Annotated in this window: 102 protein-coding genes, 1 tRNA gene and 2 pseudogenes (2 of these 105 cut by a window edge); 78 read left to right on the plus strand and 27 right to left on the minus strand. The window is 66.0% G+C overall.

Going from position 1 to position 114,097, the window contains the following annotated elements:
* The 4 genes in view from F9K07_RS12925 to F9K07_RS12940 are tightly spaced (at most 35 nt apart) and all read left to right on the plus strand, a layout consistent with a single transcriptional unit that may run on beyond the window.
* On the plus strand, positions 1-461 hold the 3' portion of the coding sequence (locus tag F9K07_RS12925) for a tripartite tricarboxylate transporter substrate binding protein (RefSeq protein WP_159593679.1). Its footprint begins 523 nt before the window's first position; the window shows 461 of its 984 coding nt (coding positions 524-984); its start codon lies off the left edge, out of view; it ends in the stop codon at positions 459-461.
* 18 nt (positions 462-479) lie between these two features.
* A complete protein-coding gene (locus F9K07_RS12930) occupies positions 480-1,958 on the plus strand; it encodes a M81 family metallopeptidase (RefSeq protein WP_159593681.1) in 1,479 nt (492 codons plus the stop codon).
* Between the two features lie 35 nt (positions 1,959-1,993).
* Positions 1,994-2,485: a helix-turn-helix domain-containing protein gene (locus tag F9K07_RS12935; RefSeq protein ID WP_159593683.1), complete on the plus strand. Its 492-nt coding sequence runs from the start codon at positions 1,994-1,996 to the stop codon at positions 2,483-2,485.
* Entirely contained in the window at positions 2,482-3,138 is a 657-nt protein-coding gene (locus tag F9K07_RS12940) for a nucleotidyl transferase AbiEii/AbiGii toxin family protein (protein WP_159593685.1), read from the plus strand. Before F9K07_RS12935 ends, F9K07_RS12940 begins: the two co-directional genes overlap by 4 nt.
* Before the next feature lie 25 nt (positions 3,139-3,163).
* Here the strand turns inward: F9K07_RS12940 and F9K07_RS12945 are convergent, their stop codons facing one another.
* From F9K07_RS12945 to F9K07_RS12965, 5 genes are read right to left on the minus strand one after another with little or no spacing between them, the layout of a single operon-like run.
* The gene (locus tag F9K07_RS12945) at positions 3,164-3,832 is read right to left on the minus strand and encodes a CoxG family protein (RefSeq protein ID WP_159593687.1); all 669 of its coding nucleotides are present in this window, start codon (positions 3,830-3,832) and stop codon (positions 3,164-3,166) included.
* A 14-nt stretch (positions 3,833-3,846) separates the two neighbouring features.
* On the minus strand, positions 3,847-4,344 hold the full coding sequence (locus tag F9K07_RS12950; RefSeq protein WP_159593689.1) for a (2Fe-2S)-binding protein: 498 nt from the start codon (positions 4,342-4,344) through the stop codon (positions 3,847-3,849).
* Positions 4,341-6,632, minus strand: a complete 2,292-nt coding sequence (locus F9K07_RS12955; RefSeq protein ID WP_159593691.1) for a xanthine dehydrogenase family protein molybdopterin-binding subunit — start codon at positions 6,630-6,632, stop codon at positions 4,341-4,343. Before F9K07_RS12955 ends, F9K07_RS12950 begins: the two co-directional genes overlap by 4 nt.
* Entirely contained in the window at positions 6,629-7,498 is an 870-nt protein-coding gene (locus F9K07_RS12960; RefSeq protein ID WP_159593693.1) for an FAD binding domain-containing protein, read from the minus strand. The genes F9K07_RS12955 and F9K07_RS12960 overlap by 4 nt, the downstream gene beginning before the upstream one ends.
* Entirely contained in the window at positions 7,495-8,319 is an 825-nt protein-coding gene (locus F9K07_RS12965) for an alpha/beta fold hydrolase (RefSeq protein ID WP_159593695.1), read from the minus strand. The genes F9K07_RS12960 and F9K07_RS12965 overlap by 4 nt, the downstream gene beginning before the upstream one ends.
* Positions 8,320-8,527: 208 nt before the next feature.
* On the opposite strand from F9K07_RS12965, the gene F9K07_RS12970 reads away from it, so the two are divergent.
* A complete protein-coding gene (locus tag F9K07_RS12970) occupies positions 8,528-9,517 on the plus strand; it encodes a Bug family tripartite tricarboxylate transporter substrate binding protein (RefSeq protein WP_159593697.1) in 990 nt (329 codons plus the stop codon).
* 2 nt (positions 9,518-9,519) lie between these two features.
* Here the strand turns inward: F9K07_RS12970 and F9K07_RS12975 are convergent, their stop codons facing one another.
* On the minus strand, positions 9,520-10,416 hold the full coding sequence (locus tag F9K07_RS12975) for a LysR substrate-binding domain-containing protein (RefSeq protein ID WP_159593699.1): 897 nt from the start codon (positions 10,414-10,416) through the stop codon (positions 9,520-9,522).
* Positions 10,417-10,458: 42 nt separating this feature from the next.
* Between F9K07_RS12975 and F9K07_RS12980 the strand changes: the two genes are divergently transcribed.
* Positions 10,459-11,190 carry a transporter substrate-binding domain-containing protein gene (locus tag F9K07_RS12980; protein WP_159593701.1) on the plus strand — a complete coding sequence of 244 codons (732 nt, stop codon included), beginning with the start codon at positions 10,459-10,461 and terminating at the stop codon, positions 11,188-11,190.
* A 17-nt stretch (positions 11,191-11,207) separates the two neighbouring features.
* Positions 11,208-11,594, plus strand: a complete 387-nt coding sequence (locus F9K07_RS12985; RefSeq protein WP_159593703.1) for a RidA family protein — start codon at positions 11,208-11,210, stop codon at positions 11,592-11,594.
* Between the two features lie 515 nt (positions 11,595-12,109).
* Here F9K07_RS12985 and F9K07_RS12990 read toward each other — a convergent pair.
* The 7 genes from F9K07_RS12990 to F9K07_RS13020 all read right to left on the minus strand — a co-directional run bounded on the left by F9K07_RS12990 (position 12,110) and on the right by F9K07_RS13020 (position 19,434).
* A complete protein-coding gene (locus tag F9K07_RS12990) occupies positions 12,110-13,564 on the minus strand; it encodes a UbiD family decarboxylase (RefSeq protein ID WP_159593705.1) in 1,455 nt (484 codons plus the stop codon).
* A 19-nt stretch (positions 13,565-13,583) separates the two neighbouring features.
* On the minus strand, positions 13,584-14,576 hold the full coding sequence (locus F9K07_RS12995) for a Bug family tripartite tricarboxylate transporter substrate binding protein (protein WP_159593707.1): 993 nt from the start codon (positions 14,574-14,576) through the stop codon (positions 13,584-13,586).
* Positions 14,577-14,626: 50 nt separating this feature from the next.
* Positions 14,627-15,214 carry a UbiX family flavin prenyltransferase gene (locus F9K07_RS13000; protein ID WP_159593709.1) on the minus strand — a complete coding sequence of 196 codons (588 nt, stop codon included), beginning with the start codon at positions 15,212-15,214 and terminating at the stop codon, positions 14,627-14,629.
* A 203-nt stretch (positions 15,215-15,417) separates the two neighbouring features.
* Positions 15,418-16,395, minus strand: a complete 978-nt coding sequence (locus F9K07_RS13005; protein WP_159593711.1) for a Bug family tripartite tricarboxylate transporter substrate binding protein — start codon at positions 16,393-16,395, stop codon at positions 15,418-15,420.
* 28 nt (positions 16,396-16,423) lie between these two features.
* Positions 16,424-17,410 carry a zinc-binding dehydrogenase gene (locus F9K07_RS13010; RefSeq protein ID WP_159593713.1) on the minus strand — a complete coding sequence of 329 codons (987 nt, stop codon included), beginning with the start codon at positions 17,408-17,410 and terminating at the stop codon, positions 16,424-16,426.
* A gap of 24 nt (positions 17,411-17,434) precedes the next feature.
* Positions 17,435-18,244: an enoyl-CoA hydratase gene (locus tag F9K07_RS13015; RefSeq protein WP_159593715.1), complete on the minus strand. Its 810-nt coding sequence runs from the start codon at positions 18,242-18,244 to the stop codon at positions 17,435-17,437.
* Complete coding sequence (locus F9K07_RS13020; RefSeq protein WP_159593717.1) at positions 18,244-19,434, minus strand: CaiB/BaiF CoA transferase family protein; 1,191 nt, start codon at positions 19,432-19,434, stop codon at positions 18,244-18,246. The genes F9K07_RS13015 and F9K07_RS13020 overlap by 1 nt, the downstream gene beginning before the upstream one ends.
* A gap of 155 nt (positions 19,435-19,589) precedes the next feature.
* On the opposite strand from F9K07_RS13020, the gene F9K07_RS13025 reads away from it, so the two are divergent.
* The 9 genes and pseudogenes from F9K07_RS13025 to F9K07_RS13065 all read left to right on the plus strand — a co-directional run.
* Positions 19,590-20,537 (plus strand): LysR family transcriptional regulator, encoded by a 948-nt coding sequence (locus tag F9K07_RS13025; RefSeq protein WP_159593718.1) that lies wholly within the window; start codon positions 19,590-19,592, stop codon positions 20,535-20,537.
* A 148-nt stretch (positions 20,538-20,685) separates the two neighbouring features.
* A complete protein-coding gene (gene phaR / locus F9K07_RS13030; RefSeq protein ID WP_236581943.1) occupies positions 20,686-21,228 on the plus strand; it encodes a polyhydroxyalkanoate synthesis repressor PhaR in 543 nt (180 codons plus the stop codon).
* Between the two features lie 156 nt (positions 21,229-21,384).
* Positions 21,385-22,785, plus strand: coding sequence for a 30S ribosomal protein S12 methylthiotransferase RimO (gene rimO, locus F9K07_RS13035; RefSeq protein ID WP_159593722.1), 1,401 nt, complete (start codon positions 21,385-21,387; stop codon positions 22,783-22,785).
* Positions 22,786-22,940: 155 nt separating this feature from the next.
* A complete protein-coding gene (locus F9K07_RS13040; protein WP_159593724.1) occupies positions 22,941-23,168 on the plus strand; it encodes a biotin/lipoyl-binding carrier protein in 228 nt (75 codons plus the stop codon).
* Positions 23,165-23,944 (plus strand): GntR family transcriptional regulator, encoded by a 780-nt coding sequence (locus F9K07_RS13045; protein ID WP_159593726.1) that lies wholly within the window; start codon positions 23,165-23,167, stop codon positions 23,942-23,944. The genes F9K07_RS13040 and F9K07_RS13045 overlap by 4 nt, the downstream gene beginning before the upstream one ends.
* Entirely contained in the window at positions 23,941-25,161 is a 1,221-nt protein-coding gene (locus F9K07_RS13050) for a CaiB/BaiF CoA transferase family protein (protein WP_159593728.1), read from the plus strand. The genes F9K07_RS13045 and F9K07_RS13050 overlap by 4 nt, the downstream gene beginning before the upstream one ends.
* Positions 25,158-26,747, plus strand: a complete 1,590-nt coding sequence (locus tag F9K07_RS13055) for an acyl-CoA carboxylase subunit beta (RefSeq protein WP_236581944.1) — start codon at positions 25,158-25,160, stop codon at positions 26,745-26,747. Before F9K07_RS13050 ends, F9K07_RS13055 begins: the two co-directional genes overlap by 4 nt.
* Before the next feature lie 74 nt (positions 26,748-26,821).
* Positions 26,822-27,832, plus strand: a complete 1,011-nt coding sequence (locus F9K07_RS13060; RefSeq protein WP_159593730.1) for a tripartite tricarboxylate transporter substrate binding protein — start codon at positions 26,822-26,824, stop codon at positions 27,830-27,832.
* 40 nt (positions 27,833-27,872) lie between these two features.
* Positions 27,873-29,273 (plus strand): annotated as a pseudogene (locus F9K07_RS13065) (acetyl-CoA carboxylase biotin carboxylase subunit); the annotation flags it as partial.
* A gap of 144 nt (positions 29,274-29,417) precedes the next feature.
* On the opposite strand, the gene F9K07_RS13070 reads toward F9K07_RS13065, so the two are convergent.
* Positions 29,418-29,502, minus strand: a tRNA-Leu gene (locus F9K07_RS13070).
* Between the two features lie 51 nt (positions 29,503-29,553).
* Here F9K07_RS13070 and rnr point away from each other — a divergent pair.
* The 3 genes from rnr to F9K07_RS13085 are packed head-to-tail and all read left to right on the plus strand — an operon-like array spanning position 29,554 to position 33,409.
* Positions 29,554-31,836, plus strand: a complete 2,283-nt coding sequence (gene rnr / locus F9K07_RS13075) for a ribonuclease R (protein ID WP_236582008.1) — start codon at positions 29,554-29,556, stop codon at positions 31,834-31,836.
* Positions 31,837-31,859: 23 nt separating this feature from the next.
* A complete protein-coding gene (locus tag F9K07_RS13080) occupies positions 31,860-32,804 on the plus strand; it encodes a gamma-glutamyl-gamma-aminobutyrate hydrolase family protein (RefSeq protein ID WP_236581945.1) in 945 nt (314 codons plus the stop codon).
* A gap of 53 nt (positions 32,805-32,857) precedes the next feature.
* Positions 32,858-33,409 carry a YggT family protein gene (locus F9K07_RS13085; protein WP_159593734.1) on the plus strand — a complete coding sequence of 184 codons (552 nt, stop codon included), beginning with the start codon at positions 32,858-32,860 and terminating at the stop codon, positions 33,407-33,409.
* A 75-nt stretch (positions 33,410-33,484) separates the two neighbouring features.
* Here F9K07_RS13085 and F9K07_RS13090 read toward each other — a convergent pair whose 3' ends face one another.
* The 3 genes from F9K07_RS13090 to F9K07_RS13100 form a co-directional block, all read right to left on the minus strand.
* Positions 33,485-34,438: an IS110 family transposase gene (locus F9K07_RS13090; protein ID WP_159593437.1), complete on the minus strand. Its 954-nt coding sequence runs from the start codon at positions 34,436-34,438 to the stop codon at positions 33,485-33,487.
* Between the two features lie 261 nt (positions 34,439-34,699).
* A complete protein-coding gene (locus F9K07_RS13095; RefSeq protein ID WP_159596919.1) occupies positions 34,700-36,280 on the minus strand; it encodes an NAD(P)H-hydrate dehydratase in 1,581 nt (526 codons plus the stop codon).
* A 28-nt stretch (positions 36,281-36,308) separates the two neighbouring features.
* Positions 36,309-37,598, minus strand: a complete 1,290-nt coding sequence (locus F9K07_RS13100; protein WP_159593736.1) for an FAD-dependent oxidoreductase — start codon at positions 37,596-37,598, stop codon at positions 36,309-36,311.
* Positions 37,599-37,912: 314 nt separating this feature from the next.
* On the opposite strand from F9K07_RS13100, the gene rpsB reads away from it, so the two are divergent.
* From rpsB to F9K07_RS13205, 21 genes are all read left to right on the plus strand, one after another.
* Positions 37,913-38,668, plus strand: a complete 756-nt coding sequence (rpsB, locus tag F9K07_RS13105; protein WP_159593738.1) for a 30S ribosomal protein S2 — start codon at positions 37,913-37,915, stop codon at positions 38,666-38,668.
* A gap of 117 nt (positions 38,669-38,785) precedes the next feature.
* The gene (gene tsf / locus F9K07_RS13110) at positions 38,786-39,673 is read left to right on the plus strand and encodes a translation elongation factor Ts (protein ID WP_159593740.1); all 888 of its coding nucleotides are present in this window, start codon (positions 38,786-38,788) and stop codon (positions 39,671-39,673) included.
* A 150-nt stretch (positions 39,674-39,823) separates the two neighbouring features.
* Entirely contained in the window at positions 39,824-40,534 is a 711-nt protein-coding gene (gene pyrH, locus F9K07_RS13115) for a UMP kinase (protein WP_159593742.1), read from the plus strand.
* A gap of 43 nt (positions 40,535-40,577) precedes the next feature.
* Positions 40,578-41,138, plus strand: coding sequence for a ribosome recycling factor (frr, locus tag F9K07_RS13120; protein ID WP_159593744.1), 561 nt, complete (start codon positions 40,578-40,580; stop codon positions 41,136-41,138).
* Between the two features lie 29 nt (positions 41,139-41,167).
* Positions 41,168-41,926, plus strand: a complete 759-nt coding sequence (uppS, locus tag F9K07_RS13125) for a polyprenyl diphosphate synthase (RefSeq protein WP_159593746.1) — start codon at positions 41,168-41,170, stop codon at positions 41,924-41,926.
* Positions 41,919-42,740, plus strand: coding sequence for a phosphatidate cytidylyltransferase (locus F9K07_RS13130; RefSeq protein ID WP_159593748.1), 822 nt, complete (start codon positions 41,919-41,921; stop codon positions 42,738-42,740). Before uppS ends, F9K07_RS13130 begins: the two co-directional genes overlap by 8 nt.
* 4 nt (positions 42,741-42,744) lie before the next feature.
* Positions 42,745-43,932, plus strand: coding sequence for a 1-deoxy-D-xylulose-5-phosphate reductoisomerase (gene ispC / locus F9K07_RS13135; RefSeq protein ID WP_159593750.1), 1,188 nt, complete (start codon positions 42,745-42,747; stop codon positions 43,930-43,932).
* 53 nt (positions 43,933-43,985) lie between these two features.
* Positions 43,986-45,350 carry an RIP metalloprotease RseP gene (gene rseP / locus F9K07_RS13140; protein ID WP_159593752.1) on the plus strand — a complete coding sequence of 455 codons (1,365 nt, stop codon included), beginning with the start codon at positions 43,986-43,988 and terminating at the stop codon, positions 45,348-45,350.
* Positions 45,351-45,363: 13 nt separating this feature from the next.
* Positions 45,364-47,688: an outer membrane protein assembly factor BamA gene (gene bamA, locus F9K07_RS13145; RefSeq protein WP_159593754.1), complete on the plus strand. Its 2,325-nt coding sequence runs from the start codon at positions 45,364-45,366 to the stop codon at positions 47,686-47,688.
* Positions 47,688-48,206 (plus strand): OmpH family outer membrane protein, encoded by a 519-nt coding sequence (locus tag F9K07_RS13150; RefSeq protein WP_159593756.1) that lies wholly within the window; start codon positions 47,688-47,690, stop codon positions 48,204-48,206. Before bamA ends, F9K07_RS13150 begins: the two co-directional genes overlap by 1 nt.
* A gap of 19 nt (positions 48,207-48,225) precedes the next feature.
* Positions 48,226-49,278 (plus strand): UDP-3-O-(3-hydroxymyristoyl)glucosamine N-acyltransferase, encoded by a 1,053-nt coding sequence (lpxD, locus tag F9K07_RS13155; protein WP_159593758.1) that lies wholly within the window; start codon positions 48,226-48,228, stop codon positions 49,276-49,278.
* Positions 49,275-49,715 (plus strand): 3-hydroxyacyl-ACP dehydratase FabZ, encoded by a 441-nt coding sequence (gene fabZ / locus F9K07_RS13160; protein WP_159593760.1) that lies wholly within the window; start codon positions 49,275-49,277, stop codon positions 49,713-49,715. The genes lpxD and fabZ overlap by 4 nt, the downstream gene beginning before the upstream one ends.
* A gap of 19 nt (positions 49,716-49,734) precedes the next feature.
* Complete coding sequence (gene lpxA, locus F9K07_RS13165) at positions 49,735-50,529, plus strand: acyl-ACP--UDP-N-acetylglucosamine O-acyltransferase (RefSeq protein WP_159593762.1); 795 nt, start codon at positions 49,735-49,737, stop codon at positions 50,527-50,529.
* 9 nt (positions 50,530-50,538) lie between these two features.
* Positions 50,539-51,684: a lipid-A-disaccharide synthase gene (gene lpxB / locus F9K07_RS13170; RefSeq protein ID WP_201451551.1), complete on the plus strand. Its 1,146-nt coding sequence runs from the start codon at positions 50,539-50,541 to the stop codon at positions 51,682-51,684.
* Positions 51,656-52,321, plus strand: coding sequence for a ribonuclease HII (rnhB, locus tag F9K07_RS13175; RefSeq protein WP_159593764.1), 666 nt, complete (start codon positions 51,656-51,658; stop codon positions 52,319-52,321). The genes lpxB and rnhB overlap by 29 nt, the downstream gene beginning before the upstream one ends.
* Positions 52,318-53,124 carry a TrmH family RNA methyltransferase gene (locus F9K07_RS13180; protein WP_159593766.1) on the plus strand — a complete coding sequence of 269 codons (807 nt, stop codon included), beginning with the start codon at positions 52,318-52,320 and terminating at the stop codon, positions 53,122-53,124. Before rnhB ends, F9K07_RS13180 begins: the two co-directional genes overlap by 4 nt.
* Positions 53,125-53,293: 169 nt before the next feature.
* Positions 53,294-54,463 carry a glutamine-hydrolyzing carbamoyl-phosphate synthase small subunit gene (gene carA, locus F9K07_RS13185; RefSeq protein ID WP_236581946.1) on the plus strand — a complete coding sequence of 390 codons (1,170 nt, stop codon included), beginning with the start codon at positions 53,294-53,296 and terminating at the stop codon, positions 54,461-54,463.
* Positions 54,464-54,487: 24 nt separating this feature from the next.
* Complete coding sequence (gene carB / locus F9K07_RS13190; protein ID WP_159593770.1) at positions 54,488-57,742, plus strand: carbamoyl-phosphate synthase large subunit; 3,255 nt, start codon at positions 54,488-54,490, stop codon at positions 57,740-57,742.
* A gap of 123 nt (positions 57,743-57,865) precedes the next feature.
* Positions 57,866-58,696 (plus strand): type III secretion system chaperone, encoded by an 831-nt coding sequence (locus F9K07_RS13195; RefSeq protein WP_159593772.1) that lies wholly within the window; start codon positions 57,866-57,868, stop codon positions 58,694-58,696.
* Positions 58,697-58,900: 204 nt separating this feature from the next.
* Positions 58,901-59,377: a transcription elongation factor GreA gene (gene greA / locus F9K07_RS13200; RefSeq protein ID WP_159593774.1), complete on the plus strand. Its 477-nt coding sequence runs from the start codon at positions 58,901-58,903 to the stop codon at positions 59,375-59,377.
* Positions 59,378-59,394: 17 nt separating this feature from the next.
* Entirely contained in the window at positions 59,395-59,835 is a 441-nt protein-coding gene (locus F9K07_RS13205) for a DUF4149 domain-containing protein (protein ID WP_159593776.1), read from the plus strand.
* On the opposite strand, the gene folD is transcribed toward F9K07_RS13205, so the two are convergent.
* The 3 genes from folD to F9K07_RS13220 all read right to left on the minus strand — a co-directional run bounded on the left by folD (position 59,832) and on the right by F9K07_RS13220 (position 63,951).
* Positions 59,832-60,683, minus strand: a complete 852-nt coding sequence (gene folD / locus F9K07_RS13210; RefSeq protein WP_159593778.1) for a bifunctional methylenetetrahydrofolate dehydrogenase/methenyltetrahydrofolate cyclohydrolase FolD — start codon at positions 60,681-60,683, stop codon at positions 59,832-59,834. The two genes, F9K07_RS13205 and folD, sit on opposite strands and share 4 nt — an antisense overlap.
* Positions 60,684-60,772: 89 nt before the next feature.
* Positions 60,773-61,399: a response regulator transcription factor gene (locus F9K07_RS13215; protein ID WP_159593780.1), complete on the minus strand. Its 627-nt coding sequence runs from the start codon at positions 61,397-61,399 to the stop codon at positions 60,773-60,775.
* Positions 61,396-63,951 (minus strand): PAS domain-containing sensor histidine kinase, encoded by a 2,556-nt coding sequence (locus tag F9K07_RS13220; protein ID WP_159593782.1) that lies wholly within the window; start codon positions 63,949-63,951, stop codon positions 61,396-61,398. Before F9K07_RS13220 ends, F9K07_RS13215 begins: the two co-directional genes overlap by 4 nt.
* Positions 63,952-64,142: 191 nt before the next feature.
* On the opposite strand from F9K07_RS13220, the gene aceE reads away from it, so the two are divergent.
* Genes aceE through lpdA (F9K07_RS13235) form a run of 3 tightly spaced genes read left to right on the plus strand, consistent with a single transcriptional unit; the run spans position 64,143 to position 70,403 of the window.
* Positions 64,143-66,854: a pyruvate dehydrogenase (acetyl-transferring), homodimeric type gene (gene aceE / locus F9K07_RS13225; RefSeq protein WP_159593784.1), complete on the plus strand. Its 2,712-nt coding sequence runs from the start codon at positions 64,143-64,145 to the stop codon at positions 66,852-66,854.
* A 15-nt stretch (positions 66,855-66,869) separates the two neighbouring features.
* Complete coding sequence (aceF, locus tag F9K07_RS13230; protein ID WP_159593786.1) at positions 66,870-68,540, plus strand: dihydrolipoyllysine-residue acetyltransferase; 1,671 nt, start codon at positions 66,870-66,872, stop codon at positions 68,538-68,540.
* 9 nt (positions 68,541-68,549) lie between these two features.
* Complete coding sequence (gene lpdA / locus F9K07_RS13235; protein WP_159593788.1) at positions 68,550-70,403, plus strand: dihydrolipoyl dehydrogenase; 1,854 nt, start codon at positions 68,550-68,552, stop codon at positions 70,401-70,403.
* A gap of 55 nt (positions 70,404-70,458) precedes the next feature.
* Here lpdA (F9K07_RS13235) and F9K07_RS13240 read toward each other — a convergent pair whose 3' ends face one another.
* The gene (locus tag F9K07_RS13240; RefSeq protein WP_236581947.1) at positions 70,459-71,820 is read right to left on the minus strand and encodes an alpha/beta hydrolase family protein; all 1,362 of its coding nucleotides are present in this window, start codon (positions 71,818-71,820) and stop codon (positions 70,459-70,461) included.
* Between the two features lie 98 nt (positions 71,821-71,918).
* On the opposite strand from F9K07_RS13240, the gene F9K07_RS13245 reads away from it, so the two are divergent.
* On the plus strand, positions 71,919-72,845 hold the full coding sequence (locus tag F9K07_RS13245; protein ID WP_159593790.1) for a LysR family transcriptional regulator: 927 nt from the start codon (positions 71,919-71,921) through the stop codon (positions 72,843-72,845).
* Positions 72,842-73,822, plus strand: coding sequence for a Bug family tripartite tricarboxylate transporter substrate binding protein (locus F9K07_RS13250; protein WP_159593792.1), 981 nt, complete (start codon positions 72,842-72,844; stop codon positions 73,820-73,822). The genes F9K07_RS13245 and F9K07_RS13250 overlap by 4 nt, the downstream gene beginning before the upstream one ends.
* Before the next feature lie 30 nt (positions 73,823-73,852).
* Here the strand turns inward: F9K07_RS13250 and F9K07_RS13255 are convergent, their stop codons facing one another.
* Positions 73,853-74,647 (minus strand): TIGR04325 family methyltransferase, encoded by a 795-nt coding sequence (locus F9K07_RS13255; RefSeq protein WP_159596922.1) that lies wholly within the window; start codon positions 74,645-74,647, stop codon positions 73,853-73,855.
* A gap of 124 nt (positions 74,648-74,771) precedes the next feature.
* Positions 74,772-75,329 (minus strand): C40 family peptidase, encoded by a 558-nt coding sequence (locus F9K07_RS13260; RefSeq protein ID WP_159593794.1) that lies wholly within the window; start codon positions 75,327-75,329, stop codon positions 74,772-74,774.
* A 180-nt stretch (positions 75,330-75,509) separates the two neighbouring features.
* Between F9K07_RS13260 and F9K07_RS13265 the strand changes: the two genes are divergently transcribed.
* From F9K07_RS13265 to zapE, 7 genes are all read left to right on the plus strand, one after another.
* On the plus strand, positions 75,510-76,112 hold the full coding sequence (locus tag F9K07_RS13265; protein WP_159593796.1) for an isochorismatase family protein: 603 nt from the start codon (positions 75,510-75,512) through the stop codon (positions 76,110-76,112).
* Positions 76,113-76,221: 109 nt separating this feature from the next.
* A complete protein-coding gene (locus tag F9K07_RS13270; RefSeq protein WP_159593798.1) occupies positions 76,222-78,123 on the plus strand; it encodes a propionate--CoA ligase in 1,902 nt (633 codons plus the stop codon).
* Between the two features lie 107 nt (positions 78,124-78,230).
* The gene (locus F9K07_RS13275; RefSeq protein WP_159593800.1) at positions 78,231-78,605 is read left to right on the plus strand and encodes an ArsR/SmtB family transcription factor; all 375 of its coding nucleotides are present in this window, start codon (positions 78,231-78,233) and stop codon (positions 78,603-78,605) included.
* 169 nt (positions 78,606-78,774) lie between these two features.
* Positions 78,775-81,666 (plus strand): 2-oxoglutarate dehydrogenase E1 component, encoded by a 2,892-nt coding sequence (locus tag F9K07_RS13280; RefSeq protein WP_159593802.1) that lies wholly within the window; start codon positions 78,775-78,777, stop codon positions 81,664-81,666.
* A gap of 86 nt (positions 81,667-81,752) precedes the next feature.
* The gene (gene odhB, locus F9K07_RS13285) at positions 81,753-83,012 is read left to right on the plus strand and encodes a 2-oxoglutarate dehydrogenase complex dihydrolipoyllysine-residue succinyltransferase (RefSeq protein WP_159593804.1); all 1,260 of its coding nucleotides are present in this window, start codon (positions 81,753-81,755) and stop codon (positions 83,010-83,012) included.
* 63 nt (positions 83,013-83,075) lie between these two features.
* Positions 83,076-84,503, plus strand: coding sequence for a dihydrolipoyl dehydrogenase (lpdA, locus tag F9K07_RS13290; protein ID WP_159593806.1), 1,428 nt, complete (start codon positions 83,076-83,078; stop codon positions 84,501-84,503).
* A 13-nt stretch (positions 84,504-84,516) separates the two neighbouring features.
* The gene (gene zapE / locus F9K07_RS13295) at positions 84,517-85,614 is read left to right on the plus strand and encodes a cell division protein ZapE (protein ID WP_159593808.1); all 1,098 of its coding nucleotides are present in this window, start codon (positions 84,517-84,519) and stop codon (positions 85,612-85,614) included.
* Positions 85,615-85,784: 170 nt separating this feature from the next.
* On the opposite strand, the gene F9K07_RS13300 is transcribed toward zapE, so the two are convergent.
* Positions 85,785-86,540, minus strand: a complete 756-nt coding sequence (locus F9K07_RS13300) for a PP2C family protein-serine/threonine phosphatase (protein WP_159593810.1) — start codon at positions 86,538-86,540, stop codon at positions 85,785-85,787.
* Between the two features lie 167 nt (positions 86,541-86,707).
* Here F9K07_RS13300 and F9K07_RS13305 point away from each other — a divergent pair, with 167 nt between their 5' ends.
* Positions 86,708-88,756 (plus strand): ATP-dependent DNA helicase, encoded by a 2,049-nt coding sequence (locus F9K07_RS13305; RefSeq protein WP_159593812.1) that lies wholly within the window; start codon positions 86,708-86,710, stop codon positions 88,754-88,756.
* On the opposite strand, the gene F9K07_RS13310 is transcribed toward F9K07_RS13305, so the two are convergent.
* Positions 88,719-89,483 (minus strand): outer membrane protein assembly factor BamD, encoded by a 765-nt coding sequence (locus tag F9K07_RS13310; protein ID WP_442907425.1) that lies wholly within the window; start codon positions 89,481-89,483, stop codon positions 88,719-88,721. The two genes, F9K07_RS13305 and F9K07_RS13310, sit on opposite strands and share 38 nt — an antisense overlap.
* 158 nt (positions 89,484-89,641) lie before the next feature.
* Between F9K07_RS13310 and F9K07_RS13315 the strand changes: the two genes are divergently transcribed.
* From F9K07_RS13315 to F9K07_RS13400, 18 genes and pseudogenes are all read left to right on the plus strand, one after another.
* Positions 89,642-90,613: an RluA family pseudouridine synthase gene (locus F9K07_RS13315; protein ID WP_236581949.1), complete on the plus strand. Its 972-nt coding sequence runs from the start codon at positions 89,642-89,644 to the stop codon at positions 90,611-90,613.
* Positions 90,614-90,814: 201 nt separating this feature from the next.
* A pseudogene (gene scpB / locus F9K07_RS32270) lies at positions 90,815-91,279 on the plus strand (SMC-Scp complex subunit ScpB); the annotation flags it as partial.
* A 205-nt stretch (positions 91,280-91,484) separates the two neighbouring features.
* A complete protein-coding gene (locus tag F9K07_RS13325; protein ID WP_442907426.1) occupies positions 91,485-92,909 on the plus strand; it encodes a pseudouridine synthase in 1,425 nt (474 codons plus the stop codon).
* Between the two features lie 114 nt (positions 92,910-93,023).
* Entirely contained in the window at positions 93,024-93,449 is a 426-nt protein-coding gene (gene ndk, locus F9K07_RS13330; RefSeq protein ID WP_159593822.1) for a nucleoside-diphosphate kinase, read from the plus strand.
* Positions 93,450-93,456: 7 nt separating this feature from the next.
* Positions 93,457-94,602: a 23S rRNA (adenine(2503)-C(2))-methyltransferase RlmN gene (gene rlmN, locus F9K07_RS13335; protein WP_159593824.1), complete on the plus strand. Its 1,146-nt coding sequence runs from the start codon at positions 93,457-93,459 to the stop codon at positions 94,600-94,602.
* On the plus strand, positions 94,599-95,432 hold the full coding sequence (pilW, locus tag F9K07_RS13340) for a type IV pilus biogenesis/stability protein PilW (RefSeq protein WP_159593826.1): 834 nt from the start codon (positions 94,599-94,601) through the stop codon (positions 95,430-95,432). Before rlmN ends, pilW begins: the two co-directional genes overlap by 4 nt.
* Positions 95,425-96,351: a RodZ domain-containing protein gene (locus F9K07_RS13345; RefSeq protein WP_159593828.1), complete on the plus strand. Its 927-nt coding sequence runs from the start codon at positions 95,425-95,427 to the stop codon at positions 96,349-96,351. Before pilW ends, F9K07_RS13345 begins: the two co-directional genes overlap by 8 nt.
* Positions 96,352-96,353: 2 nt before the next feature.
* A complete protein-coding gene (gene ispG, locus F9K07_RS13350) occupies positions 96,354-97,634 on the plus strand; it encodes a flavodoxin-dependent (E)-4-hydroxy-3-methylbut-2-enyl-diphosphate synthase (RefSeq protein ID WP_236581950.1) in 1,281 nt (426 codons plus the stop codon).
* A 28-nt stretch (positions 97,635-97,662) separates the two neighbouring features.
* A complete protein-coding gene (gene hisS, locus F9K07_RS13355) occupies positions 97,663-98,967 on the plus strand; it encodes a histidine--tRNA ligase (RefSeq protein WP_159593830.1) in 1,305 nt (434 codons plus the stop codon).
* Between the two features lie 104 nt (positions 98,968-99,071).
* The gene (locus F9K07_RS13360) at positions 99,072-99,743 is read left to right on the plus strand and encodes a YfgM family protein (protein WP_159593832.1); all 672 of its coding nucleotides are present in this window, start codon (positions 99,072-99,074) and stop codon (positions 99,741-99,743) included.
* A gap of 31 nt (positions 99,744-99,774) precedes the next feature.
* Positions 99,775-100,887, plus strand: a complete 1,113-nt coding sequence (bamB, locus tag F9K07_RS13365; protein WP_236581951.1) for an outer membrane protein assembly factor BamB — start codon at positions 99,775-99,777, stop codon at positions 100,885-100,887.
* A 14-nt stretch (positions 100,888-100,901) separates the two neighbouring features.
* Positions 100,902-102,236: a ribosome biogenesis GTPase Der gene (gene der / locus F9K07_RS13370; RefSeq protein ID WP_159593836.1), complete on the plus strand. Its 1,335-nt coding sequence runs from the start codon at positions 100,902-100,904 to the stop codon at positions 102,234-102,236.
* A gap of 65 nt (positions 102,237-102,301) precedes the next feature.
* A complete protein-coding gene (gene hfq / locus F9K07_RS13375; protein WP_159593838.1) occupies positions 102,302-102,571 on the plus strand; it encodes an RNA chaperone Hfq in 270 nt (89 codons plus the stop codon).
* 79 nt (positions 102,572-102,650) lie between these two features.
* Positions 102,651-103,835 carry a GTPase HflX gene (hflX, locus tag F9K07_RS13380; protein ID WP_236581952.1) on the plus strand — a complete coding sequence of 395 codons (1,185 nt, stop codon included), beginning with the start codon at positions 102,651-102,653 and terminating at the stop codon, positions 103,833-103,835.
* A gap of 133 nt (positions 103,836-103,968) precedes the next feature.
* Complete coding sequence (gene hflK, locus F9K07_RS13385) at positions 103,969-105,273, plus strand: FtsH protease activity modulator HflK (protein ID WP_236581953.1); 1,305 nt, start codon at positions 103,969-103,971, stop codon at positions 105,271-105,273.
* Between the two features lie 26 nt (positions 105,274-105,299).
* Positions 105,300-106,193 carry a protease modulator HflC gene (gene hflC / locus F9K07_RS13390; protein ID WP_159593842.1) on the plus strand — a complete coding sequence of 298 codons (894 nt, stop codon included), beginning with the start codon at positions 105,300-105,302 and terminating at the stop codon, positions 106,191-106,193.
* Positions 106,194-106,222: 29 nt separating this feature from the next.
* Complete coding sequence (locus F9K07_RS13395) at positions 106,223-106,411, plus strand: DUF2065 domain-containing protein (RefSeq protein ID WP_159593844.1); 189 nt, start codon at positions 106,223-106,225, stop codon at positions 106,409-106,411.
* 226 nt (positions 106,412-106,637) lie between these two features.
* Positions 106,638-107,705, plus strand: coding sequence for a maleylacetate reductase (locus F9K07_RS13400; protein ID WP_159593846.1), 1,068 nt, complete (start codon positions 106,638-106,640; stop codon positions 107,703-107,705).
* Here the strand turns inward: F9K07_RS13400 and F9K07_RS13405 are convergent.
* A complete protein-coding gene (locus tag F9K07_RS13405) occupies positions 107,692-108,189 on the minus strand; it encodes a GNAT family N-acetyltransferase (RefSeq protein WP_236581954.1) in 498 nt (165 codons plus the stop codon). The genes F9K07_RS13400 and F9K07_RS13405 overlap by 14 nt on opposite strands.
* Entirely contained in the window at positions 108,186-109,115 is a 930-nt protein-coding gene (locus tag F9K07_RS13410) for a LysR family transcriptional regulator (RefSeq protein WP_159593848.1), read from the minus strand. Before F9K07_RS13410 ends, F9K07_RS13405 begins: the two co-directional genes overlap by 4 nt.
* Positions 109,116-109,221: 106 nt before the next feature.
* Here F9K07_RS13410 and F9K07_RS13415 point away from each other — a divergent pair, with 106 nt between their 5' ends.
* The 7 genes from F9K07_RS13415 to F9K07_RS13445 all read left to right on the plus strand — a co-directional run.
* Entirely contained in the window at positions 109,222-110,073 is an 852-nt protein-coding gene (locus tag F9K07_RS13415) for an intradiol ring-cleavage dioxygenase (protein ID WP_159593850.1), read from the plus strand.
* Positions 110,070-110,378 carry a Dabb family protein gene (locus tag F9K07_RS13420; RefSeq protein WP_159593852.1) on the plus strand — a complete coding sequence of 103 codons (309 nt, stop codon included), beginning with the start codon at positions 110,070-110,072 and terminating at the stop codon, positions 110,376-110,378. The genes F9K07_RS13415 and F9K07_RS13420 overlap by 4 nt, the downstream gene beginning before the upstream one ends.
* Positions 110,379-110,404: 26 nt before the next feature.
* The gene (locus tag F9K07_RS13425; RefSeq protein ID WP_159593854.1) at positions 110,405-111,025 is read left to right on the plus strand and encodes a nuclear transport factor 2 family protein; all 621 of its coding nucleotides are present in this window, start codon (positions 110,405-110,407) and stop codon (positions 111,023-111,025) included.
* A 60-nt stretch (positions 111,026-111,085) separates the two neighbouring features.
* Positions 111,086-112,102, plus strand: coding sequence for a Bug family tripartite tricarboxylate transporter substrate binding protein (locus F9K07_RS13430; protein ID WP_159593856.1), 1,017 nt, complete (start codon positions 111,086-111,088; stop codon positions 112,100-112,102).
* Positions 112,103-112,127: 25 nt separating this feature from the next.
* Complete coding sequence (locus F9K07_RS13435) at positions 112,128-112,709, plus strand: malonic semialdehyde reductase (protein WP_159593858.1); 582 nt, start codon at positions 112,128-112,130, stop codon at positions 112,707-112,709.
* A gap of 93 nt (positions 112,710-112,802) precedes the next feature.
* Positions 112,803-113,996, plus strand: a complete 1,194-nt coding sequence (locus tag F9K07_RS13440; protein WP_159593860.1) for an ATP phosphoribosyltransferase regulatory subunit — start codon at positions 112,803-112,805, stop codon at positions 113,994-113,996.
* On the plus strand, positions 113,993-114,097 hold the start of the coding sequence (locus F9K07_RS13445; RefSeq protein ID WP_159593862.1) for an adenylosuccinate synthase. 1,284 nt of this gene lie beyond the right edge of the window; the window shows 105 of its 1,389 coding nt (coding positions 1-105); its start codon is at positions 113,993-113,995; the stop codon falls past the right edge of the window. Before F9K07_RS13440 ends, F9K07_RS13445 begins: the two co-directional genes overlap by 4 nt.

Genomic DNA, 114,097 nt, shown 5'->3' on the forward strand with positions numbered 1-114,097 from the left:
TGTCGACCAACTTCAACCACATCCCGTACAAGGGCGGCGCGCCGCTGATGCAGGACCTGCTGGGCGATCGGATCGACTTCACCGTCATGGCCTTCTCCACCACCATGCTGCCCGCCGTGCAGGCCGGTCACTACCGCATCATCGCGAACCTGTCCAAGGACAAGCCGCGCGAGCTGGCCCACCTGCCCAGTGTGTCCGAGCTGCCGGTGTTCAAGGACGTGGACTACGCCGGCAACGCCGCGTACTACGTGAGGAAGGGCACGCCGCCCGCGATCCGGCAATTGCTCAACACCGCGATCGGCAATGCCGTGGCCTCGCCCGAGGTGATCAAGGCCCTGGAAGCCGATGGACGCCGCGTGCCACCGCGCATGTCGATCGCCGAGGCCGAACGCTTCTACCAGTCGGAACTGGCGCGCTACAAATCGGTGGTGAGCATCACCGGCTTCCAACCCATCGATTGATCCCGGAGTCGCTCTTCAATGCCACGCATCGCCGTCGCCGGCTTTCAACACGAGACCAATTCGTTCACCGACCACCGCGCCGACTACGCCTATTTCTGTCTGCACCGAGACCGGCCACCGCTGGTGCGCGGCGATGGGGTGATCGAAGCCCTGCGCCATGGCACCTATGGGCTGTCGGGCTTTCTCGACGCCGCCCAAGCCGACTGGACCCTGGTGCCTCTGGTGTGGGCCAGCGGCGGCGCGGGCGGGCCGGTGACCGATGACGCGTTCGAGCGCATCGTGGGCGAGATGGTGCAGCGGCTGGTCGGTGCGGGCCCGCTGGATGGCGTGTACCTCGACCTGCACGGGGCGATGGTGACCGAGAGCCTGGACGATGCCGAAGGCGAGCTGCTGCGCCGCGTGCGCGACGTGGTCGGGCCGCGCGTACCGGTCGTGGTCAGCCTGGACTACCACGCCAACGTGTCCGACGAGATGGTGCAGGGCTGCGACGGTATGGTGGTGTTCCGGACCTATCCGCACATCGACCGGCCCGAGACCGGCGCGCGCGCGGCGCACATCCTCGCGCGCTTGCTGCGCGAAGGCCGGCCCGCGGGGCGTGCTCTGCGCAAGACGCCATTCCTGCTGCCGATCGACTTCCAGTGCACGCTGGTCGAGCCCAGCCGTTCCATCGTGGCGTGGCAGCCGCCGGCCGATGTGATCAACGCCAGCTATGCTGCGGGTTTCCCGCCTTCGGATACGTTCGCCTGCGGCCCGGCGGTCATGGTGCACGCGCGCACCCAGGCCGACGCCGACCGGGTGGCCGATGCGTACCTCGACTTCGTGCTGCAACGCGAGCAGGCCTTCGCCGCCACGTTCTGGCCGTTGAACCAGGGGGTGGAGGAGGCGATCGAGCGCGCGCGCACCGCGAAACGCCCCGTCGTCATCGCCGATACGCAGGACAACCCGGGCGCGGGCGGCAGTGGGAACACCACCGGGCTTTTGCACGCCCTGCACGCGAGACAGGCGCAGGGTGTGCTCATGGGCTACTTCTTCGACGCCGAGGCCGCCCGCCGCGCATGCGAAGCCGGCGAGGGTGCGCGCTTGCCGCTCTCGCTGGGTATGGGCCTGCCTTTCCAGGCCGAATTCGACGTGCTGCGCTGTGCGGATGGCCCGTTCCGCTACACCGGCGCGGTCGCGGGCAACGTGGTGGCGGACCTCGGCCCGATGGCCCTGTTGCGCACGGGCGGCATCGAGATCGCGGTGAGCTCGCGCAACGTGCAGGCCTACGACGCGGCGCCCTTCGAGCGGCTCGGCGCCGATCCGGCGGCCGCGCGCATCCTCGTGCTCAAGAGCTCGTGCCACTTTCGTGCGGTGTTCGAACCGATGGCCGAGTGCGTGATGACGGTGCTCTCGCCGGGCGGTTACCAACCCGACCCGACCGCTAGCGATTACCGGCGCTTGCGCGAAGGGGTGCGGCGTCTGCCTACCAACCTTGCAGCTCAGAAGGTGTTGACGTAGTATGTCCAATATTTTCGACATACTTTGGTGCTGCAATGAATCTCATCGACATTGGCCATGCCGTACGGGAGCGGCGTTCTACGCTGGGCCTGTCCCAGGCGCAGTTGGCGCACCTGAGTGGCTTGTCGCGCCAAACCTTGGTGGGTCTGGAAAACGGCACGCTGAGTGACCTGGGGGTCAACCGCGCTGGTCAGGTGATGGCTGTGCTGGGTTTGGACAGTCCCAAGCCGGATACGCTGACACGGCGCAAGAAGCGCGGCCTGTGGATGGCAGCCAAGACGGCCAGTGTCAGCTATGCGCGGGAGCTGGGCCCCGACGCGCTTGAGAAGGCCCTGGCGAGCGGAGAAGTGTCGCCGCCATTTGCCCCGCACTTGACCCACTTGCTTGACGAAGCGCCTGTATCGATTGTCGTGATGGCCGTGGAGGAGACGGCCTCGCGGGCGCATGTGCCACCTCGGCAAATCTGGCGCAACGTGGCGAAGCTGGCCGAATCCTTGTCCGTGCACCGACGGGCGTTGTGGGCATGAAGCCCCGGTCACTGCCCGGTGGGGCCTGGAAAAAGCTATTCCCTCGGGCCTTGGCGCTGATCGACGAGATCGGCCAATACGGTGGGCTTGCCGATCCGTTCTGGACCTTGGGTGGCGGGACCGTGCTGATGTTTCGCTATCGCCATCGGCTGAGCAAGGATATCGACATCTTCGTACCCGATCCGCAATACCTCGGATTTGTCACGCCGCGGCTGAGCGACACCGCGGCGGACCTGACGCAGGACTACACCGAGCAGCCCGGCTCCTTCGTCAAGCTGCAGTTTGAGGAAGGTGAGATCGACTTCGTGGCCTCCCCCAACTTGCTGGCCGATGCATGGGAAGCCTGGGACATCGGTGGCCGCTCCGTGAAGGTAGAGACAGCCGCTGAAATCATTGCCAAGAAGATGTACCACCGCGGTGACCGGGCCACCGCGCGCGATCTGTTCGACTTCGCGCTCGTGATCGAGCGCGAGCCCCAGCAGCTTTTGACGGCAAACCCGTTCATGTTGCGCCACCGAGAAGCCTTCCTGTCCCAGGTCCGGCAGCCCCATGCCAGCATGCGCGCCGCGTTCGACGCCATCGCTACGCTGGACTACGCGCCGAGCTTCGACCATTGCGCGTCGGTGGTCGAAGAGTTCCTGGTCGGTGTGTAGGCATCAACGGCCGTGGCCCTCAGGCTCAGGCCGCGAACTTCAGGACGAAGAGGGCCGCCAACACCGAGACCGCCGCCGCCGTGGCCGAGATCGCGGCGGCGAGCACCGCGATCTGATGGCCCTGAGACGCAGACTGCTGGATGACAACGGGCGACGCCGCACCGGCGGTGCTTGCGCCCGTTGCCTTCGGCGCCGTGCCGACGTCCCGTGCAGCCGTGGCCGAGGACTCCGCGGCTTTGCCATCGGCCTTGCCCGCGCCCGAGAGCTCGTTGGCAAAGCGCGTGAAGAAGTCGTCCGACATGCGCTTGGTCACGCCGTCGATCAGCCGTGCGCCCACTTGCGCCAGGCGCCCGCCCACCTGGGCTTGCGCGCTGTAGCGCAGGCGCGTGCCGCCCTCGACATCGTCGAGACTCACCTGGGCCGTGCCCTTGCCGAAGCCGGCCACCCCACCCGAACCTTCGAACGACATCGCATACGAGGTCGGTGGCACCATGTCGCTCAGTTGCAGCTTGCCGTTGAAGCGCGCACGCACGGGGCCCACGGTCATCTGCATCGCCACGCGGAATTTGTGCTCGCCGTCCGCTTCGAAGGTGTCGCAACCGGGGATGCAGCGCTGCAGCACGGCCGGGTCGTTGAGGGCGCGCCAGACGTCGCTGCGCGGCACGGGAAGAATTTTTTCGCCTTGGATTTCCATGGTGTTCTTTTCTTTCAGGAGGCGTTGGCGTTGGAAGCAGCCCGCATGCGCAGGCCGGCCAGCTGCACGGCCTTGATGATTTCGGGGTACGCGCCGCAACGGCAGAGGTTGCCCGCGAGGTAGTGGCGGATCTCATGCTCGGACGGGTCGGGGTTCTGCGCCAGCAACTGGCGCGACATCAGGATGAAGCCCGGCGTGCAGAAGCCGCACTGGAACGCGCCCGCGTCGATGAAGGCCTGCTGCACCGGGTCGAGCTCGCCGTCTTTTTCCAGGCTTTCCACGGTGGCGACGTTGCAACCGTCGGCGTGCATCGCGGGGTAGATGCAGCCGGTGACGGCCTTGCCGTCGACCACCACGGTGCAGCAGCCGCACAGGCCTTGCCCGCAGCTCTCGCGCGCGCCGTGCAGGCCGCAGTCGCGCACGACTTCCACCAGGGTGTTGTAGGCCTCGACGTGTCGGGCCACGGGCTCGCCGTTGAGGCGGAACTGGATCAGGGTGCTGGTGGTGCTCATGTCGGGCTCTCTTCGCTCTGGCGCCGGGCCAGCGCCTTGTGGATGTCTTCGGGGGTGATGGGCAGGGTGGTGATGCGCACGCCCACCGCGTCGTGGATGGCTTCGGCGACGGCGGAGGCCACGCCGAAGCAACCGCTTTCCCCCAGGCCCTTGGCACCGAACGGGCCGGTGCTCTGTTGCGCGTCGACCGCCTCGCAGCCGAAGTGCTCGGGAATGTCGAGGATGCCGGGGATCTTGTATTCGGAGAACGAGGCGTTGCGCAGCTGGCCGTCGGCGTCGAAGTCCATCTTCTCCAGGTGCACCATGCCGAGCTGCATGATGGCCGCGCCGGAGATCTGCGTTTCCACCACCTTGGGGTTGAGCGGCGTGCCGCAGTCCACCACGTTCTCCATGCGCAGGATCTTGAAGTGGCCGGTCTCGGTGTCCACCTCCACTTCCACGCCGGTGCCGCCGATCATCCAGTTGGGTGTGATGTCGGGCGACTGGCCGTTGGCGTCCGGCGAGGTGTAGGAGGGCACGAAGCTGCCCGTGCCCACCAGCGTGCCGGCCTGCATGCTGAACTTCTTTTTCAGCAGCGTCGGCACGTCCGGCATGCCGTTGAATGGCAGGCCCAGGCTGTCGGCGAGCGCGCGCGCCTGCACCAGCAGGTCGGCGGCGGCGGCCTTCACCGCGTTGCCCATGGAGAAGGTGGAGCGCGAGCCCAGTGTGGCCATGTCGTAGGGTGTGGCGTCGGTGTCCGGGTGCACCACGCGGATGTCCTGCGCGCGGATGCCCAGCACCTCGGCGGCCACGATGGCCATGGCCGTGTCCGAGCCCTGGCCCATGTCGACGGTGCTCATGAGCAGGGTGCAACTGCCGTCGCCCGCGGCGGTGACGGTGGCCACCGAGGTGGTGGGCGCGACCAGCGCCTTGAAGCCCAGGCCCAGGCCACGGCCCTTGCGCACCGTGCCTGTGCCGCGCTCGATCGGCGTGTCCCAATCCATGCGGCGGGCCACGGTGTCGAGCACCTGGCGCAGCGCGGCGTCTTTCATGATGGTGCCGGCGCCGTGCGGGCGGCCGTTCTCCAGCAGGTTCAGGCGGCGGAATTCGAGCGGGTCCATGCCGATCGCGCGTGCGATCAGGTCGGCCTGGCTCTCGTAGCCCCACACCACCTGGGTGATGCCGAAGCCGCGGAACGCGCCGGCTGGGGGAAGGTTGGTGTAGACCTGGTACGAATCGATGTGGAGGTGGTCGATGTCGTACGGACCACCGGCGGTGAAGCCCGATTTCTGCGTGACGCGTGGCCCGATGTCGGCATAGGCACCGCCGTTCCAGTAGACCTCGCAATGCCGGCCGGTGATGCGGCCCTGGGCGTTCACCGCGCTGCGGATGCGGAAGGTGGTGGCGTGCTTGGTGATGGTGTAGAACTGCTCTTCCATCGTGAGCGCCACGCGCACCGGACGCTTGGCGATCAGCGTGAGCGCGGCCGCCAGCGCTTCCAGCTTGATGTAGAGCTTGGCGCCGAAGCCGCCGCCGAGCAGGCGCGTCTTCACCTGCACGCGGTTCTCGGGCCAGCCCAGCAGGCGCGCGATCTCCAGCCGCACGAAAGACGGGCTTTGCGAGGCGGTGTGGATGGTGATGCCGCGCTCGTTGAACTCGGCGATGCTGATCATCGGCTCCATCGGCGTGTGCATCACCTGCTGGGTGCGGAAGGTGTGGTCGAACACCTGTGCCGCTTCGGCAAAGGCCTTCTCCACGTCGCCATGGCGCAGGCGGTAGTCCAGCGCGACGTTGGTGCCCTTGCGCCCGGCCAGGTGCTTCAAGTCGGGGAAGGTGCCGGCGGGGCGCAGTTCGTCGTGCACCAGGATGCCGGTGTCGTGGGCGGCCTGGACTTCGTCGAACACGGCGGGCAGCACCTCGTATTCGACCTCGACCAGGCCGGCCGCCGCTTCGGCCACGTGCACGTCCTCGGCCAGCACCACGGCCAGTGGCTCGCCGATGTGCCGCGCCTTCTCGATTGCCAGGATCGGCTGGTCGTGGAACGCGGGGCCGTAGTGCGGGTCGGGGATGACCTGCATCACATCGCGCGCCGTGACCACCTTGAACACGCCCGGCATGGCCGCCGCGCGCTGGGTGTCGATGCCGAGGATGCGCGCGTGTGCGTGCGCGCTGCGAACCACCTTGGCGTGCAGCATGCGCGGCAGCGAGAGGTTGTGCGTGTAGTCGGCCGCGCCGGTGACTTTGGCGCGCGACTCCAGGCGGTTGACCGAGTGGCCGACCTGTTCGTGTTGGGTGGAGGTGAAGGTCATGCGGGGCTCCGGCTGCGGCGCAGGGCGATGTGAATGGCCCTGGGCAAGGCGGTCTTGAGCAATTGGGTTTTGTATTCGGCCGACCCGTGCGCATCGGCCATGAGGGGGACTTCGGTCGCGGCGGCCTCGGCGGCGGCGCGCAGCGCGTCGGCTTCGAGTCCGCGCTGTTCGATCACGGCCTGCGCCCGCGCCAGCCGCGTGGGCCGGTCGGTGGCCGCACCGGTGAAGATGTGGACTTTCTGCACCCGGTCCTGTTGCATCTTCAGCACCACGGCCAGGCCGAGCGCAGGCCAGTCGTGTGCGGCGCGGGTGGTGAGCTTGAGGTAGTGGCCCGGGCCGGCTTGCGCCGGCACGATCACCCGCGTGATCAGTTCGTCGCGCGCCACCACGGTTTCGTAGTAGCCCGTGCACAGGTCTTCGGCGTTTACCGTGCGGCTGCCCTGGGGGCCGGTGATCACCACGCGCGCGCCCAGCGCGGCCAGCACCGGTGGCATGTCCAGGTGCGGATCGGCGTGGCGCAGGTTGCCGCCGATGGTGGCCACCGCGCGCACCCGGGCATTGGCCACGCCGCGCAGCGCCAGGCTCAGCATGGGCCAGCCTTCGAGCACGGCCGCGTGGCGTTCGATGTCGGCCAGGCGCGCCAGGCCGCCGAGCTCCAGTTCGCCGGCTGCGTTGACGGCGATCGAGGCATGCTCATCGCCGATCTTGTGCAGGCTGATGAGGCGCGTGGGATGCAGCACGCCGGCCTTCATCATCAACATGACGGCGGTGCCGCCGCCCACGGGGCGGATGTTCGGGTCCTCGGGGTCGAGCAGCGAAAGGGCTTCGTCCAGCGAGTAGGGCAGCAGGAATTCGAACGGTGTCATTGCGCTGCCTCCGCGCAGAGTTGCAGCAGCGCGTGCGCGACCACGTCGGGCACTTCCAGCGGCGCGAGGTGGCGCGCGTTGGGGATGACCGCCAGGTGCGAATGCGCGATGCCGGCGTGCATCGCCTGCGCCATGGGCACCGGCGCGGCGTAGTCCTCTTCGCCCACCAAGATGCGCGTGGGGACCTGGATGCGGGCCAGCAGCGCGCGGCCATCGAAGTGGCCCAGCATGTGGCAGGTGGCGACGTAGCTCTCGATGCGGTTGCGCAGAAAGGTGTCGATGCAGGCCTGCACGATCTGCGGGTTCTGCGCGCGGAACGCGTCGCTGAACCAGCGCGTCTTCTGGAAATCCACCAGAGAAGCCAGGCCCTGGGTGCGGCCTTTGGCGGCGCGGTCTTCCCAGTCCTTGGGCGCGGTCGGTCCGTACCAGGCGGTGGTGCCGATCAGCGCCAGCCCGGCCGTGCGCTGCGGGTGGCTGCCGGCGAACTGCAGCGCGATGCAGCCGCCCATGGAGGCACCACCCACGATCGCGCGGGGAACGTCCAGGTGGTCCAGCACCTCACGCAGGTCCTCGGCCATGCGAGCGGCCGTGTAGGGCGTGGGGCCGTGGCCCGACTGGCCATGGCCGCGCGCGTCGATGGCGACCACGGTCGCCTTGCCTTCGAGCCTGGTGGCCTGCAGGTCCCAGAAGCAGTGGTCCATGGCCAGGGAGTGCACGAGGGCCACCACCGGCAGACCGCCGAGCGGCCCATGAACGCGGTAGCAGATGGGAATGCCGTCGCTGCTGGTCAACGTGGCAGTGGGGTGGTGGGGTGTGGTCATATGGCGCGGGATTGTTCGCCCGCGCCCGCACCGCGTCCAACGAGAAATTTGAAGCTCGGCGATCAAAATCGCTCATGCCCGGCCCAGGTACCGGTCCCATGAGCGAAATTGGTGGCGGTCAGCAAAATCGTTCGTTTGACCCGTGTGGGTCGTGTGCCGCAGGATGCCCCGGCTGTTCCGTTCACAACCTTCGTACCGAGACAAACCCATGACTTTGAACAACGCATCCCGCCGGCATCTCCTGCTCGCCGCCGCCTTGGCGATTCCCACCCTGGGCACGGGCACCGCACAGGCCCAGGACTACCCAACGCGTCCCATCCGCGTGGTCGTGCCCTTTGCGCCGGGTGGTGTGGTCGACGTCACCGCGCGCCTGCTGACGCAGAAGATGACCGAGCGCCTGGGCTGGAACTTCGTGGTGGAAAACAAGCCCGGTGGCAACGGCTTCATCGCCGTGACCCAGGTGGCCAAGGCCGCGCCCGATGGCTACACCCTGCTCACGGCCCACACCGGTGAATTCGCCGTGAACCCTGCGCTCTTTCCCAACACGCCCTACGACCTGGACCGCGATTTCGCGCCGATCACCATGATCAGCGACACCCCCATGCTGCTGGTGGCCAACGCCAAGGAGCCCTACAACACCGTGCGCGAGCTGGTGGCCGAGGCGAAGAAGAACCCGGGCAAGCTGGCCTTTTCCTCGCCGGGCAACGGCAGCGTGAACCACCTGGCGGGCGAATGGTTCGCGGCGGAGGCCGGTGCCAAGCTGCTGCACGTGCCCTACAAGGGCGGCGCGCCGGCCGTGGCCGCGGTGGCCGCGGGCGAAGTGCCCCTGGGCGTGGTGGCCGTGCCGGCGGTGGTGCCCCATGTGCAATCGGGCCGCGTGAAGGTGCTGGGCCTCACGACCGCGCGCCGCACGCCTTTCAACAACGCCTGGGAACCCGCCAACGAAGCTGGCGTGAAGAACGTCGATGCCTCGAACTGGGTGGGCCTGTTCGCGCCCAAGGGCGTGCCGGCGGACATCCTGGCCAAGCTGCACGCCGAAGTGGCCAAGACCTTGCAGGACCCCGATATGAAGAAGCGCTTCGCGGACGCGGGCGCCGAGGTCGGTGGCATGCCATCGGCGGCCTTTGCCGAGCGCATCCGCACCGACGCCGCGCGTTACCGCGACGTGGTGAAGAAAGGCAACATCCGGATCGAATGAACCTAGGCCGCCGCGCCGAACGTGGACATCAGCCAGCGCTTGAACAGTTGCACCTTGCGCAGGCCCGAACGTTCGGGACGGCTGAGCACGTGGTAGCCCGCCGACGACGCGTAGCGGAACTCGAACGGGGCGATCAGGCGGCCGCTGGCCAGGTCCTGGCGCACCAGCACCGAGCGGCCGATGCCCACACCCAGGCCTTCGACGATGGCGTTCATGGCAAACGAAAGGGTCTCGCAGTTGATCTCGCGCTCGAAGGCCTCGATCGGCGAGCCCGCGTGCCGCAGCCACACGGTCCAGTCGTCGGTGATGATGGGCGAGACCGTGCGCACGATGGGAAAGTGGCGCAGATCGTCGATGGAGCGCAGCGGCGGGCCAGACTTCAGCAGTTCGGGTGTGCAGACGGGAAAGATGTCTTCGTCGGCGATGCGCTCGGCATCAAAGTCGCGCCAGTCGTCCGCGCCATGCCAGATCGCCACGTCGAACTCGCGTTGTTCCAAGCGGTCTGTGGGTGCCAGCGCGGTGAGGCGCAGTTCGATCTCGGGGTGCAGGCGCTGGAAGTCCCGCAGCGCTGGCGTGAGGCAGCGCGACGAGAAAGCCACCAGGCTGGCGATGGTGAGCCGATTGTCGCGCGCGGTCGACACGCTTTCCGTGGCACTCGCGATCTGGGCCAGCGCGGGGCGAATGCATTCCAGGTACGTGCGCCCCTCGTCCGTCAGGCGCGTGGTGTTCTGTTTGCGCGTGAAGAGCTGGATCTCCAGCAGGCTCTCCAGTTCCTTGATGCGGTGGCTCACTGCGGTCTGCGTCAGGCTCAGCTCGACGGCCGCGCGGGTGAAGCTCTGGTGCCGCGCGGTGGCTTCGAAGGCGAGCAGCGCGGCGAGTGGGGGCAGTGTCCTGGGCATGAGAGGTAATTTAACTTGAACAGCTTGCAAGGAAAGAGAGAAATGAGCATCGAGTCCACATTGATCCGGCAGATCGCCCCCCGAGGCGTGCTGCGCGCGTCCATCAACGTCGGCAACCCCGTGCTGGCCAGCCGCGCGAACGACGGCACGGTGCGTGGCGTGTCGGTCGACCTCGCGCGTGCGTTCGCGGGGCGCCTGGGGCTGGCGCTGGAGCCGGTGGTGTTCGAGAGCGCGGGCCAGTCGGTCGAGGCGGTGGCGCGCGGCCAGGCCGACATCGGCTTCTTTGCGCTCGATCCCGCGCGCGCCGACCAGCTGCGATTTGCCACGCCCTACGTGCTGATCCAGGGTGCGTACCTGGTGCGCGATGGCTCTCCCCTGCAGACGATGGACGAGGTCGATCGCGCCGGACACCGGGTGGTGGTGGGCAAGGGCAGCGCCTACGACCTGTACCTCACGCGCAGCCTTCGGCAGGCGACGATCGAGCGTGCCGCCACGTCGCCCACGGTGGTGGACGAGTTCATGCGCGGTGGGGCGCAAGTGGCGGCTGGCGTGCGCCAGCAGCTGGAATCCGATCTGTCGCGTTTTGAGGGGCTGCGCTTGTTGCCGGGCAATTTCATGACCATCCAGCAGGCCGTGGGCATTCCGGCGGACCGCAGCGATCTGGCCTTGGCCGAAGTGCGCCAGTTCGTGGAGGACATGAAGGCCGACGGCTTCGTGGCCCGTGCGCTCAAGCGGCACGAGATCGAGGGCGCGGCTGTCGCGCCGCTGGCATGAACATGGAAAAGACCGACATGGCTTCACCTCAGATGTTTGTCGCGCCAGCGGGCATGGCGGCGCCGCGTGGTCACTACAGCCATGCCACGCGTGGGGCGGGCATGGTGTTCGTGTCGGGGCAGTTGCCAGTGTCCTCCGATGGCCAAGTGCTGCATGACGCACCCTTCGAGTTCCAGGCCAGGCAGGTGCTGAGCAATGTGCGCGCCGCGCTTGAAGGCGCGGGCAGTGGCGTGGCCCAACTGCTGCAGGTGCGCGTGTACATCACCGACATCGGATTGTGGCCCGCCTTCGATGCGATCTACGCGCAGTGGGCCGGTGAGGCGAGGCCGGCGCGAGCGGTGGTGCCGGTGCCTGTGTTGCACTACGGTTGTGGTCTGGAGGTTGAAGCTGTGGCGTTGGGCTGAAGCGCTCGGAGGTTTCTTCAGGGCCGCTGGTGCGTGTGCCCGTTCTCCGGCGCACCTCTCGGTCGGATACCCGGGCACGCCACCACCCTCGCGTCAACACCGCATGCAGGACGCATCCGTGCAGGCAACCGCGAATGGCGCCTGCGCCCGGACACCCACACCATCGACCCCAGTAGCACCTGAGCACACCACTGGGGGGAAGGGGAGGAACCGGAGAAAGGACCTATGCATGCCACCTTGCCACTCTCGACGGATGGTGGGGTTCGCGGGCGCAGGCGCCATTCGCGGTTGCCTGCACGGATGCGTCCTGCATGCGGTGTTGAAGAAGGAGAGGAGGCGTGCACGGGCATCCGACCGAGAGGTGCGCCGGAGAACGCGGACCACGCCAGCCGTCAGTGCGAGGCGCGGGCATGAAACCCTAGCGCACCAACCCTTAGCGCGATGTGCAAGCTTGAAACAAAAACACATCAACCCTCAGCGCGATGTGCAGGCTCGATACAGAGGCAAGCCAAGCCTCAAAGGATGTGCTTCCACTTGGCCCGCACGGCCTCCTGCAGCTCCTTGCTCGCCTCCGCAACCGCCGGAAACTCCTTGATGAAGTCGTAGGGGCGGCAGGCGTCGATGACCGCCTTGGAGGTGAACGGTGCCTTGGAGGTGTAGGCAATGGACATGGGATCGTTCTTCGAACCCATGCCGCGCTGGATGATGTCGATGTCCAGGCTCGGGTCGGTGCGCGTGGCAATGGCCCACATCACCTCCTGCAGGTTCGAGGGATCGATATCTTCGTCCACCACCACCGAGTAGCGCGACATGTAGGCGCCCACGCCGCACTGGCTCAGGATGTGCCCGGCCTGGCGCGCATGGCCGGCATAACGCTGCTGGATCGAAACGACATTGAACATGCGCGCGCCACCGATCTCGTGCGCCCACACCGCCTGCACGTCGGGCACGCCGGCCGCGATCAGCGCGTCCATCAGCAAGGCCGAGCGCATCACCGCCTTGGAGTAGGAATAGTCGTTGGGCGGCTTGGCCGGCGGGCTGCCCATGATGATCGGGTTGTTTCGGTAGTAGACCCGCTCGATCGTCACCACCGGCGCGGTCGCCGGCTTGCCCGGGTAGTAGCCGTGGAACTCGCCGAACGGGCCTTCGATGCGCTCGTCGTTCGGGTGCGCCCAACCCTCCAGCACGATCTCCGCGCCGCTGGGCACGGGCAGACCCGTGAGCTGGCCCTTCACCACCGAAACCGGCTGCTTCAGGATGGCGCCGATGTAGTTGTACTCACACATGCCGAACGGTACTTCGATGCCCGAGATCAGGTAGCCCAGCGGGTCGCAGCCCACCACGATCGCGACGGGGAAAGGCTTGCCCGCCTTCATGTACTTGTCGTACTGGATCGCGCCGTGCTTGCCGGGCACCATGTCCAGGCCGACGTGGTTCCGGTCGTGCACCATCACGCGGTACGTGCCGACGTTGACCCATTCCGAGTCCAGGTCCTTGGTGACCACCATGCAGCCGGTGCCGATGTAGCGCCCGCCGTCGAGCTCGTGCCACAGGGGCGAGGGGAAGGCGAACACGTCCACATCGTCGCCGCTCTGCACGTTCTCGAAAATGGGGCCCTGGTCCACGACGACCGGTGGGTATTGATCGGCTTGGCCTTGCCACTGCTTGGGCTTGCCACGCAGCGATTGTGTGAGACCGCCGTTCGTGCTCTCGATGGGCAGGCGCAGGATGGAGGACAGGCGCGAGGGGCTGCTGGTGCTGCACGTCATGACCCGGTGACCCTGGGGGTAGCCGGGGATGTCGTCGAACAGCAGCGCGTTGGGCAAGTCCTTCTTGACGTTGAGTTCGCTGATCGCGCCCAGCTCCAGGTTCCAGTCGGCGCCCGACACCTCGGTCAGCTCGCCCATGTGTTTCACTTCATCGATCCACGCCCGCAAATCCAGCGGGTTTCCAACAGTCTTGTTGCTCATTCTCGGTACTCTCTGAAACTCAGGCTTCGATCTTGAAATCCATTTCCTTGATCAGGCGGCTCCAGCGCGCCATCTCGTCGCGCATGAACTTGTCCTGGTCGTTCAGGATCAGCAGTTCGGCACCGGCCTTCTCCACGTCGGCGACGAAGCTGGCGTCGGCCAGCACCTTCTTGCCCAGGTTGCGCAGCGCATCCAGCGCGGGCCGGGGCGTGCCGGCCGGTGCGAAGAGCGCGTTGAACACCAGCACCTGCATTTCGTCGAACCCGGCTTCCACGGCGGTCGCAATGTCGGGCGCGGCCTTCAGGCGCTTGGGGCTGTTGATCGCGAGAATGCGGATGCGCCCGGCGCGGTGGTGTGCCAGCACGGCCGAGGACATGATGGGCGTGCCCATTTGCAGGTGACCCGCGATCACGTCGGCCATGGCCGGACCGCCACCCCGGTAGGCGACGTGCGTGATGTTGAGCTTGCCGCCGACGTACTTGAACAGCTCGCCCGTGAGGTTGGTGATGGTGCCCGCGCCGGCCGAACCGTAGGACAGCTTGCCCGGCTGGGCGCGCGCCAGCGCCACCAGTTCCTTCAGCGAGTTCACCGGCAGCGAGGGATGGACCACGACGCAGGTCGGATTGGCGCTCACCATGCTCACCATCGTGAAGTCCTTCAGGCCGTCGTACTGCGGCTTGGCCGATGCCAAGGGGTTGACGATCTGCGTCGTGGAGGTGCCCAGCAGCAGCGTGTAGCCATCGGGTTTGGCGCGCGCCACTTCGATCGCGCCGATGGCGCCGCCGGCGCCGGCCTTGTTGTCGATCACCAGCGTGTAGCCCGACAGCGGCTGGGCGGCCTTGGCCCAGTAGCGCGCCATGATGTCGCCGTCACCGCCGGGCGCGAATGGCACCACGACACGGATCGGGCGGTCGGGGTAGCCGCTTTGCGCGTGGGCGGAAAACGGGAGGCCGGCGGCGCCCAGGCTGGCCGTGGCCAGCATGAAATCGCGGCGCGAAAAGTGATTCGTCATCGTTGTCTCCTTGAGGGGTTGATCGGTGAAAGAGGAAGGTGTTAGGTGGCTCAGGACCCCATGCCGCTCCAGCGGCGCACGAGTGGCGTGTCGATGTCGAAGAGGTCCAGGCAACGGCCCACCGTGTGGTTGACCATCTCGTCGATCGAGGTCGGGCGCGCGTACAGCGCGGGCACGGGCGGCATGATCACGGCGCCGTTCTCGCTCGCCTGCAGCATGGTCTTGAGGTGGCCGTTGTGCAGCGGCGTCTCGCGCAGCAGCAACACCAGCTTGCGGCGTTCCTTGAGCACCACGTCGGCCGCGCGGGTGAGCAGCGAAGTCGTGTTGCCGTACGCGATCTCGGAGAGGGAGCGGATGGAGCACGGCGCCACCACCATGCCCAGCGTCTTGAAGGAGCCGGAGGAGATGGACGCGCCGATGTTCTTCGCGTGGTGGACCTCGTCGGCCAGCGCCTCGACGTCCCTGGGCTTGAGGTCGGTCTCCGTGCTCAGCGTGAGCTTGGCGGAGTCGCTCATGACCAGGTGGGTCTCGATGTCGGTCTCGCGCAGCACCTGCAGCAGGCGGATGCCGTAAAGAGCGCCCGAGGCGCCGCTGATGCCGACGATCAGGCGGCGGCGTGGAGTGGAAGAGGTGTTCACCGTATTTTTGTCCTGTGTGCAGGCGGCCGTGCCTTGCAGCAAAAGTCGCCGGATTTTGGTGGCGGGGTGGGTGCGCGTCTAACGAACAATTTCGCTGGCGGTCACGAAAAATCCTCATGGGGGTGTGCCCCATGAAAAACGGCCGCGAAAGCGGCCGTTGCAGGGATTTTCGCGCAGCGCCGCGCGGTGTCGAAAGTTCCTCCTCAGTCGACCTTGACGTTGGCGGACTTCACCAGGTTCACCCAGAATTTGCTGTCGTCCACCAGCCAGCTGGCGAACTGCTCGGGCGAGTCGGACAGGGATACCTCGGTACCTTCGCGCGCCAGCGCGGATTTCACGCTGGGCTCCAGCATGGCTTTGCGCGTGGCCTCGTAGAGCACCTTCACCACCGGCGCGGGGGTGCCGACGGGCACGAACATGCCGTACCAGAATTCGAGGTTGTACTCGGGCAGGCCGGCTTCGCGCATGCCCGGCAGATCGGGCACCAGGGGCGAGCGCTCGCGTGTGCTGACCGCGATCGCGCGCAGCTTGCCCGCCGACGATTGCGGCAGCACCGAGGGCGAGGTGCCGAAAGTGAGCTGCGTCTCGTTGGCCATCACCGAGGTGATGGCGAACGAGCCGCCCCGGTAGGGCACGTGCGTCATCTCGGTCTTGGTCAGCAGGTTGAAAAGGGCCGCGCCCAGGTGCGGCGCGGACCCGTTGCCCGAGGTCGAGTAGTTCAGCTTGCCCGGGTTCTTCTTCGCTTCGGCGATCAGGTCGGGCACAGAGCGGATGGGGCTGCCGGGGTTCACCGCGAGCACCAGCGGCGAGGTCGTCATCCTGGTCACGGGAATGAAGTCGCTCGGTTTGTAGCTCAGCTTGGCGTTGAGCGCGGGGTTCACCGAGATCGCGCTGGGGCTGGCGATCATCAGCGTGTAGCCGTCGGCCGGTGCCTTGGCCACGATGTCGGCCGCGATGCTCGAGCCGTTGCCCGGCTTGTTGTCGATCACCACGGTCTGCCCCAGCGCCTTGCTCAAGGCCTCGCTCATCGAGCGCGCCACGTAGTCGGCCGCACCGCCCGGCGCGAAGCCGATCACGATGCGGATGGGCTTGCTGGGGAAGGGCGCGGATTGCGCCCCAGCCAGCGGCGCCAGCGTGCCCAGGGCCAGGGCGAGTATCAGGTGCTTGCTTGTCTTCTTCATGCGGTGTCTCCTCTTTCGGGTGGTGATGTCAAACGTCGTCCGCCGGCATGCGCAGTACGATCTTTCCGATGTGCGCACCGGCTTCCATGCGCGCTTTGGCTTCCTTCAGTTGAGTGAAGTCCATGACGCGGTCGATGCGCGGTTGGATGCGGCGTGCAGCGATCAAGGGCAGGACTTCCGCCACGAAACGCGGCACGGAGGCGGCGCGCTGTGTCTTGCTACGCAGCTTGTTGGACACGCCGAACAACGTGAGGCGCTTGGCGTGCAGGGCTTCGAGATCGACCTCTGCCCTGACCACGCCGTCGACATAGCCCACCGTGGCCAGGCGGCCTTCGAACGCGGCGCAGCGCATGTTCTCGGCGAACACGCTGCCGCCCACGGTATTGATCACCAGGTTCGCGCCGCGCTGGTTCGTGGCTTCGAGCACGGCCGGCGCGAAGTCCGCGCCCCGTGTGTGCAGGCCCAGGTCCAGGCCCAGCGGCTTGAGTTCGGCCAGTTTCTCGGCCGAACCGGAGGTGCCGATGACGTTCGCGCCCAGCGCCTTGGCCAGCTGCAGCGAGGCCACGCCCACGCCCGAGGACACGCCATTGATCAGCAACCATTCGCCGGCCTGCAGGCGGCCCTGCAACACCAGCATGTCGTGGGCCACGAGCATCGTCAGCGGCATGCTGGCGGCCTCTTCCCAGCTCACGCCGGGTGGCACGTGCATGGCCTCGGCGGTGTCGATCAGCGCGAATTCGGAGAACGCGCCGGCGCATCGGCCCATGACGCGGTCGCCGAGCTGAAAGCCGCTCACGTCGGGACCCAGCGCGAGCACCTCGCCCGCACCCTCGCCGCCGATGGCCTTCCAGCTGCTCAGTTGGCCGTGCAGGCCGCCGGCCAGGAACTCGCCCCGGTTGAGCGATGCGGCGCGCATGCGCACCAGCAGTTGGCGCGGGCCGGGCACGGGCACCGGGCTGTCGCGCAGTTCGAGCACCGAGCCGGTGTCGGTCATTTGCATCCAGTAGGACTGCATGGTTGGTTCTTTCTCCGTGCTTTCTCAACGGCCTGTGAAGACCGGTTTGCGTTTTTGCATGAAGGCCGTGCGGCCTTCGGTGTAGTCGGCGCTCTGGAAACAGCCCTGGATCAGCGAGGTGCACAAGGCATGATCGAGCTCGGGCGAAGGCTTGAGGATTTCGCGCGTGATCGCCTTGCCGGCCATGAGCGTGAGCGGCGCGTTGTCGGCGATGGTCGATGTGTATTCGGCCAGCAACTGCGGCAAGGCGTCGGGCGCGCAGGTGCGTGAGATCAGGCCGAGTTCGCGCGCCTCCAGGGCATCGATGCGGCGCGCGGTGAAGAACAAGTCCTTCGCCGCGCCGGGGCCGATCAGGTCCACCAGGTTCTTCATCGCCGAATAGCGGTAGCCCAGGCCCAGGCGGCCGGCGGGGATGGAGAACACGGCGTCGCTCGCGGCGATGCGGATGTCGCAGGCGATGGCGACGTTCACCCCGCCACCGATGCAATAGCCGTGGATGCAGGCCAGCGTGGGCTTGGGGAAGTCGTGGATGCCCATGAGCGTGGTCTCGGCCATCTTCTCGTAGTAGGCAACGGCCTCGCGTGCGGCGCGCATGTCTTCGAACTGCGAGATGTCCGCGCCCGAGACGAAAGCCTTGTCGCCCGCGCCGGTGAAGGCCACGAGGCGAACGCGCTCGTCGTCCTGCGCTTGCGCGAGCAGCGGCGGCACGGCCTCCCACATGTCCACGGAGAGTGCGTTGTGGCGCGCGGGGTTGTTGAAGCGGATGTGCAGGGTGCGATCGTCGAGCCAGGTCTGCACGCGTTCGGTGGTGGAGATGTAGTCCGAGGTGCTCATCAGTAGACTCCTGCGGCTTTCATGCGGGCGAAGTCCCCGGCGGCCAGGCCCAGTTCTCCAAAGACTTCCTCGGTGTGTTCGCCCCGGCGCGGCGCGGCGCGGGCAATGGTGCTCGGCGTGCGTTCGAGCTGCACCGGCTGGCCGACCATGCGCTGCGGCCCCTGCCACTTCGAGACCACGTTCTTCACCATGCCCAGGTGCTGCACCTGCGGTTCTTCCAGCGCCTCCTGCATCGAGCTGATCAGGCCGCAGGCGACCCCGCCGTTGTTGAATTGCTCGACCCAGTGGGCGCGGTCTTGCTTGGCCAGACGGCGGTTGATGTCGGCGTTGAGCGTTTCGCGGTTCACCGAGCGCGAGGGCTTGTCCCGGTAACGCGGATCGGTGATCCATTCGGGCGCGCCCAGGATGTGGCAGAAGCGCTCCCAGATCTTGGAGCCGAACACGGCGATGTTCATGTAGCCGTCGCGCGCCTTGTAGACGCCGGTGGGAATGCTGGTGGGGTGGAAGTTGCCCGCCTGCGTGGCCACGTCGCCGTCGATCAGGTAGCGCGAGGTCTGGAAATCCATCATGTAGACCATGGACTCCAGCAGCGAGGTGTGCAGCCACTGGCCCTTGCCCGAGGTCTCGCGCTCCAGCAGCGCGACCAGCACGCCCTGCGCGGCGAAGATGCCGGCGCACAGGTCGCCAATGGGAATGCCCACGCGCATCGGGCCGTCGCCTGGCTGGCCAGTCACCGACATGAGCCCGCTCATGCCTTGCGCGATCTGGTCGAAGCCCGGGCGCGAGGCCAGCGGGCCGCTCTGGCCGAAGCCCGAGATGCTGGCGTAGACCAGGCGGGGGTTGGTGGCGACCAGCGATTCGTAGTCGATACCCAGGCGGAATTTCACATCGGGACGGAAGTTCTCCACCACCACGTCGGCGGTGTCGATCAGGCGCTTGAGGGTGGCAATGCCCTCGTCGGTCTTGAGGTTGAGTGTGATGGAGCGCTTGTTGCGGTGGGTGTACTGGTAGTCGGAGCCTTCCTGGCCGCCGAGCGTGTCGTCGCCGCGCATGCTCTCGGGCATCTGCACCTGGATCACGTCGGCGCCCCAGTCGGCGAGCTGGCGGCAGGCGGTGGGGCCGGCGCGCACCTGGGTCAGATCGATCACGCGAAAGCGCTGCAAGGCGGTGGAAGCGGGGAGGTGTGGCATGGGGTTTTCAGCAGGTCGGGGCGGTGGTGCGTGCGCGGGCCGCCCGGGCGTTTTGATGAGGTGTCTCCGTGTTTTGTGGGCGCATCGTGACAGTGGGCGTCTGTGTTGTAAATTGCATCTTTCTGAACAGCTGATGCAACTTGCAAAAGAATCGTATGCCGAGCAAACGCATCCTCAAACCGTCCCTCGCGGATCTGCGCGCCTTCGTCACCGTGGGGGAACTGCAGAGCTTCGCGGCCGCCGCCGAGCTGCTGCACCTGTCGCAGCCCGCCTTGTCGCGGCGCATCGCCAACCTGGAGCGGGTGCTCGACGTGCGCCTGTTCGACCGCACGACCCGCAGCGTCGAACTCACGCCCCTGGGTCGGCGTTTTCTCGGGCGCGTGCGCAACGTGATCGCCGACCTCGACCATTCGGTGGTCGACCTGAGCGACGTGGCGCACATCGAGGTCGGCGACGTGACCGTGGGCTGCGTGTTCCTGGCGGTGTCGCATTTCCTGCTCGGTGTGATCGAGCAGTTCCGTCAGGCGCATCCGCACGTGATGGTGCGCGTGATGGAAGAGGGCGCCGACGAGGTGCTGGCCTGCGTGAAGAGCGGCGAGGCGGAGATCGCGATCAACTACGTCGGCATGCAGGACCCCGAGGTGGAATTCACGCCCATGCTCAAGGACCGCTTCGTGCTCGCGTGCCGTGTGGACCACCCCTTGGCCAAGCGCCGCTCGGTGCGTTGGGACGAGGTGGTGAAACACCCCTACGGCCTGGTGTCGCACGCCAGCCGCAACCGCGTGCTGATCGACCAGGCGCTGGCCGACGTGGTGGACCTGCCCCGCCCGGTGTGCGAATTCCGCCATGCCTCCACGCTGATCGGCTTCGTGGACCAGGGGCTGGGCGTGGCCGTGGTGCCCCAGCTGGCGCTGCCGCGGCCCTCGGACTCCATCGTGGGCGTGCCGATCGAGGCGGCGGTGCACCGGACCATTGGCGTCATCCGCCGTCGGGGCCGCAGCCTCTCGCCGGCGGCCGAAGCCTTCGAGCGCTTGCTGATGGCGGCCAGCCGCGCCACGGGCAACCCCGCCCGGCCGCGCGCGAAAAGAACCGCACCACGCTGAGGCGGGTGCGTCCTGGGATGCGAAATATGCGAAATCCGGATGGACAGGGAAAACCCAGCTTGCTAGTGCAGCATGGCTTTCTAGAATGTCCCGTATCCTCTGGGCGGGCTATTCTGCCCCTGGCCCATCCACTCCTGAAGGTTCACCAGTGCAAAAATCCAAGGCCGGTAGCGGCGGCACGCGTTCGAACGCCGTGCGCGTGATCAAGAAGTACCCGAACCGGCGTCTGTACGACACCGACTCTTCCACCTACATCACGCTGGCCGAAGTCAAGACCCTGGTGATGGACAACGAGCCCTTCGTGGTGCGCGACGCCAAGACCAACGACGATCTCACGCGCAGCATTCTTCTGCAGATCATTCTGGAAGAGGAAACGGCGGGCGTTCCCATCTTCACCGAGCAGGTGCTGGCCAACATCATCCGCTTCTACGGCCACTCCATGCAGGACTTCATGGGGAGCTACCTGGAGAAGAACGTCCAGATCTTCATGGACTTGCAGAACAAGATGGCCGCCCAGGCGCCCGGTGCCACGCCGGAGGCCTGGAAGCAGTTCATGAGCGCGCAGTCGCCCATGATGGAAGGCATGATGGGCGCGTACATGGAGCAGTCGCGCAGCGCCTTCACGCAGATGCAGGAGCAGATGCAGAAGAACAGCGAGCAGATGCTGGCGGCGCTGGGCCTCAAGCGCTGATACGGTTTCGCCTTCAACCGTATAACGGCGTTGGGGACACTTCTACTTGGGGCAAAGGGGACATTACTGTCTTGGGGTCACAGCGGCAGCGGCCGCAGGGGCCGAGCCGTAAAATGGCGGCCTACATTGCCTGCCAGGTCGCCCTGCGAAATCCAAATGAATTCAAATACTTACGACGTAGCCACGACGTCAGGGATCACCGCTGTTCCCAAGGTGGGCTTCGTCAGCCTGGGCTGCCCCAAAGCCCTGACCGACTCCGAGCTGATCCTCACGCAGCTCAGCGCTGAGGGATACCAGACCTCCAAGACCTTTGCCGGGGCCGACCTGGTGATCGTCAACACCTGCGGCTTCATCGACGACGCGGTGCGCGAAAGTCTGGACACCATTGGTGAGGCATTGGCCGAAAACGGCAAGGTCATCGTCACCGGTTGCCTGGGCGCGCGCGAAGGCGAGGGCGGCGGCAACCTGGTGCAACAGATGCATCCGAGCGTGCTGGCCGTGACCGGCCCGCACGCCACGCACGAGGTGATGAGCGCGGTGCACCAGCACCTGCCCAAGCCGCACGACCCCTTCGTGGATCTCGTGCCGCCCCAGGGCATCAAGCTCACGCCCAAGCACTACGCCTACCTCAAGATCAGCGAGGGCTGCAACCACCGCTGCACCTTTTGCATCATCCCTTCCATGCGCGGTGATCTGGTGAGCCGCCCCATTGGCGACGTGCTGACCGAAGCGCGCAAGCTGTTCGAGGCCGGTGTGAAGGAATTGTTGGTGGTGAGCCAGGACACCTCGGCCTACGGGGTGGACGTGAAGTACCGCACCGGTTTCTGGGACGGCAAGCCGGTGAAGACGCGCATGTTCGACCTGGTGCGCTCGCTCGGCGAAATCGCCAAGGGTTACGGTGCCTGGGTGCGCCTGCACTATGTGTATCCGTACCCGCACGTGGACGAGATCATTCCGCTGATGGCCGAGGGCCTGTGCCTGCCGTACCTGGACGTGCCCCTGCAGCACAGCCACCCCGATGTGCTGCGCCGCATGAAGCGCCCGGCCAGCGGCGAGCGCAACCTGGAGCGCATCGCGCGCTGGCGCGAGCTGTGCCCACAGATCGTGGTGCGCAGCACCTTCATCGCCGGGTTCCCCGGTGAGACGGACGCCGAGTTCGATCACCTGCTGGACTTCGTGCGCGAAGCCCGCATCGACCGCGCCGGCTGCTTCGCTTACTCGCCGGTGCCGGGCGCCACGGCCAACGAACTGCCTGACGCGGTGCCCGATGCGCTGCGCGAGGAGCGCCGCGCGCGCTTCATGGCGGTGGCCGAGGCGGCATCGGCCGAGAAGCTGCAGCAGCGCGTGGGCGCGATCATGCAGGTGCTGGTGGATTCGGCACCCGGTCTGGGCAAGAAGGGCGGTATCGGCCGCAGCTACGCCGATGCACCGGAGATCGACGGCGTGGTGCGCCTGTTGCCGCCCGAGAAGATCAGCAAGACCCTGAAGGTGGGCGAGTTCACCAAGGCGCGTGTGGTCGCCGCCCAAGGGCACGACCTGCTGGCTGTGCCGATCTGACGGCGCGCGCTACCTGCACATGAAAACGGGCCCTCGCGGCCCGTTTTTTTTTGCGACCAAGGGTTTTTGCCACGTTGACAGGCCCGTTATCCGCGTTTAGCATTTTCGTAGGATTGTTAACAATCGTATTTTCAACAGACAATCAAGGAAGTCCCATGACGAAGTCGGTGGAAGTCATCTCGGAGATCTCCGGGAACGTTTGGAAGGTCGAAGCACAGCCCGGCCAGACCGTGGCCGAGGGCGATGTGCTCGTCGTCGTCGAGTCGATGAAGATGGAGATTCCGGTGGAGGCGCCCTGTGCCGGTGTGCTGCGCTCGCTGTCCTGCCAGGAAGGGCAGCCGGTGCGCGAAGGCGAGGTGATCGGTGTGGTGGACGCGGCATGACGCGCGACGTCCCGGGCGACAAACTGGATTACCGGCATTGGGAGGGCGCGGTGGCGTTCCGTCTCTTCTCGGGCAGCGACCAGCCGACCCTCACGGTCGCCGAGCAAATCGCAGCGTCCATCGGCGACCGCATCATCTCGGGCGCGCTGGCGCCGCGCGAGCGCATCCTGGAAGAGGAACTGGCCACGGAATTCAGTGTGAGCCGCGGGCCGGTGCGCGACGCCATCCGCATCCTGGAGCGCGAAGGCCTGGTGACCATCCTGCCCCGGCGCGGCGCGGTGGTGACGGACCTGGCCGCGCACGAAGTGCGGGAGATCTTCGAGATTCGCGCGGGCCTGCTGGAGATCGTGGCGCGCAAGGTGGCCGCCGCGCGCGACCCCGATCTGCTGGCGCTGCTGCGTGCCGGCGTGGCGCGCCTGCAGCGTCTGGCTGCCATGAAGGATGACCAGGGCGCGTACGCGGAGACCTCGTACCGCCTGTCCATCCTGTCGGTGCGCGCCTGCGGCAACCAGCGCCTCACACGCATGCTGGTGGCGCTGTCGCTGCAGACCTTGCGTTATGCCAAGCTGAGCCTGGCCAGCGCGCAGCGGCGCCAGCGCTCGGCGAGCATCTGGACCGAAGCGCTGGCGTTGCTCGAGGCTGGCGACGAAGAGGCTTACGCCCGCAAGGTGCGCCAGCGCGTGGAGGAGTCGGGTGCCGAGGCCGCGCGGCGGCTCGATGCGCCGGAGCCCGCGCGCAAGGACGTCGGCAAACCCGTGCCGAAGGCCGCACCATGAGCATATCGATGGAAGCCTTGGGCCCGTTGCGTGGCCTGACCGTCGTCGAGATCTGCACCACCATCGCGGGCCCCGCATGCGCGCGCCTGATGGCGGACTTCGGTGCCGATGTGATCAAGATCGAACCGCCGTCGGGCGATCCGGTGCGGCAGATGGGGCGGCACGTGGGCGACGTGTCGCTCTATGCCGCGGCCATCCTGCGCGGCAAGAAGTCGGTGGCGCTGGATCTCAAACAGGAAGAGGGGCGCAAGCTCGCGTTCGAACTTGCCCGCCGCGCCGACATCCTGATCGAGAACAACCGGCCCGGCGTGCTGGAGCGCCTGGGGCTGGGCTACGACGACCTGTCGAAGGTCAACCCGGGCCTGGTGATGGTGCGCATCTCCGGCTATGGCCAGGACGGCCCCTATGCCGCGCGCCCCGGCTACGGCGCGATCTGCGAAGCCGTGGGCGGCGTGCGGCACATGACGGGCGACCCCGACCGGCCACCGGCCCGTGTCGCGTTGGCCACCACCGACTACCTCACCGCCACCTATGCCGCGTTCGGCGCGGCCATGGCCATCATCGAGCGCCAGCGCACCGGCCGCGGCCAGGTGGTGGACGTGGCCTTGTACGAAACCGCTTTTACGCAGATGGAGCCCTACGTGCCCGCGTACGAAAAGCTCGGTTTCGTGCCGCAACGTGTGGGTCCGAACCTGCCGACGATGGCGCCCAACAGCCTGTACCCAACGAAGGACGGCAGCTGGATGCTGATCGCGGCCAACAGCAACCCGACCTTCGAGCGCCTGGTGGGCGCCATGGGCCAGCCCGAGCTATTGCGCGATGCGCGCTTTGCCGACATCCGCACGCGCGGCGAGCCGGCCAACATGAAGGCGATCGACGCCATCGTGGCCGAGTGGACGTGCACGCTGGAGACGGCCGCGCTGGCGGCGGTGTTGCAGGCGGCCGAGGTGCCCTCGTCGCCGATCTACACCATTGCCGACATCTACCAGGACCCGCACTACGCGGCGCGCGACATGCTGGTGAAGGTGCCGCACCCCGAGCTCGGCCACACCACGCAGGCCGGCATCGTGCCCAAGCTCTCGGCCACGCCCGGCGCGATCCGCCACACCGGTCCCGACATCGGTGCCGATACCGCCGAGGTGCTGCGCGGCATCGGCATCAGCAATTCACACATCCAGGAACTGGAGGCCGCCAAGGTCATCCGCACGCAAACATGAACGCACCGCTACCCCCATCTTCCGTGACCGACGCCGCCAACGACGGCGAATGGGCCGCCGAACTACAGGAGCTGGCTTACCGCCGCGAGCAGGGCGCTTCGATGGGCGGCCCGGAAGCTTTGGCCAAGCACGCCGCCAAGGGGCGGCTCAATGTGCGCCAGCGCATCGACGCGCTGCTCGACCCGCAGAGCTTTCGCGAACTCGCCCGTGTCGCCGGCAAGGGCCGCTACGATAAGGACGGCCATTTCAAGGGCGTCTCTCCCGTCAACGCGGTCATCGGCACCGGCCGCATCGAGGGCCGCAAGATCACCGTGTCGGCCGACGATTACACGCTGCGCGCGGGCTCGTCGGAGGCCACCATTTCGGACAAGTGGATTTACGCCGAGCGCATGGCGCTGGACCTGCGCATGCCGCTGGTGCGCCTGGTGGACACCGCCGGTGGCAGCGTGAAGCTGCTGGAACAGCAGGGCTCGAGCAAGATACCCGGCTACCCGAACTGGCCGGTGGTGGACCTGCTCAAGCACGTGCCGGTGGTGGGCGTGGCACTGGGCGCATGCGCCGGCCTGGGCGCGATCAAGGTGCTCATGTCGCACTTCTCGGTCATGGTGCGCGACCAGGCGCAGGTGTTCGCTGGCGGGCCGCCGGTGGTCAAACAGGCCTACGGCATCGACATCGACAAGAACGACCTCGGCGGCTGGAAGGTGCACCGCCGCAGCGCGCTGGTGCACAACGAGGCGCAGGACGAGGCCGACGCGTTCGAGCAGGTGCGCCGCTTCCTCTCCTACCTGCCGCGCAATGCGCAGAACGTGGCCGCGCGCGGTCCGCGCGAGGACGATCCGAACCGTGCCGATGACTGGCTCAAGAACGCGATTCCGCGCGACCGGCGCAAGGTGTTCGATCCGCGCAAGATCGTGGCCGCGTTGTTCGACACCGGCACCGTCTTCGAGATCGGACGCCACCAGGGCGGCTCCGTCATCACCGCGCTGGCGCGGCTGGACGGCTATCCCGTGGGCGTGATGTGCAGCGACCCGCGCGTGGCCGGTGGCGCCATGACCACCAAGTCGGCCTGGAAGATCGAGCGGCACGTCAAACTCTGCGACACCTTCGGGCTGCCGATCGTCAACTTGGTCGACCAGCCGGGCAACGCCACCGGCCCGGACGCGGAGCTCGACGCGACGCTGCTGGGCGCTGTGCGCGTGCTGACCACGATCGAGGACGCGCAAGTGCCCTGGATGTCGGTGATCCTGCGCCGCGCCTTCGGCCTGGCCGGTGGCCTGCACGCCCCCAAGTACTTCCCCTCGCTCAACCACCGCGTGGCCTGGCCATCGGCGCGCTGGGGTTCGATTCCGGTGGAGGGTGGCGTGAAGGCCGCGCACCGCCAGGAGATCGAAGACGCCGAAGACCCGGCCGCGCGCCAGGCCGAACTGGAGGCTTACTACAACCGCATCGGTTCGCCGTTTCGCACGGCGGAGAAGTTCGGCATCCTGGACATCATCGATCCGCGCGAGACGCGCAGTTTTCTGTGCGACTGGATCGAGGACGCCTGGGAAGCCATGCTCGCGCGCCGTGTCGGGCGCACCGTTTGACCGCGCTATCGCGGTCTTGTGTTTTTCCCTGCGCATGGCACCTGCGCAGCCATTTCAACGATAGGAGACAAACCATGATTTCATCTCTCGTTCGCCGCCTCTTGCGGATGCCGGCGCTGCTGGCCACGTGTGCCACGGCGTTGGCCATGGCGCCTGCCGCGGCCCAGTCGTGGGAACCCTCGCGCAAGGTCGAGTTGATCGTGCCGTCTGGCCCGGGAGCCGCGCTCGATACCGCTGCGCGCGAGATGTTCAACCAGTTGGAGAAGCGCAAGCTCGTCACGCAACCGCTGGTGGTGTCCAACAAATCGGGAGGCGCGGGCGCAGTGGCGCTGCAGACCCTGGAGCAGCATGCGGGCGACGGGCATTGGCTGTCGATCTTCACCTCCGGCATGCTCAACGCGCGCGCCATCGGCAGCGTGACCACGACCTACGAGGGCATGACACCGCTGGTGGTGATGCTCGAGGAAGCGGTGGTGGTGGCCGTGCGCGCGGACTCACCCATCCGCAACGCGACCGATCTGGTGGCGCGGCTGAAGACGGACCCGGGAGCCCTGTCCATCGGCGTGGCCACGGCGATCGGCAACCACATCCATGCCGGCATCGCCAAGCCGCTGATGGTGGGCGGCGTGGACATCTCGCGCCTGCGCGTGGTGCCGTTCAAGTCCTCCGCCGAGTCCATGACCGCATTGCTCGGCGGCCACCTGGACGTGGTAGCGGCGAGCACACCCAACGTCATCACCAACATGCAGGCCGGCCGCATCCGCGTGATCGCGGTGGCCACGTCCGAGCGTTTGAAAGGCGCCCTGGCGTCGGTGCCCACCTGGACCGAGCAGGGTGTGCCTGCGGTCTATGCCTCGGTGCAGGGCGTGCTCGGTCCCAAGGGCATGCCAGCCGAGCAGGTCCGCTTCTGGGAGCAGTCGTTCAAGCAGGTGATCGAGAGCAGCGAATGGCAAGCGTTCGTGGCCAAGCAGAACTGGCGCCCGGTGTACATGGGATCGTCGGACATGGCCAAGTACATGGAGACCGAATACGCCGCGACCAAGAAGCTGATCACCGAGTTGAAGCTGGACACCCAGCCCAAGTAAGACCGCACTGCCAAGACCACGCTGTTTTCGGAAGACACCGATGTTCGACAAGATCCTGATCGCCAACCGGGGCGAGATCGCCTGCCGCGTGGCCGCCACCGCGCGCCGCATGGGGCTGCGCACCGTGGCGGTGTATTCCGACGCCGACGCGCAAGCCAAGCATGTGGCGGCCTGCGATGAAGCGGTGCACATCGGTGCCAGCCCCGCACGCGAGAGTTACCTGGATGGCGCGCGCATCATCGAAGCGGCGCGCGCCAGCGGTGCTCAGGCCGTCCACCCGGGCTATGGTTTCCTGAGCGAGAACGAGGCCTTTGCTGAGGCTTGCGCCCAGGCCGGGTTGGTCTTCATCGGACCGCCCGCGTCCGCGATCCGGGCCATGGGCTTGAAGGCCGCGGCCAAGCAGCGCATGGAGCAGGCCGGCGTGCCGCTGGTGCCGGGTTACCACGGCGTCGATCAGGATGCACAGCGGCTGCGAGACGAAGCTGTCCGCGTCGGCTTTCCGGTGTTGATCAAGGCCAGCGCCGGTGGCGGTGGCCGGGGCATGCGGATGGTGGAGCGGGCCGACGACTTCGAGGCCGCACTCGCGTCTTGCCAGCGCGAGGCCAAGAGCGCGTTCGGCGATGAGGCTGTGTTGATCGAGCGCTACGTTCAGCGGCCGCGCCACATCGAGGTGCAGGTGTTCGGCGACAGCCGTGGCCACTGCGTGTACCTTTTCGAGCGCGACTGCTCGGTGCAGCGGCGGCATCAGAAAGTGCTGGAAGAGGCGCCCGCCCCAGGCCTTGGCGAGGACATGCGCCGCCGCATGGGCGAGGCGGCTGTGGCAGCGGCGCGCGCGGTGGGCTACGTCGGTGCCGGCACGGTGGAGTTCATCGTCGAGCAACCGCCCGAAGGCGGCATGCGCTTCTTTTTCATGGAGATGAATACGCGCCTGCAGGTCGAACATCCGGTGACCGAGGCCATCACGGGGCTGGATCTGGTGGAGTGGCAGATCCGTGTGGCCCGAGGCGAGCCGCTGCCGCTGCGGCAGGACCAGCTGCGCATGCAGGGCCACGCCATCGAAGCGCGCATCTGCGCCGAGAACCCGGACAAGAACTTCCTCCCGTCCTCGGGGCGGTTGCAGGTCTACCGCACACCGCCTTGTGTGCAGTTCCAGGTCGCGGGAGCGAGCGTGCGGGTCGATGCGGGCGTGCGCGAAGGCGATGAGATCTCCCCTTTCTACGACTCCATGATCGCCAAGCTCATCGTGCACGGCGACACACGCGAACAAGCCTTGGCGCGCCTGGACGAGGCCTTGTCGCAGATGCACATCGTGGGGCCCCACAACAACGTGCAGTTCCTGCGACGCGTGGTGCGCAGCCCGTCTTTTTCGCAGGCCGACCTGGACACGGCGCTCATCCAGCGCGAGAAAGCCACGCTGTTCAAGCAGGAGCCGGTGGGCATGGCGCAGCCGACCTGATTTCGCCGCACAAACAAAAACGGCGCCTGATGGGCGCCGTCGTCGTTTTCAAAACCAAGATCGTTTTCTCTCGGGTCTCACAGTGGATTTTTGTGATTGGCCGGTGTTGCCAAAACCCCGTGTTAACCTTGGTGCCCAGGAGAGGACTCGAACCTCCACGATGTTACTCGCTAGTACCTGAAACTAGTGCGTCTACCAATTCCGCCACCTGGGCTTTCAGGAAAACCAGAAGTATAGCAGAGAAAAAGTGAACGAAAAAAATAGCCTGTTGGCTGAATTTGAAGGTGTGGTTTCCGGCCACCGCGATGGACACGGTTTTGTGATTCGCGACGATGGTCAGGCCGATATTTATCTCCCCTCCAACGAAATGCGCGCCGTCTTGCACAAGGACCGCGTCAAGGCCCGCATCGTGCGGCTGGACCGCAAAGGCCGCCCCGAGGGGCGCGTCACAGAAATCGTGGAGCGCTCCGATTCCCCCATCATTGGCCGCCTGCTGCAAGAGAGCGGTGTCTGGCTCGTGGCGCCGGAAGACAAGCGCTATGGCCAGGACGTGTTGATTCCCAAGGGCGCCACCGGCTCGGCCAAACCGGGGCAGGTGGTCGTGGTGCAACTCACCGAACCACCCGCGCTCTACGGCCAACCCGTGGGCCGTGTCAAAGAGGTGTTGGGCGAGATCGACGACCCCGGCATGGAAATCGAGATCGCGGTGCGCAAGTACGGCGTGCCGCACGAGTTCTCGCAGGCCGCGCTGGCGCAGGCCCGCGCGCTGCCTGACCATGTGCGCAGCGCCGACCACAAGCACCGCGTGGACCTGCGCGACGTGCCGCTGGTGACCATCGACGGCGAGGACGCGCGCGACTTCGACGACGCCGTGTATTGCGAGCCGGCCAAGGTCGGCAAGGGCAAGGGCTGGCGCCTGTTGGTCGCGATCGCCGACGTGAGCCACTACGTGGAAACCGGCTCGGCCATCGACGTGGACGCTTACGACCGCGCCACCTCGGTGTATTTCCCGCGCCGCGTCATACCGATGTTGCCGGAGAAGCTGTCCAACGGCCTGTGCTCGTTGAACCCTGGCGTGGAACGCCTGTGCATGGTCTGCGACATGCTGGTCAACGCCAAGGGTGAAGTGCATGCCTACCAGTTCTATCCGGCAGTGATGTTCAGCCACGCGCGCTTCACTTACACGGAAGTCGCGGCCATCCTGCAGAACACGCGCGGACCCGAAGCCGCGCAACGCAAGCCGCTGGTGCCGTATCTGCTGAACCTGCACGATGTGTACCGCGCGCTGCTGGCGGCGCGCAACGAGCGCGGCGCAGTGGACTTCGAAACCACCGAGACGCAGATCGTGTGCGACGAGTCGGGCCGCATCGAGAAGATCGTGCCGCGCACCCGCAACGATGCGCACAAGCTGATCGAAGAGTCGATGCTCGCGGCCAATGTCTGCTCGGCCGACTTCATTCAACAGAGCAAGCACGCCGGCCTGTTCCGCGTGCACGAAGGCCCCACTCCCGAGAAACAGGAAATCCTGCGCAACTACCTCAAGGCCATGGGGGTGTCGCAGACGATTGGCGACAACCCCAAGCCAGCGGATTTCCAGCAGATCGCCAACGCGACCAAGGACCGCCCCGAGGCGCAACAGATCCACACCATGCTGCTGCGCTCCATGCAGCAGGCGATCTACACGCCGATCAACAGCGGCCACTTCGGCCTGGCGTTCGAGGCTTACACCCATTTCACCAGCCCGATCCGCCGCTATCCCGACCTGCTGGTGCACCGAGTGATCAAGGCCATCCTGGCGCGCAAGCGCTACGAGCTACCCGCACTGCCCACACCGGGCGAGGCGCACGCCAAGCTCAGCAAGCGCCTGGCCAGCCGCGTGCGGCCGCCGGTGGCGGGCGAGCCTGTCAAGAAGCCCTCGGCCGACACGCTGGCCTGGCAGGCAGCCGGCCTGCATTGCAGCGCCAACGAACGACGGGCCGACGAAGCCAGCCGCGACGTGGAGGCCTGGCTCAAATGCAAGTACATGCGCGAGCACCTGGGCGAGGAGTTCAGCGGTGTGGTAACAGCGGTCACCAGTTTCGGGCTGTTCGTCACGCTGGATGCGATGTACGTCGAAGGACTGGTGCACATCACCGAGCTCGGTGGCGAGTACTTCCGCTTCGACGAAGCGCGCCAGGAGCTGCGCGGCGAGCGCACCGGCATCCGCTATGCCTTGGGCAGCCGCGTGCGGGTGCAGGTGAGCCGCGTCGATCTGGACGGGCGCCGCATCGATTTCCGCCTGGTCAGCGACAACGACGATCTGGTGCTGCGCGCCATGCGCGACAAGACCGGCACGTCGGGCGCAACCGATGCAGGCGCACCCGGCGGGCGCGACGGCAAGGCGCGCCGCAACCGCGAAGCGGGAGGCAAGGCCAAAGCGGGCCGTATGGACAGCACGCAAACGCCGGTGATGGACGTGAAGGCGTCTGTTCGCAAGGCCGCGGACAAGAAGTCGTCGCGCGGCGGCGCACGCAGCACCGCAAGCCAGTCCCGCAAGAGCAGGCGTTGACGGAGCAAAAAGGAACGGTGGACATGCCTCGCTCGATGCCGTCAGGCTCTTCGGTGACCACGGCCCCCGCGATCAAGGCCAGGGCGTCGTCGACACGCCGCAAAGGGGCCGCGGGGACGGCCGAGAGGGCCCTGCGCATCGGCGTTTCGGCGCGCCTGCTGCACCAGGCCCCGCCGGAGCTGGGGTTTCGCAACAAGATCCTGCAGTACATCGAGCAATCGCTGGCGCACTGGATCATGGAGCATGGCGCGGTGGCGTTCATGGTCCCCGCGGTGGCGCACGACAGCAAGCACGCGGCGCGCTATCTGAAGGTGGAACAGGTGGTTCAGGAGCTGGATGCGCTGGTGCTGCAAGGCGGGGCCGACGTCGCGCCGCAGACCTACGGCCAGACCCCGATGGACCCGCGCTGGCAGGGCGACGTCGTGCGCGACCGATACGAACTGGCGCTGCTGCGAACCTTCCTGGCGCAGAAGAAACCCGTGCTGGGCGTGTGCCGAGGCGCACAGTTGCTCAATGTGGCGTTCGGCGGCACGCTGTACCAGGACATTGCCACGCAATGTGCCGCGGCCCACGCTCATGTGGACACCGAGCTGTACGACCACCTGGAGCACGATGTGACCTTCCTGCAAGGCACGGTGCTCACCAAGCTGTATCCCAACGCCTCGCAACTGCGCGTGACCAGCATCCACCACCAGGCGGTGGACCAGTTGGGCAAGGGCATGGTGGTCGAGGCCGTGTCGACGCTGGATGGCTTGGTCGAGGCGATCCGCTGGACCGGTGACACGTACGCGCGGGGCGTGCAGTGGCACCCTGAGTTCCACCACGGCCGCGATGCCCTGGCCGACAGCTCGCCGATCATGTTGGACTTTCTCGAAGCGTCACGGGAAGCGGCGCTCAAGCGCCTGGAAGAAGGCCTGGAGCCCGACCCCCGTGTGCCGCGCGCGCCCTTGCGGTTCCTGGGCGCTTGAGTCAGAGGCATCCGCCTCTACACTCGCGCCTGGAACCACCACCTGTCCACGCCATGCGCATCGTTTTTTTTCTGCTGGAAACCTTCTTCTTTTTCCTGGTGGCCGCCGCTTTGCTGCGCGCCTGGATGAACCATCTGCGCATTCACATGTCCGGGCAGCCGGGCCGGTTTGCGATTGCCGTGACCAACTGGCTGGTGGCGCCGGTGCGGCGTGTGCTGCCCAGCTCGCTGGCGCAAAGCCGCATCGACTGGGGCAGTCTCTTGGCCGCGGTGCTGCTGTGCCTCGCCTATGGCGTGGTGTGGCTGTTATTGGCGTCCAGCGTTTCGTCCGCGCCGTTGTCGATGGAGGCCGCAGTGGGCACCGTTGGCACCATGGCGGTTCGCATGCTCGTGCGCACCTTGCTGCAGGGCCTGATGCTGCTGTTGCTGGGCTATGCCATCTTGTCCTGGGTGCAGCCGCATTCGCCGGTGATGGCCATTCTGGAGCGCCTGTGCTCGCCGCTGTTGCGCCCGATACGCCGCGTGATCCCGCTGGTGGGCGGGGTGGATCTGTCGGTGCTGGTGCTCATCATCCTGCTGCAGGTTGGATTGATGCTGCTGGGCTGAACTGAAGAACACCCCCCTGCGCCGCTGCGCGGCTTTCCCCCTCTAGTGGGCCGGCGGAGGTTCTATGGATAGAAGTCAAGCGCTGGGTGCATATCGCTGAGGCTCGAATGGTTTGCCAGAGCGCCAGACGGCAAAGGCGATACGCAGGAGCTTGCGAGCCAGTACAACGAGGGCTTCGGTGGTCTTCAGGCCGCGCTGGCGCAAAGCCTTGTAAGTGGCTTCAAATGTCTTGGTGTGGCAGGCCGACATGGCGGCGAGGTACATCTGGCGTCGTAGAGCCGGTTGTCCGCGTTTGGAGAGCCTTCGGTGGCCTCGGCTGCGGCCCGAATCACAGGCACGCGGGTCCAGCCCACTGTAGGCCACCAAGGCATCGGCGCTGGCAAAGTCCAGCTGGGCCAGCACGCTGGCCAGCAATGCACTGCTTTGCGCGCCCACGCCCACGATGCTTTGCAGTAAAGCCCGTTGCTCTGCCAAGCGGGCATCCTTTGCGAACAGTGCTGCGATGCGCGCATCCATGGCCTTAAGCAGCGTGGCGAAGGCCGCATCCAGGGCCCCTAGCTCGGCAGCGATGGCTGCATCACAGCCCTGTAGCGACTGGTGCAGCGCGGTGCGTTTGGTCACTACCGTCCAACGCTGCGCGAGCAGGGTGTTGACCTGAGCGAGCGCGGGGCAGCAAGCCTGCCAGGGGTGCAGGTGCTCATGATGTTCAAGAAGGTAACGGGCGATCACATGGGCATCGAGCCGATCGGTCTTGGCCCGAGCGCCCAGGGCGCGGGCGTAGAAGAACACATCGCGGGCGTTGAGCACGAACACCTGCAGACCCGCTGCGTGTGCCAGGGTGGCGAGCAGTTGGTGGTAGCGCCCGGTGGACTCCATGGCCACAAGGGTGTTGTCTGGTAGCTCACGCAGCCAGGCGCTGATGGCGCCGACCTCGTTGGCGATGCTGCGGCATCCTGGTTGGGAGGCCGTGGCGACGACGAGTTCGGCCTTGGCCACATCTACCCCGATGAACACATGGACTTCTTGCATGGCAACCTCCTGCGAGAAAGAATGGCAAGTGTTGGGGTGGAAATTCCCGCCAGCCGCGTTAGCTTGCTTCAAGATCGGCGCTACTGGGTGCCGCTCAGTTCCTTATCGACGCTGAAAGGCGGGGTGGGGGCAATCTCCGCCAGTCGGTCCAAGCCGATAGCCGTACTTCCAGGCCCTCCACCCCAACACCTCAACCATACAAGCCGGACCCTTGATACCCCTTCCAGGGGGGGGAGCGCCGAAGGCGCGCAGGGGGGTATCTCAATCAAGCGGCTTGACCCGGGCCGCGAGGCGGCCCGCGCTCAGGTGTAGCGTCGTTTCTTGCGTCCAGCGGTCGGCCAGGGCGCCGTGCTGGAACACCGCATGGGCCACGCGCTTGAAAGCCTGTGCGGGGGGCCGCGACGGCCCGGCCACCGCACTGCCGATCATGCCCGCCAGCACGTCGCCGGTGCCCGCCGTGGCCAGCAGCGCGTTGCCCGAGGGGTTGATGAGGGGAGTCTCACCGGGTGCGGCGATCACGGTGCCCGATCCCTTGAGCACGCAGATCGAACCGAACTGGTCCGCGATGGCTTGTGCGGCACGCAAGCGGTCGGCCATGACCTCGGCCGTGGTGCTTTGGAGCAGGCGCGCGGCCTCCAGTGGGTGGGGCGTGAGAACGGTTGAACGTTCTTGTGCGCGCCGTTGCGCGAGCGCATGGCGCAATGCCGGGTCGTTGGCGATGGCGTTCAGCGCATCGGCGTCCAGCACCAAGGGGTTGGCATGCGCCAGGACGGCAGGCAGCAAAGGCACGACCGCCAAACCCCCGCCGCAACCGCAGACCACGCTTGCGCCGCGCAGCACGGTCGGGTCGAGCAGCCGTTCGGTGCTGCGAAACATCAGCTCGGGGCTGGCCGGGTCCCAGGTCGGCTTGCCCGGTCCATCGTCTTCGAGCAAGCCCACGAAGACCCGCCCCGCGCCGGCCTGTAGCGCCGCGCGCGCGGCCAGGATGGCAGCGCCGGTCATGCCCGCGCCATCCACACCGATGCCCTGGCCTCCGATCACGACCACATCGCCGAAGCTGCCTTTGTGGCTGGCGTGGGCCCGGCGCTGCGGTGGGTCGGCATCGGCCCCGCAGAGCCAGGCGTTGGCCGCAGCGAACGCCGTGCTCGGCAGGCCGAGTCCGTCCAGCCACACCTCGCCCGCGGCGTCACGGCCCGCGCCGGTGAACAGGCCCGGCTTCAAGCTCAGGAGCGACAGGGTATGGCGCGGCCCCGGTGGGGCGCTGTCCACGCCGTCACACGGTGCCAGCGCGCCGGTGTCGGCGTTCAGGCCGGTGGGCAGGTCCACGTTCAGCACCGGCGCTCGGGTGCTGCGCAGCACACCCAGCCACTGCGCCAGGGGTCCTTCAAAGGTGCGCGCGGGGCCGATGCCCAGCAGCGCATCGATGGCCAGATCGAACGCGGCCGGTGGCGCATCGCTGAAGCACACGCCTGCCTCGCGCGCCGATTGCAGCGCCCATCGGGCGTCGGCCGGTTGGCGCGCTTCGTCGTGGACCGCGTGGGTGACGACCACCCGCCGTCCACCGCCCGCTGCCTGTGCCCAGCGGTGCAAATGGGTCGCGGCCACGAAGCCGTCACCGCCGTTGTTGCCGGGCCCGCACGCGATCCAGATGCAGCTCGCGTGCGGCTGGAGCGCCCGGGCCAGGCGCGCCACAGCCTCACCGGCACGCGCCATCAAGGTGTGGTCGGGAAGGGTGGCGGCAGCTTGCTGTTCGATCTGGCGCGTGGTGGCCGTGTCGTGCAACGCCTCGCGCCGATCGCCGGTGATGCGGCGCGGGCCGGCGGGTGGTGTGAGCTCAGACATGATCAAGGCGTTGCTCCAGGCCGAGCGCTCAGAGGCCCAGGCGGCGCGGCGAACAGCCCGCCACGCCCACGTCGGGGCTTCGGCCGGCCAACTGATCGGCCAGCAAACGCGCGCTGCCGCAGGCCATGGACCAGCCGGCGTTGCCATGGCCCAGGTTGAGCCAGACGCCGGGCACTTTGCTGGCACCGAGTGCGGGCAGACCGTCGGGCAGGGTGGCTTGTGCGCCATGCCATTCCTGAACGCTGCCTTGGGGTCCGCCCAAGCGCACGGCGCCAGGGAACCAGTCAGACAGCACCGAGTACAGCTGGCGCAAGGTGGCGGCCGAGCGCTGGCCCTCTGGCATGCCAAAGTCGCGGCCGCCGGCCACGCGGATGCGCTGACCCAGGCGCGCGATCGACACCCCGTGCGCCGCGTCCAGCACGGCCGATTGCGGAGCGTCCAGGGGCTCGCGCACGGGTGCACTGAGGGAATGGCTGTGAATGGCCCGCAGGGGCAGGCGCAGGCCCGTGGGCTGTAGCAGCGCGGCGCTGCGCATGCCCGCGCACACGACCACCGCATCGAAACGCCGGGTTTCGAGGGGCGTCTCGGCTTCCAGCGTCTTGCCGCTGCTGGCCAGCCGCAGTTCGACGCCCGGCGCGGCCCGGGCTTCGATGGCCTCGACCTGCGTGTTGAACGCAAACTGACAGCCCAACTGCCGGGCCTGGTCCCGGATGGACAGCGCAAATTCGCGGCAGTTCGCCACCGCTTCACCCATCAGTTCGACCGCGCCGTGAAATGGCGTTTCCGCGCTGATCGCGGGCTCCAGCGCGCGCGCCTGTTCGGCCGCAAGCTCGCGGTGCGGGATGCCGAGATCCTTCATGTGGTCCAGGGCGGTTCGCGCCTGCGCCGCCTGGCGCGCGGTGCGCCAGAGCACCAGCATGCCCTGGCTGCGGTCGTGGTCAAACTCGCGCTCTTCGGTCAGGGACTGCAGCCGTTCCTGGCTGTAGCGCACCAACTGGTGGATCTGCTGATGCCGCGCGGATGGGTAGCCGCCCCGGCCGGCCTGCAGCCACCGCCAAAGCCAGCGCCATTCGCTGCCGCGCGGCAGGTGCGCCAATTTGAGGCCGTCGTTCTGGCTGGACCACGGCAGGCGTATGTGGCGTTCGGGTGTGCTCCAGGGGGCGGTCCAGCCCGCGGCGACCAGCGCGCCGGTGGCAAAGCTGGCTTCTTCGGCAACGGTGCTGTGGCGTTCGAATACCGTGACCTCGTGGCCATCGAGCGCCAGTTCAAAAGCGGTCGTCGTGCCCACGACGCCCGCACCGACCACGGCGACCTTCACGGCCGCCCCCCGCTGGTGGTGGGGCGGGGCGGGATGGGCAAGGCAGTGGGCATGAGGCGCGAAAGTTAGGCGGAGCCATGCCTGTGGTCAGGCACCGTTCCGCCACGGGTGGAGGGGGTGGAAGATCGCTGGACTGCTATAATCGACGGGCTTTGCAGTTGACGGACCCGAATAGCCATTCGGGAAAGACTTAGCAAAGCGAAATCGCAAACCAGCCCAACCGGGTGTCGCCTACAGCATGGGGCCTTCAACGGCTCGCCAATGTCCAGGTGATCGGGGCTGGATTTTAGACTCAACCTCTGGAAAGAAATCTTATGTCTATCTCCATGCGCGAAATGCTGGAAGCCGGTGTCCATTTCGGTCACCAAACCCGCTTCTGGAACCCCAAGATGGCTCCGTACATCTTCGGCCATCGCAACAAGATCCACATCGTCAACCTCGAAAAGACGCTGCCCCTGTTTGAAGAGGCCGCCAAATTCGTGCGCCAGCTCACCGCCAACCGCGGCACCATCCTGATGGTGGGGACCAAGCGCCAGTCGCGCGACATCGTGGCCCAGGAAGCCCGTCGTGCCGGTGTTCCTTTTGTCGACCAGCGCTGGCTCGGCGGCATGCTGACCAACTTCAAGACGGTCAAGACCTCGATCAAGCGTCTCAAGGACATGCAGGCCCAAAAGGAAGCCGGCCTGGACAACATGAGCAAGAAGGAGCAACTGATGTTTGCTCGTGAGATGGAAAAGCTCGAGAAGGACATTGGTGGCATCCAGGACATGGCCGCGCTGCCCGACGCCATCTTCATCATCGACGTGGGCTTCCACAAGATCGCCGTGCTCGAAGCCCAGAAGCTGGGCATTCCGCTCGTGGGCGTGGTCGATACCAACCACTCGCCTGCAGGCATCGACTACGTCATCCCCGGTAACGACGACTCCGCCCGCGCCGTGGCCCTGTATGCACGTGGCATTGCCGACGCCATCATCGAAGGCCGCAGCAACGCGGTGAACGACGTCGTCAAGGCCGTGGCCGCTGAAGGCACCGACGAATTCGTGGAAGTCAAGGAAGGCGCTTCCGCCTGAGTCTGTCTTTCCTCCGAAAGAGGGGCTCTTGTGGCCCCTTTTTTGTAAGAAAAGCAACCGATCATTGAGCATGCCGTGGGCTTCTATCGAGGCGCGGCAGAAAACGGAGAAACAAAAATGGCAATTACCGCAAGCATGGTCGCTGAACTGCGCGCCAAGACCGATGCGCCCATGATGGAGTGCAAGAAGGCGCTGACCGAAGCCGATGGCGACATGGCCAAGGCCGAGGAGTTGCTGCGCGTCAAGCTCGGCACCAAGGCCGGCAAGGCCGCCAGCCGCGTCACCGCCGAAGGCGTTGTCGCCAGCTTCATCCAGGGTGACACCGGCGCCCTGATCGAAGTCAATTGCGAAACCGACTTCGTGACCAAGAACGACAGCTTCCTGGCCCTGGCCAATGCCGCCGCCAAGCTGGTGGCCGAGCAGAACCCGGCCGACCTTGAGGCATTGGGCGCGCTGGCCTACAGCCAGGACGGCTTTGGCCCCACGCTGGAAGATGTGCGCAAGGGTCTGATTGGCAAGATTGGCGAGAACATGAGCTTTCGCCGCTTCAAACGCTACAGCGCAAGTGGCAAGGTGGCCGGCTATCTGCACGGCACCCGTATCGGCGTGCTGGTGGCGTTCGATGGCGACGAGACGGCTGCCAAGGACACGGCGATGCACATCGCTGCCATGAAGCCCGTGGCCCTGACCAGCGCCGATGTGCCTGCCGAGCTGATCGAAAAAGAGCGTTCGGTGGCCACCGCCAAGGCCGCAGAGTCGGGCAAGCCTGCCGACATCGCCGCCAAGATGATCGAAGGCTCGGTGCAGAAGTACCTGAAAGAGGTCTCGCTGTTCAACCAGCCTTTCGTGAAGAACGACAAGCAGACGGTCGAGCAGATGCTCAAGGCCGCTGGCACCACCGTCAAGGGCTTCACGCTCTACGTGGTGGGCGAGGGCATCGAGAAGAAGGTCGACGACTTCGCGGCCGAAGTGGCGGCCCAGGTCGCTGCCGCCAAGGGCGGTTGATCCGTTCAGGCTGATACATCACAACGGGCCGTCAGGCCCGTTGTGCCGTGTGGCCCCCACATTTGTGGGGTGGTCCTCGGCGAGCGGGTGCGATGTCCTCGCTACACTTGCCGGCTGAATCTTTGTTTATCGATATCCTGAAAGTTGACCATGCCAGCCTACAAACGGATTCTGCTGAAACTGTCGGGAGAGGCCCTCATGGGCGATGACGCTTTCGGCATCAACCGGGCCACCATCGTTCGCATGGTGGAGGAAATCGCTGAAGTCACACGCCTGGGCGTCCAGGTGGCCATCGTGATCGGGGGGGGCAATATCTTCCGCGGCGTGGCGGGCGGCTCCGTCGGCATGGACCGCGCCACCGCCGACTACATGGGCATGCTGGCCACTGTGATGAACTCGCTTGCGCTGGCCGACACCATGGAAAAAGCAGGCCTTGTCGCGCGCGTGATGTCGGCCATTGCCATCGAGCAGGTGGTCGAGCCCTATGTGCGTCCCAAGGCACTGCAGTACCTCGAAGAGGGCAAGGTGGTGGTCTTCGCCGCGGGCACCGGCAATCCCTTCTTCACGACCGACACCGCCGCGGCTTTGCGTGGCGCCGAGATCGGCGCCGAGATCGTGCTCAAGGCCACCAAGGTCGATGGCGTCTACACCGCCGATCCGAACAAGGACCCGAAAGCCACCCGCTACGCCACCATCACCTTCGACGAGGCGATGGGCAAGAATCTGCAGGTGATGGACGCCACGGCTTTCGCGCTGTGCCGCGACCAGAAGCTGCCCATCAAGGTGTTCTCCATCTTCAAACCCGGTGCACTGCGCAAGGTGGTGCACGGCGATGACGAAGGAACCCTGGTTCATGTTTGATGCCGTTGGTGGCATCTATTTTTCGTTGCATTGAGGAGTATTCATGAGCACCGAGGACGTCCGAAAAACCGCTGAGCACAAGATGCTTCAATCGGTGGAATCGCTCAAGAACGGGCTGATGAAAGTGCGCACGGGTCGTCCCAACCCGGCGCTGCTGGACACGGTTCACGTTGAGTATTACGGTTCCATGCTGCCGCTGTCGCAGGTGGCCAATCTCACGCTGCTGGACGCGCGCACCATCGGTGTGGCTCCGTGGGAAAAAGGCATGGGCGCGAAGATCGAGAAGGCCATTCGCGAATCCGATCTGGGTTTGAATCCGTCGAGCCAGGGCGACCTGATCCGCGTGCCCATGCCACCCATGACGGAAGAGCGCCGCAAGGAACTGACCAAGGTCGTGCGCGGCGATGGTGAGGCCGCGAAGATCGCCATCCGGAACCTGCGCCGCGATGCGAACGAAGCGGTGAAGAAGCTGGTCAAGGAAAAGCTGGCCTCGGAAGACGACGACCGCCGTTCGCAGGAAGACATCCAGAAGCTCACCGATCGCATGATCGCCGAGGTGGACCGCCTGGTGGCGTCCAAGGAACAGGACATCCTCGCGGTCTGATCTGCCCGCCTGGTCACGCGCTCGCTCCCATGGTTTCAACCGCCTCCTCATCGCTCGCGCCGGCCAAGTTGCCACGGCACGTGGCCATCGTGATGGATGGAAACGGCCGCTGGGCGCAGAAGCGTTGGATGCCTCGCGTGGCGGGGCACAAACAAGGCGTGGAGACCTTGCGCGCCATCGTCCGGGCTTGTATCGAGCGTGGCGTGCCAGCGTTGTCGGTGTTCGCGTTCTCTTCCGAGAACTGGAATCGGCCGGTGGATGAGGTCTCCGGCCTGATGGACCTGCTCGTCCTGGCGCTGTCGCGCGAGGTGCCCAGCTTGGAGAAGAGCGGCGTGCGGCTGCATTTCCCGGGGGATCGCAGCGGTTTGTCGGCGCGGGTGGTGCAAGGTCTGGAAGCGGCGGAGCGCAGCACTGCCCACAACAGCACCCTGGTGCTGAACGTGTGCTTCAACTACGGTGGTCGCTGGGATGTGGTCCAGGCCGCGCGGCGCCTGGCGCAGAAGGGCATCGAGATCACCGAGGAAAGCCTCTCGCAAAGCACCGCCTTGGCGCATGTCGGCGACCCCGACCTGCTGATCCGCACCGGTGGCGAGCTGCGCATCAGCAACTTCCTGCTCTGGCAGTCGGCCTACACGGAACTGGTGTTTACCGATTGCCTGTGGCCCGATTTCGACGCGGCCGAACTGGACCGGGCGTTCGGCGAATTCGCACGGCGTGACCGTCGCTTTGGCCGCACCGCCGAACAGCAGGTGGATGCCCAGCCGGTGGTGGACAAACGGCATGCTTAAGCAGCGGATCATCACGGCGGTGCTGCTGCTGGCGGTTTTGTTGCCCGCCTTGTTCTACCCTTCGATCGAGCTCTTTGCGGCCCTGTCCCTGCTGATGATCGTGGCGGCCGGTTGGGAGTGGGCCCGGCTCAACGCCTGCGGGCCGAAGCTGTCCCTGGGGTTGGGCATCGGCCTGGGCGTTCTGCTGGCGTGCGTCTGGCTCGCCGGTGGCTTGGGCTGGTCGTTGCGCCCGCTTTGGTTGGCGCTGGGCGTGTTGTGGGTCCTCATGGCCGTGGTGATGCTGCGGCGCGGTGTGTCGGGCTGGTCGCGATGGCCCGCCGGACTTCGTGTGTGCATCGGCATGGTGTGGATCGCATGCGCCTGGCTGGCGATGGTGCAGGCGCGCCAGGTCGGCCTGGTTTTTCTGCTGTCGGTGTTGTGCCTGGTCTGGATGGCGGACATCGCGGCCTACTTCGGCGGCAAGGCCTTCGGCAAGCGCAAGCTGGCGCCCGGTATCAGTCCGGGCAAGAGCCAGGAGGGCGCGCTCAGTGGCCTGCTAGGCGTGCTGCTGCTCGCCGCCTGCTGGCTTCTGGTCGACCCTGAAGGCGGCAGCCTGTATGCCCGGCTCTGGGCCGATGGTCCCGCCTGGGCTGTCGCAGGTGTGGTGTTCCTGGTCGCCATGAGCGTGGCCGGCGATCTGGTGGAGTCCCTGGTCAAGCGCAGTGCCGGCGCCAAGGATTCCAGCCAGTTGTTGCCCGGCCATGGGGGCGTGCTGGACCGGGTGGATGCGCTCTTGCCGGTGTTGCCGCTGGCCATGATGCTCATCACAATTTGAAACCATGACCCACCGTCCCCAAGCCATCACCGTTCTGGGTTCCACCGGCTCCATCGGTACCAGCACCCTGGATGTCATCGCACGCCATGCGGCGCACTACAGCGTGTTCGCGCTGACCGCCGCGACCCAGGTGGATGCGATCTTCGCCCAATGCCAGCAGTTCCAGCCGCGTTATGCCGTGATGGCCAGCCCGGCACACGCACAAGAACTCGCGCTGCGCGTGCGTGGGGCGGGCTTGAAGGTGGAGGTGTTGTCGGGCCCGAAGGCTCTGTGTGATGTAAGCGAAGCGCCCGAGGTGGACGCGGTGATGGCGGCCATCGTCGGCGCCGCCGGCCTGGCGCCCTGCCTGGCTGCGGCGCGGGCCGGCAAGAAGGTGCTGCTGGCCAACAAGGAAGCGCTGGTGGTCGGTGGCGAGTTGTTCATGCAAGCGGTGCGCCAGGGCGGGGCCACGTTGCTGCCGATCGACAGCGAACACTCGGCGGTGTTCCAGTCCTTGCCCGATGACCCGAGCACCTGGTCGCGCCGGGTGGAAAAGATCGTGCTCACCGCCTCGGGCGGGCCGTTTCGCGACCGCGATCCCGATACCCTGCGCGAAGCCACGCCGGAGCAGGCCTGCGCCCACCCGAACTGGGTCATGGGCCGCAAGATTTCCGTCGATTCGGCCACGATGATGAACAAGGCCCTGGAGGTCATCGAAGCCAGCTACCTCTTTGGCATGCCAGGCGAGCAGATCGAGGTCGTGATCCATCCCCAGAGCGTGATCCACTCGATGGTGCAATACACCGACCGTTCCGTGGTGGCACAACTCGGCACACCGGACATGCGCGGTCCGATCGCGTATGGCCTGTCATGGCCCGAGCGCATCGTCTCGGGCGCGGCGGCACTGGACTTTGCCAAGCTAGGGTCTCTGAGTTTCGAAGAGCCCGACGGGCGGCGCTTTCCCGGCTTGCGCCTGGCCTGGGATGCCTTGGGTGGGCCTGCGGGCACCACCGCCGTCCTGAACGCGGCCAATGAGGTGGCGGTGGACGCGTTTCTGGGCCGGCGCTTGCGCTTCGACCAGATTCACGCGGTCAACCATGCAACTTTGCAGGCTGTGAGCCCCTCCAAACCCGGCAGCCTCGAAGACCTCCTGGCCATCGATGGACAAGCGCGCACGCGGGCGCTGGCCGAGGTGGGCCGCCTGGCGGTCTGACCGGTCCGCTGGCGGCCGAGGCGGGCGATTCATCGTTTCCAATCGGGTTTCTCATGCTCACTCTTGTTGCTTTCGTGGTGGCCCTGGGCCTGTTGATCGCCGTGCACGAGTACGGCCATTACCGTGTGGCCGTCGCCTGCGGCGTGAAGGTGCTGCGCTTCTCGGTGGGATTCGGCAAACCCTTGCTGCGCTGGAAGAAGAAGGGCAGCCCGACCGAATTCGTTCTCTGCGCGCTGCCCTTGGGGGGTTACGTGCGCATGCTCGACGAACGCGAGGCGCCCGTGGACGAGGCCGAGCGGCACCTGGCCTTCAACACCCAGCCCCTGCGCTCGCGCGCCGCCATCGTCGCCGCAGGCCCCGCGGCCAACCTGTTGCTGGCCATTGCGATCTATGCGTTGGTGAACTGGACGGGTGTGGACGGGCCCAAGCCCATTCTGGCCACGCCCGTGGCCGGGTCGGTGGCCGAACGCGCGGGCTTGCAGGGGGGTGATTGGGTTGCCGAGGTGGCGACCAACGACACCGAGCCGCGTGCTGTGGCTTCGTTCGAGGATCTGCGTTGGCGCCTGACGCAGGCCGCGCTCTCCAGCGAGGACGTGACCTTGTGGGTCGCTTCGCAGGAGGGCGGGGCGACCCGTCCCGTCCGCCTGGCGCTGAGCGAACTCGATGTGCGCGAGGCGGACGCCACGCTGTTTCGCCACATCGGCATCCAGGCGCCCTGGAGCGCACCGGTCGTGGGGGAGGTCATGAACGGCGGTGCCGCAGCGGCTGCGGGCCTGCGCGAGGGCGACGTGGTGCGCCGCGTCGACGACCAGCCCGTGGGCGATGGACAAGGCTTGCGCACCCGCATCCGCGCGGCGAGCGGACCTGCGGGTGAGCCGGTCGAGCAGCGCTGGGAAATCGCGCGCGATGGCCAGACCATGGTGCTGGCGGTCCGGCCCGTGCCCGAGCAGCAGGCGGGCGTGTGGGTGGGTCGCGTGGGCGCCTACATCGGCGCATTGCCCGCGATGACGACCGTGCGCCTGGGCCCGGTGGAGGGTCTGGTGAAAGGCGTGGAGCGAACCTGGGAAGTCTCCTGGCTCACGCTCAAGATGATGGGGCGCATGCTCATTGGCGAGGCCTCGGTCAAGAACCTCAGCGGGCCGCTCACGATTGCCGACTACGCGGGCAAGTCGGCCAGTCTTGGTATCACGTCTTACCTGCTGTTTCTGGCGCTCATCAGTGTGAGTCTGGGCGTGCTGAATCTGCTGCCGCTGCCGGTCCTCGATGGTGGGCACCTGATGTATTATCTTTGGGAGGCTGTGACTGGGCGCAGCGTGTCTGATGCCTGGATGGAGCGCCTGCAGCGAGGGGGTGTCATGGTTCTCATGGCACTCATGTTCGTCGCCTTGTTCAACGATGTGGCCCGCCTGGCTGGCTGAACGCTTCCTTTCCATGAAAAAAAACTCTTTCGGTCTTCGCGGCCTGACCCTTTCTGCGCTCGCGACGGCCTTGTTGGCGGCCCTTCCGGCTTGGGCCGTTGATCCGTTCACCCTGCGCGACATCCGCGTCGAAGGCCTGCAGCGCGTTGAACCCGGTACGGTATTCGCGTCCTTGCCTTTCCGCATCGGCGACCAGTACAACGACGACCAGGGCTCGACCGCGATCCGCTCTCTCTTTGCACTAGGCCTGTTCAGCGATGTGCGCTTGCAGATCAATGGCGATGTGCTGGTCGTGATCGTGGAGGAGCGGCCGACCGTGGCCGACATTGGCTTCACCGGTATCAAGGAATTCGATGAAGAGGTGCTGAAAAAAGCGCTGCGCGACATCGGCCTGACCGAAGGCCGGCCGTTCGACAAGGCCTTGGCCGACCGCGCCGAGCAGGAACTCAAGCGCCAGTACATCAACCGCAGCATGTACGCAGCCCAGGTGGTGACCACGGTCACGCCGGGCGAGCGCAACCGGGTCAACCTGAATTTCAGCGTGGTCGAGGGCGATATCGCCAAGATCCGCGAAATCCGCATCGTGGGCAACCAGGCGTTCTCCGAGTCGACGCTGCGCAACCTGTTCGACCTCGACACCGGCGGTTGGCTCAGCTGGTACACCAAGTCCGACCGCTATTCGCGCGCCAAGCTCAACGCCGACCTCGAAACCCTGCGCTCGTACTACCTCTCGCGCGGCTATCTCGAATTCCGCATCGACTCCACCCAGGTCGCCATCTCGCCCGACAAGCAGGACATGTCGGTCACCGTCAACGTCACCGAAGGCGATCGCTACGTGGTCAAGTCGGTGGCATTGGAAGGCGAGTACCTCGGACGAGAACAAGAGTTCAAGTCCTTGGTGACCATGCGCGCGGGCCAGGCCTACAACGCCGAAGACGAAACCAGCACGGTCAAGGCCTTCACCGACTATTTCGGTGCCTTTGGTTATGCCTTTGCGCAGGTCGAGCCCACGCGGGATATCGACCGCGCCAACAAGCAAGTGTCCTTCGTGATCCGTTCCCAGCCGGCGCGCCGTGTGTACGTGCGGCGTATCAACGTCGAAGGCAACAACCGCACGCGCGACGAAGTCATCCGCCGCGAGTTCCGCCAGCTCGAATCGGCCTGGTACGACAGCGACCGCATCCGGCTTTCGCGCGACCGTGTGGACCGTCTGGGTTTCTTCACTTCGGTGGAGGTCGATACGCAACCCGTGCCGGGCACGCCCGATCAGGTGGACATGACCATCACGGTGGCGGAGAAGCCCACCGGCAACCTGACCCTGGGCGCAGGCTACTCGCAGGCCGAAAAGCTGTCGCTCATTGCTGGTATCCGGCAAGAGAACGTGTTCGGCTCCGGCAACTACCTGGGCATCGACGTCAACACCAGCGACTACAACCGCCAGGTGGTTGTGAGCACCGTGGACCCCTATTTCACCGCCGATGGCATTTCGCGCGCCATTGACGTCTACTACCGAACCACGACGCCGTACTCGCAACAAGGGGGTGACTACCGCCTGGTCACGCCTGGTGCGACCATCAAGTTCGGTGTGCCGTTCAGCGAGCAGGACACGGTGTTCTTCGGTATCGGTGTCGAGCAGACCCGCATCGAGCCGGGCACCGGTCTGCCGGACGCGTACGACCAGTACCGCAACGACTTTGGCGAAACGAGCCGCTCGATTCCGCTGACGCTGGGCTGGTCTCGCGACGGGCGCGACAGTGCCTTGGTGCCCACGCAAGGCCGTTTGCAACGCTTCAACACCGAGTGGGGCGTGGCGGGCGATACCCGCTACATCAAGGCCAATTACCAGTTCCAGCAGTACTTCCCGCTGACCAAGCAGTACACGCTGGCTTTCAATGGCGAGATCGGCTATGGCAAGGGACTGGGAGGGCGCCCGTACCCGCTGTTCAAGAACTTCTACGGCGGTGGCCTGGGTTCGGTGCGCGGCTTCGACCAAGGTACCCTGGGTCCCACCTCGCTCATTCGCACGGGGGTGTCCGCCGGCGAGCAGGTCAATATCGGTGGCAACCGCAGCCTGGCGCTCAGTGCCGAATTCATTACACCGTTCCCGGGTGCGGGGAACGACCGTACGCTGCGCATGTTCGGCTTTGTGGACGTGGGCAACGTGTACGGCGAAAATGACACCCGTCCCAACGCGCGCGACCTGCGCGCTTCCGTGGGGGTCGGCTTGAGCTGGATCTCGCCCGTTGGCCCCTTGCGCTTCGCTCTGGCACACCCTATCCGGAAATTCCCGAACGATAGAATCCAGAAATTCCAGTTTCAGATCGGAACCTCCTTTTGATGAAGACTTTTTACCGAATCCTCAACCGTCACCTCGTGGTGGCAGCGGGCCTGAGCCTGTTGGCCCTGACCGCGACCGCGCAGGACCTGCGCATCGGTGCTGTGAACCTGGAGCGCATCCTTCGGGAAGCGAATCTCGCCAAGGCGGCGCAGACGAAACTCGAGCGGGAGTTCTCCGCGAAGGAAAAAGAAGTTCAGGGTCTCGCGGCACAGATCAAGTCCGCCTCGGAGAAGTTCGAGCGCGAAGCACCCACATTGCCGGAGGCACAACGCAACGCGCGCCAGCGCCAACTGGTTGACCAGGACCGCGAGTTCCAGCGCAAGCAACGCGAATTCCAGGAAGACCTCGCCCTGCGCAAGAACGAAGAATTGCAGACCGTCGTGGACCGCGCCAACCGCGTGATCAAGCAACTGGCGGAGTCGGAGAAGTACGACTTCATCATCCAGGAAGCGGTGTACATCAACCCCAAGCACGACATCACCGACAAGGTGCTCAGCGGCTTGAACAGCGGCAAGTAAGCCGCTCGGAGCCGCACACGTGTCGAGGCCCCTGGGCGAGGTGGTGGATGCCCTGGGCGGCACGAGGCACGGTTCGCCAGACCTGTTGATCCTTCGCCTGGCCCCCGTGGCCTCGGCGGTGCCGGGCGATCTGGCCTTCGTGGCCCAGGCGCGGTATGCCAGCCAGATCGAAACCACGGGCGCCAGTGTCCTGATCGTGCCGCCTGCCTTGCAGGAACAGGCGCTCGCGCGCGGAGCCTGTATCGTCACGGACGACCCCTATCTCTACTTCGCCAGGCTGACGCAATGGTGGCGCCAGCAGCACAACCCGCTGCCGCCACCCTTTGTCGATCCTCTGGCCAGCATCCACCCGTCTGCGCGCTTGGAAGAGGGGGTCAGTGTCGGGCCGTTTGCCGTGATCGGACCCGACGTGCATCTGGCGCGAGGTGCGCGTATCGGCGCGCACACCGTGTTGGGGGCGGGCGTGCAAGTCGGGCGGGACACGATGCTGCATCCCCGGGTCACCATCGGCGAGCGCTGTGTGCTCGGTGAGCGCTGTACCGTGCACCCGGGGGCGGTGATCGGTGCCGATGGCTTCGGCTTCGCACCGCACGCGGGCGAGTGGGTCAAGATCGAGCAACTCGGCTCGGTGCTCATCGGCAACGATGTCGACATCGGCGCCAACACCTGCATCGACCGTGGCGCCCTGGGCGACACGGTCATCGAAGACGGCGTCAAGCTCGACAACCTCATCCAGATCGGCCACAACGTGCGCATCGGCAAGCACACCGCCATGGCCGGATGTGCGGCGGTGGCCGGCAGTGCCACGATCGGCGCGCATTGCACGCTGGGTGGCCGGGCATCGGTGCTGGGGCATCTCACGTTGGCCGATGGCGTTCATGTGTCTGCGCTGTCCAACGTCACGCGCTCCCTGCACAAGCCGGGCCACTACACCGGCTTCTTTCCCATCGACGACAATGCGAGCTGGGAAAAGAACGCCGCTTCCCTCAAGCAACTCAATCGCCTGCGCGAGCGCCTCAAGGCCGTGGAGCAGGCGATGGAGCAAGCCCTCAAAAACAATTCAAAGCCATGATGGACATCCACCAAATTCTCAAGCAGTTGCCACACCGTTACCCGTTTCTGATGGTGGACCGTGTGCTGGAGTTGGACAAGGGAAAGAGCATCAAGGCCTTGAAGAACGTGAGCATCAACGAGCCGTTCTTCGGCGGGCATTTCCCGCACCGTCCGGTGATGCCGGGTGTGCTCATGCTCGAAGCCATGGCACAGGCGGCCGCCTTGCTGGCATTCGACACCATGGGGGCATCGCCCGACGACAACACCGTCTACTACTTCGCCGGCATCGATGGTGCGCGCTTCAAGCGCCCGGTCGAGCCGGGCGACCAGTTGGTCATGGATGTCACGCTGGACCGCATGAAGGCGGGCATTTTCAAGTTCAAGGGCGTCACCCGCGTGGGCGACCAGGTGGCGTGCGAAGCCGAGCTGATGTGCACCGTGCGCTCCATCGCCTGAGCATGCTGGAGGGCGTCTCGTGTCTCTGATCCATTCCACTGCCTTGGTGGACCCGTCTGCCGAGCTCGACAGCTCGGTCGGTGTCGGCCCCTATACCGTCATCGGACCCCATGTGAAGATCGGTGCGGGCACCACCGTCGGCGCGCATTGCGTGATCGAAGGCCACACCACCATCGGGCGCGACAACCGCATTTTCCAGTTCAATTCGCTGGGCGCGGTTCCGCAAGACAAGAAATACGCCGGTGAGCCTTGCGAACTGGTGATCGGGGACCGCAACACCATCCGCGAGTTCTGCACCTTCAACATCGGCTCGCCCGCGGACCGCGCCGTGACCCAGGTCGGCAACGACAACTGGATCATGGCTTACGTGCACCTGGCCCACGATTGCGTGGTGGGCAACCACACGATCTTCGCCAACAACTCGCAGTTGGCCGGCCACGTGGTGGTCGACGACTGGGTGATCCTCGGTGGCTTCACCGTGGTGCACCAGTTCGTGCGGATCGGGGCACACGCCATGACGGCCATGTGTGCCTTGTTGTTCGCCGATCTGCCCCCGTTTGTCATGTGCCAGGGCCAGCCCGCACAGGCGCGTTCCATGAACTTCGAAGGCCTGCGCCGTCGCGGCTTTTCGCCCGAGCGCATCGCGGCTGTGAAGGCCATGCACAAGGCGCTCTACCGGGATGACCTCAAGCTCGAACAGGCGGTGGAGCGCATCCGCGGCCTGACCGACAAGACGCCCGAGGCCGCGCCCGACGTGGCCATGATGCTGGACTTTCTCGGGCAGGTGTCGCCCCAGCGCGGCATCGTCCGCTGAGGCGTCCTCATGGAGCTTTCAAAACGTTTTGCCCTGGTGGCGGGCGAGACGTCGGGCGACCTGCTGGCGGGTTTGCTGTTGGGCGGCGTGCGGCAGCGCTGGCCCGATCTGCAGTCGTTCGGCATTGGCGGCCCACAGATGGCCGCGCAGGGCTTTCAAGCATTGTGGCCGAGCGAGAAGCTGGCGGTACGCGGTTATGTGGAGGTATTGCGCCACTACCGCGAGATCGTGAACATCCGCGCGCAATTGCAGCAGCGTCTGTTGACCTCGCAGCGGCCCGACGTCTTCATCGGCGTGGACGCGCCCGATTTCAACCTCGACCTGGAAGCGAACCTCAAGGCCGGCGGCGTGCGCACCGTGCATTTCGTGTGCCCTTCCATCTGGGCCTGGCGCGCGGAGCGGGTAGAGAAAATTCGCCGCAGCGCCGACCACGTGCTGTGCATCTTCCCCTTCGAACCGGCCTTGCTCGCTCAGCACGGCATTGCCGCCACCTACGTGGGGCACCCGCTGGCCAACGTGATCCCGCTGGTGCCGGACCGCGCCGCGGCGCGTGCCCAGCTCGGTCTGGCCGAGGACGACACGGTGGTCGCCATTCTGCCGGGCAGCCGCGCCTCCGAGGTGAAGTACCACGCGCGGGCGTTCTTCGAGGCCGCAGCGCTGCTGTCGCGCGCCCGCCCGGGCATGCGTTTCGTGGTGCCCGCGGTGCCGGCGTTGCGGGCGAGCATCGAGGCCACGGCCCGGGCCGTGGGACTGGGCGATGCGCTCAGCGTGCTGCCCGGCCAATCGCACACCGCGCTGGCCGCCTGCGATGTGACCCTGATCGCCAGTGGCACGGCCACGCTCGAAGCCGCGCTGTTCAAGCGCCCGATGGTGATCGCCTACGGCATGAACTGGGTGACGTACCAGATCATGCGGCGCAAGCATTTGCAGCCCTGGATCGGCTTGCCCAACATCCTGTGCGCAGACTTCGTCGTGCCCGAACTGGTGCAGCATGCCATGACACCGCAAGCCCTGTCGCAGGCGGTGCTGGACTGGCTGGACGCGCCAGCGAGAATGGAGGCCCTGGGGCAGCGGTTCACCGAGCTGCACCACACGCTGCAAAGAGACACCGCTCAATTGGCCGCCGATGCGATCGAAAAAGTTCTTGAGAGCTGAACAGGCGCGCCTGGCCTGGGATGTGCCTGGGCTGTTGGCCGGCGTGGATGAGGCCGGGCGTGGGCCGCTCGCAGGGCCGGTTGTGGCCGCGGCGGTCATCCTCGACGAGCGGGTGCGCATCAAGGGATTGGCCGATTCCAAGCAGCTCACCGAAGCCCGGCGAGAGCGCCTGTACGACGAGATCTGTGCCACCGCGCTGTGCTGCAGTGTGGCGCAGGCGAGCGTGGAAGAAATCGACCAGCTCAATATCCTGCAGGCCACCATGCTGGCTATGCGCCGGGCTGTGCTCGGCCTGCGGCTCAAGCCCAACAAGGTGCTGGTGGATGGCAACCGACTGCCTTCGCTGGACGTGCTGGCAGAGGCGATCGTCTCGGGCGATGCGCTCGTGCCCTCGATTTCGGCGGCATCCATTCTGGCCAAGGTCACCCGGGATCGCCTCCTGCGCGAGTTGCACCTGCAGCACCCCGAGTACGGTTTCGATCGCCACAAAGGCTACGGCACGGAACAGCACATGCAGGCACTGAAAACCCATGGAGCACTCGCCGTGCACCGCCGCTCGTTTGCGCCGGTGGCGCGCGCGCTCATGGTGGTGGCGCCCGGTGCCGACCACTGCCCCGAACCCGACGCCACGCCGTGACCGCCACGCCCCAAGCAATCACCTCGCGCGACAACCCCTTGCTCAAGCGCCTGCGGTTGCTGGCGCACGACAGCAGCGCCTATCGCAAACTGGGACAGGTGTGGCTGGAGGGAGACCATCTCTGCCGCGCCTTGCTGGCGCGCGGCCAACGGCCGGTGACGGCGGTGTTCACCGAATCGTTCTGGCCCCAGGCACCGCACGACCTGCGCGATGCGGCGGACCATGTGGTCACGCTGCCCGATGCGCTCATGGCGGGCATCAGCGGACTGGAGTCGCCCGCCGGGGTGGGCTTCGTGTGGCGCCTGCCCGACGCGGGGTCGGTGCAGGCGGGCATGACCACGGTCGTGCTCGACCGCTTGCAGGACGCGGGCAACGTGGGATCCATCTTGCGCAGCGCGGGCGCCTTCGGATTCCATCAGGTGTTGGCGGTGAAGGGCACGGCGGCGTTGTGGTCGCCCAAGGTGGTGCGCGCCGGCATGGGCGCGCACTTCGGACTGCGCCTGGTGGAGGGCCTCGCGCCGGCCGACGTGGCCGCGCTCGGGGTGCCGGTGATCGTCACCAGTTCGCACCGCGGTCACTGGTTGCACCAGGCGCGCTTGCCCTGGCCTTGCGCCTGGGTGTTGGGGCATGAGGGGCAGGGCGTGAGCCCGGCATTGGAGGCGCTGGCCACCCATGCGGTGCGCATTGCGCAGCCCGGCGGCGAAGAGTCCCTCAACGTGGCCGCGGCGGCGGCGATTTGCTTGCACGCAAGTGGCGCGTCACAGGCTGCAAGCGGGCCGGGCGGCGGCGGTCAGACGCTATAATTCCGGGGTTTACCCGCAATCGGCGCAATCCCTGCGCGCCCCGGCTTTTCACCCCAGGTTTTTCACGCTGTTTTCGGCTCCGACGCCTGTCGGCGCGAGGCAGATGCGAGGCCTGCGCGGCACCTGCCGCCGGCGCGAGGATGTTGCAGCCCCCACTCTGGAGAATTCCGTGCTTCCCGTCCACCCGAAAGCCCTTCTCGCGCTCGCCGACGGCACGGTCTTTACAGGCATTTCCATTGGTGCCGCCGGCCAGACCACGGGCGAGGTCGTGTTCAACACCTCGCTCACCGGCTACCAGGAAATCCTCACCGATCCCAGCTATTGCCAGCAGATCGTCACGTTGACGTATCCGCACATTGGCAACACCGGCACCAATGCCGAAGACGTGGAGGCCCAGCGCGTCCACGCCGCCGGCCTGATCATCAAAGACCTGCCCCTGCTGGCTTCCAACTTCCGCAGCAACGAAACGCTTTCGCAGTACCTGCAGCGCGAAAACACGGTCGCCATTGCCGACCTCGACACCCGCGCGCTCACGCGCCGACTGCGCACACACGGCTCGCAAAACGGCTGCATCCTCGCGCTGCCCGCGGGCGAAACCATCACCGATGCCCACCGCGCCACTGCCTTGGCTGCTGCGAAAGCCGCGCCCAACATGGCGGGCACCGATCTGGCCAAGGTGGTTTCAGCCTCTGCACCGTATTCCTGGACCCAGACCGAGTGGCAACTCGGTTTTGGCTACGGCGAACAGATTGCGCCGCGCTTCCATGTGGTCGCCTACGACTTCGGCGTGAAGTACAACATCCTGCGCATGCTCGCGCAACGCGGTTGCAAAATCACCGTGGTGCCGGCGCAAACACCTGCGTCCGACGTCTTCAAGCTCAAGCCCAACGGCGTGTTCCTGTCCAACGGCCCGGGCGATCCCGAGCCGTGCGACTACGCGATCGCGGCTACGCGCGAGATCATCGAGTCCGGCATGCCGACCTTCGGTATCTGCCTGGGGCACCAGATCCTGGCCTTGGCCAGCGGCGCCAAGACCTTCAAGATGAGTTTCGGCCACCACGGCGCGAACCACCCGGTGAAGGACCTCGACAACGGCCGCGTCAGCATCACCAGCCAGAACCACGGCTTTGCCGTGGACGAGAAATCGCTGCCGCCCACGCTGCGCGCCACGCACGTGAGCCTGTTCGACGGCACGCTGCAAGGCCTGGCCCGCACCGACAAGCCGGCCTTCTGCTTCCAGGGCCATCCCGAGGCCTCGCCCGGCCCGCACGACATCGGCTATCTGTTCGACCGCTTCATCGACCTGATGCAGGCCCGCGTGCCCGCCGCCACCGCCTGAGCCGACGCACACCCCTAGCGAACCATGCCCAAAAGAACCGACATACAAACCGTCCTCATCATCGGCGCCGGCCCGATCATCATCGGCCAGGCCTGTGAGTTCGACTACTCTGGCGTGCAGGCCTGCAAGGCGCTGCGCGAAGAGGGTTACCGCGTGGTGCTGATCAACAGCAACCCCGCCACCATCATGACCGACCCGGCCACGGCCGACGTCACCTACATCGAGCCGATCACTTGGCAGACGGTGGAGAAGATCATCGCCAAGGAACGCTCGTTGGCGTCGGGTGGTTTTGCCATCCTGCCGACCATGGGAGGGCAGACCGCACTGAACTGTGCGCTCGACCTGTGGCGCAACGGCGTGCTCGCCAAATACGACGTCGAGCTGATCGGCGCAACGCCCGAAGCGATCGACAAGGCCGAAGACCGTCTGAAGTTCAAGGACGCCATGACCAAGATCGGTCTGGGCTCGGCACGCTCGGGCATTGCCCACAGCATGGAAGAAGCCTGGGGCGTTCAGAAGACGGTGGGCTTTCCGGTCGTCATCCGTCCCAGCTTCACGCTGGGCGGCACCGGCGGTGGCATCGCCTACAACCCGGAAGAGTTCGAAACCATCTGCAAGCGCGGCCTCGAAGCCTCGCCCACCAGCGAGCTGCTGATCGAAGAGTCGCTGCTCGGCTGGAAAGAGTACGAGATGGAAGTGGTGCGCGACAAGTCGGACAACTGCATCATCGTCTGCTCGATCGAAAACCTGGACCCCATGGGCGTGCACACCGGTGACTCGATCACCGTGGCACCCGCCCAGACGCTGACCGACAAGGAGTACCAGATCCTGCGCAACGCCTCGCTGGCCGTGCTGCGCGAGATCGGCGTGGACACCGGGGGCTCCAACGTGCAGTTCTCCATCAACCCGAAGGACGGCCGCATGGTCGTCATCGAGATGAACCCGCGCGTCTCACGTTCGTCGGCACTGGCCTCCAAGGCCACGGGTTTCCCGATCGCCAAGGTCGCGGCCAAGCTGGCCATTGGCTACACGCTCGACGAACTGCGCAACGAAATTACCGGCGGCGCGACGCCCGCGAGCTTCGAGCCCAGCATCGACTACGTGGTCACCAAGATCCCGCGTTTCGCATTCGAGAAATTCCCGACCGCCGACAGCCGCCTGACCACGCAGATGAAGAGCGTGGGCGAGGTCATGGCCATGGGTCGCACCTTCCAGGAGTCGTTCCAGAAGGCCTTGCGCGGCCTGGAGGTCGGCGTGGATGGCATGAACGAAAAAACGCAGGACCGCGAGACGCTGGAGCGCGAGCTCGGCGAGCCGGGCCCGGACCGCATCTGGTACGTGGGCGACGCTTTCGCCGCTGGCTGGACGCTGGAAGAGGTGCACCAGTTCACCAAGATCGACCCCTGGTTCCTGGTGCAGATCGAAGAGATCGTGAAGATCGAACTGGCGCTGGAGAAGACCAGCCTGGAGGCGATCGACGTCGAGACGCTGCGTGGCCTGAAGAAGAAGGGCTTCTCCGACCGCCGCCTGGCCAAGCTGCTCAAGACCACCGACAAAGCCGTGCGCGAACGCCGCATTGCCGAGAACATCCGGCCGGTCTTCAAGCGCGTGGACACCTGCGCGGCCGAATTTTCCACCGACACCGCCTACCTGTACTCCACGTACGAAGGCCATGGCGACGGTGAGTGCGAGGCCGAGCCGACGAACAAGAAGAAGATCATGGTCCTCGGTGGCGGGCCCAACCGCATCGGCCAGGGCATCGAGTTCGACTACTGCTGCGTGCACGCCGCGCTGGCCATGCGCGAAGACGGGTACGAGACCATCATGGTCAACTGCAACCCGGAAACCGTGTCGACCGACTACGACACCAGCGACCGCCTGTACTTCGAACCGCTCACGCTCGAAGACGTGCTGGAGATCGTGGACAAGGAAAAGCCGACCGGTGTGATCGTGCAATACGGTGGCCAGACGCCGCTCAAGCTCGCGCTTGGCCTGGAGGCCGCGGGCGTGCCCATCATCGGTACCAGCCCCGACATGATCGACGCGGCCGAAGACCGCGAGCGCTTCCAGCAACTGCTGCACCAGCTGGGGCTGCGCCAGCCGCCCAACGCCACGGCACGCGCAGAACCCGAAGCGCTGGAGAAGGCCGCCGCGCTGGGCTATCCGCTGGTGGTGCGCCCGAGCTATGTGCTGGGTGGCCGTGCCATGGAAATCGTGCACGAACAGCGCGACCTGGAACGCTACATGCGCGAAGCAGTCAAGGTGAGCCACGACTCGCCGGTGCTGCTCGACCGCTTCTTGAACGACGCCATCGAATGCGATGTGGACGCCGTGCGCGACAGCACCGGCCGCGTCTTCATTGGCGGCGTGATGGAGCACATCGAACAAGCTGGCGTGCACAGCGGCGACTCCGCCTGTTCGCTGCCGCCGTACTACCTGAGCAAGGCCACGGTGGACGAACTCAAGCGCCAGACCGCGGCCATGGCCGAGGGTCTGAACGTGGTGGGCCTGATGAACGTGCAGTTCGCCATCCAGGAAGTGGAGGGCAAGGACGTCATCTATGTGCTCGAAGTGAATCCGCGCGCATCGCGCACGGTGCCCTTCGTGTCCAAGGCCACGGGCATTCAGCTGGCCAAGGTCGCGGCGCGTTGCATGGCGGGCCAGTCGCTCGATGCGCAAGGCATCGGAGCCGAAGTCACGCCGCCGTACTTCAGCGTGAAGGAGGCGGTGTTCCCGTTCGTGAAATTCCCGGGCGTTGACACCATCCTCGGCCCCGAGATGAAGTCCACCGGCGAAGTCATGGGCGTGGGCAAGACCTTCGGCGAAGCCTTCGTGAAGAGCCAGATCGGCGCCGGCACCAAGCTGCCGACCTCGGGCAAGGTGTTCCTCACCGTGAAGAACGGCGACAAGCCGCGCGCTGTGGACATTGCGCGCCAATTGGTCGAGATGGGCTTCGAACTCGTCGCCACGCGTGGCACGGCGGCGGCCATCGCTGCGGCGGGGGTGGCCGTGCAGACGGTCAACAAAGTGACCGAAGGCCGCCCCCACGTGGTGGATGCGCTGAAGAACGGTGAGATCGCCCTGGTCATCAACACCGTGGAAGAGCGCCGCAACGCCATTGCCGATTCGCGTGCCATTCGCACGTCGTCCCTGCTGGCGCGCGTGACGACCTTCACCACCATCGCGGGTGCCGAGGCCGCTGTGGAAGGCATGAAGGCCATGAACCACCTTGAGGTGATCAGCGTGCAGGACATGCACGCCCAGCTGGCGTTGAACTGATACCCGCACCCGCCCCACGGGCGGGTGGCGGTTTCTCGGTCTGTCCTTGTGTCCGGAACCGGTCGAGACTCCCCGTTACTGAGACGCATCGCTCCCGCAGGGGGCAATGCAGGAGAGGTTCCGATGAGTCACGCATGGTCCACACAGATGGGCAATCTGGCCCGCGATCTGGGGGTTCACGGCTACGAGGATGGGACGCTGTGGTTCCGCCAGCAAAGCGGCGTGGAAGTGGTGGTGGAGCCGTTGCTCGATGGGGAGTCCCTGGCCGTGCATGCGCGCCTGGGGCGTGTCGGGTGGCAAGACGGTGGCCCGAGTCTCGATGCATTGCTGCGGGCCAACGCACCATCGAAAACCCGGTTCATCGTTGCCATCGACGCGGTGGACGAGGATGTGGTCCTGTTCCGCCGCTTCGACGATGCCGATGTGCCCTATGCGTCTTTCGTGGACGGCGTGCAGCAATTCGCCCAGGCCGCTGCCGAAGGAAGCACTCGGCCTCTCACGTGGCAGGAGAATGACTTGAGCGGCGATGCGCTGTTGCCGGTTCATGCGGATGCCAGCAGTGCCATGCGCAATGCCATCGCGGCTTTCGCCCATGCGCGTGGCCTTGAGCCGCCCGAAGACACCAGCCAATTCCTCGTGTGCATGCCCGGCGGTGGCGGAATCAGTTTGCAGATCGATCCCGCGACGGGGGAGCTCCTGCTGGTTTCGCACCTGGGCCCGGTGCCCACCGAAGATCAGGCCCTGCGACAGCTGCTGGAATTGCACATGCTGGGTGAGGTCACGGGAGGTGCGTACTTCGCGATCGATGCGCAACGTGACGACCTCATTCTTCACCGGAGTGTGAGCGCCGATGGTCTCGATGGACTGGAATTAGACCGGCTGTTGAACACCATGGGCGCAGCTACCTTGGACTGCGCGGGGCGGCTAGGTCTCTCATTGCCCCGCTTCGACTGATACGGTTCCGCCTTCAAGCGTATAACTGCGTTGGGTCGCCTTGCCGTGCTATAGCACTGTCTGCGGCAACCCGCCTTGCTCTACGCTTGAAGGCGAAACCGTATGAGGGGCTTGTTCGTGTTGGGTGCCTATAATGCACCGAAGCACACAACCCAACCCAACCGCCGGCTGCCGCCGGCGGTTTTCCTTTGTGGAGACCCTTCCGTGGCCACCATCCCCATCACCAAACGCGGCGCTGAGAAACTCAAGGAAGAGTTGCACCGCCTGAAAACCGTGGATCGCCCCTGGGTGATCAATGCCATCGCAGAAGCCCGCGCACAGGGCGACCTGAGCGAGAACGCGGAGTACGACGCGGCCAAGGACCGCCAAGGCTTCATCGAAGGGCGCATTGCCGAAATCGAAGGCAAGCTCTCGGCCGCGCAGATCATCGATCCCGCCATGCTGGACGCGGGTGGACGCGTGGTGTTCGGCGCCACGGTGGAGCTCGAAGATGAGGACAGCGGCAATCCGGTGACCTACCAGATCGTGGGTGAAGACGAGGCCGATCTCAAGCTCGGCTTGATCAACATCAGCAGCCCGATTGCGCGCGCCATGATCGGCAAGGAAGAGGGTGATGCGGTCGAGGTGCAGGCGCCGGGTGGCCTCAAGCGCTTCGAAATCGTGGCCGTTCGCTACGCGTGAATTTGCCGGAGATGGCCATGCCACGGCGCCTGTGCCTGTTGACCGCTGCACTGTGGTGGGGTGGCATCACCGCGCTGAGTTTCCTGGCGGTGCCGGTGTTGTTCGCGAGCTTGGGCAGTCCGGCGCTGGCGGGGCCTGTGGCGGCGAAGCTGTTTTCCATGCAGAGCTATGCGGGCCTGCTGCTCGGCTTGCTGCTGCTGGTGTTGCTGCGCCAGGGCCGCGCGAGCGGCCATCCACCCGATGCGGCCACCCTCACCACGCTGGGCTTCGTGCTCCTGGCCATGTTGCTGGCGCTGTTGCAGGAGTTTGGCGTGGCGCACAAGATCGTCACCGCGCGCGCCAGCGGTGGCAATCTGCGGTTGTGGCACGGCATAGGCTCGGCCATGGTACTGGGTCAGTGGCTATGCTCGGGGATCGTCTTGTGGCGACTGAGCGCCAGCTCAAACCGACCCGGTTAGCCCACGCACCGCTCGGCCGACTCGAGCGTGTTCACCATCAGCATGGTGATCGTCATGGGACCGACGCCACCGGGCACTGGCGTGATCCAGCCGGCCACTTCCTTCACGCCTTCGAAGTCGACGTCTCCGCAGAGCTTGCCCTCGTCGTTTCGGTTCATGCCGACGTCAAGAACCACCGCGCCCGGCTTGACCATGTCGGCGGTGAGCACGTTGCGCTTGCCGACGGCGGCCACGATCACATCGGCCTGCAGTGTCAGGGCCTTCAGATCGCGCGTGCCGCTGTGGCAGATGGTCACGGTCGCGTTTTGCTGCAGCAGCATCAAGGCCATGGGTTTGCCGACGATGTTGCTGCGGCCGATCACCACGGCATGCCTGCCCTTGAGTTCGTAGCCGATGCTCTCCAGCATCTTCATGCAGCCGTACGGCGTGCAGGGCCAGAAGCCAGGCATGCCTGTCATGAGTGCCCCTGCGCTGGCGATGTGGAAACCGTCCACGTCCTTGGCTGGTGATATGGCCTCGATCACCTTCTGTGCGTCGATGTGCGCGGGCAAGGGCAACTGAACCAGGATGCCGTGGATGCTCTTGTCCTGGTTCAGCGCGTCCACGCGTGCCAGCAGGTCGGCCTCGCTGAGCGTGGCGGGCCAGCGTTCGAGCACCGAATGCATGCCCGTGTCTTCGCAGGCCTTGACCTTGTTGCGCACGTAGACCTGTGAGGCGGGGTTGTCACCGACGAGGACCACGGCCAGGCCGGGCGTGATGCCTTTGGCCTTGAGGGCGGTGACGCGCGCGCCGACGTCGGCGCGCAGTTGGCGGGAGAGGGCATTGCCGTCGATCAATTGGGCGGTCATGGTTGAAGCGGGTGTTGTCGGTGGTTGAAATGCAAACGCCCGCCGAAGAAGGGCGGGCGTTGTGAGGAAGGGCGCAGGGTGTTTGCGGCTCAGGCCTTCGCAGGGGTTTGGCCCAGCGCGATCTTGAGCAGATCGGCCACGGTATTGGCGCCGAGCTTTTCCATGATGTTGGCGCGGTGCGCTTCCACCGTCTTGATGCTGATACCCAGGTCGTCGGCGATCTGTTTGTTCAGCCGTCCGGCGACGATGCGCTCGAGCACCTGTGCTTCCCGGCTGGTCAGCTTGGAGAGCAGGGCGTCTCGGCTGACGGCTTGCTGGTGCGTGGCAAATGCGTCCCGCGCGCGCTCCAGCATGCGTTCGACCAGGGTGACCAGTTGGTCTTCCTTGAAAGGCTTCTGGATGAAATCGAGCGCGCCCTTCTTCATGGATTCCACCGCCATGGGAACATCGCCATGGCCCGTGATGAACACGATGGGCAAGGGCGACTGGCGCTCGATCAGGCGTTCCTGCAATTCCATGCCGGTCATGCCACCCATGCGGATGTCGGCAATCAGGCAAGCCACTTCCCGGGCGTCGTACCGGCTGAGAAAGGCCTCGGCGGATTCGAAACATCGGACCCGGAAATCTTTGCCCTCGAGAAGCCATTGCAGAGAGTCGCGCACCGCCTCGTCGTCATCGACGACATAGACGGTACCTTTTTTGGGGATCAAACTCATCGCGCTCTTTCAGTGTCCGTCAGCGACTCCATGGAGGGCTCATTCGACATGTTCTGGATGTGCAGCCGCGAGACGACCGGTATCCAGAAACTGAAGCAACAGCCCACCACCTCTTCGCCATTGTAGATGTTCTGAACTTGCATCCGCCCATGGTGCGACTCGACGATGCTGCGGCACAGCTTGAGGCCGATGCCCATGCCTTCGCTCTTGGTGCTGTAGAAGGCTTCGTAGATGCGCTCGATCATTTCGTCGGGCACGCCATTGCCCGAATCGCGCACCGAGAACTCGACCACGTCCTCGTCGTCCAGCCGCCGCGGCCCGACACGCAACTCCACGTAGCGCTCACCCGGTGCCCGACCGGCCTGAGCAATGGCTTCGCCCGCGTTCTTGAGCAGGTTGATCAGCACCTGCTCGATCAGGATCGGGTCCACGATGAGGGGGGGCAGGCGCGCGGCCACGTAGGGCGAGAGGCGCACCTGATGGCGGCGCAGTTCGATCTCCGCGAGTTCGATGGCGTTGCTCACCATCTGGGCCACGTCCGACAGTGTCGGGTTGGGCTCGCTGCGTTTCACGAAAGCCCGAATGCGCTGAATGATCTGGCCTGCGCGTTGTGCCTGGCGCGCGGTCTTCTCCAGCGCGCCGAGCAGTTCGTCCGTGCTGATGCGCTGCTCGGACACGCGCGAGATCATGCCATTGCAATAGTTGCTGATGGCGGTCAGTGGCTGGTTGAGCTCGTGCGCCACGCTGGACGCCATTTCCCCCATGGTGATCAGGCGGCTGGCGGTTTGTGCGCGTTCGGCCTGGCGAGAGGCTTGCTCCTCGGCATTGCGGCGCGGCGTGATGTCGCTGGCGATCACCATCTGCGCCAGGCGCCCATCGACCCAGGTGAGGTAGCGCGTGCGAACCTCGAGCCAGCGGTCGAGTTCTTCTACGAACACCTCGGCGTTCTCCGATCCCGCGTCGGTGAGTGTTTCCGTGGGCATGCCCGCGAACGCGTCCACCGCGTCGCCATCGTCGGGGCTGGGCGAAGGTTGGTTGCGCGCCAGATCGACCAGATGCCGGTGGCCCTGGCCGCGCGTGCCAAACCAGAGCCGGTACATCTTGTTGGCGAACAGCATTTCATCGCTGCCCAGCGGCGCCACGGAGACCGCCGAATCCAGGCTTTCCAGCACCGTGGTGAAGCGCTCGTACGATGCCGTGAGTTCTTCGCGAATGCGCTTGGGCTCGGTGATGTCCGTCATGGAGGTCATCCACCCCGTCTGATGCCCTTTGGGGTCGATCAGGGGCGAGACGTACATGCGGGCGTCGAAGATGCTGCCGTCGCGGCGCCTCACGTGCACCTCGAACCCACCGGGGGTCGAGCGACCCCGCAGCTCATCTTCCAGGCGTGCGGCGAGTTGGTCGTGTTCGGTGTCGGGCCAATAGGGAAACGGCGCGGTGCGGCCGACCAGTTCCCCCTCGGTCCATCCGGTCATGGAGCAAAAGGCGGGGTTCACGTAGGTGATGCGCCCCTGCATGTCGAGTGCGCGCATGCCGGTCAGCATGGAGTTCTCCATGGCACGGCGGAAGTTGGTCTCGGCCACCAGGGCCTGCTGGGCCTGCACGCGCCGCCGTGTGTGGCGCCAGGTACCCAGCAGCATCCAGACCGTGAGCGCCGAGAGCGCGCCGATGACCCAGAAGAAGCCGCTGCCCACGATGTCCTGGGACGTCCGGTAGCCCTGGGCCTTGAGAAGCAGGCCATTGCCCACAGGAGAGACCGGCACTTCGTGTTCCAGCGGCGGATTGGACCAGGGCAGCAGGCGCAACACGCTGGACGGCGTCTGCAGGCTGCCTGCCAACACCCGGCCTCGGTCGTCCATCAGCGCGACGGCATAGCGCGCCATGATTTCGGGGGGAATGCCAAAGCGCAGCAGGCCGTCGATCGAGTATTCGCCCATGATGGTGCCGGCAAAGCGGCCTTGCTCGGCCAGCGGTACATGCAGCATCAGCGTGGCGTTGCGCGCGTCTTCGCCCAGTGGCCTGGAGTAGATGGGCTGGCGCAAATCGCGTGCCAGTTCAAAAGAACCATCGGTTTCGCCGGGGCTGAGCGTGCTGCCTGCAGGGCGCACCAGCGCCGCAGGCGCACTGGGCGATACATAGCTGGCCTGCACGCTGCGCCGTGCATCGACCCAACTGATCGCAAGCATCTCCGGGAATTGGCTGACCAGGGACTCCACCTGGAACTCGAATTCCTCGATCTCGATCTCTTTGTTGCCCACCTCGCGGGCCAGACGCATGAGCTGTTCCTGCCGCTCCAGCAGACGCAGGCGCAGGCGTTGCTGGGCGTATTCGACGTCACGGGTCACCGCCTCCTGTTCGCGTTCCAGTTCCTCGTAGCGCAGGTAAGTGATAGCCACGACGATGGCCGAGAGGAAGAGCAGCACGGCGAGCAAGGGGCCGAGCGTGGCGAAGCGATCCTGGCGGGATGGCGGCAGGCGCCGCCACCAGCGTTTCCACCAGACCGCCTGGGCCTGTGGTGTAGACGACGAGGGGTTGAGGGGTTGGAGAATCATCAACCGGGGAGTCTACGTGAGCAGGCACTCTCGAACGTTTGTCGCGCTTGATATGTCTCTTCCGTTTCGCTCTTATTTTTATAATGCGAAACGTGTGCGCATATGTTGAAAACAGCCACTTTTTGTGGAAAAATCCGCGACACTGTGGAGAGCCCTCCGCAAACCCAAGTGCAACTACCAGGAGACAACCCATGTCAGCGAACGACGCTCTGAATGGCCGTGGCGCCACGGATGCCGATGCCCAGGAAACCCGTGAATGGACGGAGGCGCTGGCCGCCGTGATTGAAAAGGAAGGGCCTGAGCGCGCGCACTTTCTGTTGGAAAACTTGCTGGAAGAAGCCCGTCAGCACAGCATCGATATGCCGTTCTCGGCCAATACCGGCTACGTGAACACCATTGAGGTGGACCAGGAGGCGAGCTGCCCGGGAAACATCGCGATCGAAAAGCGCCTGCGCGCCTACATGCGCTGGAACGCCATGGCGATGGTGGTGCGCGCCAACCGCCTGAATCCGGCCGACGGTGGCGACCTGGGTGGCCACATCGGCTCGTTTGCCTCGGTGGCCAGCATGTTCGGCGCCGGGTTCAACCACTTCTGGCATGCCGCGAATGAAAAGCATGGCGGGGACCTGCTCTACATTCAGGGCCACAGCTCGCCCGGCATCTACGCTCGCGCCTACCTCGAAGGCCGCCTCACCGAAGAGCAGCTCGACAACTTCCGGCAGGAAGTAGACGGCAAGGGCCTCTCCAGCTACCCGCACCCCAAGCTGATGCCCGAGTTCTGGCAGTTCCCCACGGTGTCGATGGGCCTGGGCCCGCTGATGGCGATTTACCAGGCGCGCTTTCTCAAGTACTTGCATGCCCGTGGCATTGCCGACACCGCCGACCGCAAGGTCTGGGTGTTCTGCGGCGACGGTGAAATGGACGAACCCGAGTCGCTGGGCGCCATCGGCCTGGCCGCGCGCGAGAACCTCGACAACCTGGTCTTCGTCGTCAACTGCAATCTGCAGCGTCTGGACGGCCCGGTGCGCGGCAACGGCAAGATCGTGCAGGAGCTCGAAAGCGAATTCCGCGGCAGTGGCTGGAACGTGATCAAGCTGCTCTGGGGCAATGGCTGGGACACTTTGCTCGCGCGCGACAAGAGCGGCAAGCTCAAGCAGCTCATGATGGAAACGCTGGACGGCGACTACCAGGCCATGAAGGCCAACGACGGCGCCTTTGTGCGCAAGAATTTCTTCGGCAAATACCCCGAGACCGCCAAGCTGGTCGAGAACATGACCGACGAAGAGGTGTTCGAGCTGCGCCGGGGTGGCCATGAGCCGACCAAGGTGTACGCCGCCTTCCACGCCGCCAACGAGAAGAAGGGCCAGCCCACTGTGTTGCTGGTCAAGACCGTCAAGGGCTATGGCATGGGCAAGGCCGGTGAAGGCAAGAACACCGTGCACCAGACCAAGAAGCTGTCGGACGAAGACATCAAGTACATCCGCGACCGCTTCAATATCCCGATTCCGGACAGCCAGCTGGCCGAGATCCCGTATTACAAGCCGGCCGATGACACGCCGGAAATGAAGTACCTGCACGAGCGCCGTGCAGCCTTGGGCGGTTACCTGCCCAAGCGCCTTCCCAAGGCCGAAGAGAGCTTTACCGTGCCAGCACTGGAAACGTTCAAGGCGGTGCTGGAGCCCACGGCCGAAGGCCGTGAAATCTCGACCACGCAGGCCTACGTGCGCTTCCTCACGCAGCTGTTGCGCGACCAGGCCCTCGGTCCGCGCGTGGTGCCCATCCTGGTGGACGAGGCGCGCACCTTCGGCATGGAAGGCCTGTTCCGCCAGATCGGCATCTACAACCCCAAAGGCCAGCTCTACACCCCGGTCGATCGCGACCAGGTGATGTACTACAAGGAAGACAAGGGCGGCCAGATCCTGCAGGAAGGCATCAACGAAGCCGGTGGCATGGCCAGCTGGATCGCGGCGGCCACGAGCTACAGCACGAACAACCGGATCATGATCCCGTTCTACGTGTACTACTCGATGTTCGGCTTCCAGCGCATTGGCGATCTGGCCTGGGCGGCGGGTGACATGCAGGCACGGGGCTTCCTGCTGGGCGGCACCTCGGGCCGCACCACGCTCAACGGCGAAGGCCTGCAGCACGAAGACGGCCACAGCCACATCCTGGCCGGCACGATCCCGAACTGCATCAGCTACGACCCCACCTTCGCGCACGAGGTCGGTGTGATCCTGCACCACGGCTTGAAGCGCATGGTCGAGAAGCAGGAAAACGTTTTCTATTACCTGACGCTGCTCAACGAGAACTACGCCATGCCGGGCCTTCAGCCGGGCACGGAGGAGCAGATCATCAAGGGCATGTATTACTGCAAGCAGGCGCCCGCGCTCAAGAAGGACGCGCCGGCGGTTCAGCTGTTGGGCAGCGGCACCATCCTGCGCGAAAGCATCGCCGCGCAGGAACTGCTGGAGAAAGACTGGGGCGTGAGCGCCGGCGTGTGGAGCTGCCCGAGCTTCAACGAGCTGGCCCGCGACGGCCAGGACGCCGAACGCTGGAACCTGCTGCACCCCACCGAGACCGCGCGCGTGCCGTTCGTGGCGCAGCAGTTGAGCGCCACCACCGGCCCGGTGGTGGCCTCCACCGACTACATGAAGAACTACGCGGAACAGATCCGCCCCTTCATTCCCAAGGACCGCACCTACAAGGTGCTGGGCACCGATGGCTTCGGCCGCAGCGATTTCCGCAGCAAGCTGCGCGAGCACTTCGAGATCAACCGCCATTACATCGTCCTGGCCGCGCTCAAGGCGCTGAGCGAGGACGGCAAGGTGCCGGTGGCCAAGGTGGCCGAGGCGATCAAGAAGTACGGCATCAACGCCGACAAAGTGAACCCGCTCTACGCCTAATCCGGAGACAACGACATGGCAACGATTGATGTGCAAGTGCCCGACATCGGGGACTTCGACGAGGTGGCGGTCATCGAACTGCTGGTGAAGGTGGGTGACACGGTCAAGGCCGAGCAGTCGCTGATCACGGTGGAGTCGGACAAGGCCTCGATGGAGATTCCGTCGAGCGCGGCCGGCGTGGTCAAGGAGCTCAAGGTCGCGATCGGTGACAAGGTGAAGCAGGGCTCGGTGGTCTTGGTGCTGGAGGCTGCGGGTGAAGCGGCTGCGGCCCCTGCACCAGCGCCCGCCGCTGCCCCCGCTCAGGCAGCTCCGGCTGTTGCGCCTGCCGCTGCTGCGGCCCCTGCGTCGGCCCCGGCCCCGGCACCTGCTGCGGCCGGCCCGGTCGACGTCAAGGTCCCCGACATCGGCGACTTCAAGGACGTGGCGGTGATCGAGCTGCTGGTCAAACCCGGTGACACGGTGAAGGTGGAGCAATCGCTGATCACGGTGGAGTCCGACAAGGCGTCGATGGAGATCCCGTCGAGCGCGGCCGGTGTGCTCAAGGAGCTCAAGGTCCAGGTGGGCGACAAGATCAACATCGGTGACCTGATCGCGATCGTGGAAGGTGCTGCGGCAGCACCCACGCCGGCGCCAGCGGCTGCTGCTCCCGTATCGGCGGCCCCTGCAGCGGCGGCACCGACAACGGAACCCGCACCGCAAGCCGCAGCGCCTGCGGCCGCCCCCGCGCACAACCCGACGGCCATCGCCGTCGGCCTGCCGCACGCCTCACCCTCGGTGCGCAAATTCGCGCGCGAGCTCGGCGTGCCGCTGGACGAGATCAAAGGCAGTGGGCCCAAGGGCCGCATCGTGCTCGAGGACATCCAGAACTTCACCAAAGCCGTGATGGGCGGGGCCGCGCAGACCAGGGCGCAGGCGGCCAAGGCGCCGGCCGGCGGTGGTGCCGATGGCGCGGCCCTGGGCCTGATCCCCTGGCCCAAGGTCGACTTTGCCAAGTTCGGCCCGATCGAGCGCAAGGAACTGGGGCGCATCAAGAAGATCAGCGGCGCCAACCTGCTGCGCAACGCGGTGATGATCCCGGCGGTCACCAACCACGACGACGCCGACATCACCGAACTCGAAACCTTCCGGGTGTCGACCAACAAGGAAAACGAGAAGAGCGGCATCAAGGTGACGATGCTGGCCTTCCTGATCAAGGCCTGCGTGGCCGCGCTCAAGAAATTCCCCGAGTTCAACAGCTCGCTCGACGGCGATGCCTTGGTGCTCAAGCAGTACTGGCATATCGGCTTTGCGGCCGACACGCCCAACGGGCTGATGGTGCCGGTGCTCAAGGACGCGGACAAGAAAGGCGTGCTGCAGATCAGCCAGGAAATGGGCGAACTGGCCAAGAAGGCGCGCGAAGGCAAGCTCAGCCCGGCCGAGATGAGCGGAGCGACCTTCACCATCTCCAGCCTGGGCGGCATCGGTGGGCGCTACTTCACGCCCATCATCAACGCGCCCGAAGTGGCCATCCTGGGTGTGTGCAAGAGCCAGATGGAGCCGGTGTGGGATGGCAAGGTGTTCCAGCCGCGCCTGATGCTGCCGCTTTCGCTCACCTGGGACCACCGCGTGATCGATGGGGCGGCGGCGGCACGCTTCAATGCGTATCTCGGCCAGATCCTCAGCGACTTCCGTCGCGTCTTGCTCTAAGGAATGACGATGGCAACGATCGACATTCAAGTTCCCGATATCGGTGATTTTGACGAAGTGTCTGTGATTGAGTTGCTGGTGAAAGCCGGTGACACGGTCAAGGCAGAGCAAAGCCTGATCACGGTGGAGTCCGACAAGGCCTCCATGGAGATACCATCGTCGCAAGGTGGTGTGGTCAAGGAGCTCAAGGTCAAGCTGGGCGACAAGGTCAAGCAGGGCAGTGTGGTGCTCACGCTGGAGGCCGAGGGTGCGGGCGCGGCTGCGGCGGCACCTGCCGCGCCGACGGCCGCTGCGGCTCCCGTACCCCCACCCCAACCCGCCCCCAGCGGGGGAGGGAGCCCTGCGCCCGCGCCGACCGCCGCCAGCTTCGCCGGCAGTGCCGACCTCGAATGCGACGTGCTCGTGCTCGGTGGCGGCCCGGGCGGTTACAGCGCGGCCTTCCGCGCGGCCGACCTGGGGCTCAAGGTCGTGCTGGTGGAGCGCTACGCCACGCTGGGCGGCGTCTGCCTCAACGTGGGCTGCATCCCTTCCAAGGCGCTGCTGCACGTGGCCGCGGTGATGGACGAGGTGAGCCACATGGCCGATCTGGGTGTCGAATTCGGCCGACCGGTGGTCAACATCGAGAAGCTGCGCGGCCACAAGGAAAAGGTCATCGGCAAACTCACCGGCGGGCTGGCGGCGATGGCCAAGATGCGCAAGGTCACCACCGTGCGCGGCGTGGGCAGCTTTGTCGGAGCCAACCACCTCGAAGTGGAGGAAACCAACGGTGCCAAAGGCCAGGAGAAAACCGGCAAGAAGCAGGTCATCGCCTTCAAGAAAGCCATCATTGCCGCCGGCTCGCAAGCCGTGCGCCTGCCCTTCATGCCCGACGATCCCCGCGTGGTCGACAGCACCGGCGCGCTCGAACTCAAGGAAGTGCCCAAGCGCATGCTGATCCTGGGTGGCGGCATCATCGGCTTGGAAATGGGCACGGTGTACAGCACGCTGGGCGCGCGCCTGGACGTGGTGGAAATGCTCGATGGCCTGATGCAGGGCGCCGACCGTGACCTGGTGAAGATCTGGCAGAAGATGAACGCCAAGCGCTTCGACAACATCATGTTGAAGACCAAGACGGTGGGCGCGAAGGCCACGCCGGCGGGCATCGAAGTGACGTTTGCCGCCGCCGAAGAGGGCGGCAAGGCGCCCGAACCACAGACCTACGACCTCGTGCTGCAGGCCGTGGGCCGCACGCCCAACGGCAAGAAGATCGGCGCGGAGAAGGCCGGTGTGGCGGTGTCGGACCGTGGCTTCATCAACGTCGACATCCAGATGCGCACCAACGTGCCGAACATCTTCGCCATCGGCGACATCGTGGGCCAGCCGATGCTGGCGCACAAGGCGGTGCACGAGGCGCACGTGGCCGCCGAGGTGATCGCTGGCGAACTGCAAGGCAACCAGGAGCTGGCCAGCGCGGCGTTCAACGCGCGGGTGATCCCCAGCGTGGCCTACACCGATCCGGAAGTGGCCTGGGTGGGCTTGACCGAGGACCAGGCCAAGGCGCAAGGCATCAAGGTGAAGAAGGGCTTGTTCCCCTGGACGGCGTCGGGGCGTGCCATTGCCAACGGGCGCGACGAGGGCGTGACCAAGCTGCTGTTCGACGACTCGCCCGAGGCCCACGGGCACGGCCGGATCCTGGGGGGTGGCATGGTGGGCACGCACGCGGGCGACATGATCGGCGAGATCGCCCTGGCCATCGAGATGGGCGCGGACGCGGTGGACATTGGCAAGACCATCCACCCGCACCCCACGCTGGGCGAGAGCATCGGCATGGCCGCCGAGATCGCCCACGGCTCCTGCACCGACGTGCCGCCTCAGCGCAAGTAGGCCACGATGCTCCTACAAAGGCCACCCGCCTTCTCAGGCGGGTGGCCTTTTTTCTTCAAGGTACTGGACGCGGCGCAACGCGGCTGGCGATGGGAGGGCTGCGGTAGTCCGGCAGCAGCTTGCACGTGTCGCCGTACGCAGCCTCGTAGCCTTTGCACAGCGCTGCCACTTTCTGCGGCGTGGGCTTGTCGTTCTTGTCGATCCAGTTCAACAGCGCGGTGAACAGGGCCGGGTACTGCGGATCGCTCAGGTAGCTGTGCTCGGATTCGTCGCTGAAGTTCTGCACCAGCAGATGGCCCGTGCCTGCGCGCTCCAGCGTGTCGCGGTAGCTCGACTCCAGTTCGACAAAGGCGGTGGGGTCGTTGATCGCATGCAACGACAACACCGGCATATGGATGCGCCCGGTCGGGTCGCTGTCTTTCGCCAGTTCGGCCACGGCGGCCGGGTCGGCGGTGTAGCGCAGCACGCCGGCGTTGAGCGCGGCGTCGTCCGTCGACCCCCTGTATTGCACGCCCGCGGTGGTGAAAGGATTGCGGTTGCCCAGCCGCAACTGCGTGAGATCGCGGAACAGCCAGGTGGCCCAGTTCAGGTGGGCGATCAACGAGCGTTCCGGGATGCGGATCACGTTGACGATGTTGGCCAGGTTGGCCCTCTGCTGCTCGGTGCGTTGCGCTGCGGGCTTGCGCACACCCGTGCATTCGTCCACCCGGTTGGCCAGTTCGGCGCGCGTGAGCTTGGCGTCCATCGGCAGGCCTTGCCACAGCGGGTACTGCGGCTCGTCCGGCATGGGGTGGTTCTTGCAGACGTATTGGTAGACCACGCGCAGGTCGATGCGGAAGTTGTAGGTGCTGGTGCCGCCGCCCAGCATGCCGCTGGTGAGCAGCACGCCGTCGTAGGGTCCTTTGACGGTGCCGCCGGGGCCGCTTGCAGTGGCATACAGCTCCGCACCCTTGGCCGCGACCGATCCGCCATAACTTTGCCCGTGCAGGATGGTGCGGCGTGGTGGTCCAAAGTGGGCCACGAAGTGACGGCGCAAGCGCTCGGTGTCTTCCGCTGCCATGCTCACGCCGAAACCGCCTCGGCGGTACGAGGCGCCTGCCCAGGCGTAGCCGGCCTTGACCGTGACGGCCCAGCGCTTGAGGTCTTCCTGGCTGCGTTCGGGCTTGGCGGGGCCGGTGTCGGCAGGGCCGCCGTGCGCGTGCATCACCAGCACACCGGACCCGGGCTTCCACTGGGCGGGCAGGGCGATCCAGTAGAAACCTCCGAGCCCATCTTCGCCTGTGTAGCAGGTCGCGCCCGCAGGCACTTCACTGGGGCAGGCCCGGGGCGCGGGTGCGGTGGGTGTCTGGGCGGTGGTTGGGGCTGTGTGGAGCGCCAGCGCCGAGAATGCCAAGCAGGCGAGAGGGTGGATGCGCACTGGTGGTCTCCTTCGTGGTGTTCGGATCCATCGCACGATAGGCCTGCATTCACCCTGGGTCAAATATACTGAAACGCCACTTTCGATACGTTGAAGATATGGAGATCCGGCACCTGCGTTACTTCATGGCGGTGGCCGAGGCCGGCCACATGACGCGCGCGGCCGAGCGCCTGGGCATCCAGCAGCCGCCGCTGAGCCTGCAGATCAAGGCGCTGGAGGCCGCGTTGGGCGTGGCCCTGTTCCACCGCCATCCCAAGGGCGTGACCTTGACCGATGCAGGGCGTTTGTTCGAGATCGAAGCGCGCCAGTTGCTGGACGACATGGCCGCCATGGAGCAGCGCATGGCCCGCGTGGCGCGAGGCGAGCTGGGCGTGCTGCACGTGGGTTTCACCAGCTCAGCGGCGGCCCACGCCTTCACGCCCGAAGCCTTGCGCGCCTGCCGCCGGGCCTGGCCGGGTATCGCGCTGTCGATCCGCGAAGACCACGCGGCCGGCATCACGGCGGCGGTCGAGGCCGGGCGCCTGCATTGCGGATTGATCCGCGTGCCGGTCTCTCAGCCGGAGAACCTCACCTTCGAGGTCTTGCTGCGCGAACCGGTGCTGGTGGCCTTGCCCGTGGACCATGCGTTCGCAGGCAGACGCTCATTGGTGCTGTCGGATCTGCACGAAGATGCCTTCATTCTGGTGCGCCAACCCGGCGCCCCCGGGCTGTATGCCAATCTCCTCGCGCTCTGCGAGGCGCAGGGTTTTCGCCCGCGCATCGCGGCCGAGGTGGAGCGCATGGTGACGAGCCTCAACCTGGTGGCCGCGGGTGCGGGCATCGCGGTGGTGCCCGCCTCCATGCGCGGGTTGCATCCACATGCGGTGGTCTATCTGCCGCTGGCCGACGGTACGCCGCTGGACGCGCCGCTCACCCTGGTCTACCGCACGGCCGACGCCACGGGCCCGGCCGCGCATTTCCTGAAGATCGCGCGCGACACCGCGCGCAAGGCACAACCACGCCCGAGACGCGGGCGGACCGCATGAGACCCTCCCGCAGGCAAGCGTTGGCGGCGATGCTCGCGCTGGCGGGTGCTAGTCGCCCGTGGCCCGCCACGGCGCAAGCCGTGTGGCCCTCCCAAGCTCTGCGCATCATCGTGGTGTACCCACCGGGCGGGCTCAGCGATGGCATTGCGCGCTCATTGGCCGAGCGTCTGGTATGGCAGCTCGGCGTGCCGGTGCGGGTGGAGAACCGCGGTGGTGACGGTGGCAGCGTGGGCCTGCAAGCGCTGGCGCGCGCCCCCGCAGATGGACACACCCTGGCTTTCTCGGCAATCAGCCCGCTCACGCTTCGGCCGCATCTGGGGCCTGTGGCGTACGACCCTTTGCGCGATATCGCGCCTGTGGCCAGCGTCATGTTCACCCCGGTGCTGCTGGTGGGCACGCCCGCGTTCACCGGGCGCGATTTTTCCGACGTCCTGGCGCAAGCGCGGGCCCATCCGAGCGTTTTGCGCTGGGCCACGTCCGGCGTGGCCACGGCCGGTCATCTGGTGCTGGAGCAAGTGCAGTGGGGCGCGGGTATCGCGGTGACGCACGTGCCCTACAAGGGAGGTGGCCAGCAGCTCAACGATGCGCTGGGCGGGCAGTTCGAGCTTCTGTCCACCAATGTGGCGCCTGCGCAGTTGAGCCACGTCCGCGCTGGGCGTTTCAAGGCGCTGGCGGTCGGTGCGCCGCACCGTCTGGATGTGTTGCCGCAGGTGCCGACGTTTGCCGAGCTCGGTCTGCCGCAGGCGAACATCACCTCTCTCTTCGGCTTGTTTGCGCCGGGTGGTACCTCGCTGGAGGTGTTGGACCGCTTGAACAGGGAGATCAATGCGGCGACTCATACGCCGGCGATCCAGGAACGCCTGCTGAATTCGGACAATCTACCCGCCGTCGGTGACAGGGCTGCTTTCGTGCGCCGCATCCATGCGCAATGGCGCAGCAACCGAGCTCTCAAGAGCGTCCGCATTCGCCTTGAGTGACGCGATTGCCAGCATCCGGCAGAAGGGAGCTCAGTCTTTCAAATCGAAGCAGAAACCCGAGTACGACTCGACGTCCATCCCTTGCGCATCAGGAATTACCATGCCTTTGCCCAGGTTGTCCCAGGCGTCGCGCTTGAGATAGCCCAGCGCGGTAACCGATTCCACGAAAGTTTCGCGGGCCTGCACACGGTAGGGGCAGAAGGCAGTACCAATGCTGTTGAGTGTGAAAAACGATTGTGTCTCGTGAATGGGTGTGGTGTTGACCACAACGCGGCGCGGCATGCGGCGCAGGCCTTTGAGCATGTCCGACAAGGTCAAGGGGAGGTACTGCAGACTGCCCGAAGCAAACAGCACGTCCTGGCCATCGAGATCTTCATACCGGTCGGTGAAGTGCAAGGAACCCTCGGGCGCGCGCGCTTGCGCCAGTTCGCGGCCTCGGACCACAACCGCTGGCACATCGCACACGGTCCAACGGATGTCCGGCGGGAATCCGATCGCACGGCGAAAGGCGTAGTACTTCACGCCCGTGTGGCCGCCTAGATCAAAGAAGGTCCGCATGCCATCCCCCAGGGACCGAAGCAGCCAGAACATGGCAGGATAGTCCCGCGGGCTGATGGCGCTTACATAGGCGATGTTCGCAGATTCCTCGTTGTCGTAGCCCAGGTGCAGGCTGGGCGGGGCACTCGCTGCCGCCGCTTCGAACGTGTCGTAGACCCCCATGAAGAGGTTTTGATCGACGTTCTTGAGAAACCGTTGCCGATGGGCGCTTTGGCTGATGTTGCGCAGGACCGGCAGCTTGTCCAGGCGGTTGATCGCCTGATGCATCGTGTTCACCCAGGTCATTTTTCCCTCTCGTTGGCGTCTGTGTTGGGCGCGGGATTGCCGGGTGATTCTAGGGGGGCGCTGTCTGCACAGCCGGCAAAGGCGCCAACGGCACTGCCGATCCGCCTCAGCGGGAGGTCTCGCCCGCCTGCAGCGGCACGCGCCGCGCACCATTGAAACGCTTGTTCCAATAGGCCATGCGCATGTCTTCCATTCGCACCTGCGCACCGCTGCGCGGGGAGTGGATGAATTTGCCGTCACCCACGTAGATGCCCACGTGGCTGAAGGCGCGGCGCATGGTGTTGAAGAACACCAGGTCGCCGGGTTTGAGATCGTTGCGGTCAATGGTCTGGGTGGCTGCGGCTTGCTCGTCCGAACGGCGCGGCAGGATCTTGCCCAGCGATTGTTCGTAGACGGCGCGTACGAAACCGCTGCAATCGAAGCCGGTTTCGGCGCTGTTGCCCCCGTAGAGGTAGGGCACGTCGAGGAAGGCCATGGCGTTGATGACCAGACTGGACGCTTGCTCGCTCACGGTGTCTCGCGCCTGTTGCACTTGATGGCCGAGACGAGCCATCAGGCCTTTCTCGTTGAGCAGGTTGTCCATGTCTTCATAAGCTGAGTTGCCCGGCGCGGCGTGTGCCATGACCGAAAAGCTCAACAGAAGAAGGGGTGCCCAACGCGACATAGCGGCCGAGGGTATCGGCGTCGCTGCTTGAAGTCAAGCGAGATTTGGAAGGCAACCCTTTGATTTACATGGGGTTTCGGGTCAGGTGCCATCGGTCCGGAGCGATCGCGCGTTCGTCGCCCTGCGCGACACTGCCAGAATCGGGGCTACCTCGAACCCGCCGATGTGAAAGAAAAAACCATGCTGCTGGATGCAACCGATTCCCAACTCGTGCTGGTGGACTACCAAGCCCTCCTGATGCCTGTGATCTTTGAAGCCCCGCTGGTGCTGGCCAATGCCTTGCGGCTGGCGCGCACGGCGCAACTGCTGCGCGTGCCCACCTTCGGCACCGAACAGAACCCGGAGAAACTCGGATCCAACGCCGCCGAACTGCGTGGGTTGTGCCAGAAGACCTTGTCCAAGATGGCGTTCAGCGCGGCTTCTGAAGGCTTGGTCGAGTGGTTGCGGCCACCCGTCAAGCAAGGAGGGAATGCGCGCAGCCTGCCCAAACACCTGCAAAAAGCGGCGGCCGAGTCGGTTGTCGAACGCCAGACCGTGGTGGTGGCGGGGTGCGAGGCGCACGTCTGCCTGCTGCAGACGGCGCTGGAGCTGATCGAACAGGAGTTCGACGTCTGGGTCGTGACGGACGCCTGCAGCTCGCGCACCGAGCGCAACCGCGATGCCGCGTTTGACCGGCTGGCGGGCGCGGGCGCCGAGCTGGTGACCACCGAGATGGTGGCCTTCGAGTGGCTGCGCACCGCCGATCACCCGGCGTTTCGCGACGTGCAGGCCTTGATCAAGTGAAACGTCTGCGGGGCGTTTTCGGCGTGCCCCGCGGTGTCAGGCTGCCGAAAGCTGTCTGACAATAATTATGAATTCAGATTCAACCGAACGACGCCCCGAAGGACACACCATGAGCAAGCCTGAAGGCTACGCCGAGTTTTACCGCCGCTCCATCGAAGACCGCGACGCGTTCTGGAGCGAGCAGGCCGCGCTCGTGGATTGGCACAAGCCGTTCGACCGCGTGTGCAACGCCGACCAGCCCCCCTTTGTTCACTGGTTCGAGGGCGGATCAACCAACCTGTGCCACAACGCCGTGGACCGGCACCTGCCAGCGCGTGCCGACCAACCCGCCTTGATCTACGTGTCGACCGAGGTCGAGGTCGAACGCACCTACAGTTTTCGCGAGTTGCATACCGAGGTGCAACGCATGGCGGCGGTACTGCTGGGGCAGGGGGTAAAGAAGGGCGATCGGGTGTTGATCTACATGCCCATGATCCCCGAGGCGACCTTCGCCATGCTGGCCTGCGCGCGCATCGGGGCCATCCATTCGGTGGTGTTCGGCGGCTTTGCCAGCCATTCGCTGGCCAACCGCATCGACGACGCGGAACCGGTGGTGATCGTGAGCGCGGACGCGGGTTCGCGCGGCGGCAAGGTGGTGCCCTACAAGCCCCTGCTGGACGAGGCCATTCGCCTCTCCCGCCACAAGCCGGCTTCGGTGGTCCTGGTCAACCGGGGCCTGGCGCCCATGGACCTGAGCGCGGGGCGCGACCACGACTACGCCGCGCTGCGCGATCGGCATCTGAACGACCAGGTGCCGTGCGAGTGGCTCGACGCGACCGCCATCAGTTACACCATCTACACCAGCGGTACCACGGGCAAGCCCAAGGGCGTGCAGCGCGACACTGGCGGCTATCTGGTGGCGCTGGCCGCGAGCATGAAGCACATCTTCATGGGGCAACCTGGCGAAACTTTTTTCTCCACCAGTGACATCGGCTGGGTCGTGGGCCACAGCTACATCGTCTACGGCCCGCTGATCGCCGGCATGGCGACCATCCTGTACGAAGGCCTGCCGATCCGGCCCGACGGCGGCATCTGGTGGCGCTTGGTCGAAAAGTACAAGGTCTCGGTGATGTTCAGCGCGCCCACGGCGGTGCGCGTGCTCAAGAAGCAGGACCCGGCCTATCTGAAGCAGTACGACCTCTCCAGCCTCAAAAGCTTGTTCCTCGCGGGCGAGCCGCTGGACGAGCCGACCGCGCGCTGGATCAGCGAGAGCCTGGGTGTGCCCATCATCGACAACTACTGGCAGACCGAGAGCGGCTGGCCGATCCTGACCATTGCCAATGGCGTGGAGAAGAAGCCCAGCAAGTTCGGCAGCCCGGGTGTGCCCATGTACGGCTACAACGTCAAGCTGCTGCACGAGTCGACCGGTGAAGAGCTGACCGGTGCGAATCAAAAGGGTGTGGTCGTGATCGACGGGCCGACGCCACCGGGCTTCATGCAGACGGTGTGGAAGGACGACGCGCGATTCGTCCAGACGTACTGGAAAAGCATTCCCGACAGGCTGGTCTACAGCACGTTCGATTGGGGCATTCGCGACGACGACGGCTATTTCTACATCCTGGGGCGCACCGATGACGTGATCAACGTCGCCGGCCACCGCCTGGGCACGCGCGAGATCGAAGAGAGCATCTCCAGCCATGCCAATGTGGCCGAGGTTGCAGTGGTGGGCGTCGCAGACACGCTCAAGGGGCAGGTTGCCATGGCCTTTGTGGTCGCCAAGGACGCTTCGGCGCTGGGTGATGAGTCCAGCCGCCTGAAGCTGGAGGGCGAGATCATGAAACGCGTGGACGAGCAGCTCGGCGCGGTGGCGCGTCCGTCGCGGGTGCGTTTCGTGACCTTGCTGCCCAAGACGCGCAGCGGGAAATTGTTGCGCCGCGCCATCCAGGCGGTGTGCGAAGGCCGCGACCCGGGGGACCTCACGACCATGGACGATCCCAGCGCGCTACAACAGATCAGCGACTCATTCCGCTGAGGGGCGGGCTCACCCCGAGAGCGGGGCTGATTTCGCTCGCGGACGATGGCCGCGTGGGTTCGATGTAAGTATCATTCATGCTTATATTCACACGAGCGACACAAGCCATGGAACAAATGATCGCGTCCGAAGGCCAGGTGGAAAAAGTCCGCGTGTTCGAGCTCGCGGCCGAGCTCTTCGGGGTGCTCGCCACCCCCATGCGGCTGCGCATCCTGAGCGCGCTCTGTGACACGGAAAAGTCCGTCTCCCAGCTGTTGCAGGAAATCGACACGACGCAGCCCAATTTGTCGCAGCACCTGAACCTGCTCTACAGGGCCGGTGTGCTGGCCAAGCGCAAGGAAGGCACGCAGGTGATCTACCGTGTGCAAAGCGAAAAGGCGGTCACGCTGTGCCGCACGGTGTGCACGCAGATCGCAATCGAGATGGACGAGCCCAGTTCCGTGCCGGCCTCCGAGCGGCTCTCGCCCCGCGCTTCTTCCTGACGGAAGTCGCATCTTGTTGCACGAGGGCATCGCGACGGTGGCACAATCGCCCGCTGCAGTCAGGTCCTTCCACAGTCACTGTCGCATCCGCCTAACGGTCCAGCCGTGCCGCGGAAGGTTTTTCTAACCAGCTTATGTTTCCTGAAGGGAAACGGAGGTCAGCGGATTTATGAGCGATTCCCAATCGAACGGGGGCAACGTGTATGTTGCCTACAAGGGCAACTCGTACCTCTTCGGCGGCAACGCGCCGTACGTGGAAGAGATGTACGAAAACTACCTGGACAACCCAGGCAGCGTGCCCGAGAACTGGCGCGGCTACTTCGACGCCTTGCAGAATGTGCCGGCCGGTGATGGCACCGACGCCCGAGACGTTCCCCACCTGCCGGTCATCAACGCCTTCGCCGAGCGCGCCAAACAAGGTGGTACCCGCGTGGTCCAGGCTGCTGGCGCAGACTCCGAACTCGCCCGCAAGCGCACCGCCGTCCAGCAGCTCATTGCCGCCTACCGCAACGTCGGCGCCCGCTGGGCCGATCTGGATCCGCTGAAACGCGCCGAGCGTGCCCACATCCCCGAGCTCGAACTCTCGTTCTACGGCTTCACCGATGCCGACCTCGAGACCGTGTTCAACACCAGCAACACGTTCTTCGGCAAGGAAACGATGTCGCTGCGCGATCTGCTGAACGCGTTGCGCGAGACCTACTGCGGCTCCATCGGCGCCGAGTACATGTACATCACCGACCAGGCGCAGAAGCGCTGGTGGCAGGAGCGCCTGGAAGCCACGCGCACCAAACCCGCGTTCAACGCCGAGAAGAAAAAGCACATCCTCGACCGCCTGACCGCGGCCGAAGGCCTGGAGCGCTTCCTGCACACCAAGTACGTCGGCCAGAAGCGTTTCTCGCTCGAAGGTGGCGAGAGTTTCATTGCGTCCATGGACGAGCTGATCCGGGAAGCCGGCCAGGTCGGTATCCAGGAAATCGTCATCGGCATGGCCCACCGCGGCCGCCTCAACGTGCTGGTCAACACCCTGGGCAAGATGCCCAAGGACCTGTTCGCCGAGTTCGACCACACCGCGCCCGAAGACCTGCCTTCGGGCGACGTGAAGTACCACCAGGGCTTCAGTTCCGACGTGACCACCCCTGGCGGTCCGGTGCACCTCTCGCTCGCCTTCAACCCTTCGCACCTCGAAATCGTGAACCCGGTGGTCGAAGGCTCGGTGCGCGCGCGCATGGACCGCCGCGGCGATCCGCTGGGCAAGCAGGTGCTGCCCGTGCTGGTGCACGGCGATGCGGCCTTTGCCGGTCAAGGCGTGGTGATGGAAACCCTGGCGCTGGCCGAAACGCGTGGCTACAGCACCGGCGGCACGGTGCACCTGGTGATCAACAACCAGATCGGCTTCACCACCTCCGACCCGCGCGACAGCCGCTCCACGCTGTATTGCTCCGACGTGGTGAAGATGATCGAATCGCCGGTGCTGCACGTCAACGGCGACGACCCGGAAGCGGTGGTGTTCGCCACCCAGCTCGCGCTGGAATTCCGCATGGCCTTCCAGAAGGACGTGGTGGTCGACATCGTGTGCTTCCGCAAGCTCGGCCACAACGAGCAGGACACCCCGAGTCTGACCCAACCGCTGATGTACAAGAAGATCGCGGCCCACCCCGGCACGCGCAAGCTGTACGCCGACAAGCTGGCCGCGCAAGGCCTGGGCGACACGCTGGGCGACGACATGGTCAAGGCCTACCGCGCCGCGCTGGACGACGGCCGCCACACCGTCGACCCGGTGCTGACCAACTTCAAGAGCAAGTTCGCGGTCGACTGGAGCCCGTACCTGGGCAAGAAGTGGACGGATGTCTCCGACTCCGCCATTCCCATGGCCGAGTGGAAGCGCCTGTCCGACCGGCTCACGGCCATTCCGGACAACATCACCCCGCACCAACTGGTGAAGAAGGTGTACGCCGACCGCGCGGCCATGGGCCGTGGCGACATCCCGGTGGACTGGGGCATGGGCGAGCACATGGCCTTCGCATCGCTCGTGGCCAGTGGGTTCCCGGTGCGCCTGTCGGGTGAAGACTGCGGCCGTGGCACGTTCACGCACCGCCATGCGGTGATCCACGACCAGAACCGCGAGAAGTACGACGAAGGCACCTACGTGCCGCTGCAGAACGTGGCCGACAACCAGGCACCGTTCGTGGTGATCGACTCCATCCTGTCCGAAGAGGCCGTGCTCGGTTTCGAGTACGGTTACGCCTCGAACGACCCGAACACGCTGGTGGTCTGGGAAGCGCAGTTCGGCGACTTCCTCAACGGCGCGCAGGTTGTGGTCGACCAGTTCATCGCTTCCGGCGAAGTGAAGTGGGGCCGTGTGAACGGCCTCACCCTGATGCTGCCGCACGGTTATGAAGGCCAGGGTCCGGAGCACAGCTCGGCGCGCCTGGAGCGCTTCATGCAGCTGGCCGCCGACACCAACATGCAGCTCGTGCAGCCCACCACGGCCAGCCAGATCTTCCATGTGCTGCGCCGCCAGATGATCCGCGGGCTGCGCAAGCCGCTGATCATCTTCACGCCCAAGTCGCTGCTGCGCAACAAGGATGCGACCTCGCCACTGTCCGAGTTCACCAAGGGCGGTTTCCAGACCGTCATTCCGGAGCAGAACGCCGACGTGGTGAAGAAGGCCGAGAAGGTCAAGCGCGTCATCTGCTGCTCGGGCAAGGTGTATTACGACCTCGTGAAGAAGCGCGAAGAGCGCGATGCGGACGACGTGGCGATCTTGCGGGTGGAGCAGCTGTACCCGTTTCCGCACAAGGTGTTCGGCGCGGAGCTGCGCAAGTACCCCAACGCCACCGACATCGTGTGGTGCCAGGACGAGCCGCAGAACCAGGGCGCCTGGTTCTTCGTGCAGCACTACATCCACGAAAACATGCTCGATGGTCAGAAGCTGGGCTACGCCGGGCGCACCGCGTCGGCATCACCTGCCGTGGGTTATGCCCACTTGCACCAGGAGCAGCAGAAGGCGCTCATCGAAGCTGCTTTCGCCAAGCTCAAGGGCTTCATCCTCACCAAGTGAACCGGATGACCGGGCCGGCCCCATGGCACTGATGCCGTGTGGCTGGTCTGTCCGACGCACCCCACAAAATTCCAGGTAGAACACACATGGCAATCGTAGAAGTCAAAGTTCCGCAACTCTCCGAATCGGTGGCTGAAGCCACCTTGATGACGTGGAAGAAGAAGGCCGGCGAAGCCGTCGCCGCGGACGAAATCCTGATCGAGATCGAAACCGACAAGGTCGTGCTGGAAGTGCCCGCGCCCGCTGCGGGCGTGCTGGCGGAACTGGTGCAGGGCGACGGCGCGACCGTGGCCGCCGAACAGGTGATCGCGCGCATTGACACCGCTGCGGTGGCTGGCGCTGCCGCACCAGCGGCCGCGCCCGCACCGGTCGCCGCTCCAACTGCAGCAGCGCCCGCTGCCGTCGCTGCGAGCGCTCAGTCCAAGGCAGGTGTGGCCATGCCCGCTGCCGCCAAGCTGATGGCCGACAACAACCTGGCTGCCGGTTCGGTGGCTGGCACCGGCAAGGACGGCCGCGTGACCAAGGGCGACGTGCTGTCGGCCGTGGCCGCGCCCAAGCCTGCCGTTGCGGCTCCGGTGGCGATTTCAACCGGCGCGCCCACCAAGGTGCTGCCGCAAGTGCCGACCGTGGCGCCCGACCTGGGCGACCGCCCCGAAGAACGCGTGGCCATGACCCGCCTGCGCGCCCGCGTTGCCGAGCGCCTGCTGCAATCGCAGTCCACCAACGCCATCCTGACCACGTTCAACGAAGTGAACATGGCCCCCGTGATGGAGATGCGCAAGAAGTTCCAGGAGAAGTTCGAGAAGGAACACGGCGTCAAGCTAGGCTTCATGAGCTTCTTCGTGAAGGCGGCGGTGCACGCGCTCAAGAAGTACCCGATCATCAACGCCTCGGTCGACGGCAACGACATCGTCTATCACGGCTACTTCGACATCGGCATTGCCGTCGGGTCGCCGCGCGGCCTGGTGGTGCCTATTCTGCGAAATGCCGACCAGATGAGCTTTGCAGACATCGAGAAGAAGATCGCCGAGTTCGGCCAGAAGGCCAAGGACGGCAAGCTGGGCCTGGACGACCTCACCGGTGGCACGTTCTCCATCTCCAACGGCGGTACCTTCGGCTCCATGCTGTCGACCCCGATCATCAACCCGCCGCAGTCGGCCATCCTGGGCGTGCACGCCACCAAGGACCGCGCGGTGGTGGAGAACGGCCAGATCGTGGTCCGTCCGATGAACTACCTTGCCATGTCGTACGACCACCGCATCATCGACGGCCGCGAAGCCGTGCTGGGGTTGGTCGCGATGAAGGAAGCGCTGGAAGATCCGGCGCGCATCCTCTTCGACATCTGATCGAAAACTTTGCTTGCCAACGCCCCGCCAGGGGCGTTGGCCCTTTGAATTCAGGAAAACAACATGTCCCAAGCATTTGACGTCGTCGTCATCGGCGGTGGTCCCGGCGGCTACATCGCGGCCATCCGTGCAGCGCAACTCGGTTTCAAGGTGGCCTGCATCGACGAGTGGAAGAACGCGGCCGGGGGCCCGGCACCGGGTGGTACCTGCACCAACGTCGGCTGCATCCCCAGCAAGGCCTTGCTGCAGTCCTCCGAACATTTCGAGCACGCGAACAAGCACTTCGCCGACCACGGCATCAGCGCCACCAACGTGAAGATCGACATCGCCAAGATGATCGGCCGCAAGGACACGGTGGTGAAGCAGAACAACGATGGCATCCTGTACCTGTTCAAGAAGAACAAGGTCACTTTCTTCCACGGCCGCGGCTCGTTCGTGAAGGCGGTCGAGGCCGGCTACGAAATCCAGGTTGCAGGCGCAAAGGAAGAGGTCATCACCGGCCAGCAGATCATCGTGGCCACGGGCTCCAATGCCCGCGCGCTGCCGGGTGTCCCGTTCGATGAAGAGACCGTGCTGTCCAACGACGGCGCGCTGCGCCTCGGCGCCGTGCCCAAGAAGCTGGTGCTGATCGGCTCCGGCGTGATCGGCCTGGAAATGGGTTCGGTGTGGCGCCGCCTGGGTTCCGAGGTCACGGTGCTCGAAGGACTGCCCACCTTCCTGGGCGCGGTGGACGAGCAGATCGCCAAGGAGGCCAAGAAGGCCTTCGACAAGCAAGGTCTGAAAATCGAGCTCGGCGTGAAGGTCGGCGAGGTCAAGACCGGCAAAAAGGGTGTGAACGTGGCCTACACCAACGCCAAAGGCGAGGCGCAGAGCCTCGATGCCGACAAGCTGGTCATCTCCATCGGCCGCGTGCCCAACACCATCGGCCTGAACGCCGAAGCCGTGGGCTTGCAGCTTGACGAGCGCGGCGCCATCGTGGTGGACGCGGAATGCCGCACCAGCCTCAAGGGCGTGTGGGCCGTGGGCGACGTGGTGCGTGGCCCGATGCTGGCGCACAAGGCGGAGGAAGAGGGCGTGGCGGTGGCAGAACGCATCGCGGGCCAGCACGGGCACGTCAACTTCAACACAGTGCCGTGGGTGATCTACACCAGCCCGGAAATCGCGTGGGTGGGTGAGACCGAGCAGCAGCTCAAGGCGCGCGACGCCAAGTACAAGGCCGGCACCTTCCCATTCCTGGCCAATGGCCGCGCGCGCGCGCTGGGTGACACCACCGGCATGGTGAAGTTCCTGGCCGATGCCGCCACCGATGAAATCCTGGGCGTGCACATCGTCGGCCCGATGGCCTCCGAATTGATTTCCGAAGCCGTGGTGGCCATGGAATTCAAGGCCAGCGCCGAAGACATCGCGCGCATCTGCCACGCACATCCTTCGCTGTCGGAAGCGACGAAGGAGGCCGCGCTGGCGGTGGACAAGCGCACGCTGAACTTCTGAGCCGGCGCAGGTCTTGAGCGTTCGCAGCATCTACGAAGCCGCGCTCCGTGAGCGCGGCTACACGTCCGACCCCGCTCAGGAGCGGGCGGTGGAAGCGCTCGAGCGCTGCGCGTCCGAATGGACGGTATACAAACGCAAGCGTTCCAACTCGCTGAAGAAGCTGTTCATCAACCCCGACATTCCGCGAGGCGTCTACATGTACGGCGGCGTGGGGCGGGGCAAGAGCTTTTTGATGGAGTGCTTCTTCGAAGCTGTACCGCTGCGCCGCAAGACGCGCCTGCACTTCCACGAGTTCATGCGCGAAGTGCACCGCGAGCTGCGCGACCTGCAGGGCCAGGCGGATCCTTTGGACGAACTCGGCGCGCGCATCGCCAAGCGGTACAAGCTGATCTGCTTCGATGAGTTCCACGTGGCCGACGTCACGGACGCCATGATCCTGCACCGCTTGTTGAACGCCTTGTTCAAGGCAGGCGTGGGATTCGTCACGACCTCCAACTTCCACCCGGACGGCTTGTACCCGGACGGCCTGCACCGCAACCGCATCCTGCCTGCCATCGAACTGCTGAAGGAGCGGCTGGAAGTGCTCAGTGTGGACAACGGCACCGACTACCGTCGGCGCACCCTGAACCACATCCAGCTCTACCACTGCCCGCTCGGGCCGCAGACCGACGCGGCGATGGAGGAGGCCTTCCGTGCGTTGGCCGACGTGGGCGACCAGGATCCGGTCATGCATATCGAGGCACGGCAGATTCAAGCGGTCAAGCGCGCCGGTGGTGTGATCTGGTTTGATTTCCGCACGCTGTGCGGCGGACCGCGTTCGCAGAACGACTATCTTGAGATCGCGAGCCAGTTCCACACGCTGATGCTCTCGAACGTGCCGCAGATGGCGGTGCGCCAGGCCTCCGAAGCGCGGCGCTTCACCTGGCTGGTGGACGTGCTGTACGACCGCCGGGTCAAGCTGGTGATGTCGGCGGCGGTGCCGCCGGAAGAGCTTTATGTCGAAGGCCCGATGTCGCACGAATTTCCGCGCACGGTCTCGCGCCTGACCGAAATGCAGTCGCAGGAATTCCTGTCGCTCGAGCACCGGTTGGTGGACACCGGCTTGACTTGACCTCACCGGCCCGGGGAACAGCAGCCGCCGTCTCGCCGGCGAGCGTGCATCAGTCCAGAGGCATCAAGGGTCCGCCGGCTGCGCCGGCCCGAGATGCCGTCCCCCTCGAAGCGCCGAAGGCGCGCCACAGAGGGGGAAGCCGCGCAGCGGCGCAGGGGGGTGTTCTGTATTCAGTCGAGCGGTTCGAGCTTCACGATCGCCAGCGACAGGTTGTCCCCCATGCCCTTGGCGCGCGTGCGCGCCTTCTGGATCAGGAACTCGCAGGCCTCGCGCGGTGGCAGCATGGCCAAGGTGCTCGAGAGTTCTTCCGGGGTGAAGTAATGCCAGATGCCATCGCTGCACGCCATCAGCGCGTCTCCCGCGCTCAGGTGCGGCACCACGTGAAGGTCCACCGGGGGATCGTTTTCGGTGCCCAGGCAGCCCATGAGGATGTTGGCGTGGGGATGGTCCAGCGCCTCTTCTTCGGTGATTTCGCCTTGGTTCACCAGCGACTGGACATACGAGTGGTCCTGGGTGCGGAACACCATCCGGCCGTTGCGGAAGTGGTAGATGCGCGAATCGCCCGCGTGCACCCAGTGGCAGTCGCCGGCCGGGTTGATCAGAAAGGCCGCGACGGTGCTGTGGGGTTCCTGCTCGGCCGACACGGCGGTGAGCTTGATCACCAGATGCGACTCCTCGACGATCTGGCGCAACAGGGCCGTGGCGTCATCGGTGTCGGGGTCGTAGCGTTCGAACAACTGCTTGGCCGTGAGCATGACCTGGTCAGAGGCCTTGCGCCCGCCGCTGCGCCCGCCCATGCCGTCGGCCAGCACAACCATCATGCAGGCGCTGCGGGGATGGCTCAGCAGGTTGACCTGGTCTTGCTGGTAGTCGCGGTCGCCCCGGTGAATGCCGGTGGAGGCCTGGATGCGGTAGCCTTTGGACATGGGTGGTATGGATGTGGTGTGCGAGGCAGAAGAGGCACGCAATGGTAGCCCCATATGCGAGGCATGCAGCCATGCCGATCTCGTTAGTGTGAAGCCCTGCGCGCTGTGGAGCTGAGCATGCAAACATCCCTCGCGGCCCTGCTGCTTCAACTTGGAATGGAACCGGCTTGAGCGAACTGGAAAACAAGGTGGCCGCGGCTTTCGACGTTGCTGGCCCGTTGGCGCAGAAGCGCGGCGCATGGCGGGAGCGACCCGGCCAAGGGGCGATGGCTGCGGCCGTGGCACGCGCCATCGAAGCCGGCGAATCTCTCGCGGTCGAGGCGGGAACCGGTGTCGGCAAGACCTTGGCCTATCTGGTACCGGTGCTGCTGAGCGGGCGCAAAGCCTTGTTGTCCACGGCCACCCAGGCGCTGCAGGACCAGCTTTTCACGCGTGACATTCCGCTGGTGGTGCGTGCCCTGGGACTGCCGGTGCGCGCCGCTGTCTTGAAAGGGCGGTCGAGCTACGTCTGCCTGCACCGGGTGGAGCAAGCTTTGCATGGGACCGCATCCAGCGCATTGCGCGACCCCGCGATCGCGGCAGGATTGGCGCAGGTGCTGCGCTGGGCGCAAGGGTCGCGCAGCGGTGATCTGGCGGAGTTGGCGGGGTTCGATGAGCAGACACCCTGGCGAGCGCTGATCACCTCGACGCGGGACAACTGCGTGGGCACCCCATGCCCGCGCCACGCGCAATGCCACGTCAACCGGGCGCGCCACGAAGCCTTGTCCGCCGAGTGGGTAGTGATCAACCACCACCTGTTCTTCGCCGATCAGCTGCTGCAGGAGGCCGACGTGGCCACGCTGTTGCCCTCGGCCGAGGTGGTGGTCTTCGACGAGGCGCACCAATTGAACGACACCGGCATTCCCTTGCTCGGTCATTCGGTGGACGCTGGGGCTTTGCGCGAGCTGGCGCGCGACATCGCCCGCGAAGGTCCGCAGGCGGCGCGTGGACAGCAGCCGTGGGCGCATCTGGCCCTGGTGTTGGAGCAGGCCACGCGCGGTGTGGCCATGGTGCCCCGCTCGCGCGCGTCAGGTGCGCGGCATCGGTGGTCCGGTGCATGCCCGCAGGATGTGGACCTGGCCGCGTGGACGCAGGCGGGCGGTGTGCTGGACCAGGCGCTGCGCGAATGCGGCGTCGCCTTGCAGGCGACGTCCGAGGCGTCGCCCGGCCTGCGGCGCCTGTTGTCGCGGGCAGGTGCCTTTCGCGCGCTGTGGCGTGCCCTGCGCTCGGGCGCCGAGGCGAACGGGCTGACCCATACCGCCCAGTGGGTGGAGTGGGGCGCCGCTGGGCAATGGCGCGTGGTGCGCGCGCCAGCCGACGCATCGGCCTTGTTTCAGCATCTTCTCGGTGACATCTCGGTGCAGCGGCCGCGCAGTTGGGTGTTTTCGTCGGCCACGCTGGGTGGTGACGATGCCCTCAGCTGGTTCACCCGGGGCCTGGGTCTGGAGGGCATGCCGCACCTGCGCACGCTGCGCGTGCCGAGTCCGTTCGATCACGCGGCGCAGGCCGCTCTGTACGTGCCCGAGCACCTGCCCGAACCCGGCGACGAAGCGCACACCGCCGCATTGGCGGAAGCGGTCGCCCGCTGGGCCTCGCGCCTGGGTGGACGCACGCTCGTGCTGACCACGACATTGCGCGCCGCCGCGCAACTGGCACAGCATCTGCGCACCCGCTCGGAGCAGGGGCTGTGCGCGCCCTTGCAGGTACTGGAACAGGGCCGGTTGTCCAAACGCGCGTTGCTGGAGCGGTTTCGACGGGAAGCGGACCATGCCCGCGTGATGGTGGCTTCGGCTTCGTTCTGGGAGGGCGTGGATCTCGTGGGTGACGCGCTGCAACTGCTGGTCATCGACAAGCTGCCGTTTCCACCGCCGGACGACCCCCTCATGCAGGCGCGGGGCCAGCGGTTCGAGGCGCAAGGTTTGAGCGCCTTCGACGACGTGTGGATGCCGCACACCGCGATGGCCCTGAAGCAGGGCATGGGCCGGTTGATCCGTTCGGAGAGCGATCGCGGCGTGCTGGTGATCGGCGACCGGCGCTTGCTGACGCGTGCCTACGGCAGCCGTCTGCTGGCAGCCCTGCCCGAGATGCGCCGGCTGCTGGACGAAGCCGATATGGACGCGGCGCTCGACGCGCTGGTGCTTACCAGATCTTCCACCACGGGCCGGACGACGACTTGAAGCCTTTGCTCAGGTACTCGCTCTGCGGGTAGTTGGCCTGCATGACGCGGCGCGCGTCGTCGCGCAACTGCACCATGCCCAGCGCATCGTAGGAACTCACCACGATGAACAGGGCCTCTTCGCTGGCGGGGGCCTCGGCGTAGTCCGTCAGCGCGGTTTGCGCGCGGTTGATGGCGGCCACGTAGGCGCCACGGCTGTGGTAGTAGCGCGCCACATGCACTTCGTATTGGGCCAGCGAGTTGACGATGTACGTCATGCGGCTGCGGGCGTCGGGGCTGTAGCGCGAGTCCGGGAAGCGTGTGACGAGTTCGCGGAACGCCTCGAACGACTCCTTGGCCGCCTTCTGGTCGCGCTCGGAGAGGTCCTGGCGCGCCAGCGCACCAAAGAGGCCCAGGTTGTCGTTGAAATTCACCAGGCCCTTCAAATACAGCGCGTAGTCCAGCGCGGGGCTGGCCGGGTGCAGCTTCTGAAAGCGGTCGATGGCCGCCAGGGCCTGGGCCTGTTCGCCCGCCTTGTAATGGGTGTAGGCCTTGTCGAGCTGGGCTTGCTGGGCCAGCGGTGTGCCGGCTGCGCGCCCCTCGAGTTTCTCCAGCAGCGTCACCGACTTTTCGTAGTTGCCCGCGGCGCGCTCCTCGGTGGCTTCGCTGTAGATGCGGTTCGGGCTCCAACCAGCGGTCTCGTCCACCTTGGTGGTGCTGCACGCGCTCAATGCGAGCACACACGCCATGGCATAAGCGGGCACAGCCGATAATCTGAACGTCAACATCACGGGCGTACCTTTACAAGGAATCAATGGGATTGGCAGCGCAAATTATATCGACGGGGGGTCTCGGGGCTGCCCTCGCGCAGAGCGGGGAGGGCGAGCCTGTTGCACCCGGTGACGAGATGTTGCTCGACGTCGAAACGCGGCACCTCGAGGTGCCTGCCGAGATGCACGGCTGGCGCGCCGACCAGGCCCTGGCGCATTTGATTCCCGAATTATCGCGTTCGTATCTGAAGCAACTGATCGTGGAGGGCGCGGCCGTGCTTCGCGGCGCGCCGCTGCGCAAAGCCTCGGTTCACCTGGCCGTGGGCGATCGGTTGGCGGTCGAGTTGCGGCCCACCCAGCAGGCACAGGCCTTCGTGCCTCAGGCGATGGCGCTGGACGTCGTGTTCGAAGATGCCCATCTGCTGGTGATCCACAAGCCCGCCGGACTGGTGGTGCATCCCGCAGCGGGCCACTGGACCGGCACCTTGCTCAACGGTCTGCTGGCGCACCACGCGGGCGCGGCGGGCCTGCCGCGTGCGGGCATCGTGCACCGGCTGGACAAAGACACTTCCGGCCTGATGCTGGTGGGCAAGTCGCGCCCGGCGGTTGAGGCGCTCACGCGCGCCATCGCCGCGCGCGAGGTCGATCGCCAATACCTCGCGCTGGCCCATGGCGCCTGGTTGGGCGAGAGCGAAAAGGTCGTGGACCAGCCCATTGGGCGCGACGTGCACAACCGCCTGCGCATGGCCGTCGTGCGCCATGCCGACGGCAGCACGGGCAAACCGGCCCAGACCACGGTGCGCCTGCTCGAAGGCACGCAGGATGCCTGCCTGGTGGTCTGCAAATTGCACACCGGGCGCACCCACCAGATCCGCGTGCACATGGCCTGGCTCCAACATCCCTTGGTGGGCGACACCGTTTATGGCGGCCGGCCCAAGTGGGGGATGGCGCGCCAGGCGCTGCATGCTGCCCGCTTGCGGCTGAGCCACCCCATCACGGGGGAGGCGCTGGTGTTTCGCTCGCCACTGCCCCAGGACATGCTCAACGCCTTGGGGCAGAGCGGGCTCCGCTACAATGGGCCGCGTGTGGACGGTGGCTTCTTCGAATGAGAAGCCGCGCTGCCACCGAGCACCGTCAGACGGTGCCGGGGCGTTGAACCCACTCTCTTGTTTTCTGCCGGGCCTGCCGATGCTTTTCGTTGCGGTGCTCCGAGCCAACGGCCGTCCCCGTCTTTGCCTGTGCGCGAGCGACGGGCCCTTGCCCACCCCCTGTGCCGGTGCGTCACAACCGGTTTTTGACAGACTGACGCCATGAACACCACGGATGCCAAGCGAGTCCTTGAGACCGCGCTGATCTGCGCACCCCAGCCGCTGTCCGTTCGGGAATTGGGCACGTTGTTCGAGTCCGAACTGTCGGCGGACACACTCAAGACCCTGCTGGGCGACCTGCAGCTGGAATGGACCGGCCGCGGCGTCGAGCTGGTGCAGGTGGCGACGGGCTGGCGCTTTCAAAGCCGGCCCGAGCTGCGCCCCTTCCTCGATCGGCTCCACCCCGAGAAGCCGCCGCGCTACAGCCGCGCCACCATGGAGACGCTGGCCATCATCGCGTACCGCCAGCCCGTGACGCGCGGTGACATGGAAGACATCCGGGGCGTGACCATCAGCTCGCTGATCATCAAGCAGCTGGAGGACCGTGGCTGGATCGAGGTGATCGGGCATCGCGAAACCGTGGGCCGTCCCTCGCTGTTCGCCACGACCTGCCAGTTTCTCGACGATCTCGGCCTGTCGTCGCTGGACCAGTTGCCACCGTTGGAAAGCAACGAGGTCCAGGAGTCGGCGCTGGACCGGCTGGATTTCGAATCCCTGTCGTCCCAAGTCGGTGTCGACGGTTCGGAAACCGCTGAGCCCACTGAAACGGCAGTAGCTGCCGAGGCCACCGCCGTCATCGACGTCATCGAAGCTTCTGCCTCCGCAGAGACCGATGACCCCACCCAGGCCGAGACGCCCCCGCTCGCCGACGAAGCTCCTTCCGAAGCCGCCTCAGGCGACAGCGAAGCCGAGCCTTCGGCCCCGCCCACCCAGGAAGACCATGAACCCGGCGCAGAACCCCCCACCCAACCCTGAGCCCGTGTCCGACGCGGCGGCCTCCACACCCGAGGGCGTCGAGGCGGCCGCAGCGCCCGATGCGGCAGGCAAGAAGCCGCAGGCCCCACACACCTCGGAAGATGCCCTGGCGTTTGACGATGTGGTCAGTGGCGCCTTCGACGCCGTCCAGGCGCAGGACCTGCCCTTGCCCGCCAAGCGGGTGCTCGCGCCGCAGGCCGAATCGCCCAAGCTGCACAAGGTGCTGGCGCAGGCCGGCATGGGCTCGCGCCTGGAGATGGAGCAGTTGATTCTTGAAGGCCGGATCTCCGTCAATGGCGAACCGGCCCACATCGGCCAGCGCATCCAGTTCGGCGACGTCATCAAGGTCAATGGCAAGCCGGTGCGGGTGCGCATGACGCCACCACCACCGCGCGTGCTGGCGTACCACAAGCCGGCCGGCGAGGTGGTGTCGCACGACGACCCCCAGAACCGGCCCACGGTGTTCCGCCGTCTGCCCAGGCTGATGCAGGGCAAGTGGCAGTCGGTCGGTCGGCTCGACCTGAACACCGAAGGCCTGCTCCTGCTCACCAACTCCGGTGAACTCGCCAACCGCCTGATGCACCCGCGCTTCGGTCTGCAGCGCGAATACGCCGTGCGCGTGTTGGGAGCCTTGTCCAACGAGGAAAAGCAGCGCCTGCTCGACGGCGTGCAGCTCGACGACGGCGTGGCCCAGTTCGCCTCCATCGAAGATGGTGGGGGCGAGGGCGCCAACTGCTGGTACCGCGTGACCATCGGCGAGGGGCGCAACCGCGAGGTGCGCCGCATGTTCGAGGCGGTGGGCCATGCCGTCAGCCGCCTGATCCGCATCCGCTACGGCGCAGTGATGCTGCCGCGCGGCCTCAAGCGTGGCGTCTGGCTGGAGCTGGACGAGCGCGACATCGCCCGCCTGAGTGCCGCCGCCGGGCTGGAGCGCGGTGACGACAGTGCGCGCGGGCCGCGCCCAGGTGGCCGGCATCCGTCGCAGCGCGGCAAGCAGAACGCCAAGGGTGCCCGACCGCAGGGCAGCGGGTTTGGTGATCGCCGGGACAACGGCGGTTACGGCGGCACGGGCGGCGCGCCCGGTGGGCCGAAGCCGCGTGGCGGCAAAGGCGGGAAGGGGCAGGGCGCGTCGGGGTCGCAGCAGCCCGATCCGATGAAGACCTCCTTTGGCTACATCGGGCAGGATGCACTGCAACGCCGCCGGGAACAAGACGCTGCTCGGGGTGGTCCCAGTGGTGGTCCACGCCGCCGTGGCGGCGGGGGCCGCTCCGGGGGGCGCTGACACGGTCTCCTCGCCTTGGTGCGGTGCAGCACCGACACCTGGGCAATGTAGAATCGCGGGCTTTGTGAGGCCAAGCCGGCCTCGGCAGATTGACCCAGAAACTTCAGGATTTTTATGGCCATCGAACGCACCCTCTCGATCATCAAGCCCGACGCCGTCGCCAAGAACGTCATCGGCCAGATTTACGCCCGCTTTGAAGCCGCTGGCCTGAAGGTCGTGGCCGCTCGCATGGCCCACCTGTCGCGCGGCGAAGCCGAAGCTTTCTACGCGGTGCACAAGGAGCGTCCCTTCTTCAAGGACCTGGTCGACTTCATGATCTCCGGCCCGGTGATGATCCAGGCCCTGGAAGGCGAGGGCGCCATTGCCAAGAACCGCGACCTGATGGGCGCGACCGATCCCAAGAAGGCGGCCGCCGGCACCATCCGCGCCGACTTCGCTGACAGCATCGATGCCAACGCCGTGCACGGCTCCGACGCGCCCGAAACGGCGGCCGCCGAAGTGGCGTTCTTCTTTGCCGGCCTCAACGTCTATTCGCGTTGATCATGGTATGACGGCCAATCTGCTCGATTTCGACCTCGAGGGTTTGGCCGCCTTTTGCGAGCAGTTGGGCGAAAAGCGTTTTCGCGCCGTCCAATTGTTCCGCTGGATTCATCAAAAGGGTGCGTCGGACTTCACCCAGATGACCGACCTCGCGCGCAGCCTGCGCGACAAGCTCCCCGGCGTCTGCACCGTCACCGACCTTCCCGTGCTGTCGCGCCAGGATTCGGCGGACGGCACCATCAAATGGCTGTTCGACGTCGGCGATGGCAACGCGGTGGAAACCGTGTTCATTCCCGAAGACGACCGCGGCACCCTGTGCATCTCCTCGCAAGCGGGTTGCGCGGTCGGCTGCCGCTTCTGCTCCACCGGCCATCAGGGCTTTTCGCGCAACCTCACCACGGGTGAGATCCTCGCGCAGCTCTGGCATGCCGAGCACTTTCTGCGGCGCCACCTGAAGCGCGACGAGCGCGTGATCACCAACGTGGTCATGATGGGCATGGGCGAGCCTTTGCAGAACTACAACGCGCTGGTGCCCGCCTTGCGCGTGATGCTCGACGACCATGGTTACGGCCTGTCGCGCCGGCGCGTTACCGTCTCCACCTCCGGTGTGGTGCCGATGATCGATCGCCTGGCGAAGGACTGCCCAGTGGCGCTCGCCGTGTCGCTGCACGCGCCGAACGACCCGCTGCGCGACGACCTGGTGCCCTTGAACCGCAAGTACCCGATCGCCGAACTGCTCGACGCCTGCCTGCGCTACCTGCCCGCGGCGCCGCGCGACTTCATCACCTTCGAGTACTGCATGCTCGACGGGGTGAACGACCAGCCCGAACATGCGCGCGAACTGCTGGCCCTGGTCAAGCGACACGGGGAACGCGGCGTGCCCTGCAAAATCAACCTGATTCCGTTCAACCCCTTCCCCGATTCGGGGCTCACCTGTTCTCCGCGCGCCGTCGTGCAACGCTTTGGCCAGATGCTCAACGAAGGCGGGGTGGTCACCACGGTGCGCAAGACGCGTGGCGACGACATCGACGCCGCCTGTGGCCAACTGGCCGGCGACGTGCTGGACCGCACCAATGCCGCAAAACGGCTGGCGCAACGGCGCCAGGGCGCTGAACGACCGATCCGATTTGTCCACAAGGAAAGGCAGGCATGACGCACGCGATTCGCACCGGTTCTTGGCGTTGGGGGTTGGGGCTTGGCGCCTTGCTGGTGGTGCTGGGCGGATGCGCGCAGACGGGCAGTGAGCCGGCCTCCGTGGCGGCGGCCGTGGCCAGCGGCACTGAGCCGATCACCGAGTCCGACGAGTCCGAGGCACGCAAGCGCGCCCGCATCCGTCTGGAGCTGGCGTCGAACTATTTCGACCATGGGCAGACCACGGTCGCGCTGGACGAGACCAAGTTGTCGCTGGCGGCCGACCCGACCTATACACCGGCCTACACCTTGCGCGGCCTGATCTACACCCGTCTCAACGAGCTGCGCCTGGCCGAGGACAGCTTCAAGCGCGCACAGCAGCTCAGTCCGCGCGACCCCGATGTGCTGCACCACTACGGCCTGTTCGTCTGCCAGCAAGGCCGTTACGCGCAGGCCGTGGAGCTGTTCCAGCAAGCGCTGGCCAGCCCGGTCTATGGCGGTCAGGCCAAGACACTGATGGCCAAAGGCGTGTGCCAGGTGCGCGCGGCCCAGTTCGCCGAAGCCGAGGCCAGCCTGGCCCGTTCGTACGAGCTTGATCCCGGCAATCCCATCACGGCCTACAACCTGGCATCTCTGCAGTTCCGTCGGGGTGACAGTGCCAAGGCCCAATTCGTCATTCGGCGTCTGAACAACAGCGAACTGGCCAACGCCGAAACCCTTTGGCTGGGCATCAAGGTCGAGCAGCGCCTCAACAGTACCGAGGCCATGGCGCAGCTGGCCCAACAGCTGGGTCGGCGCTATCCCGAGTCCCGCGAGTGGACGTTGTACCAACGGAGAGCATTTGATGAGTGAGGCGTTTGCCCGTCAGGGCGGCCCAGGAACGGGTGAGGGTGTGTCGCGTCCGGTGCTGCTGCGCGCGGCGCGCGAGGCCGCCGGTTTGCACATTGCCGCGCTGGCGGCGGCGCTCAAGGTGCCGGTGCGCAAGCTCGAGGCGCTCGAAGCCGGGCGCTACGAAGAATTGCCCGATCTCACGTTCGCACGCGCGCTGGCTTCCAGCGCCTGCCGGCATCTCAAGGTCGATCCCGTACCCGTGCTGGAACAGATTCCGAACCGCGTGGTGCGCGAGCTGGGTGGTTCGCGGCAAAACATCAACGCCAGCTTCCAGAGCGCGCAGGACCCCGGGCCCATCAACCCCGTGAGCTGGCTGTCGCGTCCGGCGCTGCTGGCGGCCATCGTGTTGCTGTTGGGGGCCCTGGTGATCGTGTTCCTGCCACGCGTCGAGAATGCCGGATCGGCGCAGGACGGGACCGCCGGGACCGCGACCGTTTCAGAGCCGTTGGAGACTGAGGAATCCGTGGGGCCCGCAGAGCCCGTGCCCGCGCAGGAGCCACAAGCGCCGGCTGCGGCCGATGGCCAGACTCCTGCCACCGTGGGCGCCGCACCCGCTGCGTCCCTGGTGCCCGCCACGCCGGCATCACCGGCAGCAGGTGTGCCTGCAGCCACCGTCGCCACATCGGCGTCCGCTTCCGCGCCCCATGCGCTGCTGACCATCGCCGCCACGGGAGAGACCTGGATCGAAGTGGTCAACGGCGCGCGCGCCACGGTCGTGCAACGCGTGCTGAATGCGGGCGAATCGATCGACTTCTCCACCGCGCCACCGTATTCCGTGGTGCTCGGCCGAGCCGACGCCGCGCAGGTCACCGTGCGCGGCAAGGCTTTGGATGTGCAGGGGCAGGCCCGCAACAACGTCGCGCGCTTCGAGGTGAAATGAACATGGACATGAACGTGCAGCCCGCCACCGCGTGCGAGCCGATTCCGGTCTCCAAGCCACTGGCCCGCCGTTCGCGGCAAGGTGTCGTGGCCTGGGGCAGCCACCGTGTGACGGTGGGTGGCGACGCGCCGGTGCGGGTGCAGTCCATGACCAACACCGACACCGCCGATGCGATCGGCACCGCGATCCAGGTCAAGGAGCTCGCCCTGGCGGGCTCGGAGCTGGTGCGCATCACCGTCAACAACGACGAGGCCGCCAAGGCCGTTCCCTACATCCGCGAGCAACTCGATCGCATGGGCGTGAACGTGCCCTTGATCGGCGACTTCCACTACAACGGACACCGCTTGCTGACCGATCACCCGGCCTGTGCCGAGGCGCTCTCCAAGTACCGCATCAACCCGGGCAACGTGGGCCGGGGCGACAAGGGCGACCGCCAGTTTGCGCAGATGGTGGAGATCGCCGCGCGCCTGGACAAGGCCATCCGCATCGGCGTCAACTGGGGCAGCCTGGACCAGGACCTGCTCGCGCGCCTGATGGACGAGAACGCCGGCCGCAGCCAGCCCTGGGACGCCAAGCAGGTGATGTACGAGGCCTTGATCGCATCGGCGCTCGACTCCGCCCGCAAGGCCGAAGAGATCGGCCTCAGTGGCAACAACATCATGCTGTCCTGCAAGGTCAGCGGTGTGCAGGACCTGATCGCCGTGTACCAGGCGCTGGCGCAACGTTGCGACTACGCCTTGCACCTCGGCCTCACCGAAGCCGGCATGGGCACCAAGGGGGCGGTGGCGTCGGCCGCTGCGCTGTCGGTGCTGCTGCAGCAAGGTATCGGCGACACCATTCGCGTCTCCCTCACGCCGCAACCCGGCGAGGCGCGCACGCAGGAAGTGGTGATCGCCTCGGAAATCCTGCAGGCCCTGGGCCTGCGCGCCTTCGTGCCCTCGGTCACTGCCTGCCCGGGCTGTGGCCGCACCACCAGCACCACCTTCCAGGAACTGGCCAAGCAGATCGACGACTACCTGCGCAGCTCCATGCCGCAGTGGCGCGCGCGCTACCCCGGCGTGGAAAACCTCAAGGTGGCGGTCATGGGCTGCATCGTCAACGGCCCCGGTGAGAGCAAGCATGCCGACATCGGCATCAGCCTGCCCGGTACCGGCGAGGCGCCGGCCGCGCCGATCTTCATCGACGGGCAGAAGGCCATGACACTGCGAGGCGCGGGCATTGCGCAAGAGTTCCAGCAGATCGTCGAAAACTACATTGAAAAGAAATTCGGCGCCACGGCTTGAGAAGCTGTCCCGCCGAGAGTGAAACGCCATGGCAGATAAATTGAGCGCCGTCAAAGGCATGAACGACATTGCCCCTCCCACGTCCGCGCACTGGGAGTGGCTGGAAGAGACCTTGCGCACGCTGATGCGCCGCTACGGCTACCGCAACCTGCGCACGCCCATCGTCGAGCACACGGCGTTGTTCGTGCGCGGCCTGGGCGAGGTGACCGACATCGTCGAGAAGGAGATGTATTCCTTCGAAGACCGCTTGAACGGCGAGCAACTCACGCTGCGTCCCGAGAACACCGCTGGCGTGGTGCGCGCCGCGCTGGAGCATTCGCTGTTGTACGACGGGGGCAAGCGCCTCTACTACATGGGCCCCATGTTTCGCCACGAGCGGCCGCAGCGCGGGCGCTACCGCCAGTTCCACCAGTTCGGCGCCGAGGCCCTGGGCTTCGCCGGGCCCGACGTGGATGCGGAACTCATCGTGCTGGCCAGCGACCTGTGGGCCGCATTGGGTCTGAAGGGCATCGAACTCGAAATCAACAGCCTGGGCCAGCCGCCCGAGCGCCTGGCGCACCGGCAGGCGCTGATCGCCTACCTCGAAGCCCACGTCGATCAACTCGACGAAGAAGCCAAGCGCCGCCTGCACAGCAACCCGCTGCGCATCCTGGACACGAAGAACCCGGCCATGCAGGACCTGGTGAACGCAGCGCCGCGCCTGATGGACCACCTGGGCACGGAGTCGCTCGCGCACTTCAACCGGCTGCGCGAGCTGCTCGATGCGCACGGCATCGCCTACCGCATCAACCCGCGCCTGGTGCGTGGCATGGACTACTACAACCTCTCGGTGTTCGAGTTCGTCACCACGCAACTGGGCTCGCAAGGCACGGTGTGCGCCGGTGGTCGCTACGACGGCCTGTTCGAACAGATCGGTGGCAAGGCCGCGCCAGCCGTGGGCTGGGCCTTGGGCATGGAGCGCATTCTCGAACTCTTGAAGGAGCAGGGTCTGTTGCCCGAGCCACCCGTGCCCGATGCCTATGCCGTGGTGCCCGACGTGGCGCAAGTGCCGCAGGTCATGCCGGTGCTGCGCGCGCTGCGCCAGCACGGCGTGAACGTGCAGATGCACGCCGGTGGCGCCGATGGCATGGGCAGCATGAAATCGCAGTTCAAGAAAGCCGATGCGAGTGGCGCGCGTTTTGCGCTGATCTTCGGCGAGCAGGAAATGCAGCAGGGCTCGGTGGCGCTCAAGCCGCTGCGCGGCCCGCGCACCGATGCGCCCGCCGAGATGGCGCAAAGCCTCCTGCCGTTGAATGCCGTGGCCGATTGGGCGGCGCGCCTGGGCGCGCGCTGAAACCCGCGATGCACATGGGTCGAGTCCCGGGCAGGGCGCCTGGGCCGCCCGCCTACAATGCCCCGTTGCGCGCACCGCGCACGGACCCTTAGCAGAACCTTCACATGGCCAAACACCTCGACCTCGAAGAACAGGAACAGATCGACCAGATCAAACACTTCTGGGCGCAGTACGGCAACCTGATCAGCTGGGTGCTCATCGTCGTTTTCGGTTCGTTCGCGGCCTGGAACGGCTGGAACTACTGGCAGCGCACGCAAGGACTGAAGGCCGCTGCGCTCTACGACGAAGTCGATCGCGCCGCGCTGGCGAAAGACGCCGAGCGCATGGAGCGTGCGCTGGCCGACATGCAGTCGAACTTCGGTGGCACCACCTACGCCAGCCAGGCCGCGCTGCTGGCCGGCAAGACGCTGTTCGAGGCGGGCCAGGTCGACAAGGCCCGCGCCGCGCTGACCTGGGCGGCGGACAAATCCAGCGACGCGTCGTACAAGGCCACGGCGCGGCTGCGCCTGGCGGCACTGGACATCGAAGCCAAAGCGTTTGACCAGGCGCTCAAGACGCTGGATGCGTCCGTGCCCAAACCGTTCGAGCCCCTGGTGGCCGATCGGCGTGGCGATGTGTTCATGGCGCAGGGCAAGGCCGACAAGGCCAGGACCCAGTACACGAATGCCTGGAAAGCCCTGGGAGAGCGCTCCGAATACCGGCGCCTCGTCGAAGTCAAACTCGCCGCTCTCGGTGTCGACGTCTCCAGCCTGACCCCACCCGCTACCGCGCCTTGACACCATGTCCCATCGCATTCCACGCCGTTCCATGAGCCGCGCTCTTTCCCTGCTGGTCACCGCCCTGGTGGTGGCCGCCTGCTCGTCGAGTCCCAAGAAACCGCAGCCCACGCCGCTGGCACCGTCGGTGGCGCTCATGGGCACACAGCTCATCTGGTCTGCCCAGGTGGGGCAGGGTGGTGCATCGCTGGCGCCCTACACGGCCGACGGGCGCGTTTTCGTGGCAGGCAATGCCGGCGTCGTGGCCGCGCTCGACGCCGCCACCGGCAAGGACGTCTGGCGCCTGAACCTGGGGTCACCGATCGCTGCGGGCGTGGGCTCTGACGGCCAGACCGCTGCGGTCATTACCCGCAACAACCAACTGGTGGCCGTCGCCGATGGCAGCGAACGCTGGCGCGTGCGCCTGCCAGCCCGTTCGTTCACCGCGCCCCTGGTGGCGGGTGGCCGCGTGTTCGTGCTGACCGCGGACCGCGCGGTTGTGGCCTTCGATGGCAAGACCGGCGCGCGCCTGTGGACCCAGAGCCGCCCCTCCGAACCTCTCGTGTTGAGCCAGGCCGGTGCGCTGCTGGCCGTGGGTGACACCTTGGTGGCGGGCCTGGCAGGACGCCTGACCGGCCTGAACCCCGACAACGGCTCGGTGCGTTGGGAAACCCCGATCGCCACCTCGCGCGGCACCAACGAGGTGGAACGCCTGGTGGACATCGTGGGGCCGGTCAGCCGCATCGGCCGCAGCGTCTGCGCGCGCGCCTACGCGGCTGCCGTCGGCTGTGTGGACGCCGCCCGGGGCACGCCGGTCTGGACCCGTGCCGCGCAAGGCACGACGGGCGTGCATGGCGACGACCGCCTGGTGTTCGGCAGCGAGTCCGACGGCCGTTTCCAGGCCTGGCAGCGCAGCACGGGCGAGCCGGCTTGGGGCATCGACCGCCTGAAATACCGCGAGCTGAGCGCGCCCTTGGCCTTGGGCCGCGTATTGGCCGTGGGCGACGGCAGCGGCATCGTTCACCTCATCTCGCGCGAAGATGGCAGCGAAATGGCCCGCCTCACCACCGATGGTTCCGCCATCGCCGCCACGCCGGTGCTCGCCGGCGATGCGCTGGTGGTGCAAACGCACAACGGCGGTGTGTACGCCTGGCGTCCCCAGTAACCGAAAGCCTGTCCGTGAAACCCGTCATCGCCCTGGTGGGCCGTCCCAATGTGGGCAAGTCCACCCTGTTCAACCGCCTGACGAGTTCGCGCGACGCCATCGTGGCCGACTTCGCGGGCCTCACGCGCGACCGCCACTATGGCAATGGCCACCAAGGCAAGCGCGAGTACATCGTGATCGACACCGGTGGCTTCGAGCCCGAGGCGAGCGAGGGCATCTACAAGGAAATGGCCAAGCAGACCCGGCAGGCTGTTGCCGAGTCCGATGTGGTGATCTTCGTGGTCGACGCCCGCGCCGGCCTCAGCGCCCAGGACCACGACATCGCGGGCTATCTGCGCCGGCTGGGCAAACCGTCGGTGCTGGTGGCCAACAAGGCCGAGGGCATGACCCAAGGCCTGCAACTGGTGGAGTTCTTCGAATTGGGCCTGGGCGAGGTCCTGCCCGTGTCCGGAGCGCATGGCCAGGGCGTGCGCACCATGCTCGACACCGCGCTGGAGCGCATTCCCGGCTTGCCGCCCGAGGACGAGGAAGATCCCGAGATCGAGACGGGCGTGATCCGCCTGGCCGTGGCGGGGCGCCCCAATGTGGGCAAGTCCACCCTGATCAACGTCTGGCTCGGCGAAGAGCGCCTGGTGGCCTTCGACATGCCAGGCACCACGCGAGACGCCATCTCGGTGCCTTTCGAGCGCTCAGGACAGAAGTTCGAATTGATCGACACCGCCGGCATCCGGAAGAAGGGCCGGGTGTTCGAGGCGATCGAAAAATTTTCGGTGGTCAAGACACTGCAAGCCATCGAAAACGCCCACGTGGTGCTGCTGCTGCTCGACGCGACCCAAGGCGTGACCGACCAGGACGCGCACATTGCCGGCTACATCCTGGAGAGCGGCCGCGCGGTGGTGATCGCCATCAACAAGTGGGACGCGGTCGACGCCTACCAGCGCCAGCAGATCGAGCGCCAGGTCGAAACGCGCCTGGCGTTCCTCAAGTTCGCCTCCCTGCACCTCATCTCGGCGCAAAAGCGCCAGGGGTTGGGTCCGGTCTGGAAGTCCATTGTCCAGGCCCATGCCTCGGCCATGCGCAAGATGTCCACCCCCGTGCTCACGCGGCTCCTGATGGAAGCCGTGGCTTTCCAGGCGCCCATACGCACCGGCATGTTCCGCCCCAAGATGCGCTACGCCCACCAGGGGGGCATGAACCCGCCGGTGATCGTGATCCACGGAAACTCGCTGGAAAAAGTGCCTGACGCCTACACCCGTTTCCTGGAAGGGCGCTTTCGCAAGGCCTTCGATCTCGTGGGCACGCCGCTGCGCATCGAGTACAAGACCTCGGCCAATCCATTCAAGGAATAGGAATTTGGCTTTCGCGCCGGGACGCGCTCTGCGCTGTGGTATGGTCCATTCCTCATCAACTTTCGTTGAACACGGAGCATATCGTGAGCAATAACAAAGGCCAGCTCTTGCAAGACCCCTTCCTGAACCAGCTTCGCCGGGAACATGTGCCGGTGTCGATCTACCTGGTGAACGGTATCAAGCTTCAGGGACAGATCGAGTCTTTCGACCAATACGTCGTGTTGCTGCGCAACACCGTGACGCAAATGGTCTACAAGCACGCGATTTCCACCATCGTGCCGGGCCGCCCGGTGCAATTCTCGGCCGTCTCCACGGACGAGCCGTCCGGCTCCTGAGCCCGCGTTTGAATTCCCTCCGGCCCGTGCAGCCGCGCTGCCGGGGTGGCAATGCTGCGGGCATTGCTGCTGAATCGATTTGAATTCACCTGTTAACCATTCTGCCGCCACGCCATCGGTCATCCTGGTGGGCGTGGACTTTGGCGCGTCCCATTTCGATGCGGGTCTTGAAGAGCTTGGTTTGCTGGCGCAGACCGCCGGCTATACCGTGGCCGAGCGCGTCAGCTGCAAACGCCGCGCACCCGATCCGGCCCTGTTCGTGGGTTCGGGCAAGGCCGACGAGATCAAGATGCTGGGCCAGTCCCTGGGCGCCAGCGAGGTGTTGTTCGACCAATCCCTGAGCCCGGCGCAACAGCGCAATCTCGAGCGCCATCTGGGCATGCCGGTGAACGACCGGACACTGCTCATCCTGGAAATCTTCGCGCAACGCGCGCGCAGCCACGAAGGCAAGCTGCAGGTCGAACTCGCGCGCCTGCAGTACCTCTCCACGCGCCTGGTGCGGCGCTGGTCGCACCTGGAGCGCCAAAGCGGTGGCATCGGCATGCGTGGCGGCCCGGGTGAAACCCAGATCGAGCTGGACCGCCGCATGATCGGCGAGGCCATCAAGCGCACCAAGGAACGGCTGGAGAAGGTCAAGAAGCAGCGCTCCACCCAACGCCGTCAGCGCGAGCGGCGCGACACCTTCTCCATTTCCCTCGTCGGTTACACCAACGCAGGCAAGTCCTCGTTGTTCAACGCGCTGGTGAAGGCTCGGGCCTACGCGGCCGACCAACTCTTCGCGACGCTCGATACCACCACGCGCCAGCTCTATCTGGGCGAGGCAGGGCGCTCGGTGTCCCTGTCGGACACGGTGGGGTTCATCCGCGACTTGCCGCACGGCCTGGTCGATGCCTTCGCCGCCACCTTGCAGGAGGCCGCCGATGCCGATCTGCTGCTGCACGTGGTGGATGCGTCGAACCCCTCGCACCCCGAGCAGATCGCTTCCGTGCTCGACGTGCTGCGCGACATCGGTGCCGATCATGTGCCGCAGATTCTCCTGTTCAACAAGCTCGACGCGATGGACCCGGCCAGCGTGCCCCGCGGTTTGCGCGATTCGATGGAACTGGAGGGGCAATCCGTGCCTCGTATCTTCGTGAGTGCGCAGGTCGGCACGGGTTTGGCCGAGTTGCGTGCGCTGCTGGCCGAGCGCGTGCTGGCCCAAAAGATGGGAGATGGCCCGCAAGGACCGGAGTCACAGCCGGAAAACGGCGAGCCGGCTTTTTGATTGGGCACAATGTGATGGTTTTGAATCGACAACGAGCTGGTACGACATGGACGTGAATCTGCACAACCTTGCCCGCGGCGCTGGATCAGCGTCTCGCCCTGTTCGCCGCGCCGGCTGGCGTGGTTTCTGGGGCATGTTCAATCTGAACGACCCGCGCTGGGGCCGTGGCGAGGACGGCTCGAAGGACGGGCAGGAGCCCGCTCGCGACGACGACCGCAACCCACAGCGACCGCCGCCGCGAGGCCAAGGCCCGAACGACGGCCCGCCCGATCTGGACGAACTCTGGCGCGACCTCAACCGCAAGCTGGGCGGCCTGCTGGGCAACAAGGGCCGTGGCGGTGGCAATGGGTCCAATGGCGGCGGTGGCGGCCGCGGGCCTGGCTTCAACCCCAACCCCAAGGCCACGGGCATCGGCGCGGGTTTGATCGGCGGCGTCGCCGTGTTGATCTGGCTGGGCACCGGCTTTTTCATCGTGCAGGAAGGCCAGCAGGCGGTCATCACGCAGTTCGGCAAGTACCACAGCTCGGTGGGCGCGGGTTTCAACTGGCGTTTGCCATACCCCATTCAGCGCCATGAAACGGTGTTCGTCACACAGATCCGTTCGGTGGACGTGGGGCGCGACAACGTCGTGCCCGCCACCGGCCTGCGCGAGTCGGCCATGCTGACCGAAGATGAAAACATCGTCGAGATCAAGTTCGCGGTGCAGTACCGCCTGAACGACGCGCGCGCCTTCCTGTTCGAAAGCCGCGACCCCGATGCGGCGGTCGTGAAGGTGGCCGAGACGGCGGTGCGCGAAGTGGTCGGCAAGATGCGCATGGATGCGGCGCTGGCCGAAGAGCGCGACCAGATCGCGCCGCGCGTGCGCACGCTGATGCAGGCCATCCTGGACCGCTACAACGTCGGCATCGAGGTGGTGGGCATCAACATGCAGCAAGGCGGTGTGCGTCCGCCCGAACAGGTCCAGGCCGCGTTCGACGACGTGCTCAAGGCGGGCCAGGAGCGCGAGCGGGCCAAGAACGAGGCCCAGGCCTACGCCAACGACGTGGTGCCCCGTGCACGCGGCGCGGCCTCGCGCCTGACCGAAGAGGCCGAAGGCTACCGCGCCCGCATCGTGGCGCAGGCCGAGGGTGATTCGCAGCGCTTCCGCTCGGTGCTGGCCGAATACCAGAAAGCCCCGCAGGTCACCCGCGAGCGCATGTACACGGACACCATGCAGGAGATCTACAGCAACGTCACCAAGATCATAGTGGACTCAAAGTCGGGCTCCAACCTGCTCTACCTGCCGCTGGACAAGCTCATGCAGGTCACGGGGCAATCGGCGCCGGCTGGCAGTGCATCGTCGTCGAGCATGCCCTCGCCGAGCAGCAGCACCGTTCCCGTGCCGTCCAGCCGCACCAACGACAGCGCCGCGCGTTCGCGCGAGCGTGAAAGCCGCTGAACGGCGCCAGCGATCAGAGAGCCAACATGAACAAACTCGGTTTCATCATCACATCCCTCATCGTGGTCCTGGCCTTGGTCAGCTCCACGTTGTTCGTGGTGGACCAGCGCCAGTTCGGCGTGGTCTTCCAGTTGGGGCAGATCAAGCAGGTCGTCACCGAACCCGGCCTGAACTTCAAGCTGCCGCCGCCGTTCCAGAACGTGTCCTACATCGACAAGCGCCTGCTGACGCTGGAGAGCACCGACACCGAACCCACGCTCACCGCAGAGAAGCAGCGCGTGGTCATCGACTGGTACGTGCGCTGGCGCATCAGCGAGCCGCAGGCCTACATCCGCAACGTGGGTGTAAACGAACGCGCGGGCGCGCTCCAGCTCAACCGCGTGGTGCGCAACTCCTTCCAGCAGGAAGTCAACAAGCGCACCGTGAACGAACTGCTGTCCTCGCGCCGCGAAGAGCTGATGGCCGACGTCAAGCGCGAGGTGCTGGCCGCCGTGCGCGGCGCCGACAAGCCTTGGGGCATGGACGTGGTGGACGTGCGCATCACGCGCGTCGACTATGCCGAGAGCATCACCGCGTCGGTGTACCAGCGGATGGAAGCCGAGCGCAAGCGCGTGGCCAACGAGCTGCGCTCCACCGGTTTCGCCGAGGGCGAGAAGATCCGCGCCGACGCCGACCGCCAGCGCGAGGTGATCGTGTCCGAAGCCTACCGCGATGCGCAGTTGATCAAGGGTGCGGGCGATGCCAAGGCCGCCGGTCTCTTCGGTGAAGCCTTCGGCCGCGACCCGGCCTTCGCGCAGTTCTACCGCAGCCTGGACGCCTACAAGGCCAGCTTCGGCAGCAAGTCCGATCTGCTGGTGGTCGACCCCTCGTCCGAATTCTTCAAGGGCATGCGCGGCAGCAACTTGGCGCCCGCGCGCTGAGCCCGCTGCGCTGAGGCAGGCGCCAGCGCATGTCGCCCGAGCTGTTCTGGCTGGCGCTGGCCCTGGTGCTGATTTTCGAGGGCCTGCTGCCATTGCTCGCACCCCGGCTGTGGCGCCGGGTCTTCACCGATGTGATGCGCTTGCGTGACGGGCAACTGCGCTTTTTCGGCCTGCTCAGCGTGGGCTGTGGCGTGCTCTTCTGGTGGCTGCTCTCATGAGGGGCTGAATGAAACACCCCCCTGCGCCGCTGCGCGGCTTCCCCCCTCCGTAGCGCGCCTTCGGCGCTTCGAGGGGGACGGCGCCTCGGGCCGGCGCAGCCGGACCCTCGTCGCCCCTGGTTGGCGTTGTTTCATGCGTCGCGCTCGCGCTTCGGCGCGGTGAAAAACTGATTTTCAGTGCCTCTGGTGGGCCGCGCGCGGCGCCAGACGATGCCATCATCCCGCCATGGAATCCTTTGTCTACCAGAACCTGCCGGCACGCGTGGTCTTTGGCACCGGCGCGCTCGCCCAGCTCCCGCCCGAGATGGATGCGCTGGACGCCCGGCGCGCGCTGGTGCTCTGCACACCGGGTCAGCGCGCGCTGGCCGAGCGCGTGGCCGATCTCCTGGGCGCACGCGCTGCCGGCATCTTCGATCGGGCTGTGATGCATGTGCCGATCGAGACCGCTCGGGAAGCGCGAGAAGCGGCACGCCGCCTGGGCGCAGACTGCGCCGTGGCCATCGGAGGTGGCTCCACCACGGGCCTGGGCAAGGCCATTGCGCTCGACTCGGGTCTGCCCATCGTGGCCATTCCCACCACCTACGCCGGCTCCGAGATGACGCCCATTTACGGCCTGACCGAGGCCGGCCTGAAGAAAACCGGCAAGGACCCTCGCGTGCTGCCGCGCACGGTGATCTACGACCCCGAGCTGTCGTGGCGTCTGCCGGTGGCGCTGAGCGTGACCAGCGGCATCAACGCCATCGCGCACGCCGCCGAAGGGCTGTACGCGCCGGACCGCAACCCCATCACCGACCTGATGGCCGAGGAGGGCATTGCCGCCCTGGCCCGCGCGTTGCCACGCATCCGTGCACAGGCGCAGGACGCCCAGGCCCGCTCGGACGCGCTCTACGGTGCCTGGCTGTGCGGCACGGTGCTGGGCGCGGTGGGCATGGGTTTGCACCACAAGCTGTGCCACACCTTGGGCGGCAGCTTCAATCTGCCGCACGCCGAGACGCACACCACCGTGCTGCCGCATGCCCTGGCGTACAACGCGGCGGCAGCACCGCAGGCCATGGCCCGCATCGCACGCGCGCTCGGCGGGACGCATGCGGCCCAAGCGGTCTACGACCTGGCGAAGGAGCAGGGCGCGCCTGTGGCGCTCAAGGACATTGGCATGCGGGCGCAAGACCTGGACAAGGCCTGCGAGATCGCGATGGGCAACCAGTACCCCAATCCACGGCCGCTGGAGCGATCGGCGATACGCAGCCTGCTGCAGGATGCGTTCGAGGGCATCAGACCGATCAGACCTGCCTGACGCCGCACGCGAGATCCTTGCGCATCAAGGCGTTGGGGATGGTGACGCCCGCGCGCACCGGAAAGCGCTGTTCCACGGTCTCGAAGCCGAAGCGGGCGAAGAAGGGCTGCGCGGTCTTGCTCACGTCGGCCGTGAGTTCGGCCAGGCCCCGGTGCGCCGCTTCTTCGTGGATGCGCTCCATCAGCAGGCGGCCCACGCCACGGCGGGGAAAATCCGCCGACACGAAGAAGTGGTCGATATAGCCATGGGCCTGCACGTCGGCATAGCCCGCGATCACACCATCGATCTCGAGCACGAAGGGCCGCAGGTGGCGCATCTTGATGGCCCATGCCCCAGGGTCCTGGCGGGCCGGTGCCCACGCGAGGATCTGTTCGGGCGTGTAGTCGCGCGCGGCCACGCGGTGGATCGAGTCGTGGTGCAGGCGGTAGAGGGTGGCCTCGTCACCGATGCGAAACGGACGGATGTGCATGCGGGCGGTGCTCATTCAAGACGGAAGCGCCCGGTCCACTTGCGCTCGTAGTCCATCTTCTCGAAGTGCGCGGCCATGAAGTCGATGAAGGTGCGCACCTTGGCGCTGAGGTGTTTGCGGCTGGGGTAGGCGAGGTTGACGGTGAGTCGGGGCAGGTCCCAGTCGTCGAGCATGGGCACGAGGCGGCCGGCCACGATGTCGTCGTAGACGATGTAGCTGGGCTGGATCAGGATGCCCATGCCATCGAGCGCGGCCGCGCGCAGGATCTGGCCATCGTTGCTCTCCAGCAGGCCTTTGATGTGCACGGTCTGCTGCCCGTCGCCGCGCGTGAAGCGCAGTTCGTTGGGGTTGTTGGCGTGGGTGTAGATCAGCAGCTTGTGCCGGTGCAGGTCGTTCACGTCACGCGGCACGCCGTGTCGCGAGAGGTAGGCCGGCGACGCCACCAGGATGCGCCGCGTGCCAGCCAGTCGGCGGATGGTGATGTTGGAGTCGGGCTCGACTTCGCGGTTGCGGATCGCCACGTCGATGTTGTTGTCGATGATGTCCAGGTAGCGGTTGGCCGCCTCGACGTGCACCGACACGTTGGGGTAGCGATCGGTGTACCCGCGCAGCAGCGGCGCGATGTGGTGCATGGAGAACGACAGCGAGGCCGTGATGCGCAGCACGCCACTGGGGTTGAGCGCCGCGGCGTTCACGGTGGACTCGGCGTCGCGCAGGTCGCTCAGGATCGTGCGCGAGCGCTGGAAGAATTCCTGGCCGGTTTCGGTGAGGTACAGGCGGCGCGTGTTGCGCTCCACCAGGCGCACGCCCAGGCGCGCCTCCAGCGCGGCGAGGTGGCGGCTCGCGCTCGCGTTGGACAGGTTGAGCAATTCGGCCGCGCGGCTCAGGCTACCGGTCTCGGCCACTTGCACGAACAGTTCGATCTCGGTCCAGCGGTCCATTGGTCCCAGGCCTTAGTTGCGTCTGATGGAAAAGTCATTTTTGCCTCAGGTCTTTTTCAAGTACCCGCAGCGCCGTACATTGTGACGGCACTGATGGAGACAACGCTTGAGAAACCTCGACCAATACAACATCACCCAGGCGGTGCTCGCGCGCATGGCGAACACGCCTGACCCGCGCCTGAAGCAGATCATGACCAGCCTGGTGCAGCACCTGCACGCGTTTGCGCGCGAGGTGAAGCTGACCGAGGCGGAGTGGAAGGCGGGCATCGACTTCCTCACCGCCACCGGCCACATGTGCAGCGATCAACGCCAGGAATTCATCCTGCTGTCGGACACGCTGGGTCTGTCCATGCTCACCGTGGCGATGAACAACGACAAGCCCGCGGGCTGCACCGAGGCCACGGTGTTCGGCCCCTTCCATGTGGCGGGGGCGCCGCATGTCGAGCACGGTGCGGACGTGGCCAACGGCGCAGCCGGTACACCCTGTGTGGTGCGCGGCAGCGTGCGCGGGCTCGATGGCGAACCGGTGGCGGGCGCCGTCATCGACGTGTGGCAGGCCGATGCCGACGGCCTGTACGACGTGCAGCGCCAGGACCTGCCCGAGGCCCAGGGCCGCGGCGTGCTGCACAGCGGCGCCGATGGGCGTTTCCACTTCCGCAGCGTGGTGGCCGAGCCGTATCCGATTCCCGAGGACGGCCCCGTGGGCGACATGCTGCGCGCCACCGGCCGCCACCCATGGCGTCCCGCGCACCTGCACTTCATGATCCAGGCGCCGGGCTTCGAGACGCTGGTGACGCACGTCTTCCGCGAAGGCGGCGAGTACCTCGATTCGGACGCCGTGTTCGGCGTGCGCCAGTCGCTGGTGGCCGATTGGGTGCAACAGCCCGATGGCACCTGCACGCTGGACTTCGACTTCGTGCTCAACCGGGTCCAGCCCGCTGCCACGCGCGCCGCATGATCAAGCACATCGTGATGTGGGACGTGCAGGGCGCGACCGCCGAGGACCGTGCGCGCAACGGGCAACGGGTGAAACAGGCGTTTGAAGGCTTGCGCCGCCAGATCCCCGGGCTGCTGAGGCTGGAGATCGGGCTGGACGTGAGCGGTGCCGAGTACGCCTGCGATGCCGTGCTGTACAGCGAGTTCGAGTCGCGCGAAGCGCTCGACGCCTACGCACACCACCCGGCGCACACGCAGGTGCGCCACGAACTGGAAGGCTTGCGCACCGCGCGGCACCAGGTCGATTTCGAATCCCATTCAACTTGATCACAACGACCCGAGGACACCAAGAAATGATCGAACAACAACTGAAAGACGAGCTGCTGATCCGCCAGATGGTGGAGCGCTGGGCCGTGTGGCGCGATGCGGGCGACTGGGAACGCTTTGCCACCGTGTGGCATCCGCAGGGCGTGATGATGGCCACCTGGTTCCAGGGCCCGTTCGCCGAGTTCATCCGCGTGACCCAAGAAGGTTGGGCCAAGGGCGTGAGCATCCTGCACTTTCTGGGTGGCACCGCCGTGGAGGTCGCGGGCGACCGTGCCATCGCGCAGACCAAGATGACCATCTCGCAGCGCGGCATGGTCGAGGGCGAGAACGGCCCGGTGCTGTGCGACGTGGTCTGCACCGGCCGCTTCTACGACTTCGTGGTGCGCGAAGCCGGTGAATGGAAACTGCTGCACCGCCAGCCCATCTACGAGAAGGACCGCATCGACCCGGTCGACTCCACCGCCGTGCTCGCGCTGGACCAGCAGGCCCTGGCGAAGATGCCCGAGGGTTACCGCCATCTGGCCTACATCCAGACCCGCATCGGCTACACGGTGAAGATGGACATGCCCATGCTCAAGGGGCCAGAGGTGGACGCGCTGTACCGCCGAGGCGCCCGCTGGCTGGCCGGCGGCGCGCTGGAGCGCTGAGTTTCGGCGGCGGGCGCGGGCCGCTGTTCCTCCGCGCCATACAACCACTGGAGACAAGACATGAACGCATTCGATCCGACATGCGAAGGCCCCGCTTCGCCCGTTCGCCGCCAACTGCTGGGTGCCGTGCCGGCCGCCGCGCTGGCCGCGTTGGCCACGTCTGCCTGGGCGCAGGCGGATTTCCCCAACAGACCCATCCGCGTGATCGTGCCGCAGCCGCCCGGTGGCGGTTTCGACTTCGTGGGCCGCGCGCTCGCCGACCGCCTGGCCCAGCCCCTGGGCCAGGCCGTGGTGGTGGAGAACCGCACCGGCTCGGGCACCGTGGTCGGCACCGACGCCGCGGCCAAGGCTGCGCCCGACGGCTACACGCTGCTCACCGGCTCGGTGTCGAACATGGTCCTGAACATGGGGCTGTACAAGAACCTCTCGTACGACAGCCTCAAGGACTTCGAGCCCGTCGGCCTGGCGGTGAGCTACAGCTACACGCTGCTGGGGCGCAACGGCCTGCCGTTCAACAACCTGGCCGAGCTGGTGGCCCATGCCAAGGCCCACCCGGGCAAGCTCACCTACGCCTCGGCCGGCAATGGCTCGGGACAGCACGTGCTGGCCGCCGCGCTGTGGAGCCTGGCGGGCGTGGACATCGTGCACGTGCCCTACCGCGGCGCGCAGCCGGCCTATGCCGATCTGCTGGGCGAGCGGGTGGATCTGTTCTTCGACCTCACGCCCACCACGCGGGCCCACGTCGATACCGGCAAGCTCAAGGCCATCGCGGTCTCCAGCGCCGCGCGCAACCCCATGCAGCCCAACGTGCAGACCATCAACGAGTCGGGCACGGTCAAGCTGGAGCTGGAATCGTGGTTCGGTTATTTCGCGCCCAGCAAGACGCCGCCCGAGGCGCTGCGGCGCCTGCGCGCCGAATTGGCGAAAATCATCGCCACACCCGAACTCCAGGAGACCTTCCGCAAGGCCGGTGGGTCGCCGATGAACATCAGCGTGGCCGATACCAAGACCATGCTGGCGCGCGATGTGCAACGTTGGACCGGCCTCATCCGAGCGGCCAACATCAGCCTGGATTGATTTTTCCCTTCACTTGTTTGCCCACATGACCATCGATTCGCAAGCCCTCGACCAGATCTTCCTCACGGCGCGTACCGCCAACACCTTCCTCGATAAACCCGTTTCGGACGCGTTGTTGCGGCAGGTGTACGACGTGGCCCGCATGGGCCCGACATCGATGAACACCCAGCCCGCGCGCTACGTGTTCCTGAAAACGCCCGAGGCCAGGGCGCGGCTGCTGCCCGCGCTCTCGCCGGGCAACCTGGACAAGACGCGCGCGGCACCGGTGACGGTGATCGTGTGCGCCGACAACCGCTTCTACGACTTCATGCCGCAGGTGTGGCACCGCGAAGGCGCCAAGGAAAACTTCGAGAGCAACCCGGCGATGTCCGAAGCCACGGCCACGCGCAACAGCACGCTGGGCGGCGCCTACTTCATCATCGCGGCGCGCGCCCTGGGACTGGATTGCGGCCCCATGAGCGGCGTGGACCTGGCCAAGGTCAATGCCGAGTTCTTCCCCGACGGGCGCTGGCGCGCGAACTTCCTCATCAACCTGGGCTACGGCGACAACAAGGTGTTCGAGCGCAACCGCCGCCTGGAATTCGAACAGGCCTGCCAGATCCTTTAAGCCAGGCCCCCGAGAGCAGCGGCGTTTCTCGGGCCGAGGGGCCCTTTGCGCAGGCCGGTAGAATCGCGTTTTTAACAGCGCTTGAAAATAGCCATGTCTGCCTGGGTCCTCCCGGATCACATTGCCGATGTCCTGCCTTCCGAGGCCCGGCACATCGAAGAACTTCGCAGGGTTTTGCTGGACACGGCTCGGGGCTATGGCTACGAGCTGGTCATGCCCCCGTTGCTGGAGCACCTTGAATCGTTGCTCACCGGCACCGGTGAAGCCCTCGATCTTCAAACCTTCAAACTCGTCGACCAGCTCTCCGGGCGCACGCTCGGCCTGCGCGCGGACAGCACGCCGCAGGTGGCGCGCATCGACGCGCACCTGCTCAACCGCCAGGGCGTGGCGCGCCTGAGCTATTGCGGTCCGGTGGTGCACACCCGTGTCGACGGCCCCTTGGCCAGCCGCGAGCCGCTGCAGTTCGGCGCTGAAATCTACGGCCATGCCAGCCAGGAAGCCGATCTCGAAATCATCGAGTTGGCCCAGGCCTGCCTGCGCGGTGCGGGCGTGAACCGCTTGCAACTGGACATGGCCGACGTGCGCGTGATCGACGCCGTGCTCGCACCCGTGTCGCTGTCCACCGCCCAGGAGACCCGCATCCACGCCGCGCTCAATGCAAAGGACGTGGCCGAACTCGAATCGCTCGCGCGCGACCTGCCCGAGGCCGTGCGGCGCGACCTGTGCGCCTTGCCGCGCCTCTTTGGCGACGTGTCGGTGCTGGACGAAGCCCAACGCACGCTGCAGCCGTCGCCCGCGCTGCACGCCGCGCTCGATGGGTTGCGGTGGCTCGCCGCGCATGTGCAAGGCGTGGACGTGTCGATCGACCTGGCCGATCTGCGCGGCTACGCCTACTACACCGGCATGCGCTTCGCGCTCTTCGCGCATGCGCCCGAGGGCAGTGCGGCACCCTCGATGGAGCTCGCGCGCGGCGGGCGCTACGACGAAGTGGGCGCCGTGTTCGGCCGCAACCGGCCCGCCGTGGGCTTCAGCCTCGACCTGAAGGACCTGGTGGCGATCGTGCCGCCGCGGCCCCTGGTCGCAGCCATCCGCGCGCCCTGGGGTATGGATGCCGGCCTGCGCGAGGCCATCGCCGGCTTGCGCGCCCAGGGCCACACCGTGGTCTGCGTGTTGCCCGGCCACGAACACCAGGTCGACGAATTCCAGTGCGACCGCGAACTGGTGCCCGACGCATCCCGTCGCGGTGCCTGGACAGTGCAATCTTTTCAAACGGATACCAGCAAATGACGAACAGCAAGAGCACCGCAACGCCGGGGCGCAACGTGGTAGTGGTCGGCACCCAGTGGGGCGACGAGGGCAAGGGCAAGCTGGTCGACTGGCTCACGGAA

The organism is Hydrogenophaga sp. BPS33, from assembly GCF_009859475.1.
In the GTDB taxonomy this organism is placed as follows: Bacteria; Pseudomonadota; Gammaproteobacteria; order Burkholderiales; family Burkholderiaceae_C; genus Hydrogenophaga.

Bases quoted from the DNA above. Each gene is read 5' to 3' on its own strand.
- F9K07_RS13360 (WP_159593832.1), top strand. From the start codon at position 99,072: ATGGCCAAACACCTCGACCTCGAAGAACAGGAACAGATCGACCAGATC.
- F9K07_RS13345 (WP_159593828.1), top strand. From the start codon at position 95,425: ATGAGTGAGGCGTTTGCCCGTCAGGGCGGCCCAGGAACGGGTGAGGGT.
- hflK (WP_236581953.1), top strand. From the start codon at position 103,969: ATGTTCAATCTGAACGACCCGCGCTGGGGCCGTGGCGAGGACGGCTCG.
- F9K07_RS13090 (WP_159593437.1), bottom strand. From the start codon at position 34,438: ATGCAAGAAGTCCATGTGTTCATCGGGGTAGATGTGGCCAAGGCCGAA.
- F9K07_RS13010 (WP_159593713.1), bottom strand. From the start codon at position 17,410: ATGCAGTCCTACTGGATGCAAATGACCGACACCGGCTCGGTGCTCGAA.
- F9K07_RS13245 (WP_159593790.1), top strand. From the start codon at position 71,919: ATGGAGATCCGGCACCTGCGTTACTTCATGGCGGTGGCCGAGGCCGGC.
- F9K07_RS13205 (WP_159593776.1), top strand. From the start codon at position 59,395: ATGCCACGGCGCCTGTGCCTGTTGACCGCTGCACTGTGGTGGGGTGGC.
- tsf (WP_159593740.1), top strand. From the start codon at position 38,786: ATGGCAATTACCGCAAGCATGGTCGCTGAACTGCGCGCCAAGACCGAT.
- pilW (WP_159593826.1), top strand. From the start codon at position 94,599: ATGACGCACGCGATTCGCACCGGTTCTTGGCGTTGGGGGTTGGGGCTT.
- lpdA (WP_159593788.1), top strand. From the start codon at position 68,550: ATGGCAACGATCGACATTCAAGTTCCCGATATCGGTGATTTTGACGAA.
- F9K07_RS13420 (WP_159593852.1), top strand. From the start codon at position 110,070: ATGATCAAGCACATCGTGATGTGGGACGTGCAGGGCGCGACCGCCGAG.
- F9K07_RS13315 (WP_236581949.1), top strand. From the start codon at position 89,642: ATGTTGCTCGACGTCGAAACGCGGCACCTCGAGGTGCCTGCCGAGATG.
- rseP (WP_159593752.1), top strand. From the start codon at position 43,986: ATGCTCACTCTTGTTGCTTTCGTGGTGGCCCTGGGCCTGTTGATCGCC.
- F9K07_RS12975 (WP_159593699.1), bottom strand. From the start codon at position 10,416: ATGCCCAGGACACTGCCCCCACTCGCCGCGCTGCTCGCCTTCGAAGCC.
- F9K07_RS12935 (WP_159593683.1), top strand. From the start codon at position 1,994: ATGAATCTCATCGACATTGGCCATGCCGTACGGGAGCGGCGTTCTACG.
- F9K07_RS13310 (WP_442907425.1), bottom strand. From the start codon at position 89,483: ATGGCGTGTGTGCTCGCATTGAGCGCGTGCAGCACCACCAAGGTGGAC.
- F9K07_RS13440 (WP_159593860.1), top strand. From the start codon at position 112,803: ATGTCTGCCTGGGTCCTCCCGGATCACATTGCCGATGTCCTGCCTTCC.
- F9K07_RS13260 (WP_159593794.1), bottom strand. From the start codon at position 75,329: ATGTCGCGTTGGGCACCCCTTCTTCTGTTGAGCTTTTCGGTCATGGCA.
- rnhB (WP_159593764.1), top strand. From the start codon at position 51,656: ATGCGATCGAAAAAGTTCTTGAGAGCTGAACAGGCGCGCCTGGCCTGG.
- F9K07_RS13405 (WP_236581954.1), bottom strand. From the start codon at position 108,189: ATGAGCACCGCCCGCATGCACATCCGTCCGTTTCGCATCGGTGACGAG.
- F9K07_RS13060 (WP_159593730.1), top strand. From the start codon at position 26,822: ATGATTTCATCTCTCGTTCGCCGCCTCTTGCGGATGCCGGCGCTGCTG.
- ispG (WP_236581950.1), top strand. From the start codon at position 96,354: ATGGACATGAACGTGCAGCCCGCCACCGCGTGCGAGCCGATTCCGGTC.
- pyrH (WP_159593742.1), top strand. From the start codon at position 39,824: ATGCCAGCCTACAAACGGATTCTGCTGAAACTGTCGGGAGAGGCCCTC.
- F9K07_RS13040 (WP_159593724.1), top strand. From the start codon at position 22,941: ATGACGAAGTCGGTGGAAGTCATCTCGGAGATCTCCGGGAACGTTTGG.
- aceE (WP_159593784.1), top strand. From the start codon at position 64,143: ATGTCAGCGAACGACGCTCTGAATGGCCGTGGCGCCACGGATGCCGAT.
- F9K07_RS12995 (WP_159593707.1), bottom strand. From the start codon at position 14,576: ATGACGAATCACTTTTCGCGCCGCGATTTCATGCTGGCCACGGCCAGC.
- F9K07_RS13195 (WP_159593772.1), top strand. From the start codon at position 57,866: ATGAGTCACGCATGGTCCACACAGATGGGCAATCTGGCCCGCGATCTG.
- carB (WP_159593770.1), top strand. From the start codon at position 54,488: ATGCCCAAAAGAACCGACATACAAACCGTCCTCATCATCGGCGCCGGC.
- F9K07_RS13215 (WP_159593780.1), bottom strand. From the start codon at position 61,399: ATGAGTTTGATCCCCAAAAAAGGTACCGTCTATGTCGTCGATGACGAC.
- F9K07_RS12945 (WP_159593687.1), bottom strand. From the start codon at position 3,832: ATGGAAATCCAAGGCGAAAAAATTCTTCCCGTGCCGCGCAGCGACGTC.
- F9K07_RS13325 (WP_442907426.1), top strand. From the start codon at position 91,485: ATGACCCCACCCAGGCCGAGACGCCCCCGCTCGCCGACGAAGCTCCTT.
- uppS (WP_159593746.1), top strand. From the start codon at position 41,168: ATGGTTTCAACCGCCTCCTCATCGCTCGCGCCGGCCAAGTTGCCACGG.
- F9K07_RS13255 (WP_159596922.1), bottom strand. From the start codon at position 74,647: ATGCATCAGGCGATCAACCGCCTGGACAAGCTGCCGGTCCTGCGCAAC.
- aceF (WP_159593786.1), top strand. From the start codon at position 66,870: ATGGCAACGATTGATGTGCAAGTGCCCGACATCGGGGACTTCGACGAG.
- lpxB (WP_201451551.1), top strand. From the start codon at position 50,539: ATGGAGCTTTCAAAACGTTTTGCCCTGGTGGCGGGCGAGACGTCGGGC.
- bamB (WP_236581951.1), top strand. From the start codon at position 99,775: ATGAGCCGCGCTCTTTCCCTGCTGGTCACCGCCCTGGTGGTGGCCGCC.
- F9K07_RS13050 (WP_159593728.1), top strand. From the start codon at position 23,941: ATGAGCATATCGATGGAAGCCTTGGGCCCGTTGCGTGGCCTGACCGTC.
- F9K07_RS13085 (WP_159593734.1), top strand. From the start codon at position 32,858: ATGCGCATCGTTTTTTTTCTGCTGGAAACCTTCTTCTTTTTCCTGGTG.
- rpsB (WP_159593738.1), top strand. From the start codon at position 37,913: ATGTCTATCTCCATGCGCGAAATGCTGGAAGCCGGTGTCCATTTCGGT.
- F9K07_RS13250 (WP_159593792.1), top strand. From the start codon at position 72,842: ATGAGACCCTCCCGCAGGCAAGCGTTGGCGGCGATGCTCGCGCTGGCG.
- F9K07_RS13270 (WP_159593798.1), top strand. From the start codon at position 76,222: ATGAGCAAGCCTGAAGGCTACGCCGAGTTTTACCGCCGCTCCATCGAA.
- rlmN (WP_159593824.1), top strand. From the start codon at position 93,457: ATGACGGCCAATCTGCTCGATTTCGACCTCGAGGGTTTGGCCGCCTTT.
- F9K07_RS13425 (WP_159593854.1), top strand. From the start codon at position 110,405: ATGATCGAACAACAACTGAAAGACGAGCTGCTGATCCGCCAGATGGTG.
- odhB (WP_159593804.1), top strand. From the start codon at position 81,753: ATGGCAATCGTAGAAGTCAAAGTTCCGCAACTCTCCGAATCGGTGGCT.
- F9K07_RS13220 (WP_159593782.1), bottom strand. From the start codon at position 63,951: ATGATTCTCCAACCCCTCAACCCCTCGTCGTCTACACCACAGGCCCAG.
- F9K07_RS12985 (WP_159593703.1), top strand. From the start codon at position 11,208: ATGGCTTCACCTCAGATGTTTGTCGCGCCAGCGGGCATGGCGGCGCCG.
- F9K07_RS12940 (WP_159593685.1), top strand. From the start codon at position 2,482: ATGAAGCCCCGGTCACTGCCCGGTGGGGCCTGGAAAAAGCTATTCCCT.
- lpdA (WP_159593806.1), top strand. From the start codon at position 83,076: ATGTCCCAAGCATTTGACGTCGTCGTCATCGGCGGTGGTCCCGGCGGC.
- ndk (WP_159593822.1), top strand. From the start codon at position 93,024: ATGGCCATCGAACGCACCCTCTCGATCATCAAGCCCGACGCCGTCGCC.
- rimO (WP_159593722.1), top strand. From the start codon at position 21,385: ATGAATTCAAATACTTACGACGTAGCCACGACGTCAGGGATCACCGCT.
- F9K07_RS13400 (WP_159593846.1), top strand. From the start codon at position 106,638: ATGGAATCCTTTGTCTACCAGAACCTGCCGGCACGCGTGGTCTTTGGC.
- F9K07_RS12950 (WP_159593689.1), bottom strand. From the start codon at position 4,344: ATGAGCACCACCAGCACCCTGATCCAGTTCCGCCTCAACGGCGAGCCC.
- F9K07_RS13150 (WP_159593756.1), top strand. From the start codon at position 47,688: ATGAAGACTTTTTACCGAATCCTCAACCGTCACCTCGTGGTGGCAGCG.
- F9K07_RS13015 (WP_159593715.1), bottom strand. From the start codon at position 18,244: ATGAGCACCTCGGACTACATCTCCACCACCGAACGCGTGCAGACCTGG.
- frr (WP_159593744.1), top strand. From the start codon at position 40,578: ATGAGCACCGAGGACGTCCGAAAAACCGCTGAGCACAAGATGCTTCAA.
- F9K07_RS12965 (WP_159593695.1), bottom strand. From the start codon at position 8,319: ATGACCACACCCCACCACCCCACTGCCACGTTGACCAGCAGCGACGGC.
- F9K07_RS12960 (WP_159593693.1), bottom strand. From the start codon at position 7,498: ATGACACCGTTCGAATTCCTGCTGCCCTACTCGCTGGACGAAGCCCTT.
- ispC (WP_159593750.1), top strand. From the start codon at position 42,745: ATGACCCACCGTCCCCAAGCCATCACCGTTCTGGGTTCCACCGGCTCC.
- fabZ (WP_159593760.1), top strand. From the start codon at position 49,275: ATGATGGACATCCACCAAATTCTCAAGCAGTTGCCACACCGTTACCCG.
- hisS (WP_159593830.1), top strand. From the start codon at position 97,663: ATGGCAGATAAATTGAGCGCCGTCAAAGGCATGAACGACATTGCCCCT.
- F9K07_RS13410 (WP_159593848.1), bottom strand. From the start codon at position 109,115: ATGGACCGCTGGACCGAGATCGAACTGTTCGTGCAAGTGGCCGAGACC.
- F9K07_RS13395 (WP_159593844.1), top strand. From the start codon at position 106,223: ATGTCGCCCGAGCTGTTCTGGCTGGCGCTGGCCCTGGTGCTGATTTTC.
- F9K07_RS13300 (WP_159593810.1), bottom strand. From the start codon at position 86,540: ATGTCCAAAGGCTACCGCATCCAGGCCTCCACCGGCATTCACCGGGGC.
- F9K07_RS13005 (WP_159593711.1), bottom strand. From the start codon at position 16,395: ATGAAGAAGACAAGCAAGCACCTGATACTCGCCCTGGCCCTGGGCACG.
- bamA (WP_159593754.1), top strand. From the start codon at position 45,364: ATGAAAAAAAACTCTTTCGGTCTTCGCGGCCTGACCCTTTCTGCGCTC.
- F9K07_RS13130 (WP_159593748.1), top strand. From the start codon at position 41,919: ATGCTTAAGCAGCGGATCATCACGGCGGTGCTGCTGCTGGCGGTTTTG.
- F9K07_RS13275 (WP_159593800.1), top strand. From the start codon at position 78,231: ATGGAACAAATGATCGCGTCCGAAGGCCAGGTGGAAAAAGTCCGCGTG.
- folD (WP_159593778.1), bottom strand. From the start codon at position 60,683: ATGACCGCCCAATTGATCGACGGCAATGCCCTCTCCCGCCAACTGCGC.
- F9K07_RS12990 (WP_159593705.1), bottom strand. From the start codon at position 13,564: ATGAGCAACAAGACTGTTGGAAACCCGCTGGATTTGCGGGCGTGGATC.
- F9K07_RS12980 (WP_159593701.1), top strand. From the start codon at position 10,459: ATGAGCATCGAGTCCACATTGATCCGGCAGATCGCCCCCCGAGGCGTG.
- F9K07_RS13095 (WP_159596919.1), bottom strand. From the start codon at position 36,280: ATGTCTGAGCTCACACCACCCGCCGGCCCGCGCCGCATCACCGGCGAT.
- F9K07_RS12930 (WP_159593681.1), top strand. From the start codon at position 480: ATGCCACGCATCGCCGTCGCCGGCTTTCAACACGAGACCAATTCGTTC.
- F9K07_RS13435 (WP_159593858.1), top strand. From the start codon at position 112,128: ATGACCATCGATTCGCAAGCCCTCGACCAGATCTTCCTCACGGCGCGT.
- F9K07_RS12955 (WP_159593691.1), bottom strand. From the start codon at position 6,632: ATGACCTTCACCTCCACCCAACACGAACAGGTCGGCCACTCGGTCAAC.
- F9K07_RS13025 (WP_159593718.1), top strand. From the start codon at position 19,590: ATGCCGAGCAAACGCATCCTCAAACCGTCCCTCGCGGATCTGCGCGCC.
- F9K07_RS13045 (WP_159593726.1), top strand. From the start codon at position 23,165: ATGACGCGCGACGTCCCGGGCGACAAACTGGATTACCGGCATTGGGAG.
- F9K07_RS13080 (WP_236581945.1), top strand. From the start codon at position 31,860: ATGCCTCGCTCGATGCCGTCAGGCTCTTCGGTGACCACGGCCCCCGCG.
- F9K07_RS13055 (WP_236581944.1), top strand. From the start codon at position 25,158: ATGAACGCACCGCTACCCCCATCTTCCGTGACCGACGCCGCCAACGAC.
- F9K07_RS13280 (WP_159593802.1), top strand. From the start codon at position 78,775: ATGAGCGATTCCCAATCGAACGGGGGCAACGTGTATGTTGCCTACAAG.
- hflC (WP_159593842.1), top strand. From the start codon at position 105,300: ATGAACAAACTCGGTTTCATCATCACATCCCTCATCGTGGTCCTGGCC.
- F9K07_RS13430 (WP_159593856.1), top strand. From the start codon at position 111,086: ATGAACGCATTCGATCCGACATGCGAAGGCCCCGCTTCGCCCGTTCGC.
- F9K07_RS12970 (WP_159593697.1), top strand. From the start codon at position 8,528: ATGACTTTGAACAACGCATCCCGCCGGCATCTCCTGCTCGCCGCCGCC.
- F9K07_RS13265 (WP_159593796.1), top strand. From the start codon at position 75,510: ATGCTGCTGGATGCAACCGATTCCCAACTCGTGCTGGTGGACTACCAA.
- F9K07_RS13020 (WP_159593717.1), bottom strand. From the start codon at position 19,434: ATGCCACACCTCCCCGCTTCCACCGCCTTGCAGCGCTTTCGCGTGATC.